This is a genomic window from Bartonella tribocorum CIP 105476, assembly GCF_000196435.1.
GTDB classification, from domain to species: domain Bacteria; phylum Pseudomonadota; class Alphaproteobacteria; order Rhizobiales; family Rhizobiaceae; genus Bartonella; species Bartonella tribocorum.
The window spans coordinates 2,122,672-2,238,014 of the sequence record NC_010161.1; the positions used below are offsets into that span (position 1 = coordinate 2,122,672).

Here is a 115,343-nt window from a genome sequence, read left to right on the forward strand (position 1 = left end):
TCTCCTGAAGCAAGGTAAGCCTTCATCATGGAAGAGGTTAAGCGTCTAAAACGAACACGACTTTCAACCAATTTTACGGTTATTTTTCCCTGTTCATTCAAAACACAAACGGCACCATAAACCTTGTGCGCGCGTCCAGAAAGGAAACGTAAACATTCATAAGCTTCATCCTCGCCTTCTGGTTTGGGAAGAATGGTACGCCCAACAGCCACCACCGTATCAGCCGCTAAGATAATCATTTTCTGCCCAGGCAATTTTTCTTGGACGTTTTGCAATTTTTCTTGGGGCTTCTGATTTTCTTGGACCTTCTGAGAGTACCAGTTCAAAATCTCTTGCGCTTTTAGTGCTTTTTCCTTTGCCAAACGTTTGGCAAGGTTTGCAGGATGTTCTTTTAATTTTGGTGTTTCATCAATATCGCTTGCATAAACCTGCTGAGGATCAATGCCTATTTGGGCCAGAAGCGCCAAACGCCGTGGTGAAGCGGATGCAAGCACCAAATGAATTTCTTCCCCAAGAGTTTCCGCCCAATGTTTTTTCCCCCACTCTTTTATACTTTTCATTTCCACCCCTTGCAAAATCGGCTTTTTCTCTTACCCCATTTTAAGCGCTCCTTTTTAAACGCCCCTGCACTATTGATCTCCTTATGCTTTTTGTGCACTGATTTGACACCTTATTCAAGGTCATTTTAAACATTCATCTTATCTCACACATAGATAAGTACCCTAAAGGTCTTTTAAAAATAACAGAAAAATATTGTAAATTTGACAAAAAAGCGCAAACCCTCATAAGGCTACTTATAGCGGTATGTAATACGTCCTTTTGTCAAATCATAAGGGGTCATTTCGACCATAATTTTATCACCGGCTAACACGCGAATACGATTTTTTCGCATTCTTCCAGCGGTATGGGCAATAATTTCATGATCATTTTCCAGTTTCACACGAAACATTGCATTCGGTAAGAGTTCGGTAACGACACCAGAAAATTCTAAAACTTCTTCTTTTGACATAAACCATCATTTCCTTTACAGTGCACATATTTTGTTAAGCTGTGCGTTATTTTCCAGCGTTCATATCCTATTTTCTCAAATTTGTGAATAAAAATTCAACAAAAAGGGAAAGGTTTTTCAAGTTTGCTCTCTTTTATTCTCAAAAAACCTCACTCTCCATTTTGAGAATGACGACTTTATCCACTTAAATTTTATCTGCCAATTTCCTCCAATTTTTATTATGATCTTGATTTTAGAGCGACAAGAAATTACGCTCAATTTCCTAAAGTTCTTCTTCCACACCTGTGACCATCCCCCTATTCCCCCACATTCTCCCGTCAAAACACGCCTCGCCTTTTCACCCCAACTTATCTCTCCACGCACAAGCCTTGTTCTCCCTAATTTGTCTTCCCCCATTCCACACCATGATACACGCCCAACACACGCCCAACTCCTTAACCCTAAAAATACACAACGCATAAACCCGTCCTTAACTTCCTCTTCCTTGTTTTACGGCTCCACGTTTTTACACTTTTACATCTACATCTTTACAGAAAGAAGCCCAAAAAAACTCCCAAACCACCACCGAACAATCACCTTGCTTTAAAAAACTCCCCCAAAGAACAAAACTTCCCACCCCACACCCTACACCGTTTTATAAACGACAACCTAACTTCTTGCCCCACACCGCTCTTACAAATAATTCTCTCCCACACCAACCTCACGCCCAACATCCCCCCTTCTCGACATCACCATCCCCTCAAAAGGCGCTGCTGCACAAAACGCAACAACAACCCCACTCCGAAAATATTCAACACACACTTGCACAAAAAAACACACACATTGTAAATCTATACACCCCATATCAACCTCAAAGATCAGTATCTCACGGCATGATCGGATAATTCTTTTGATCCCCACAATGCTTTCATGTTCCAAATATTTTCATTTTTCTTACCAATCTTCTGAAATTCCTTTATTGATAGGTCTGTGTTTTTGATCATCTACGCAACGGTCAAATAGGGAGTTGAAGACCCGAAAACTCGTACATGAATTTGCTCCGCTTTGCGGGTATCCCGGAATTCCTGGAGTTTTTGCACTGTCCAGGTGCTTGTCTGCGCTAAAAGCAAAAAAGCTGACTCGGACTCAGTACTTGTTACTCCCGGAATACTCGTCCGATGGCGCTTGCACTTGGCGGGGGTGCAAAATGCCAACCAAAAATCCACATTTTCCAACTAAAAATCCAAATTTTATTGACATTTCTGATCAAGCAAAAGAATTCGTTATAGACGCATTGCCATGGGGCTTTCTCAAAAAGCATGAGGCAGCGCTTTAGGAGTAAGTTTTCAACAAATCCAAAAATATGAAAAAGGCGCCAACCGTATCAGCGCAAAATGTTTGCTCGAAATCACTCAAAAACTAGAAGTTCCGATAAGCTTTTTTATGCGGATCTTTTAGCCACCGATCTTGGGACAAAAGAAGATCTGGTCTCAGAAGAAAACCTCTCAAACCATGATCAAGAAACCTATAGCGAAAAAGAACATGCCCTTTTGAAAAATTTTAGAGAGCTTAAGCCGAAAAAACAGAAAGCCATTTTGTGGTTGCTCTCTAGATTAGGCAAAAGCGCACCACTCCACATTATTCGCTCATAGAGCCCTTTTGGTAAAATTCATACCACACCTCAAAGGGCTGAGTTCCATAAGGAGCAACAAACAAGCTCCATTCCCATGCTATTCTTCACGCAACCCTGCACACCAACTTTTTCACACTCTCTCCCTCATACTTTTTTTACCTCTTCACGCTTAAACACAAAAAGCAATCCGACCATCCCGATATTGCCAACATGACGCATCCTTACGCATAAGAATTTTCTCATCTCCCCACGCCTCAAACAACAGCATTTTATAGAAGCTTACGAGCAAGCCCCCCATTCCCTCACGCCATCCTTTCCGACACCTCACACACTCTATCCTCTATTCCCCTCTCGTCAACACACTCTCGTCCCCTCATCTCCATACGCATTCTCTCCCATTTCAACACTTTCTCCCCCTCCCCAATTGCGCCACAGCACTTAACACTCCTTTTCACCCCAACTTATCTCTCCATTCACAAGACTTGTTCTCCTCAATTCGTCTTCCCCCATTCCACGCCATGATATACGCCCCCACATGCCTCCATACACAACACATAAATCCTCCACATCCTTAACTTCCCCTTCCTTTTTTACGGCTCCACGTTTTTACGCTTTTATATTTTAAAAGAAATCTGTAGACTAAGCTGTCGATAAAAAGACCTATTAACTTGTCCCCGCAAGACAAAACTTCCCCCCCACCCCGTACCACTGAGAAAACAAAGATCTGCAAACGACAATCCAGCCTCTTACCCCGAATGACTCTCTTCACCACCACGTAAAGAGCCGTTTTTTAGGGCATAAGAGAATAATTCTTACGATTCAAAAAATATTTTTATTTTTCTTGCCAATCTCCTAAAATTCCTTTATCATCCAGAAAATATTTTGATTGCCTACGCAGCGATCAAGAGGGAACTAAAAGCCCTAAGCTCTAGTGTAAAAATGAACCCACTCTTGTGGATTTTCCGGGATTCCGAGAGTCTTTGCCATGTCCAGGTGCAGTTCCAGCACTAAAAGCAAAGAAGCTGACCAGAGCTCAGTACTTGTTACTCCCGGAATACCAATGCGAGGGCGCTCGCATCCGGTGGGGGGGTGCAAAGTGCCAACTAAAAATCCACATTTTCAAACTAAAAGTTCAAATTTTATTGATATTTCTGATTAAGCAAAAGAATCGTCTATGACGAATTTCAATGGATCTTTCTCAAAAAACCTCACTCTCCATTTTGAGAATTACAAGTTCATTCCCTCAAACTTTACTGCCCCATTTCCTCTAATTTTTAGGCTAATCTTGGTTTCAGAGAAACAAGAAATTACGCTAAACCGCTTAAACTTTTCTTTCCACACCTCTGCCCCTCCTCCGTTCTCCCCCCACACTCTCCCATCAAAACACGCCTCGCCCCTTCACCCCAACTTATCTCTCCATTCACAAAACTTGTTCTCCCCAATTCGTCTTCCCCCATTCCACGCCATGATATACGCCCCCACATGCCTCCATATGCAACGCATAAATCCTCCACATCCTTAACTTCCCCTTCCTTTTTTACGGCTCCACGTTTTACGATTTTACATCTTTACAGAAAATATCCCCGCGCTACTCTGCAAATAATAATGCTCTACAAGCCAGCCTCTCACCCAGCGCCCCTGACTGACCTCAGATCACCGCTCCTTAAATGATGGCAGCTTCTTCAGGCACAACAAGCAAACCCTATCCCCTCATGCCTTCCTTCGCACATCCCTTCCTACCACCAGCTCTTGTACGCACCGTCCGTCCCCTCTAAATTGTCCATACGACACTTTTTCCTTCCTCCATTCCCTCCCCCGTCAGCAAACCAAAGTACTTAACATCGCTCTCTTCATCCCATCCTGTCCTCCATTCACAAGACTTGTTCTTCCCAATTCGTCTTCCCCCATTCCACACCATGATAAAAGCCCCCACATGCCTCCATATGCAACGCATAAATCCTCCACATCCTTAACTTCCCCTTCCTTTTTTACGGCTCCACGTTTTACGCTTTTACATCTTTACAGAAAATATCCCCGCGCTACTCTGCAAATAATAATGCTCTACAACCCAGCCTCTCACCCAGCGCCCCTGACTGACCTCAAATCACCGCTCCTTAAATGATGGCAGCGTCTTCAGGCACAACAAGCAAACCCTATCCCCTCATGCCTTCCTTCGCACATCCCTTCCTACCACCAGCTCTTGTACGCACCGTCCGTCCCCTCTAAATTGTCCATACGACACTTTTTCCTTCCTCCATTCCCTCCCCCGTCAGCAAACCAAAGTACTTAACATCGCTCTCTTCATCCCATCCTGTCCTCCATTCCCAAAACTTCTCACTCCCAATTCGTCTTCCCCCATTCCACGCCATGATAAAAGCCCCCACATGCCTCCATACACAACGCATAAATCCTCCACATCCTTAACTTCCCCTTCCTTTTTTACGGCTCCACGTTTTTACGCTTTTACATTTTTACAGAAATCTGTAGACAAAATTCCGATAAAAACACTGATTAACTTGCCTCCCCCCTCACCTCAAAGGACGAGGGTTCCACGCAGCGCTAGTTTATGAACAATCGGGCTTCTCTTGGCCAATGACACTTGAGCAACCACTCATGCGATTCACATAACAGTTTGCTGAAAATAGAATAGACAATTTATCCACGCCCTAAACTTTTCTCTCCACACCTTTGAGCCTCTTCCACGACTCAAGACAAAGCTCTCCAACGACAAGATGTTGATTTATAAAGAGTGTTCACTGTTTTACATATTGAATGAGAGTCTCGAATATTGTAAGATTCTCTCATTTCAAATCCTCTATATTGAATCAATCAAAACCACCTCTTTTACACGTTACAAGCGGATGACCCTGCGTGGCATAAAAATTGTATAAGAATGGCATGTAACCGTCTCAAGTGCCAAAGACTGTCGCAACGTTTTAGGGCTGGCAAAGTATATGATGCCGGTTTACTCTTTTATGAAGCGTAAAGATGAAGGTGCCCTATAAGTTTTATACACTTCATGGGGCCTCTACCTTTGTACCCTTCATAAACGCCATCGCAAAAAGAGCTTGGATGTGAGATGTCTCTTTAAAACAAGCCGGTAAATTATTAACCCCAGTGTATTTGATAAACAAAGTGTATTTGATAAACAAAGTGTATTTGGTTTGGAGCATTCCATTTTGCATAAAGGTTGTGCCCCCCAAAAAAACACGCAATAAATATGATAAATAAAAGCGTAAAGAAATCTCCATTCTTCAAAAGCCATTTCCTTACATGCTTTTGAAAATCATAAAACTGAATAAAAGGAGATGGCAAAGATGAGAAGGGAATTTTTCCCCTTAAAAACGCCTCCCCATACGTTCCTCCCCATACGTTCCTCCCCATACGTTCCATGTCATTGATGACAACACGCCATAAACGCATAAATTCTCCCCTCTTTTTTGCGTATTTCTATTTTTACGCTTTTATACATTTACAAAAATATCTATACAAAATGATTACACGACCACGTTGTAAACAATCGCCTTTAAAATCTCGCACCCACTTTCACTTCAATCCCCCACTTTCACTTCAATCATAGAGATAAAAATCGGTCTATTGATTTTATTGACCAGCGCAAAATTTTGCGATCCAATTCTGATTATCGAAAGGATTCATAAGAAGCATTTTTACAACTTTTAAAAGAATCTTTTCCTCCATGCAGTGCTTTTTATAATGGACAAAAATCTATTGAATGGATTCAACTTTAAGAAAGTTGGACATGAGAATTTTTTTTGATTTTCTCCTTCAACACCGACAACAATAAATTGTTCTTATATGTTAATGTTTTTTGTTTTCTCGTAGAGGCAGCAGCAGCATCAAACGCGCATCCTTTTCTAAAACAAAAGCTTCATCACTGAAAGAAAAGATCAAAAAAAAAAGGCTTGTTTCTTATAAACAAACCTCTCCAAATCTTAAACAACTTCCTCTCGAAGCATCTAAATGCACTTCAGAAAAGCCAAAATGAATACAAAGATTTATTTAGCACAAAGTTAAAAAAAATCAAGAACAAAAAATTTTTATAGCTAATGCGCCTTTTAGAAACAGTTTTTCTTCCCCCCCACCGCGCAACAATCCAACGGCTCGACAAAACATTTGAACGAATCGTCCCCCTGAAATAACGCAGGCTTAAAAAAACACGACAAGCCACGTCTTTTTTTTAAAAAAGATCAATCGCAAACACGCATAAAAGCCACCCTTTTGATAAAAGATTGCTTTAAGAAGATCAAAAATCTTGATAAACCATCGCTTTAATAAAAAAGAAGCGGAGTTCTCAGCATCTCCGCCTCTTTGAATAGTAAAATTATAATGAGAAATAATTAAAAAAATTCAAGACTCTGAAGGGAACCAATTCGATAACAATTCATAGCGTACAGGATCATCAGCGCATTGTCCGCCACCACATTCCAGTATGGTAGAAATCAAATTAGCCGCAATCAAAAACACAAATAAGAAACTTGCCGTTTTACTCAAGATAGGAAAAGCAGAAAATTCTTTAAATTTGTGTGCCAATTCGCCTAAAATCATGACGCTCGCAACAGCAAAGATACAAAGAACAGAAATAATGAAAGCCCAAGTATAAAAATGCAATCCAAAGAACGTTGAACCATATCCCAGATCATCAGGTGTGATATGCAAAAATACCTGCCGTGCAGCAACAGCACTGGTTACCATACAACCGATAATAACCATGCCATAATGGGTATTTTTCACCTTATGATGAATATTGAGCAAGAACCCACAACCTGCGAGCATCAATCCAACGCGTTGCAACAAACAAAGGGGACAAGGTAACTCAAATTTTACCAATTGATAATAAAAAGCGACCACCAAGACAACGGACAATCCAATCAGTCCTAGCGTATTCATAAATATGACGAAATGAGGATTTTTTTGTTCAACATTTTCCATGGCTATTCTCTCAAAAAGATAAATTTAAAGTAGAAGTTGCGTGGTGATTAAAGGTTAGAAGAATAACAACGAACAAGATAGCCCACAAAGCATAGCTTATATTTTTTTTACCATACACCGTCGTTATTGCAGTGCCTAAAGCGATTAAAAATGGAAAAAACATGACTTTTAAATCTCCTTTCTTAATATTCCGGTGTTTAACTGTTATTTCTTATTGTACAAGTTCATACATATTAAAAATTAGGCAAAAAAGAGACCAATGAATTTATTATTCACAATTCATCCCTCACTTTAATATTGTCTTTAATATTTCTGGCATTGCCGTTACATTTCTGTGAAGAAATGATGAAAAGCCCCATCGTCTAAAAACGCCTCTAAGCAAAAACACTAAAGCGTTGATTATTTGTATTCTTTTATCTCAGCAATCACTAAAGAATCTATTTCCCCCCTATCTAAACAGCAAAATAAGAAGCCTTTGAAATGAAAGATATCTCTCTGTTATTTTTTCTCAAAAACACCCTTATTTGCAACGCACTTTTGCCATAAAAATCTCTTTATTATCATAAATATTGTTTCAAATTGCACCATATCACAGTATATGGTAAGAGTATTTATTTTAGCAATAAAAAATGAGACATTTTCTAAAAAATCTTATACTTAAAGACTTTTCCAGAATATATTTCCAGCATGTATTTTTTTCTTTTTGCTTCAAAATGAACGACACGTTCGCTGTTTAAAGCCCCCACCGCTCAATATTTTAATACAACGACATTTTAATACGACGACTCAAAGGACAGTAGTCCATGCGTTTCAAGAGCGTATTTTTCAACTGCTGTCTTTCTCCTTAAATTTTGACCTTTCAATCCTATTTAAAAAAAACTATTTTTCTGCCAAAGATTGGCTTTGCAAAGAGATTATAAAACTCTTAAAAAAATAATGGTAAAGAATCGCCTTGAATCTTTGAAAAGGATTGAGAATGACAAAAAAATCATGTGATGTCGCGATTTTAATGGGGAGCCAATCGGATTGGCAAACGATGTGCCATAGTGCCGATATTTTAACGAATCTTGGTATTTCTCATAGTTCGCATATTGTCTCAGCCCACCGCACTCCTGAACGCCTTTACCAATTTGCAAAAGAAGCAAAAGCAGCAGGTTTTAAAATTTTAATTGCCGGCGCGGGAGGTGCAGCTCATCTTCCTGGTATGCTCGCAGCGCTTACGCCCCTTCCTGTTTTTGGCGTTCCTGTGCATTCACAGGCTCTCTCTGGTCAAGACTCTTTGCTTTCAATCGTGCAAATGCCAGCCGGAATACCGGTTGGCACGTTAGCCATTGGCAAAGCAGGCGCCATTAATGCCGCCCTTTTAGCTGCAGCCGTTATAGCCGTTTACGATCATGATCTCGCCCAACGATTAGAAGATTGGCGTCAGCAACAAACAGCCAATGTTGCCCTAACGCCTATAACGGAGGTTTAAAATGACACCGTTTTCCAACACCACTACCCCATCCAGCCCCACCTCCCCATCCAACACCCCCACTCCGTCCAACACCACTACCCCATCCAGCCCCACCTCCCCATCCAACACCACCTCCCCATCCAGCACCCCCACTCCGTCCAACACCCCCACACCATCCACCGCCTTACCATCCAACGACATCACTCCCTCTCACATGTTCCCTCCAGGCAGCGTCATTGGTTTAATCGGTGGCGGACAATTGGCACGCATGCTCGCCATAGCAGCGGCAGAATTAGGATTTCGAACCGTTATTTTTTGCCCTGAATCTGATTGCCCAGGCGCTCAAACAGCCAACAACCATATTATTGCCTCCTATGATGATCCATCAGCCTTAGATAATTTTATTGCTCAGAGCGATGTTGTCAGCTATGAATTTGAAAATCTTTTGCTTGAAACAGTTCAATATGTAGAGCAGAGTAGGCCTGTTTATCCTTCTTCGCACGCATTAGAAATCGCGCAAGATCGGCTTTTTGAAAAACAATTTTTACGGGATCAAGGAATTGATACCGCCTCATGGCATGCTATTGACGATTCTTCTTTTCTTCTTTCCGCTCTTGAAGCCTTAGGGGGGCGTGGTCTTTTAAAGACGCGTCGTTTTGGTTATGATGGAAAAAACCAGATTAAGCTTGATCATCCCGATGAACAAACCCTTACAGAAGCCTTCGATTCTTTTCACAAACAGCCTTGTATTTTGGAAGAAATCGTTCCTTTTTTAGCGGAAATTTCTGTTCTCTCGGCCCGCACAAAAAAAGGAGAGCATATTTTTTATGATTGTCCTGAAAACCAACATAAAAACGGGATTCTTCATAAATCCTTTGTTCCGTCCCATATTCCCCTTGAAGTGCAAAAAGCCGCGCAAGATATCAGCGCCACAATCATGGATGCCCTCGATTATGTTGGTGTTCTTTGCATTGAATTTTTTGTCTTAACGGATGGACATCTTTTAGTGAACGAATTAGCGCCGCGTGTGCATAATTCTGGTCATTGGACGCAAAAGGCATGCCTCACTTCACAATTTGAACAGCATATCCGTGCTATTTGTGGTCTTCCCTTAGGCAGCCCCTATCGCCATAGTAATTGTCAAATGACAAATCTTCTTGGGAACAATTTGAATACTTTAAAATATTTTCTCACGCAAGAAAACACTTCAATCCACTTATATGGCAAAAGAATTATTCACCCCCACCGCAAAATGGGCCATGTTATTCAATTAACAGGACCAGCCAGCAAATCTTAACCCCCCCTATACAAATACTTTCCCCCAATGAACTGAAAAAACAATTTCTCTCGCCCACCTCTTCACCCCCCGCACCTAACAGTCCTTCCCCCCTACAAACCCTATCCTTTTAAGCATTAAGAACATCACCTCTCCTCCCCCTCAAAGACAAAGCGCCACCTCACATCAATATCCATGCGGTTCAACAACACCCCTAAACCTCTCAATTCTTTCAGCCCACCCCACTGCTTCCCTCTACAAGCCCCCCTCTTTTAAAAACATCCCTTTCCTCTCAACAGACAAAAACCCACTCCACAATCCAACGGCTCGCCCCTTTCCCCCCTTCAAGCATTGCAGCTGGCGCACATGCCTGACAGAGCTTCACAAGCCCCCACAAACAAGCCCTTCGTTTTAAAGAGATCCCTGACAGAGCTCTTCAACGCCTGCTTTTCTCAAAAACATCTCTCCGCAGGCTAAAAACAATCTACCAACCATAGACCTTCACCTCCACCTTCCACCGCATCATTCTTCCCCCGTATGATAGAATCGTCCTCTTCTCTCCCCTTTCAATTCCAATCTTATAAGTGATAGACTTGCCTCTTGCGCGCCTATAGAAAACACTCTAACAATACGTTCTCATTACCTCTCGTCTTCCTTCTTGTGTTCATTCTTTCACAAAAGTGCCAAGCACCCCGCATCACTCCTAAGCTCCACGTCAACGATATAATGACAGTACTAAACTTACAAATCATGACAAAACATTGATTTATAATAATTACTTTTTTTCATGTTGAGTGAAAGTCCCGAATATCGTAAGATTCTCTCATGCCAAATCCGTTTATGTTGAATCAATCAAAATCATTCGCTTGCACATTACAAGTGGGATTAGCGTGTGGATAAAATTTGTATAAGAAAAGAGTAAAATGGCTCTTATGAACCGTCTTAACGCAAGATCTGTCGCGACCCCCACGAACTGGCAAAGTGTGTAACGGTGCCGGCTTGCTTTTCCACAAACGTAAAGATGGGGGTGTGCTCAATGGATTTATCGTTATACCTTTCACGGGTGCCGTCGCGAAATAGTCTTGGGTGCGTTGCGAAAGGTTTCTTTAAAAAAGCCCGTGAATGTGCAAATCAATGGCGTTTATTTTAGAAACATCCTCTCTCCCCTCACAAGGCGATATAACCTGTGTTGTATTTTTTAGGACTTGAAGCGTCTCTCCTTGTTTTATTTCGCGATAAAGTGTAAAATAGCAGATGTAAATACACGACACAGTGCAAGAAAACCGTAAATTCAGCTTACGCTCTAAAACAATAGTCGTTTAAAATATCACTCGCTTTAATATCTGTAATACTTGCTGTAATATCTGGATACTTGTCACCTTCGTTATTTTTATCGCCTTCGATCTTTCCCCTATAAAGTTACGTTATTTAAATTTGGCACCTAACAGCACTCAAGAACGAAGATTTCCGTGCTGATCTATCAATAATCAAGCTTTTTTTAAGTAAATTCAGCCAACATGAACACTTCATATTAAATGCCTTTTCGCCTATAGTTTGGTCATAAAATATAATTGTACTCACAAAAAGAATCGCTTATACAGCAAGGCGAGGAATTTTACATATCTCATAATAATGAAGGGAAGATGCGCTATAGGTCTAACACGTCGTTGGTATTATAATTATAAGTTGGTATTGTAATTATAACAAGTGCAGAAATCTTCTTTTCATCTCATAAAAATAGTTTGAAAAACTGAGTTATTCGCTTTATTAAAAGACAAAACATTCAAGACACAAACGAATATCAACATGACAACATCAAACCTCTCAAACACATCACAAAAAGAACAAAATGATACATACATTCAGTGGAATTTAGTCCTTGATATCCAAAAAGAAGTTAAGGAAACAGTAAAGTTTGGTGTTGTTTCACTGAAAGAATTTATATTCATAATCTTTATAAGCGTATTTTTATATATTTTCCTCTCAATAACAGGCAATGCGGATGAAGCCCAGATGAATGCTGCAACTGTAATCGGGTCGATATGCGTATTAATTCTGTACGGTTCGATACCAATCTTTTTGGTGCTACATATCCTAGTAAAGAAGAAACTGAAAAGAGTAATGAAACAACTAGATGAAGTGGTTGTTAACCAAAATACAATAAGGAGAGAAAAGTGACTGAAGCTATAATATTAGGGCGCATTCTAGGGATCATTCTTGGTTGTGCCATAATCACATTATCCGTTTGGCTTGTTTATTCTACCATTAAATATTGGAAACTGTACCGTAAAGCAGTTACAGGACTAAACTTAGCGATTCAAGAATGTAATAAAAGGATTAATAAATAAAAAAAATCATGAAAAACGTGGTATTAAAAATACCATGGTCCTTATTTTCAATTTCTAAGTGCATTTTAAGCGCATTTAATGTGATTATGACCTCAATTATTTAGGGCCAGTTATTTAAGGTATGAGACTTTTCGTAAGGGAACATTTGAAACTATAGGCATGATATTATGTGTGCATACCAAATACAAGAAACAATCCAACAACGGCTCGCCCCTTTCCCCCCTTCAAGCATTGCAGCTGGTACATGCTTGACAGAGCTTCACAAGCCCCCACAAACAAGCCCTTCGTTTTAAGGAGAGCACCGCACGCTTAAAGCCAAAAATCACCCCACTCCACAATCCAACAGCTTGCCCCCGCTCTTAACCTTTCACCCCACCCCACTGCTTCCCTCTACAAGCCCCCCTCTTTTAAAAACATCCCTTTCCTCTCAACAGACAAAGACCCACTCCACAATCCAACGGCTCCCTCCTTTCCCCACTTCAAGCATTGCAGCTGGCGCACATGCCTGACAGGGCTTCAGGAGCCCCCACAAACAAGCCCTTCGTTTTAAGAAGAGCACCGCGCCCTCAAAGCCAAAAATCACTCCACTCCACAATCCAACGGCTTCGCCCCTTTCCCCACTTCAAGCATTGCAGCTGGCGCACATGCCTGACAGGGCTTCAGGAGCCCCCACAAACAAGCCCTTCGTTTTAAGAAGAGCACCGCGCCCTCAAAGCCAAAAATCACTCCACTCCATAATCCAACAGCTCGCCCCCGCTCTTAACCTTTCAGCCCGCCTCACTGCTTCTCCTCACAAGCCCTTCGTTTTAAAAATATCCCTTTCCTCTCAACAGACAAAAAACCACTCCACAATCCAACGGCTTCGCCCCTTTCCCCACTTCAAGCATTGCAGCTGGCGCACATGCCTGACAGAGCTTCACGAGACCCCACAAACAAGCCTTTTGTTTTAAAAACATCCCTTCCCTCTCAACAGACAAAAACCCACCCCACCCCACAATCCAACGGCTCAACAGCCGCCTACAAAACTCTCCAATCCCTTGCAATTGCGCTCTTGACAGAGCTTATTTAAAGCTGAAAAGGCTTTGACTTTTTTCCACTCTTTAAGTCTTTCTTTTGCTCAATATTATTTTTTACTTTCAAAGCAGCCCTTAACACATTATAGGGAATTTGTAAGGGATACACCCTTGACAAGAATAAGACTTCTTGTTAGATTTCCCTTAGTTTTTTGCAATTTTCACTTATTCGTTGTGCTGATGAAGTGTGTTAATGCGTGCCTTAAAGGTGCGTTTTTCTTTTTGTGATCACAGTGAAAAAGTGTATTGTGTAATATTATGATGCAAGTAATGAGATCATAATGCGATGTTCATGAAGTGAGCAGTGTATTGGGGTTATGATTCATATTGCAGTTGTAATATTGTTTTATAGTATTGTGATATTGTGTTACGTAAACTGTCTAAACGGTGAATATGATGAAAATTAAAAATTCGCTTAAAGCACTAAAGGAGCGCCACCGTAACAATCGTTTGGTGCGTCGTAAGGGTCGTGTTTATATCCTCAATAAAACCAACCCACGTTTTAGAGCACGTCAAGGCTAATTCTTTAGAGTTAATGTTTTTATGCCTACTTTGTTGTAGGCTTAAAAATTTTCTTTAAGATTTTTTGGGGGATTACAAATCCATTGGTTACGAGTCCATTGTTTGATAATATTTGGTGATTTATCTTTTGGGGGCTTGTTTTTATGGATTTTTCGATTTTTTTAAAAGCTTTTCGATTTTTTCAGTTGCGTTTTTTCTCTATTTTTCAGTTGCGTTTTTTCTCTATTTTTCAGCGCATTTTTTTTCTTTCTTTTGTTGGCATTTTTTGTTTCATTTCTTCTGGCTATGGACAAAATCCTCCTTCGCTTCCTGGAGATAAACCTTCTCCCCAATCGCTTTTACCATTAGATGATCTTATCCCCAATTCTTCTCCTTCTTCTGCAATGCCCTCTGATTCTGACTCGTCTGCAATTATTCTTGAAGATTTTGATTCAGAGCAGCTTTCCCATGTTGACAGCGTTAAACAACGCAAAGAAGCGGAAATTTCACGTTTACTCAAAGAATTGAAATATTGTGCTGATGTTGTAAAATCCAAAAAGATCAGTCAACAACTTCAACATTTATGGTCCCAATCGGGGAGTGAGACGATTGATCTTTTAATGTCATGGGCTGAAAATGCGATCAACAGCGACGATTATGGACTTGCGCTTGATTATATTGATAATGCTCTTGCACTTTTACCTACTCACGCTGAAGCTTGGATAAGACGTGCTTGGATTCACATTCAACTGAATGATTTCAAACTTGCCATGCTTGATCTCAACCATGTTCTTGAACTTGAACCGCGCAACTACATTGCCTTTTTTGAACTTGGCGTTACCATGGAAGCGACAGAGCGTCCAGAACTTGCGCTTAAAGCTTATGAAACGGCATTAGGCTACTATCCACAAATGCAAAGAGTTCAAAAGCGCATTGAGGCTCTGTTAGATGAAAAATCACCGCAAGCTCTTTAAACACATCACGCATAAATGAAGCACACCTCAACGAGCTTCAAGCTTTGAGAATAAAACGCAACTTGGCTTCACAGCCCACTAAACGATTGCAAACTTGCCATGCTGAAAATCATGCCGTCAAACTCCCCCACGCAACGACAGTTTTTTGAACTTAGGGACCATTGCCATGGAAGCGACAGAGCGTCCAGAACTTGCGCTTAAAGCTTGATGAAACGGCATTAGGCTACTATCCACAAATGCAAAGAGTTCAAAAGCGCATTGAGGCTCTGTTAGATGAAAAATCACCGCAAGCTCTTTAAACACATCACGCATAAATGAAGCACACCTCAACGAGCTTCAAGCTTTGAGAATAAAACGCAACTTGGCTTCACAGCCCACTAAACGATTGCAAACTTGCCATGCTGAAAATCATGCCGTCAAACTCCCCCACGCAACGACAGTTTTTTGAACTTGGCGTTGCCATGGAAGCGACAGAGCGTCCAGAACTTGCGCTTAAAGCAAGCCTCTTAACCTCCAAAATCCTCTCACCTCATTCCACGCTATGACAAAAACCTCCACACCCCAAAAGCCCAACACACCCCAAAGCCTCCACAACGCATAAAGCCTCTACCTCCTTCACTTCCTCTTCCTTTTTTTACGTCTCCACGTTTTTACGCTTTTACATTTTTACAGAAAATGACAAATGAAAGCCCTTATCTGCTCTGCGAACAATGCGGTCTGTAAACAATGCACTCCCCCCAGCTTCTTACCCACAGCGCCTGACTGATCAGGCTCCCTAAAGGAGGCTGCTTCATCAGACCCGACAGATAAGCCCACCCCGAAAATATTCTACACACGCTTACAAAAAAGAGCTAAATTGTAAAATCTATTGCCCAATATAAACCTCAAAGAGCAGTGTTGCATGATCGGATAAAATACGTGTTTCATTGATGCACCCATCATTTAGAAGAAACCCCCATCATTTAGAAGAAACAATTGGCAAAGAATTGTTCACCAACATCCTGATCCCCAATAAACAGCATAATCCCACCACGCCAGAAAGAAGGAATAACTTACCCGAAGAAGTATGACTTAAAACAAATGCTCCCATAAATGGTGCCACCAACATGGCTAAATTTTGTATAGACTGCACCCATCCAGAAGCGACCCCAATTTGTTCATTGAAATGGGTAACCAGATAAATGTTAGAAGATATGGAAAAGCGCGCACTGACCATTCCAATGAGGAAAAAACAGAGTAACAAAGTCTCAATATGAAGTAAATCAAAGTAAAAAAAGCACACTGAGATCACGACAAAACAAACCATTGTTGACATGGCTGGCATTAACAACTCCGATATTTTGCCTGTAAGGGGTTTATGCTTTGATTTTTTCACACTCCAAAACCCATAGAGAAAATTACCAATCGCTGAAGCAGATACCAGCATTCCAAGAACTTGTTTATTCATTTTCATTGCACTAAGAATAACGGGCAACTGATTATTCACCATAAAGACCATGGCAAAATAAATAAACATCACCCCCACATAGGCATACCAAGTTGTCCCATAAAGTCTCTGTTGTGTTGTCATGGTATCCACTTTTTTTATTTTTAGCGATGAGATAGGTTGTGCCCCAAGACAACAAAAGACGATAAAGCCTAAGAATGTCAAAAAACCAGAAAAGAATAAAGTATATGTCTCTGATAAAAGGATAGACAGAGCACTTCCCAAAGCAGGCCCGATCATCTTTGCTGCGCTATTGATCATGTTAAGCACAGAATAGTAACGGCTCCGCTCATCTTCAGGAACAGAATTTGCACTGAGAACGGAAATAGCTGGAAGAGCAATACTATTGAATGTTGCTCGAATGACTGCCAAGATAATAAATCCTTGCAGACTCGTCGCCATCAATAAAAGGACAGTACAAAATGCCCGTAACAGCAGTGACGCCCGCAACCAATGGATCATAGAAGGGTGACTGACCAACATTCCAATTGGCTTCGACAGAACGATACCAGGGCATAATGTTGCCGCCCCAATCAAAGCGATATCATATTGATCTGCTTTCCAGTAGAACACGGATAGGGTTAAAATCACGATATAATCAATCCAGCCTCCAAATGACACGATGCCATCACCCAGTAAAAGCATTCGCAAGCGATTTTTTGTTGCTGCATCTACTTGCGCCAAAATACGACTCCTGCTTTTTCGTCCGCAGAGCTGATTGGATTGTTGCTTCTTTTTTGCACCTTAAAGGCATCAAGAGTCTTCTGACAACTCGGCCAGTGATCATCATCAATGATAACAAAACCAGCAGCAACGATGACAGTGCAAAGCAGCAATGCTGTTATAATGATTTTGTTCATAGATTCCCCCCTTTTGTTTTTCAGTTTTTAAAGTTTAAGCACAATTAAAAAATTCTGCAACGCATAAAGCCTCCACCTCTTTCACTTTCTCTTCTTTTTTACGTCTCCACGTTTTTATGCTTTACCATTTTTACAGAAAACGAAAAACGAAAAACCCGCTCTGCTCTGTAAACAAAGTTCAGTACTTCATCAAAATGCATAGATAAACCCACCCGGAAATATTCTACACACGCTTACAAAAAGCACCTTATTTAAAAGCATCTTATTGATATGCTTGAAGGTCCCTCAACGGCCTATCTTGCCTCTCATAAACCATTCTCACCCCACCCCAAACACCCCTATTTACGGCATAAGCAAATAAAAATATTTTCATTTTTCTTGCTAATCTTCTAAAATTCCTTTACCACTTAAAGAATATTTTGGTCGGTTACGCAACGATCAAGAGGGATTAAAGGTCCTAAACCCTAGCGTACTATTGAACCCACTATTGTGGGTGTCCCGGGATTCCGGGAGTTTTTGCTATGTCCAGGTGCTGAGAAGCACTAAAAGCAAAAAAACTGACTAGGGTTCAGTACCTTTAACTCCCGGAATACCAATGCGAGGGCGCTCGCACTTGGCGGGAGTGCAAAGTGCCAACCAAAAATCCACATTTTCAAACCAAAAATTCAAACTTTGTTGATACTTCAATAGGCGCAAGAATTCGTCATAGAAGAATTTCAATGGGGCTTTCTCAAAAGGCATTAGGAAACACTCTCGGTGTGAGTTTCCAACAAGTCCAGAAATATGAAAAAGGTTTAAATCGTGTCAGCGCAGGGTGTTTGCTTGAAATTGCTCAAAAATTGCAAGTGCCGATAAGCTTTTTTTATGCAGATCTTTTAACCACAGATATTGCCACAAAAGAAAACCTCTCACACTGTAATCAAGACACCTATAGCGAAAAAGAACATGCTCTTTTAAAAAACTTTAGAGAACTCCAACCCAAAAAACAAAAAGCAATCTTGTGTTTGCTCTCTGATTAAGCAAAAGCCCGTACATCAACATTATTTGCTCATAGAGCCCTTTTGGTAAAATTAATGTCCCCTCACCATACTTTGAAAGATGCGACAAACAAGTCCATCCCTATTCAACATACACGCGCACAAAAAACACTTAAATTTGTAAATCTATAGACCCAATATCAGCCTCAAAAAGTGATGTTTCACAGAATAAGAGGGGCATTCTTGCGATATAAAAAATTTTTCATTTTCCAAATATTTTCTTTTCTTGCCAATCTCCTGAAATTATTTTATCACTTAAAGGATATTTTGATCGGTTACGCAACGATCAAGAGGGATTAAAGGTCCTAAATCCGAGCGTAAAAATGAACCCGCTTTGTGGGTATCCCGGAATTCCGGGAGTTTTTGCTATGTCCAGGTGTGTTTCCACACTAAAAGCAAAAAAACTGACTCGGATTCAGTACCTTTAACTCCCGGAATACCAATGCGAGGGCGCTCGCAACTGGAGGGAGTGCAAAGTGCAAACTAAAAATCCACATTTTCAAACCAAAAATTCAAACTTTGTTGATACTTCAATAGGCGCCAGAATTCGTCATAGAAGAATTTCAATGGGGCTTTCTCAAAAGGCATTAGGAAACACTCTCGGTGTGAGTTTCCAACAAATCCAGAAATATGAAAAAGGTTTAAATCGTGTCAGCGCAGGGTGTTTGCTTGAAATTGCTCAAAAATTGCAAGTGCCGATAAGCTTTTTTTATGCAGATCTTTTAACCACAGATATTGCCACAAAAGAAAACCTCTCACACTGTAATCAAGACACCTATAGCGAAAAAGAACATGCTCTTTTAAAAAACTTTAGGGAACTCCAACCCAAAAAACAAAAAGCAATTTTGTGTTTGCTCTCTGAGAGATAAGAAACACTGTTTTAAATTTTCTTGCTAATCCCCCGAAATTCCTTTATTGATTAGCCTATGTTTTTGATCGTCCACGCAGCGATCAATAAGGGATAGTAAACCCTTAGTCCGAGCGTACAATGAACCCGCTTTGCGGTTATCCCGGGATTCCGGGAGTTTTTGCTATGTCCAGGTGTGTCTGCACACTAAAAGCAAAAAACTGACTCGGACTCAGTACTTTACTACTCCCGGAATACCAATGCGAGGGCGCTCGCAACTGGAGGGGGTGCAAAGTGCCAACCAAAAATCCACATTTTCAAACCAAAAATTCAAACTTTGTTGATACTTCAATAGGCGCCAGAATTCGTCATAGAAGAATTTCAATGGGGCTTTCTCAAAAGGCATTAGGAAACACTCTCGGTGTGAGTTTCCAACAAATCCAGAAATATGAAAAAGGTTTAAATCGTGTCAGCGCAGGGTGTTTGCTTGAAATTGCTCAAAAACTACAAGTGCCGATAAGCTTTTTTTATGCAGATCTTTTAACCACAGATATTGCCACAAAAGAAAACCTCTCACACTGTAATCAAGACATCTATAGCGAAAAAGAACATGCTCTTTTAAAAAACTTTAGAGAACTCCAACCCAAAAAACAGAAAGCCATTTTATGGTTGCTCTCTGATTAAGCAAAAGCGCGCACATCAACATTATTCGTTAATCCTCCTAAAATATAAGATTCAGATCATGACACCACAAAGGGCGGTGTTTCATCAAACACGACAGAGACATACCACTCTAAAATACTCTTCATCCCAACGTGCCATCCTAAAGCAAAAATCACTGAAAGCACCGGTCAGTCGCACTTTAAAAAGAAAATTACCCCTATAGAACAAAACTCTCCTTCCTCAAACGAGGCTGTTTCATCAGACCTCACAAACAAGCCCTATCCCCTCACACCATCCTCCACGCATCTCTGCCCCCACCACCTTTTGTACACAACCATCCTCACCTGTCCATACGCATTCTCTCCCTCCTCCCTTCCCCACGTCAACGTACCCACACACTCTTCATTCCAGTTAACGCCCTTAAGATCACTCTTCACCCCATCTTACGCTCCATTCACAAGACTTATTCCCCCATAATCTTTCTTTCACCACATTCCATACCATGATAAAACCCCAACACGCCCCAAATCATACGCAACGCATAAAACCTCCACGTCCTTCACTTCCTCTTCCTTTTTTTACGTCACCACGCTTTTACGATTTTACAGAAAGCAGTAAACAAAACGCCCCCCAGCTCTGCTCTGCAAACCATGCGGTCTGTTAGCAATGCTCTTCATGCTAACGTGCTTTCACAATTGATGAAACAGCCCTGAAAAATGACCCAAAAAGAAAAAATTTCAAATCTGCAATATCGATTCAACCAACATCCCTGCATCAGAAATATCCCCCTTCAAACCTCCCCCAACATTCTCCCAAAACATCAAAATCAAACATTGACCCAAAAGAGTAAATCAAGCATTTCACCAAACCACTAAATCAAGCATGGCCAATGCAAAAAGTTGCTTCACTCACCCTCACCCATCCATCGTTTTTTGATTTTTTTACTTTGAATAGCCATCTATCCATTATGCAACCATTTCCAGCCCCCCAGCAAGGATGTAAAAAAAACTCCTAAAAAACTTTATAAAAAATGAAGAGATTGAGGTTATTTTATCTCTAGCAGAAGCTGTGAAATTGTTTTATACTAGAGAAGGTGTTCTGCGCTTCTCGACAGGAAATAACGTATTCCTGAGACCTTAGTGATCTCCAAGGGAGCTGTCCCTGATTAAGCCCGTGGGCTTTTTCATATGGCGCCCACCTATTTGTATAGGTTCCCGGGGTCAACTTTTTCCATCGGCTGTTGTGGATCACCCTTTTTTGCATCATTTTTTGCCCCCATAGAACTTGTTTGCATCCATAAACATTTCCTCCCAAATTGATCATGCCTTTTTGTATGTTTACATGAAGCCCCTTTTTCTATGAGCTCCCCTTTTTTATGAAACAAAGAGCAACAGACTCTCTTCATAAAATCAAAATGACAATAAGGCTTTAACGTACAAGATTTGCGAACAGCCTACAAAAAGAATAGCCCCTGTCAACTTCATCCCTTCGCGCGTAAGCAGCGCAAAAGCGGTTTATTGCGGGCTCTTTCAAAAGAAGAGCGCGCCCTTTTTTCACGAGCCCTGCTTGTTCCAAGCGCACGAGCTTTTGTCCATAAAGCGATTTACAAAATACCAACAATAGATAAAATACCCAAAGCTTATAAAGTAACAGCTTAATAATTTGGCGAGAAAATGACCCATAATCCCCCTTCTGAAACAGCTTCATCCCTTCGCGCACAGCAGCGCAAAAGCGATTTATTGCGGGCTCTTTCAAAAGAAGAGCGTGCCCTTTTTTCACAGCGCGCTTGTCACCACTTTCTTGAAACCCTTGAAAAAAAAGGAACCGATTTTTCACGCCTCATTTTGGCAGGCTATTGGCCCATTAAATCGGAAATTGACCCACGCCCTCTCTTGGAAGCGATAGCATCACGCGGTGGACGCCTAGCCTTACCAGCCGTGCTTGATCCCACCACCATGATTTTTCGAGCATTTTCACCGAGCACAACTCTCGAGCCCATGCGTTTTGGCACTTTGGGTCCAGGGGAAGACAATGCCGTTGTTATCCCCAATATGATTATTGTTCCGCTTTCTGCGTTTGATCGTCACTGTCACCGTCTTGGCTATGGAGGTGGCTATTATGACCGTGCGGTTGAAGCCCTTGAAAAACAAGGACATAAAATGACCTTATGGGGCATAGGATTTTCGTGTCAGGAGGTTTCCTCTATTCCCGCAGCCGAACATGATCTCCAGGTTCAGGGAATTTTTACAGAAAAAGGTTTCTTAAACTGTTAAAATGTGATTAAAACGCCTATGCGGTTTTTATTTTTGGGTGACATTGTCGCAAACACAAGAGCGCGCCTTTTTTTCACGAGCCCTGCTTGTTTCAAGCGCACGGGCTTTTGTCCATAAAGCGATTTACAAAATACCAACAATAGATAAAATACCCAAAGCTTATAAAGTAACAGCTTAATAATTTGGCGAGAAAATGACCCATAATCCCCCTTCTGAAACAGCTTCATCCCTTCGCGCACAGCAGCGCAAAAGCGGTTTATTGCGTCGTGAAGCTCTTTCAAAAGAAGAGCGTGCCCTTTTTTCACAGCGCGCTTGTCACCACTTTCTTGAAACCCTTGAAAAAAAAGGAACCGATTTTTCACGCCTCATTTTGGCAGGCTATTGGCCCATTAAATCGGAAATTGACCCACGCCCTCTCTTGGAAGCGATAGCATCACGCGGTGGACGCCTAGCCTTACCAGCCGTGCTTGATTCCACCACCATGATTTTTCGAGCATTTTCACCGAGCACAACTCTCAAGCCCATGCGTTTTGGCACTTTGGGTCCAGGGGAAGACAATGCCGTTGTTATCCCCAATATGATTATTGTTCCGCTTTCTGCGTTTGATCGTCACTGTCACCGTCTTGGCTATGGAGGTGGCTATTATGACCGTGCGGTTGAAGCCCTTGAAAAACAAGGACATAAAATGACCTTATGGGGCATAGGATTTTCGTGTCAGGAGGTTTCCTCTATTCCCGCAGCCGAGCATGATCTCCAGGTTCAGGGAATTTTTACAGAAAAAGGTTTCTTAAACTGTTAAAATGTGATTAAAACGCCTATGCGGTTTTTATTTTTGGGTGACATTGTTGGGAATACAGGCTGTAAAGTTGTTTTTGAGCATCTTCCTCAACTGATTGAGAAATGGCAGCTTGATTTTGTTGTCGTAAATGGCGAAAATGCCTCTAATGGTTTTGGTCTCAAGCAAGAGACGTATCAAGATCTTTTAATGGCAGGTGTTGATGTTGTCACCACCGGCAACCATGCTTTTTCCCACCAAGAAGCCTTACAGTATGCGCATGAGAGTGATCGTTTTTTACGTCCTGCCAATTTCTCGCAAGAGACTCCAGGAAGAGGTGCGAGTGTTTTTACAGCAAAAAATGGCGCCCGTGTTCTTGTTGCTAATCTGTTGGGCAGTGTTTTTATGCCATGCCAAGTAGAAGATCCCTTTGCAACAGCGGAAAATATTCTGCTCGCCTGTTCTTTGATGGAGCAAGCCGATGCGATTATTTTTGATTTTCACGCAGAGACAACGAGTGAGAAGCAATGTTTTGGCCATTTTCTTGATGGTCGTGTGAGTGTTATCGCTGGTACCCATACGCATATTCCCACCGCTGATGCACAGATTTTAGAAGGCGGCAGTGCTTATTTAACAGATGCCGGTATGTGTGGCGATTACAACTCATCCCTTGGCATGGATAAAGAAGAACCATTACACCGTTTTCTTTATAAGACAAAGCAAGATCGTTTTGAACCAGCGTGTGGTCCAGCTACCCTTTGTGGTTTAGCGGTTGAGATTTCAGACCGCACCGGTTTAGCAGAAAAGGTCTCAGCGGTACGGATTGGTCCTCATTTAAAACCTGAAGTTCCCGATTTTTGGTAGGCTTCTTTCAAAGCCCCCCCTTTGATGATCACTCTTTCCAGTCTCCCTTTGATGATCGCTCTTTCAAAGCCCCCTCCTTTGAGGTGTCTCGCGCCACTTTTTCCTTTTGGGAACTGTTTTTTGCAAGGCGATTTTTCAAGCCCCCAATATCCCAGCTCCTCATAAATTATAGATCTCTCAATCATTTTCACGCATTTTTATGAATAGACATTTATAAAAATGAGTAAACGAAAAGCAATGACGATAAAGGCAGATAACGTATAAAACACACCTCTTTTTCTATGGGGAAATATAAAGGGTCACACTTTGTACGACTCTGTCTCAATAAAAATGATACTGAATCTACATTTACACTCTGCCGCTATGCGCGTTCTCTAGGGTTGTCTACCAGTATCAATATCACAAGAGTGTGCCAAGGTGATGAAAACTATTTACGGAATATAGCAATAGCAGCCAATGATTGTGGAGCGAGCATTTTGTATTTGGCCGATTCTAATGGAAGTCTTTTATTCTAATGGAAGTCTTTTACCTGATACTGTAACGCAATTAGTGCAAAAAACAAAAAGTATAACACCTCTAGAGATTGGTTTTCATGCACACGATAATTTAGGTATAGCTATGGCAAATAGTATAGCAGCCGTAGAAGCAGGCGCAAGCTTTATTGATGGTTCATTAATGGGAATGGGCAAAGGAGCAGGAAATCTCACTTTAGAGTTATGGTTAGCGCTTTTAAATTTGCATAAAAAGAAAACATCTTATAATCTAGGTAAAATCTTGCAACAAACAGAAAATCTAAAGAACCATTCTTTTGTTTGACCAGTGCATCAAAGCGCTCACGGTTTTTTTTAGCCCTAAATCATTTCAGCGTTGAATATCAAGCTTTGCGAAAGAGTAAGACGTCTTTAGGATTAGAGAAGGGACTCATGACACTCCAAGCTTCAAAACAAAAAGTGCAAGGCGTTTAAATGCCATGCGCTTACATCATGTTATTCTTGCACCTACCATGCCAATGGGGCTCGAGAAGCTTTTCTCCTTTAAAAATCTATTTTTAGAAAAAAATGAGTGTTACACTCCTAGACACATTATCTCTTTTTTCGAGCAACGCTACGCTAGAAGGTATCCCCTTACAGCAAAGTTCAAAGGAGCACTTTTATGAGCCTTTTGCGCTTGTATGCTTTGCTATGAACAGGAATACGAGGACCAATATTGGCAGCACGGGCTCCCCAATGCGCGTACACTCCTTGACTTTGAATGCTCCAGACTATCCAGATCAAGTTTTGCAACAATGCCTTGGATATCTTCTAACCTTATTGGCAAGAAGGTAATCTGTCGGCAGCTTTAGAAACATAAGACTCTTTCGTGCAACCACCATTGAAAAAAGAGTCTTATGGAAAATTTCAAAAGATCAGACAAGCATAGCCATTGAACGGATGACACGTGAATGGATACCTAAAGGATTTAACACTTATGGGAAAGGATTCTAGAGATAAGCTTATTAAGGATAAGGACACGTTTTTAAGCGTTAAGGGGGAAAAAGTGACAACTTTGGTTCATCATCACACAAAAAGCCATTGTATCAATCATAAATATAAGATTATCTGTCTAGGGTGTGGTTGCATTTGTGGGAGGGAAAATTCTGTCATGACAAATGCAGTCATTGATGAATGGAGGAGCGAGATGATAAAAAAGAAAGTTCTTGTGCTACCAGGAGATGGTGTGGGACCGGAAGTCTGTGATGCAGCGCTGATGGTCTTGGAGTCATTTCAATTGCCAATAGAATTCACTTATGGTGATATTGGTTGGGAATGTTGGAAAAAGGAAGGAGATCCTGTTCCTCACGCAACTTGGCAAAAAATTGCCGAAAGTGATGCTGTTTTGCTTGGAGCGGTGACTAGCAAAGGAAAAGAAGCTGCTTTAAAAGAATGCGCGCCGCATTTAAAGGAGAAAGAACTTTCCTATGTGTCACCTGTCATTCAACTTCGTCAAAAGTTAGGTTTGTTTGCGAATATACGGCCTATCAGATATATATTTGGTCCGAGAAAGCCTTTTCAGTTTTGTGTTATCAGAGAGAATAGCGAAGGTCTTTATGCGGGATTAGATTTTCATGGAATAACTCCTGAAAAAGCTACATGGTTAAAACATCCAAATTTAGAAAAATATGGTCTTGAAGAAGCAGCATGGACAATCCGTTTACAAACACGCTTTGGTTTAGAGCGGTTATTTGAATATGCTTTTTCTTATGCGCGTGCACAGAATTTCAGGCGGGTTACTTTTGCCGATAAACCAAATGTTATGCGGGAAAGTGGACAATTTGCTCAGGAAATTTTTGAGAAAACTGCGCAAAAATATCCGGAAATCGAAGCAGATATTCATAATGTTGATGCAGTTGCTTTATGGATTGCAACGAAGCCAGAGCAGTTTGGTGTGATTGTTGCTGAAAATATGTTTGGCGATATTCTCTCTGATCTTGCTGCTGGAGTTATGGGGGGATTAGGACTTGCTCCTAGTGCGAATGTGGGAAGCAAAATCGCTTATTTTGAACCTGTTCATGGCAGTGCACCGCGCATTGCCGGACAAAATAAAGCAAATCCTTCTGCTATGTTTTATACCACGGCTTTACTCTTAGAACATTTAGGTTTTCAGGATGCAGCACAACAATTGTCTGAGAGTGTTGATCAGGTTATTCGTGCTGGAAAAACTGTTACCTATGATTTGGGAGGTATAGCTTCTACACGTCAAATGGCGGAAGCTGTTTGCAATTCTCTTGTGCATCCTCTCTCTATGTATCGTGCAGCCATTATCACCGTTGGTGATGAACTCCTTTCAGGACAATATTTGAATACGAATTTACAGGATTTGAGTCAGAGCTTGAACAAGAGAAATGTCCAAGTTACGCGTCATTTTGTTTGTGCTGATCAATTACAGCAAATTAGTGAGAGTGTGATTGCTTGTCTTGGTCAAGAGGATCTTATCATTATTAGTGGAGGATTGGGGCCAACATCAGATGATAAAACGCGCGATGCAGTTGCAAAAGCTGTACAGCAGCCTTTGGTTCATCACGAAGATGTTTGGCAAACCATAAAGGGTCAATTACAACGATTAGGTATCGCACCCGATAAGAACAATGCGCGTCAAGCGTTGTTTCCAGAAACAGCAAAGGTGCTGGATAATCCCACAGGTACAGCCCCTGGTTTTTATCTTTCCTGTTGTGGAAGTTCCCTTGTTGTTTTACCTGGTCCACCCACGCAAGCTCTTTCGCTTTTAGAATATTATTTAGAACATGGTGAGAAGAAATATTCTTCACTATCGCGCGCGGAATATGCCTGGACTTTGATTGGAATTGATGAAAGTACCATAGCACATTGGGTTGATCGTCATTTTGCAAATGAACCCTTTGAACGCCATTTTTTATGGAAAAGCCCTTATGTTCTGGTGCAACTGATTGGTCAGTCCTCCACTCCCCTAGCACCACATCTCATCGAAGAATTTGAAAATCATTTTCACCCCTATTTGGTTGGCAGAGAAGTGACCACAGCGTATAAACAATTAGCCATGCGCGCAGAGGTGCATTGGTCCATCCATGATCCACAGCTTTTAAAATATTTCCACGCCCCAGAAAAAAATGCAAAAAGCCTTCCGCAGCTTGCGGTTGAAGTGCGCTTATCACCTTCCATCGAGACCTTAGAACAGCAGCAAGAAAGCCTTGGACATGCGACAATAACCGTACAGATAAAAGACTATGATGAGGATCAACTTACCTTTCCCTATACGCGACCGCTTTTAGGTGTTGTCTTACAAGAATATGCGGCTTGGTTGGTTTTAAAAAGAGTTTTGCAAACGGAAAAAAGCAAATAACCTCTGACAACACGGTAAAAACATTGAAAAAACGCTTGGAGAGAGCGCGCCTTCGAATACAGAAACCACGACGAGAGCGCCCTTTGGACGAGAGCGCCCTTTGTTTGATGGAATGCGTTTTCCTCTCACCCAAAGCGCTTTATCTCAAACCGCCTTTAAGAATAAAGGATAAGAACTTTATGATTTTTTAAATGAAAAGGAAGAGATTTTCTTGGGATATTTCTGCGAGGAAAAGGTCAACACCCGCACCACAGCACCCGCCACCACAGACAACACCTGCCACCACAGCACCCGCACCACAGCACCCGCCACCACAGCACCCGCCCGCCACAGCACCCGCCACCACAGCACCCGCCCGCCACAGCACCCGCCACCACAGCACCTGCACCACAGCACCCGCACTACAGCACCCGCACCACAGCACCTGCACCACAGCACCCGCACTACAGCACCCGCACCACAGCACCCGCCACCACAGCACCCGCCACCACAGCACCTGCACCACAGCACCCGCCACCACAGACAACACCTGCCACCACAGCACCCGCCACCACAGCACCCGCCACCACAGCACCTGCCACCACAGCACCCGCACTACAGCACCCGCACCACAGCACCCGCACTACAGCACCCGCACCACAGCACCCGCACTACAGCACCCGCACCACAGCACCTGCACCACAGCACCCGCCACCACAGCACCTGCACCACAGCACCCGCCACCACAGCACCCGCACCACAGCACCCGCCACCACAGACAACACCTGCCACCACAGCACCTGCACCACAGCACCCGCACCACAGCACCCGCCACCACAGCACCTGCACCACAGCACCCGCCACCACAGCACCCGCACTACAGCACCCGCACCACAGCACCTGCACCACAGCACCCGCACTACAGCACCCGCACCACAGCACCCGCCACCACAGCACCTGCACCACAGCACCCGCCACCACAGCACCCGCACCACAGCACCTGCACCACAGCACCCGCCACCACAGCACCTGCCACCACAGCACCCGCCACCACAGCACTCCCTTCCTTTAGAAAAAACCTATCGAATAATTTATTATGGAGAAAAAAGACTCTTTAAATTTTTTTACACTCATGAGAAATCAACCAGACGGCTGTTTTCTAGCTTTCACGTGTCATTTTTCTGCCCCATTGCGGAACACCTTCTTTATGCGTATTCCGGGAGTCAAAAACACTGAGTTCAGTCAGCTTTTTGCTTTTAGTGCTAGAGCGCACCTGGACATGGCAAAATCTCCCGGAATTTCGCGATATTTATAAAGCAGACCAATGTCTCTGCTTGGCTTTTCAAGGCTTTAAGATCCCCCATGAAACCGCACTGGACAACCAGAACCACGCGCTTATTCATAAGACAATTTCAAGAGAGCAGCAATAAAATTTAAAGCCGTGTTTTATCTCATGAGCAATCAAACACAAGATTGCTTTTTGTTGTTTAGGCTTAAGCTCTCTAAAACTTTTCAAAAGGGTATGCTCTTCTTGGTTTGAGGTCATTTCTTCATAAGGAAGCAAGACATGTTCTTTTGTTGAAATATCAGCATAAAAAAAGAAAATCGAGATATCCAATATATCAGCAATTTCTTGTAAACGCCCTGCCCCCACACGATTCAATCCTTTTTCATACTTTTGAATTTGTTGGAAGGTCACGCCTAAGCGGTCCCCTAATTGTTTTTGAGACATTTTCAACATTTCTCTTCTGAAGCGAATTTTTCGACCTATTGAAATGTCATTAAAATGTGGATTTTTAGTTGGAAAATGTGGATTTTTAGCTTGCACTGAAGCCCCCCTCCGGTTGCGAGCGCCCTCGCATAAGTATTCCGGGAGCCTGAAAGCACTGACCTCGAATCAGCTTTTTGCTTTTAGTGTGCAGACACACCTGGACATAGCAAAAACTCCCGGAATTCCGGGATACCCACAAAAGTAGGTTAATTTTATGTATCGAGGTTTCGGGCTTTCAGTTCCCTATTGATCGCTGCGTAGACGATCAAACTCACTTTTAAGTCATAAAGTAATTTCGAAAGATTTACAATAAAATTTAAAGCCGTGTTTTATCTCATGAGCAATCAACCATAAGACTGCTATCTTTTTTAGTTTGCATTTCGTGCCCCCTATCAGTCGCGAACGCCTCTTATGCGTATTCCGGGAGTCAAAAACACTGAGTTCAGTCAGCTTTTTGCTTTTAGTGCTAGAGCGCACCTGGACATGGCAAAATCTCCCGGAATTTCGCGATATTTATAAAGCAGACCAATGTCTCTGCTTGGCTTTTCAAGGCTTTAAGATTCCCCCATGAAACCGCACTGAACAACCAGAACCATTCGCTTATTCATAAGGCAATTTCAGGAGAGCAGCAATAAAATTTAAAGCCGTGTTTTATCTCATGAGCAATCAAACACAAGATTGCTTTTTGTTGTTTAGGTTTAAGCTCTCTAAAACTTTTCAAAAGGGTATGCTCTTCTTGGCTTAAGGTCATTTCTTCATAAGGAAGCAAGACATGTTCTTTTGTTGAAATATCGGCATAAAAAAAGAAAATAGAGATATCCAATATATCAGCAATTTCTTGTAAGCGCCCTGCCCCCACACGATTCAATCCTTTTTCATATTTTTGAATTTGTTGGAAGGTCACGCTTAAGCGGTCCCCTAATTGTTTTTGAGAAATTTTCAACATTTCTCGTCTCAAACGAATTCTCTTGCCTATCAAAATATCGTTAGAATGTGGATTTTTAGCTTTCACGGGTCACTCCCCCTACCGGTTGCGAGCGCCCTCGCGTTGGTATTCCGGGAGTTGAAAGAGCTGAAACTTGACTCAGCCTTTTGCTTTTAGTGCTGGAACAGCACCTGGACATAACAAAAGCTCCCGGAAATCCGGGATATCCATAAAGCTGGATAAATACGTGTCTCAAGTTTCGGGTCTTTCATTCCCTGTTGATCGCTGCGTATACGACCAAAACATTTGCTTACCAATAAAGTAATTTCAGGAAATTGGCAAGAAGGATTAAAATAGTGTTTTTTATCTCTCAGCAATCAAACACAAGATTGCTTTTTGTTGTTTAGGTTTAAGCTCTCTAAAACTTTTCAAAAGGGTATGCTCTTCTTGGTTTGAGGTCATTTCTTCATAAGGAAGCAAGACATGTTCTTTTGTTGAAATATCAGCATAAAAAAAGAAAATCGAGATATCCAGTATATCAGCAATTTCTTGTAAACGCCCTGCCCCCACACGATTCAATCCTTTTTCATACTTTTGAATTTGTTGGAAGGTCACGCCTAAGCGGTCCCCTAATTGTTTTTGAGAAATTTTCAACATTTCTCGTCTCAAACGAATTCTCTTGCCTATCAAAATATCGTTAGAATGTGGATTTTTAGTTGGAAAATATGGATTTTTGGTTTGCATTTCATGCCCCCGCCAAGTGCGAGCGCCCTCGCGTTGGTATTCCGGGAGTCTGAAAGTACTGAGTTCAGTCAGCTTTTTTTGCTTTTAGTGCTGAGCACCTGGACATAGCAAAAACTCCCGGAATTCCGGGATACCTACAAAAGTAGGTCAATTTTATGTACTGAACTTTAGGGCTTTCAGACCCTACTGATCGCTGCGTAGACGACCAAAGTTACCCTTTAAGGTATAAAGTAATTTCGAAGGATTTACAATAAAATTTAAAGCCGTGTTTTATCTCATGAGCAATCAAACACAAGATTGCTTTTTGTTGTTTAGGTTTAAGCTCTCTAAAACTTTTCAAAAGGGTATGCTCTTCTTGGCTTGAGGTCATTTCTTCATAAGGAAGCAAGACATGTTCTTTTGTTGAAATATCGGCATAAAAAAAGAAAATCGAAATATCCAATATATCAGCAATTTCTTGTAAGCGCCCTGCCCCCACACGATTCAATCCTTTTTCATATTTTTGGATTTGTTGGAAGGTCACGCCTAAGCGGTCCCCTAATTCTTTTTGAGATATTTTCAACATTTTTCTTCTAAAGCGAATTTTTCGCCCTATTGAAATGTCGTTAGAATGTGGATTTTTAGTTGGAAAATATGGATTTTTGGTTTGCATTTCGTGCCCCCGCCAAGTGCGAGCGCCCTCGCGTTGGTATTCCGGGAGTCAAAAACACTGAATCCGAGTCAGCTTTTTTGCTTTTAGTGTGCAAGCACACCTGGACATAGCAAAAACTCCCGGAATTCCGGGATACCCACAAGAGTAGGTTCATTTTTACGCTCGGATTTTGGGGTTTTTGAATCCCTCTTGGTCGTTGCGTCTACGACCAAAATTACCCTTTAAGGTATAAAGTAATTTCGAAAGATTTACAATAAAATTTAAAGCCGTGTTTTATCTCATGAGAAATCACGCTCCTCAAAGAGGGAATTTTAAAAATCATGCCTCCCCCAAAATAATTTCCCCCAAGTAATCTCCCTCAGCCTCTTCAATACTCTCTCAGCCTCTTCAATGTCAGCATAGCTTTGACAAGATTTACGCGGTTAACCGTTGAATTTTTGCCCCACATCGCGCTAGTTTTTCGTCTCAACGCTCAAATCCACGATCAAGATGATCAACACGATTAACGATTGTTTCTCCCTTTGCTGCCAAGGTAACAAGACTAAAAGGGCCGCAATCACCAGAGAAACAGAAGCGCGCAAATCATCTCGCCATCACGGGGGCGCCTTGCAACTTCTCTTTTCCATAGACCGTCGCCGTTTGTCCATCGCGTTTTATCTCTGCCCCTAAACGATTGAGTTCTTGAACATGCATAAAACGATTTTCAAAAATCGTCTCTGTAATATGCGCGGGGTTCCTATAAGCTCCGTGTCATGGAGCGCCATAAACGATACCCATGATCTTACCTCTCCCCCCTTCAAGAGCGCGCAAATTAAAGTTCTAAAGGAAAATCATTCCGAACAGAAAAAATCTTACCCCCTATCAGTCGCGAGCGCCTCTTATGCGTATTCCGGGAGTCAAAAACACTGAGTTCAGTCAGCTTTTTGCTTTTAGTGCTAGAGCGCACCTGGACATGGCAAAATCTCCCGGAATTTCGCGATATTTATAAAGCAGACCAATGTCTCTGCTTGGCTTTTCAAGGCTTTAAGATCCCCCATGAAACCGCACTGGACAACCAGAACCACGCGCTTATTCATAAGACAATTTCAGGAGAGCAGCAATAAAATTTAAAGCCGTGTTTTATCTCATAAGCAATCAAACACAAGATTGCTTTTTGTTGTTTAGGTTTAAGCTCTCTAAAACTTTTCAAAAGGGTATGCTCTTCTTGGTTTGAGGTCATTTCTTCATAAGGAAGCAAGACATGTTCTTTTGTTGAAATATCGGCATAAAAGAAAATAGAGATATCCAATATATCAGCAATTTCTTGTAAGCGCCCTGCCCCCACACGATTCAATCCTTTTTCATATTTTTGAATTTGTTGGAAGGTCACGCCTAAGCGGTCCCCTAATTGTTTTTGAGAAATTTTCAACATTTTTCTTCTAAAGCGAATTTTTCGACCTCACGAAATGTCGTTAGAATGTGGATTTTTACTTGGAAAATATGGATTTTTGGTTTGCATTTCATGCCCCCGCCAAGTGCGAGCGCCCTCGCGTTGGTATTCCGGGAGTCTGAAAGTACTGAGTTTGGATCAGCTTTTTTTGCTTTTAGTGTGCAAGCACACCTGGACATAGCAAAAACTCCCGGAATTCCGGGATACCCACAAAAGTAGGTTAAATTCACGTACCAAACCTTAGGGCTTTCAGACCCTACTGATCGCTGCGTAGACGACCAAAGTTACTCTTTAAGGTATAAAGTAATTTCGAAAGATTTACAATAAAATTTAAAGCCGTGTTTTATCTCATGAGCAATCACGCTCCTCAAAGAGGGAATTTTAAAAATCATGCCTCCCCCAAAATAATTTCCCCCAAGAAATCTCTCTTAGCCTCTTCAATACTCTCTCAGCCTCTTCAATGTCAGCATAGCTTTGACAAGATTTACGCGGTTAACCGTTGAATTTTTGCCCCACATCGCGCTAGTTTTTCTTCTAACCGCTCAAATCCACGATCAAGATGATAAACACGATTAACGATTGTTTCTCCCTTTGCTGCCAATGCCGCAATCACCAGAGAAACAGAAGCGCGCAAATCCGTCGCCATCACGGGGGCGCCTTGCAACTTCTCTTTTCCATAAACCGTCGCCGTTTGTCCATCGAGTTTTATCTCTGCCCCTAAACGATTGAGTTCTTGAACATGCATAAAACGATTTTCAAAAATCGTCTCTGTAATATGCGCAACTCCTTCAGCCCGTGTCATAAGCGCCATAAACTGCGCTTGGAGATCCGTTGGAAAAGCAGGATAAGGACCTGTTTTAATATCAACCGGCATAATTGTTGTGTTCCTTGGATTTCGTTTAACGTGAATACCATGAGGTTCTATTTGAATCTCGAGTCCTGTTTTTTGCAGAACTTTGAGTACTGTTGTGAGATGATTAGGATTGGCATTTTTAAGAAAGACATCACCCCCCGCCATCGCCACCGCCATAGCATATGTCCCCGCTTCAATTCGATCGGCAATGACGCGTATTCTTGTTCCTTGAAGTTTTTTTACCCCTTCAATGGTCAGCGTTGTTGTTCCTTCACCAGTTATTTGAGCCCCCATGGCATTCAAGGTTCGAATAAGATTTGTGACTTCTGGTTCACAAGCCGCATTCTCAAGAACGGTTGTTCCCTTTGCCATTGTCGCTGCCATCAGCAGCACATGGGTTCCCCCGACCGTGACTTTGGGAAAATGGTAGTGAGCCCCTTTTAATCCCTTTGGGGCTTTTGCATGAACATATCCATTTTCAATCGCAATATGAGCACCGAAAGCTTTTAGTCCTTCGAGGATAAAATCGACAGGTCTTGTCCCGATAGCACATCCTCCAGGAAGCGAAACATAAGCCTCGAAGCATCGAGCAAGCAGCGGTCCGATAACCCAAAAGCTTGCCCGCATTTTTTTCACTAATTCATAGGGAGCCCGTGTTGTCGCTATTTTTTGCGCAGTAAAATGAATGGTTCTTGAATTGACACCATCATCATCAAACTCTTGTCCATCAACGGCATAGCCAACACCATGATTATTAAGAATGCGAATAAGCAATTCAACATCAGCAAGATGAGGAATATTTTCTAAAGTGAGGGTTTCTTCTGTCAACAGCGCCGCAATCATCAAAGGCAATGCAGCATTTTTTGCTCCTGAGATAGGAATTGTTCCCTTAAGTTTTTCCCCACCAACAATTTGAATAGAATCCATCGTGTTTTCCCTCTTTTCCTTTGCGCCTGCCCTTCCAAAGATTTTCCTCCTTTGAAAAAGTTATGCTTTTTATTGATCGTTTTTTTAAAAAACGCATTCTAATGATGAGAACAAATGATTGAGACGTTTGGTTGCAAAGAAATTCTCAAAAAACATTTTTTTGCATTTTAGAGCTCTGATTGCGCTCTTTTTCGACTTTGTTCTTTTCGACGTTTTAGATTTTGCCGCAATTGCTGCGCCAACCTTTCTTGACGTCGTTTTGCTTTTTCGTCTTGCTGTTTCATTTCATTGTGCTTTTGTTTTTGATGCATTTGTGTCATTGCGCAACCTTTTAAGCAGTGTCAAGCTTCTATCCAAGCAACTCATGACCTTTATTAATATTAAGAGTATAAGAAATATTTATGTCATGACATAAGATACGTTTTCTTGCAAGAATATACAAATGTTCTCTTGCCTATTCTCTGACAATATGGCACAAGACAGCGCAACGATTGAAAACGGCTGCGGTAGCTCAGTGGTAGAGCACTCCCTTGGTAAGGGAGAGGTCGAGAGTTCAATCCTCTCTCGCAGCACCATTTTATTCGTCTTTTGCCTCTTTTTTCTTCCCTATAAGTCTTGCCTATAAGCCTCGATTTTCTCCCTCATAAGCCTCCATCAGCTTCATCCGCCCTCTATCCTTTAAACCATGCATGCGCTTCAATGACCTCAAAATCAATGATCTCAATGACGCGCTTAATCTCCAAAACGCTACAGCTTTTGAAATTTCTGCGTCACGACGTGATACAAAGGATTGTTCCCCCTCCCATTGCCTTCCCTCTCTTGCCTTCATGCCTCTTTTCCCTTCATATAAGATGCCCTTTCCCCCCTTATCCCCCTTTTGTGTCAAGCCTCACTGTTGCGACACCCCTTAAACCCTTATCTCTCCTTGGCTTTTGTACAAACACCTTGTATAGATATTTTTATTTCTTGAGAATGTTTCCCCCCACAAGCTCACCCCCGCTTGTAATATGCAGACAAATGATTTTGCTTGATTCAATACAAGAGCGTTTGAATAAGAAAACTTGAAATAAGAACATCTTCACACTATTTCGGGCTCTCATTGAATTTCAATTTCGATAATGAATTATGATAAACCCATTGCTTGAACATATCCTATTAATCCTCTTAAGCCCGCCGCACGCAAATCATCTTATCTTTCCAGCCTCTCTGTCCACCCCAAGCGACATGTAGCACAAGCATTCTCTGAAAAAAAATGAGAATAAGCTTCACCGATCCTATTCATCACTGATAACAGATATAACAGAGCCATTTCGCCCCCCTCCTCTCAACTTAATTTCCCCCTTGTGCTCCCTATCCCTTACCAGGAGAATAACAAGCAACGATGCCCCCCACAACAAACTTTCAGTAAGCCACCCAACACCCCATGAACCCAACACCCCATGCGCCAGAAAATGACAGCCCAGCTTTTCAAAGAAGATCCCTCATTGCCAATTTGATGTTCAACCTTCTCCACAAGCCCTCATCCGCCCCTTTTTCAACACGCATCCTTTTTATATGAATACTGTGATTAATACGGATAGCGTTATTCCTCTTGAAGAAGAACCCGAAGAGCAAAAAATTCCCTCCCTCTCTGTTCCATTGAAATCAATCAAACCCATGTCACTTACAGTTCACAAGCAAAAAGATCCCTATGACATGGAACGGTACAAGAAAAGCATGCCTTTTATGAGGAGCTCCCCACAACAAACTTTCAGTAAGCCACCCACCCCCCCATGAACCCAACACCCCATGAACCCAACACCCCATGAACCCAACACCCCATGCGCCAGAAAATGACAGCCCAGCTTTTCAAAGAAGAGCCCTCATTGCCAATTTGATGTTCAACCTTCTCCACAAGCCCTCATCCGCCCCTTTTTCAACACGCATTCTTTTTATATGAATACTGTGATTAATACGGATAGCGTTATTCCTCTTGAAGAAGAACCCGAAGAGCAAAAAATTCTCTCCCTCTCTGTTCCATTGAAATCAATCAAACTCATATCACTTACAGTTCACAAGCAAAAAGATCCCTATGACATGGAACGGTACAAGAAAAGCATGCCTCTTCATAAGCCCCCACAGTGAACACACGCATGAATGATCTCAAGAGCCAAAGCCCATATCGCAATCCCCCCTATCGCAATATTGGGGACGATCCCAAAATGGTGTCGACTTATTTTTTCACAAAGTAAAGATAGGGTGCGCAATGCTTATAATCTCTGGGGTTTATAATTGAGAGAGCATATAATTGACAGAGCTTTATCGTTATACCCCTCACGATATTATTCGCAGGCGCCAGTATGAAATTCATGAACACCGGCATGAAATGGGTGTGAAATGAACTTAGAGCGCAATGTCTCTTTAAAACAAGCGTATGAATACGCAACAACAAGCATATTTCATTTGGAGTCTTTTGGATATTCCCTATCCCCGCCCGTAGCGAGGACAAGCACCCTAGGACAAGCATTTTGGTTACAGAGCCTCTCTTATATTTTATGCATATTTTCTGCTGTCATATTTCTTCCAATGAACAAAAACCCCGCGTATGCGGGGTTTCAGCCTGTACCACACCCTTATTTAGATACAATACAATCACTATCGCAGTTTTCATTAAACACGTTTTACAGATATTTTCAACATCAAAATAACACATATTGATCCATTCAACAGAAATCACTTATAAAAGCGCGTTAGAAACAAAAGGCAATAGATCCCCCTGCTTAAAAGATACCCCATGTTTAAACAGTTTATTTTATTTGCTATAGCAATAAGCGCAGTTTTGTTCACACATCATACAGCAAGTGGATGTACAAAAGATGACTTTTTCGTTGGGAGTACTTCTCCGATCCATTGTATTTCCAAAGAATATATAAAACAAAAAATAGAAAAGAAGATATTGGAACAAGAACGCGAAAGAGAATGGTCAGAGCTTGAAAAATTTTCTGTTTCTGCTTGTCCAAGTGGAGAGTTTCCTGTTTACCATGGTTTTTCTATTATCGATTATTTCAGAGGAAGAACTAAAACAAAATCGTTTTCATAAAGATCAAATCAATATAATGAAATTATCTTTGCAATGGTTTATCGTAGGCTTCATAATAACAACGCTCATGTCCGTTCCCATTCGTTTACTTTGGCGTTTTGAATTTAAAATTCCTGCCTGTTTATTTACAATCATGACAACCTTGGCTATTATTTCTGTGCCTTTTATCTTTGATTTATCGTCTCTCTTTTAATCTATTTTTGTAAAAAACACTTCTAAAAGCATGAAGAATATCCGATATTTTCAAGCGTTTTGCACTGTATCTTCCCTCGTTTAGATACGGTATGTATCACTATCACCATTTTCATTAAACATGTTTTTTACACACACTTTCAACACAAAAAAAACATAGGATATCCGCTCAATAAAGGAGCGATTCTAAAAACGATTTAGAAATAACGGACAAAAATACCTCATGTTTAAAAGCTTTATTTTCTTAACTATCGTAATAAGCACTCTTTTATTTTCTTATCACGCAAAGAGCGAACAACGAAGAAATGATTACGTAAAAGAATATAATCAGTTGAAAAATAACTATCACATGTCAAAAGAGGCAGTATTTCCAAATTTTGGTCCTGATATAAGGCATCTTACATCGTATTCTCAATATGAGACAAATTATAATCAACTAGGAAAAGAAACTTTTTTTAAAAAAAGGATAATAGAGTGGATCATAGTAATACTTGTAATAATTACGGTAATGTCTATTCCAATCAGCTTATTATGGCGTTTCAAATTTAAAGTATCTGCATATTTGCTTGCAATTACAACCCTTTACATTTGCGCAGTGCTAATCCTCACTGAACTCTAAACGATTATATCATTTTTAAAAAAATACTTCTAAAGGGCATGAAGAACGCTCAGCAATGAATTCACAAACTGTAATCATTCTTAATCTTCACGAACAAGGTTCTGTAAAGAGATAAAGAGATTATACTGCCATAGAGGCATTGGATTTTTTATCTCTTGCACGATTTGATAATGATAGAGTTCTTTTTCACCCTATTCTTCAAAACTATTTGGGTCTAAATTTTTTGAAAGATCATCATCAGTCGCTTTTGACAAACTCAAACTATTTATCCTTTGCTTATCATCAAAGATGCGCACCTTTCATTATCAAGAGCATGTGGCAAGGCTTTTGCACATAATCCACCTTTTACACATAGATCACTGTTTCTTATTTTTAAATATTGTTTGTGCACCCTCCTCTTGTTTTTAAATAAGCACGCCTTGCAAACACCACCGCCCTCCGTATCGACAAGTGAATTTTTTTGCCTCCTATAAGTTAAGCTCAAACACTTTCCACGTATCACTGACCAATTTATCGACAGTTTAGATGCTTTTTGCCCATGAAATATATCCTTAAGATTTTTCTGATCTTTCTCTTAATTACAAAATAATACATTGATTTATAGTCATAATATATCGTTATTTCTCTTGAATAAGCCTTCCGAATAGAGTAAGAATTTTCACACCCTCTGTTCTATTGAAATCCATCAAAACCATTCGTTTATACGACACAAAGCAGAGTGACCGTATCGACAAAAAACATTCAAAAAAGAAGAAAAAACAACTTCTTCTAAACCATGTGTAATCCCTCTACACACCTGTCATTTTCTTAAACACTGTTCCTTTCCTTCTCCCCGGTCAAACCTCTTGCCCCCTTACCCCACAACAAGCCGCGACTATTCCTCATGCCTCGTTTTTTTTCTTCATGCTCCCTTTTCCTAACAAGTTTTCCTCTTCACCCCAAGTCCTCTACTTGCACCCTCCTTCAACATACGTTCGGGCTCTTTTCCCCACCTGTTCTTACCTTTTTTAGAATATTTTACCCCTCATCAACGCTGCACAAAATCCCCTTCTTTCTTTCCCCTACGTCCTTAGCTTCCCCCCTCATTTTCGTTCTCCAACACGCTTTCACTTGTCGCTCCAAGCCCCACTCATGATATCATCCTCTGTACCCCCTCATTTCCTATCCCCAAAAATTAACCACCCCCCCACCACCAACTTTTCTCCCTCACGCGGCGCACTCATCCCCTCCTCCTTTTTCCTGACGAGCGCCCCCCTATCGGCTAAAAACGCCCTAGAAAACGGCTCTCCCACCAATATTTTCCCTCACTGAACGAAAGCACAATAACCCCTATTCCCTCCCCAGTGGAAAAAACACTTAACCGACAACTTGGTCATCATGAGTGCCTTTCATTGCCTCCGAACACACAATACAAAAGCCGCCAAAACCATATCGCAATATGCCTAAGCACCTCTCTCACTCTCCCCAACATCTTGCCCCAAAGCGCTTCCTGATCCCCTCCTTAGCAGCCTCTAAAACCGCCCACCATCTTCCCAAAATACTTTCACACACACTAAGCCCCCTGCTTGCGTCCTCCTCCAACACCCACCTGCTTTTCCACCTACTTTTGCCTTGTGACAAAAGCTTGTCCCTCATCAACGCTGCACAAAATCCCCTTCTTTCTTTCCCCTACGTCCTTAGCTTCCCCCTTCAAACACCACTACCATCTTCCCAAGCAATACTTATCACGCGAAGCTTTCCCCCCCTCTAACCCCTCCTACTTTTCCGCATTGCTCTTTGCGTGTGACGAAAGCTTGTCCCTCATCAACGCTGTACAAGATCCCCCTCTTGCCCGCCTCATTCTTGTTTTTCCCTCCCGCAGACGCTTTGTCTTCATTCCAAGCCCCACTCATGGTACCGTCCTCTTCATCCCCCTCATTTCCTATCCCCAAAAATTAACCACCCCCCCACCACCAACTTTTCTCCCTCACGCGGCGCACTCATCCCCTCCTCCTTTTTCCTGACGAGCGCCCCCCTATCGGCTAAAAACGCCCTAGAAAACGGCTCTCCCACCAATATTTTCCCTCACTGAACGAAAGCACAATAACCCCTATTCCCTCCCCAGTGGAAAAAACACTTAACCGACAACTTGGTCATCATGAGTGCCTTTCATTGCCTCCGAACACACAATACAAAAGCCGCCAAAACCATGTCCCAATATGCCTAAGCACCTCTCTCACTCTCCCCAACATCTTGCCCCAAAGCGCTTCCTGATCCCCTCCTTAGCAGCCTCTAAAACCGCCCACCATCTTCCCAAAATACTTTCACACACACTAAGCCCCCTGCTTGCGTCCTCCTCCAACACCCACCTGCTTTTCCACCTACTTTTGCCTTGTGACAAAAGCTTGTCCCTCATCAACGCTGCACAAAATCCCCTTCTTTCTTTCCCCTACGTCCTTAGCTTCCCCCTTCAAACACCACTACCATCTTCCCAAGCAATACTTATCACGCGAAGCTTTCCCCCCCTCTAACCCCTCCTACTTTTCCGCATTGCTCTTTGCGTGTGACAAAAGCTTGTTCCTCATCAACGCTGTACAAGATCCCCCTCTTGCCCGCCTCATTCTTGTTTTTCCCTCCCGCAGACGCTTTGTCTTCATTCCAAGCCCCCTTTCTTCCCCCTCCTTCAAAGCACGCTCTGTTCTTATTCTAAAGCCTGTCTCGAAACACTGAATGTGCTGGACCATCTTCTCTAAAGCCTCATTAAAACGATCAATTTCATTTTCCAGCTTGTCGATATAGGCTTCATCACGATAAGCCCGTTTAATCAAAGGAGGCATATCCGGCCAATAGAGCATTAAATCCACCCATTCGCGTTGAGAAATCCATAACCCTCCTTGACATTGTGCTTTATGTTCTTCTGGAAAGTTCTTTTGCGCAAAATGAGGAATCAAAATTTCAGGTTTTTTTGTTTTAATTTCCAACAAGCCATTTTTTCCCACAAAAGCATCAGGAGAAAATCCTTTTCTGCGATCATCTGCTAAAACAAAGCCAATACATTCCGGCTCTGTCTGTGTTAGTTTTCCATAAAGCTGTCGTGCGCTTGGTTCTAATTCTGTCCCACGTCGCTGAGAAAGCGTTGTTCCTTCTTCAACGTTTTTTCCGGTAATTCTTTCTCCTGCCAATTTCATCATCACCGCATGATATCGTGACGTTTTTTGTCCCTGTTTTTTTCGTGCCATGACCATCTCAAACAAAGAAGCCGTAATCAAACCATTGCGCGCTTTCTGCCATTCCTCTGTTCCCTGAATACAATCGATAATGATTGGCATGTTTTCCTCCTTTCTCTGTTGCTGCTTTACAGCATATGCTCTTTGAAACATCACAGTTTATCTATCTCCCAAACGCACAGCTCCTCATTGTACCGCTGTAAACGCAAAAGACGCCTCCCCCTCACAAGCCTTACGCAAGCGCCTCACACACACACTCTCTTTTCACTCATCCCCTCCTCCTTTTTCCTGACAAGCGCCCCCCCTATCGGCTAAAAAATTCCCCACAAAAAGGCTCTCCCACCAACATTTACCTCCACCGAAAGCACAATAACCCCTATTCCCTCCCCAGTGAAAAAACACTTGACCCGTCAATTATCCGGCAACTTTCCCGCCATAGTGGGAGCTCTCACTGCCCTCGAACACACAATACAAAAGCCGCCAAAACCATGTCCCAATATGCCTAAGCACCTCTCTCACTTCTCCCCAACATCTTGCCCCAAAGTGCTTCCTGATCCCCTCCTTAGCTGCCTCTAAAACCGCCCACCATCTTCCCAAAATACTTTCACACACACTAAGCCCCCTGCTTGCTTCCCCCTCCAACACCCACCTGCTTTTCCACCTACTTTTGCCTTGTGACAAAAGCTTGTCCCTCATCAACGCTGTACAAGATCCCCTTCTTTCTCCCCCCTACGTCCTTAGCTCCCCCCTCATTTTCGTTCTCCAACACGCTTTCACTTGTCACTCCAAGCCCCACTCATGATATCATCCTCTGTACCCCCCTCATTTCCTATCCCCAAAAATTAACCACCCCCCCACCAACTTTTCTCCCTCACGCGGCGCACTCATCCCCTCCTCCTTTTTCCTGACAAGCGCCCCCCCCTATCGGCTAAAAAATTCCCCACAAAAAGGCTCTCCACCCCAACATTTACCTCCACCGAAAGCACAATAACCCCTATTCCCTCCCCAATGAAAAAACACTTGACCCGTCAATTATCCGGCAACTTTCCCGCCATAGTGGGAGCTCTCACTGCCCTCGAACATGGCAACACAAAAGCCGCCAAAACCATGTCCCAATATGCCTAAGCACCTCTCTCACTTCTCCCCAACATCTTGCCCCAAAGTGCTTCCTGATCCCCTCCTTAGCTGCCTCTAAAACCGCCCACCATCTTCCCAAAATACTTTCACACACACTAAGCCCCCTGCTTGCTTCCCCCTCCAACACCCACCTGCTTTTCCACCTACTTTTGCCTTGTGACAAAAGCTTGTTCCTCATCAACGCTGCACAAGATCCCCCTCTTGCCCGCCTCATTCTTGTTTTGCCCTCCCGCAGACGCTTTGTCTTCATTCCAAGCCCCACTCATGGTACCGTCCTCTTCATCCCCCTCATTTCCTTATCCCCCATCAACCACCACAGCCAACCTTTCCCCCAACGAGCTGTTGTGGCTCCCACCCTTTCTTCCCTTTTCCCATATCGGTAAAAAACGCCTCCCAAATGTCTCTTCCCCAAACGACTTTTCCCTAATGAGTGAGTGTACGACAGACACTATTTTCTCCCCAATGAACAAAAGCACACTAAGCACCATTCTCTCACCAGTGGAAAAAACACTTAACCGACAACTTGGTCATCATGAGTGCCTTTCATTGCCTCCGAACACACAATACAAAAGCCGCCAAAACTGCACCAATATGCCTAAGCACCTCTCTCACTCTCCCCAACATCTTGCCCCAAAGTGCTTCCTGATCCCCTCCTTAGCTGCCTCTAAAACCGCCCGCCATCTTCCCAAAATACTTTCACACACACACTAAGCCCCCTGCTTGCTTCCCCCTCCAACCCCCACCTACTTTTCCATCTACTTTTGCCTTGTGACGAAAGCTTGTCCCTCATCAACGCTGCACAAGATCCCCTTCTTTCTCCCCCCTACGTCCTTAGCTCCCCCCTCATTTTCGTTCTCCAACACGCTTTCACTTGTCGCTCCAAGCCCCACTCATGATATCATCCTCTGTACCCCCCTCATTTCCTATCCCCAAAAATTAACCACCCCCCCACCAACTTTTCTCCCTCACGCGGCGCACTCATCCCCTCCTCCTTTTTCCTGACAAGCGCCCCCCTATCGGCTAAAAAATTCCCCACAAAAAGGCTCTCCCCCCAACATTTTTCCCCAATAAACGAAAGCACAACAACCCCTATTCCCTCCCCAGTGAAAAAACACTTGTCCCGTCAATTATCCGGCAACTTGGTCCTCATGGGGAGAGCCCTTTTTTAAATCCTGCTACTGCACGATGAAAAAATCATAGCAGCAATATTCTTCTGCCAAGTTTTTTGCCATCATCTCAGCCATCTCTTGCGAGATGAAAAGAACAGCGTTGTGTTTTTGTGGTTCGAGTCTGATGAGATTTCGAGTTTTTCCAGCGTAATAAAGTGGAAAGCCTTGATAAGAAGTCTTGAGATAACTTGGCATGATTACCACCAATAATCGGACAAGACATCACAGGGACGTAAACGATGCTGTTTTTCATAAGAGCCATAGAGATTATCTTCATAATCACACGCCACTCTTTCGTCTAAACACGCATGATAGGCTTCACTATTCAAAATGAAGGGCTGCAATTGTGTATTTTCTTCATTTATTTCGTAATTTTCGGCATAAAAATCAGCGATTTGTTCTGTCACGTCTTCCGCATGATTGGTTGTAAGATCAAGGCGTAAAACTTTATAAACCGTTTCAGATTCTTCAATCAGTTCGAGTACTTCTTCGATTTCGTCGATTGGCCCTTCATAGGTATCAGGCTTTTCGTCTTCGCAAAGAATGATAATGATTTCATCCTCTTTAACGAATGGAATATTTTTCATGATTTTCCCCCTTTAGATAGTTGATAAAGCATAGCTTCATCTTGACAAGATCAAATATACCGTTAGTCTTATCTCCTCTATAGGAGAGATGTCAACCATTTTATCCTTCATAAAAGATATATTTTAAATCTTTGCGGGGCTCAAATGACATATATAAATAAAAATCTGTTGTTCCTTATTCCCCTCATGTTTTTTTGTTGTTCTCTATTTGTTCTTACACAATTGCAATTATAAAAACACAGGAGAGATAAAATGAGTGATATAATATTAATAGAATACTGGAGTCGTCTTGATTCAAAAGCACAGAAGGAACTTATTTTGAAGCTTCGCCAATGGGTCGCCGCAAAAGAGTCAAAATCGCCTTTCTCTCTTCCGGAGAGAGTTTTGAAATAAGCTCTATAAATTCTTTATCTTCAGGACTGACCTCCTTACCGTAAAGAATATAATTCATACTGATATCAATTGCGTGACAAATTCGCGAGAGAGATTCGATTGTTGGTTCTTTTCCTTCAGAAAGAATAGAATGGAGGTACCCCGCGCCTTTACCGGCAGCGAGAGAGATAGATCTTTTTGACCGTCCGCTTTTTTCCAAAGCAGCCCTTAACCTTTGACGCCAACCATCGATATTCATAATTTCACCATATAGCGCGTCTTTTGAAAAAAACACGTCCTTTTTACAAAACGGGCTTGCATTATCCTCTAAAAAGGATAAAATTAAGGAAACAAATTTTATTTTTTAGGGGGAAATAAAAAATCATTTTTCACTCATAAAAATACTTTAACCACACCATAGGATGTAAAAGACAACCTCCAAAAGCCGATAGATTGGGAAGTGTTGTCCTCTTTATTTTTTCCATCACCGCAGTCTCAAATTGTTGTTTTCATGTCCTTCAAGCACACCCACACATTTATAAACGTCATCAAGAAGCCCTTTTGTCATTAAGCAGAGCCAAACGCAACATGAGCTAAATTTTTGTTTGCGCTTTTATTGTCAATGAAACTGTATAAGAAAGAAGAAAGAAGATTGCCGTATGAAACACGCTAATCAACAAGAAACTCCTCACTATGAATCGTCTAGGCTTCCATATGTTTGTTGGTATCAAAATGATTTTCTAGGCGGTGTTCGTGGCATGCGCGCCCATGAGATAGGAATCTATACGATTCTTCTCAATGAAATGTATGCACGCGGTCGTCCTCTAGAAATATCGGAAGAACGTTTAGCGCGTCTTTGCGGTTGTGACAAGCGAACTTTTGTTAATGTTTTAGAAATGCTGATCCGCGAGGGTAAGATTTTAAATTTAGCCAATGGCTTATGGAACCAACGTTGCGAAAATGTTTTTCAAGAGCGTGAAAAATTGCTTGAACAAAAATCCTTTGCGGGGCGTTCTTCGGCAAAAAAGCGCAAAAAAATCAATGCTGAGTTTCAACAACTGCTTAACGAGCGGACAAAAGATGATCAACAAAGCTTAGAAGCTCAAAAGGCAGAAGAAAAGAAAACACCTATCGGTGTTTTTGAAAAGAAAATTTTGTCTGATGCGTCAGACACTTCGCTTTCCTACCAAAAGCGCTTTGAACAAAGCACTCAACTCGCTACTTTGGCTCTTTCGTCCCCGCCCTTCTCCCCACCACCAGAAGAAACAGAGCACGAAAATGCCTGCCCCAATGCCCTCCAAGCAGAAGCACGAGGGGACCCTACCCCACAAATTGTCCCACAAAAAACCACAACAAGCCTCGCCCCTCTTCCGCCCTCCCGCTTCACATCCTCCCCCCCGGCTTGCAGCAACAAAAAAACCACCATCGCAAGCATTCCCAAAGGGCACCGTCTTCCTCCAGATTGGCAAGCAGATATCAAGGCAGCCGTTTCAGAAGGTTTGAGTGAGCGCCAAGCCCATTGGCAAGCCAAAAAATTTCGCGATTATTGGCAAGCGAAAAGTGGCAAAGAAGCCCTCAAAGCAGACTGGCAAGCCACATGGCGCAATTGGTTTCGTCATGAGATCGAACGGCAAGAACAGCAAAAACAGTGGGACTCCTCATCTCTCATCTCTCAGAGCAACGAGAATCTTTACCGCAGCCTGATCAACTATCGCGACACGTGTTGACATCACATACGCAACCACTTTCTCAAACACACAACGCGGGGGCACCAATGTTTCAAAATCAAGAACAAAACCACATCAGACACAACAACCCTGAGCACAACAACGGGCATAAAAACAACCCGTGGAGCAGCCATTCACACAACAAAACGCATCCCCATCCCCCCCTCTGCTCTCATCACAACAACGCATCCCCCACACGCCTCATCTTTTCGGCACAAAGGAACGCAACATCTTGCAGCCGTCCTCCAGCCACCCACTCTTGCACGAATACACCTTACCCCACCGATTTTGCGCAAAAGCTTCCCTTCCCAAACGAGCAAACAAACATCAAGGCGGCAATTTTAGAAACTTTCAATGAGAACCAAGCCCTTCAAACAACACCTTGCAGCCGCCCTCCAGCCACCCCCTCCAGCACGAACACACCTTACCCCACCGATTTTGCGCAAAAGCTCCACTTTCCAAGCCAGCAAACAAACATCAAAGCGGCAATTTTAGAAACTTCTAGCAAAGAGCAAGCCCTTCAAACAACACCTTGCAGCCGTCCTCCAGCCACCCCCTCCAGCACGAACACACCTTACCCCACCGCTTTTGCGCAAAAGCTCCACTTTCCAAGCCAGCAAACAAACATCAAGGCGGCAATTTTAGAAACTTCTAGCAAAGAGCAAGCCCTTCAAACAACATCTTGCAGCCGCCCTCCAGCCACCCACTCTTGCACGAATACACCTTACCCCACCGCTTTTGCGCAAAAGCTTCCCTTCTCAGACGAGCAAACAAACATCAAGGCGGCAATTTTAGAAACTTCTAGCAAAGAGCAAGCCCTTCAAACAACATCTTGCAGCCGCCCTCCAGCCACCCCCTCCAGCACGAACACACCTTACCCCACCGCTTTTGCGCAAAAGCTCCACTTTCCAAGCCAGCAAACAAACATCAAGGCGGCAATTTTAGAAACTTTCAATGAGAACCAAGCCCTTCAAACAACATCTTGCAGCCGCCCTCCAGCCACCCACTCTTGCACGAATACACCTTACCCCACCGCTTTTGCGCAAAAGCTCCACTTCCCAAACGAGCAAACAAACATCAAAGCGGCAATTTTAGAAACTTCTAGCAAAGAGCAAGCCCTTCAAACAACACCTTGCAGCCGTCCTCCAGCCACCCACTCTTGCACGAATACACCTTACCCCACCGCTTTTGCGCAAAAGCTCCACTTTCCAAGCCAGCAAACAAACATCAAGGCGGCAATTTTAGAAACTTCTAGCAAAGAGCAAGCCCTTCAAACAACACCTTGCAGCCGTCCTCCAGCCACCCACTCTTGCACGAATACACCTTACCCCACCGCTTTTGCGCAAAAGCTTTCCTTCTCAGACGAGCAAACAAACATCAAAGCGGCCGTTTCAGAAGGTTTGAGTGAGAGCCAAGCCCATTGGCAAGCCAAAAAGTTTCGCGATTATTGGCACGCAAAAAGTGGCAAAGAAGCCCTTAAAGCGGACTGGCAAGTACCATAGCGCTACGGATCTTACGATCAGATCGAACCACGAGAACCGCAAAACAGCCCCCCACAGCAAAATAAATCTTTGAAAAAAACGAATAACATCCCGAAGACCCATGAGCACAATTTTTGAAATCAAACAAAAACTTATCGCACAAGCAGATAGAATAGCAGAAATGCTTCTTCCCCAAGGGCATAAACGTGGCAATCATTGGATTGTTGGCAACACACGCGGTGAAGCCGGTCAAAGTTTATCGATTTGCTTAAGCGGCAGTAAAGCAGGCCTTTGGTATGATTTTGCAGAAGGTATTGGAGGCGATATTTTAGACCTTTGGTGTGAAGTCAAAGGCATTAGCCTCTCTCAAGCCTTAGAAGAAGCACGCGCTGCTCTCAATTTGACACGCCCCAAACCCTTTATGGTCCCTCATCGTTCCTATCACCGTCCGCCGGCTCCTAAAGGGAATACTCCGCAAAATCTCGTAAAAAACTATCTCCATAAAGAACGCTGCATCCCGCTAGAAATTATAAAACGTTACCGCATCGGAGAAGAAGGCGAAAAAATCATTTTCCCCTTTTATAAACCTGATGGCACCCTTGCTTTAGTCAAAGAACGACTCGCTCAAGCGGGAGCAAAAACAAAACCTACAGCCGCCCAATGTGAACCGATTTTATTTGGTTGGCAAGCCCTTTACCCCACAAACCATACCGCCACGCATGCCTCACACTCCGCACCCGCAACAGCCAATACCGCCACGCATGCATCGCAACCCATACCCGCAACAGCCCAAGCACCCACACACGCCTCACAACCCACATCCACAACAGCCAACACCTCTACACACGCCTCACAACCCATACCCGCAGCAGCCAACACCACCACGCATGCATCGCAACCCATACCCGCAACAGACCACACCACCACACACGCCTCGCACCCCACACCCGCCTCACAACCCACATCCACAACAGCCAACACCTCTACACACGCCTCACAACCCACATCCACAACAGCCAACACCTCTACACACGCCTCGCAACCCACACCCGCAGCAGCCCAAGCACCCACACACGCCTCACACTCCGCACCCGCAGCAGCCACCACCTCTACACACGCCTCACAACCCATACCCGCAGCAGCCCAAGCACCCACACACGCCTCACACTCCGCACCCGCAGCAGCCAATACCACCACGCATGCATCGCACCCCACATCCACAACAGCCAACACCGCCACACACGCGCCGCAACCCACATCCACAACAGCCAACACCTCTACACACGCCTCACAACCCACATCCACAACAGCCAACACCTCTACACACGCCTCACAACCCACATCCACAACAGCCACCACCTCTACACACGCCTCACACCCCACACCCGCAGCAGCCACCACCTCTACACACGCCTCGCACCCCACACCCGCAGCAGCCAATACCGCCACGCATGCATCGCACCCCACATCCACAACAGCCACCACCTCTACACACGCCTCACAACCCACATCCACAACAGCCAACACCTCTACACACGCCTCACAACCCGCGCCCGCAACAGCCAACACCGCCACACACGCGCCCCAACCCGCACCCGCAGCAGCCCACACCACCTCTACACACGCCTCACACTCCGCACCCGCAACAGACCACACCACCACACACGCGCCGCAACCCACACCCGCAGCAGCCCAAGCACCCACACACGCCTCACAACCCATACCCGCAACAGCCCAAGCACCCACACACGCCTCACACCCCGCACCCGCAGCAGCCAACACCTCTACACACGCCTCACACCCCGCACCCGCAGCAGCCAACACCACCACACACGCGCCCCAACCCGCACCCGCAGCAGCCAACACCTCTACACACGCCTCACACCCCGCACCCGCAGCAGCCAACACCACCACACACGCCTCACACCCCACACCCGCAGCAGCCAACACCTCTACACACGCCTCACAACCCATACCCGCAACAGCCCAAGCACCCACACACGCGCCCCAACCCGCACCCGCAGCAGCCCACACCACCTCTACACACGCCTCACACTCCGCACCCGCAACAGACCACACCACCACACACGCCTCACACCCCACACCCGCAACAGCCAATACCGCCACGCATGCATCGCAACCCACATCCACAACAGCCAACACCACCACACACGCCTCACACCCCACACCCGCAACAGCCAATACCGCCACGCATGCATCGCAACCCACATCCACAACAGCCAACACCACCACACACGCCTCACAACCCACACACGCGCCCCACCACAGCTCCTCAGATCACGCGTCGTTTCCCACGTTTTCTTCAACACACCGGACCATTGTCATCACGGAAGGGGAAATTGATGCGCTTTCGCTCGCCGCCTATGGATATCCGGCAGTCTCTGTACCCTTTGGCGGGGGAAAGGGCGGGAAACACAATTGGATTGAAAATGAATTTGATCATTTAGAAGCTTTTGAAACCATTTTTTTAGCCACCGATATGGACCAGCCCGGAGAAGAAGCCGCCCATGAAATTGCCAGCAGGCTTGGACGCCACCGTTGCTACCGTGTCCGCTTACCCCGCAAAGATGCCAATGATTGTTTAACCGCAGGCATTGATGCTGCCACCATAAAAGCGGCTTTTTCTTCAGCAAAAAGCTTTGCACCAGAAGGCTTACGGCGCGCCTCAGACTATAAAGATCAAGTGATTGGGCTTTTTTGGCCAGAGCCTGAAAAACATCTTGGCTATACGGTTCCTTATCCGAAACTGAAGGACAAATTGCATTTTCGCCCCGCAGAATTAACGCTTTGGAGCGGTGCCAGTGGAGCAGGCAAAAGCCAATTGTTGTCCGACTGTATTCCCCATTGGATTGCACAAAACAGCCGTCTTTGCTTAGCATCTCTAGAGATGAAAGGAGAACAATCCCTCCGGCGTTTAACCAAACAAACGGGCGGCTTAGAAAAACCTACAAAAGAGACCATTGAACGTATTTTGCATTTTTTAGACAATGGGCTTATTCTTTATGAACATGTTGGCAAATCAAGTGTCGACACCTTGCTTGATGTCTTTGACTATTGCCGCGCGCGCTATGGTTGCGATCAATTTATTATCGACAGTCTGATGCGCCTTGGCATTGCCTCTGATGATTATGGGGGACAAGAACAAGCGGTTTATAAAATGGTGGATTGGGCTGTTTTAAACAGTGTGCATATTCATCTTGTCGCCCATGCCCGCAAAGGGGGTCTCGATAAAGATATCCCCGGAACAGAAGATATCAAAGGTGCCTCAGAAATTGGTGCCAATGCTTTTAACATCATCACCATTTGGCGCAATCGATCCTTAGAAGACAAAATCTTCGCCGCCTCGCTCGCCCAAGAAAAAGCAGATTTAGCCAAACGCCCCGGTGTCATTATGAATATTGCCAAACAACGCTCTGGTGATTTTGAAGGCAAAGTCGGTCTTTGGTTTGATCCCCAAACCTACCGCTATCGCTGTTCTTTTGAACAACCACCCCCACGGCGTTATCTTTAACGCCCCTACACCACCCCTTTCTTTAAAAAACGTCCCACCATCACACGCGCAGACTTCGCTCCCTGACAAGTCAAAATAAAGAAACATGTACTTATAATGATCAAGACATCCTCATTCGAGAACCAAAGCCAACTCAAACCCAAATGCTCTGCTCCCCAACGAGTAAAATTAAAGACAGTTCCCAAAATGCAACAAAACAGCAGAAAATTCAAAACACGCAACGCCCTCTGCAACAGAGTATCGCTCTGTTCGCGTATAAAGACCCCCAAAAGCCCCTTCAACAAGACAGTAAAAACCAGCACCTTCAAGAACATTCCCCTAACACTATCCATATCCCTGACACCCACAGCAAAAAGCATAAGGAAAACAGCCATCATGCAACAAAATAGGCTCGCCTTCACGAACCCTTGCCAGAAAACCGGCAGCCTCGTGACACCCCAATGCCCCAAACCAAGGACAGCACCAAAAAGAAAAGAAAACACCGCCTCTTTCAACAACAGCTCCTGGCTCCAAGCCAAACGCCCCGCACCCACAGAAATAAAACCAAGATAGACGCTCACCAAGCCATAAAAGACCACCCATCGCCCCCAAAACCGCCATCTTGTAACCCCACGACGCGCAGCCAGCTTATCAAGAAAAACCAAAGCAACAGCAAAAAGGCCAAAAAACACCACCAACAGCAAAAACCACAAACCCTGCGACATTTATATCTCCCCACAAATAATAAAATGAAAGAAAACGCCCAATTAAAAACAACGCCCAATTAATTAAAAACAACACCCCAATTAATAAAAAAAACACCTAAGTGTCACCCCAAACGCTTTGCCCTTAGATCAATAAGAGCAAAGACAAGAGCAAAGACAAGACCAAAGATCATGCCCCACAGAACATAAAACACCCAGGGGATTGAGAACCAAAGCCAGCTCAAACCCAGATGCTCCGCCATCCCATAACCCCACTGAGAGGCAAGACCCACAAAGAAGCAAAAGACACTATTTCTAAAGAAAGCCTTTTTTGTAAGCCCTAAACGCTTCATAGCGATACGCGCACTGATATAAATAGAAGCCACGGCAAGACTCATCATGCCTAAAAACATCAACAACGGCAAAATGACCCCATCAAGCGACATCACTTAAAGCTCCCCCATTAAATCACGCAAGGAAAACGTTCATGGTGCAACAAAACATCCCTCTTTTCAAGAACAAAAAAACACCCAATCCCCCCACAAATCCCCACGCGCACACTCTCCGCATACGCACCCTGCAACACGGGGCTTCCACACATCTTCTCCCCCACATCAGCCCACATCTCCTTCTACACCCGAACCGCAGCATGGAATTCATATAATCCACACACACACCAATACATACCTTCCTCCATACCCCTTCATGATAGCCCAAGCAACATTTCAATTTTTTAAAAAACAAACCTACGTTTATGTGGAATATCCACCCCAAAACACGATCCTCTAAAAAAATGCCTTCCTCATCACACGCGCAGACTTCGCTCCCTGACAAGTCAAAATAAAGAAACATGTACTTATAATGGTCAATACATCCCGATTCGAGAACCAAAGCCAACTCAAACCCAGATGCTTCGCTCCCAAAGAAACAAAGAAAAAGATAAGTCCCCAAATGCAAATAAACAGCAGAAAATTCAAAACACGCAACGCCCTCTGCAACAGAGTATCGCTCTGTTTGCGTAGAAAGAACTCCAAGAGCCCCTTCAACAAGACAGTAAAAACCAGCACCTTCAAGAACATTCCCCTGACACTATCCATATCCCTGACACCCACAGCAAAAAGCATAAGGAAAACAGCCATCAGACAACAAAATAGGCTCGCCTTCACGAACCCTTGCCCAGCAACCGGCAGCCTCGTGACACCCCAATGCCCCAAACCAAGGACAGCACCAAAAAGAAAAGAAAACACCGCCCCTTTCAACAACAGCTCCTGGCTCCAAGCCAAACGCCCCGCACCCACAGAAATAAAACCAAGATAGACGCTCACCAAGCCATAAAAGACCACCCATCGCCCCCAAAACCGCCATCTTGTAACCCCACGACGCGCAGCCACCTTATCAAGAAAAACCAAGGCAACAGCAAAAAGGCCAAAAAACACCACCAACAGTACAAGCCAAAAACCCTGCGACATTTATATCTCCCCACAACAATAAAATGAAAGAAAACGCCTACGATGTAAGCAAAAACCCCATCCTTTTTAAGAACCAATCTAACATCACACCAACACACAGCGTTGCCTCATGAAAAAAAGTGCTCATAAAATGAACAAGAAATACAAAAATGCAAATCGAACCCCACTCATTTAAAACCCAATGCCAAGGCACATCAAGATGCTTCACCCCCACATATGCCAAACCAAGGATAAAGCCCAACAAGCAAATCAAGGCAAAGCTTTTCAAAAACAAAAAAACACGCGCGATCACTGAAGCTTTGCCTCCTCATCAACACAATCCTCTTCATCCGTAAATCCAAGGATATTTTCACCAAGACAACAAACACCAGCCCCCATAAAAACACCTACCCCAGCAAAAAGATTCCCCCCCCTGAAATATCAAAACGCAGAATATCAAAATGCTTTGCTCCAAGACTAAGCAAACAGAAGGACAAGTGCCACAATGGAAGCAAAATATCAATCCTTTTCAAAGCATGAAATCCTAAACCCAAAACGCCTTGCCCCTTTATAAACAAGCCCAAGGAAAAGACCAAGGATAATGCCCAAAAGGACACTAAACACCCATTTATTTGAGAACCAGAGCCATGCCAAACCAAAATGCTCAGCTTGCTTATAAATAAAATCAGAAAGAGCCGCCAAAATGATGCTAAACAACACCATCTTGAAGAACAAACCCTTTGTTACACCCCGCCGCTGCATGACTTCATAACCAACCATAAGGACAATGCCGGGAATGCCATAAAACGCCAAAGCGCGTAAAAAGACGCCCCACGTCATCCCAAGCGCCTTCATTTCCATATAAACAGCCACAGAGACAAAGACCACAATGCCGCTCAACACTAATCCCCTCAGAGACAAAACCCCGCGCACCATTACTTTCCTCCCGCATCAAGTTACTCAAGAAACACATCACTCAAGAAAAATATACACACGACAACAAAAGACAATGCAACAAAATACCTCTTCTTTTCAAGAACCAAATCCATGGTTTTCCCCCCCCCACAGCACAACAATCCTAGCCACACTCCAAGACCACACCCCCTCTCTCCACCCCCAAGCCCCCACCTTCTGTCTAATCCTCTCTTTTATGAACATGCCCTGCGCCACTTGCCCTTACACGCCTCAACGCACACCCTCAGCAGCCCACGCCACCACCCACGCGCTCCAACCCGCACCCGCAAATAACCTAAGCGCCCATACACGCCCACACATGCCAACCCATGCCCCCTCTCTTCACGCCCCCTTCCTCCTCCACGCCTCCCCTCTCACGCCCCCTCTTCATTAAAAACCAAGCAACATTTTTTTTAAACGAAAATCAAACGATAATTTATTCAAGGAGATGATATGACCCATCAAGAGAAAAAAAATACCCCCCTTCTTAAGCCTTACGAGAACGCCCCCCAAGAGAAAGAAAAGCATAGGGGTCATTTAAAGACGCAAGAAATCCCCCTTGAAACCAGCAACCCTTATTTTCAGCCCACGCATCCAGAAAGTTCCAGCAACCCGCGCACCATCAAAGCCCTTGTCAATGCACAAAGCAATCCCATTGCGCTTTTATATGCGAAGGGACATCTGAGTAAGGCACAATATAAAGCCGCAGAACGTTTTTATTTTTACTGGCGACACAGTCAGGCAGACCTCCACATGAGCCTTGACACCACCCGTGAAAAAGTTTCCTGTAGCCAAAGCTATACCCACCCCATTGAACGGCAAATAGAAGCCTCCAATCATTTAAAAACAATCAAAGTACAACTTGGTATTCTTGGCTATTCACTGCTTGAACGGGTTATCGGTTATGGCCAAGCGATCAAAGAATTAAGTCCTTCAAAACGCAAACAAAACTCCCTTGCCGATCATTTACGCGATTGTTTAGACTTACTTGCCTTTCATTGGGGATATGCAAACCATAAACATTCTGAATAATCCCTCCCCCCATTCAGGGTAGCAGCCGACGTTGCCCCACTCTCAAGGGAGGATTCCCCACACACACGCCAACACGCCAAACAGTTCCCTCCTGGCACTCCCATCCCACCCCATTGGAAAGAACACCAGACTGCTTAAAGGACGCAAAACGGCGCACAAAATCCTTGCAATCAAGGGAGAATGCCCCACACACACACGCGCCAACACGCCAAACAGTTCCCTCCTGGCACTCCCATCCCCCCCATTGGAAAGGACACCAGACTGCTTAAAGGACGCAAAGCGGCGCACAAAATCCTTGCAATCAAGGGAGGATTCCCACACACGCGCCAACACGCCAAACAGTTCTCTCCTGGCACTCCCATCCCACCCCATTGGAAAGAACACCAGACTGCTTAAAGGACGCAAAGCGGCGCACAAAATCCTTGCAATCAAGGGAGAATGCCCCCCACACACGCGCCAACACGCCAAACAGTTCCCTCCTGGCACTCCCATCCCACCCCATTGGAAAGGACACCAGACTGCTTAAAGAACGCAAAACGGCGCACAAAACCCTTGCAATCAAGGAGAATGCCCCACACACGCGCCAACACGCCAAACAGTTCTCTCCTGGCACTCCCATCCCACCCCATTGGAAAGAACACCAGACTGCTTAAAGGACGCAAAGCGGCGCACAAAACCCTTGCAATCAAGGAGAATGCCCCACACACGCGCCAACACGCCAAACAGTTCCCTCCTGGCACTCCCATCCCCCCCATTGGAAAGGACACCAGACTGCTTAAAGGACGCAAAGCGGCGCACAAAACCCTTGCAATCAAGGGAGAATGCCCCACACACGCGCCAACACGCCAAACAGTTCCCTCCTGGCACTCCCATCCCCCCCCATTGGAAAGAACACCAGACTGCTTAAAGGACGCAAAGCGGCGCACAAAACCCTTGCAATCAAGGAGAATGCCCCACACACGCGCCAACACGCCAAACAGTTCCCTCCTGGCACTCCCATCCCCCCCATTGGAAAGGACACCAGACTGCTTAAAGAACGCAAAGCAGCGCACAAAACCCTTGCAATCAAAATGCAGGCTCTTAAAAAAACAAAGCCCCTTCCCTCCCCGCCGATCTATAACCACGAGGCGCTCTATTTGTTCGGTTGGTTATTGAAGAATAAATAGAGTTACAGGCGTCATAATATCTTTAAATACTTACATGGCATTGAATTTCAGCATAAAAATTCAATAAATAAGAAGTATTCATGATGTTTTAAGAAACGAATAACAAAGTTTTCCTTTTAAAGGAGTATTTTTATCTTGCTCTATTTTCAATTCTCTGCTATTTATAGAGAAGTAAGTCTTCTAAGTGTGGATTTTTATAGAGTGCATTTTTAAAATTCATTCTTTTCTGATATTTTTTACTACCTAATGTTGGAAATCCTCCTTATTATTGCCTTCTGTTTATAACAGAGGGCTTTTTTATGACTGTATTGTCTTAAATCGTATTAACTTTGTTATCTTCTTCCATGAGGTCTCCCTGCAAAATAGATCATTCTTTTGTCAAATTGACTGAACATTCCCTCCCCCAAAAGACGCGCGTTCTTCATGCAATCGGACCTCTGTGAACCATCTTCATTTTTATCCCTCTTGTCTTCCCACACACTTTTGACCACGCACTTCTGCTTTCCCATGTAGAGGATTTATCTAAGACTTAAAGCGCGATAAACGCGCCTAAAAATATTCACCACACCATTAAAAACCTTCCCCCCTAAAAAACAGTTCCCCTAAAAAATACTTCAACCTATCACACAGGGTGCTTTATATCCCCCCTGACAGGACAAGAGATTTACGGCATACACTGTTTTACGACATAACAGAATCACTGATATTTTTTCTTTATTGAAAGGCTTGTATCATGGCAATGAGTAATAGATTCGTTTTCTGTTCTTCATTTTAAGAATCTTAGCAGAAAAGAGCCAACGCTCTTAGGCTTCTCTTCTTTCGACGGCTTTTCTTCTTTCAATGCTATTTTATATTAATTTATATTAAAATTCATCAAACCATCCCGTTACAAACAGTAGAGCCCCAGGAGATTTCATGGAGAATAAACACTTCAAAGATGAAGATTCATAATGCCTTTTACGCTACACTCTCAAACTCGAAAGACCATCATCCCCCACAGACCATCATCCCCCACAGACCATCATCCCCCACAGACTATCATCCCCCACAGACTATCATCCCCCACAGACTATCATCCCCCACAGACTATCATCCCCCACAGACTATCATCCCCCACAGACTATCATCCCCCACAGACTATCATCCCATTGAGCACTGGAAAGATATATAATGCGTACCGCCTTTCTCTTTTATGTATGAAGCATAAAGATGGGGAGCGCAATAAATTTTATATCATTTGGGACTTATCCCCCTTCACCAACGCCGTCGCGAAATGAGAACGACAGCTATCGAGAAATATTAAAACAAGCCCGTGAATAGGGAGCACAAATATATTCCGTTTGGAGCGTTCCGTTTTTACATGAGAGGCAGCCCCCATGAAAGCTCTCCTCCCTTAAAAAAACAAAAGCGTAAGTCGCAAAATGTGAAAAAAGAATCATCGCCATTCTTTAAAAGATATTTCAACCTTCAAGCCAAATAAAATAATAAAGAACAAAGATGGAGAAAAGCGCAGAGCACTTCATATTCTTCCCAAAAGTGTTTTCTTCCTGCTGAGATAAACCCAAAATAGCTACACCATCCCTCTCCCCTCATTGAGTCCCGCTCCAAGAATACAAAAGTTGATACAGTTTATTCTATTCTATGATAAAGCAGCATTCTTTAAGGGCGGTATTCATAAAACCGTTGAAATAATTACAATATTAAACCACTGCCATTGGTACAAGCAAAAACCAAACTGTAGGAAAATGCCTCATGAATCTTGCATGACTTAAGAAAATCAAAAAAAAAACAAAAAAAAAGCACAAAAATATCTTAATTATCATAGAGATCTCAATATTCATTACAATGACATGATCAGTGAGTCTCACCCTATAACCCTCTCAAATATAGGAGACGAAATTATCTATAATAAATGTAAAAACCGATAGAGATGAAATAGAAAACAGCTCTCCTGGGCTTTCTCTATTTTTTTGAGATATGCCTTCCCCTATGGATGCACTCAAGCCCTCAAAGAGTGCATCCATCCCCCATAGGATACATGCCTAACCCTCATGGCACGTATCCAATCTCTAGAGGATGCACTCTAGCCCTCAAAGAGTGCACCCTTCCCCTCAAGGGATACAGCCTCACCCTCATGAGGCACGTATCCAATCTCTAGAGGATGCACTCTAGCCTTGCATAAAGAGTGCACCCTTCCCCTCAAGGGATACATGCCTCACCCTCATGAGGCACGTATCCAATCTCTAGAGGATGCACTCTAGCCTTGCATAAAGAGTGCACCCTTCCCCTCAAGGGATACATGCCTAACCCTCATGGCACGTACCCAATCTCTAGAGGGTGCACTCTAGCCTTGCATAAAGAGTGCACCCTTCCCCTCAAGGGATACAGCCTCACCCTCATGAGGCACGTACCCAATCTCTAGAGGATGCACTCTAGCCCTCAAAGAGTGCACCCTTCCCCTCAAGGGATACAGCCTCACCCTCATGAGGCACGTATCCAATCTCTAGAGGATGCACTCTAGCCTTGCATAAAGAGTGCACCCTTCCCCTCAAGGGATACATGCCTAACCCTCATGAGGCACGTACCCAATCTCTAGAGGATGCACTCTAGCCTTGCATAAAGAGTGCACCCTTCCCCTCAAGGGATACATGCCTAACCCTCATGGCACGTATCCAATCTCTAGAGGATGCACTCTAGCCTTCAAAAGAGTGCACCCTTCCCCTCAAGGGATACAGCCTCACCCTCATGAGGCACGTATCCAATCTCTAGAGGATGCACTCTAGCCCTCAAAGAGTGCACCCTTCCCCTCAAGGGATACATGCCTAACCCTCATGGCACGTACCCAATCTCTAGAGGGTGCACTCTAGCCTTGCATAAAGAGTGCACCCTTCCCCTCAAGGGATACAGCCTCACCCTCATGAGGCACGTACCCAATCTCTAGAGGATGCACTCTAGCCCTCAAAGAGTGCACCCTTCCCCTCAAGGGATACAGCCTCACCCTCATGAGGCACGTATCCAATCTCTAGAGGATGCACTCTAGCCCTCAAAGAGTGCACCCTTCCCCTCAAGGGATACATGCCTAACCCTCATGGCACGTACCCAATCTCTAGAGGATGCGCTCTAGCCCTCAAAGAGTGCACCCTTCCCCTCAAGGGATACATGCCTAACCCTCATGGCACGTACCCAATCTCTAGAGGGTGCACTCTAGCCCTCAAAGAGTGCACCCTTCCCCTCAAGGGATACATGCCTAACCCTCATGGCACGTACCCAATCTCTAGAGGGTGCACTCTAGCCTTGCATAAAGAGTGCACCCTTCCCCTCAAGGGATACATGCCTAACCCTCATGGCACGTACCCAATCTCTAGAGGGTGCACTCTAGCCTTGCATAAAGAGTGCACCCTTCCCCTCAAGGGATACAGCCTCACCCTCATGAGGCACGTACCCAATCTCTAGAGGATGCACTCTAGCCTTGCATAAAGAGTGCACCCTTCCCTTCATGGAATACATCTACCCTTATGGGATGTATCCAATCTCACAGAAGATGCACTCAGGCGTAAAAAGAGTGCATCCTTCCCTTCAAGGGTTTAACTCAACTTTTATCGTATCTCATTTTAATGAACCCTCATTTTTACAAATCTTTACTCAATGGCACAAAAAGAATTTTTTCAGCAGTTCTTTTGTCACCTATCTTACGGGATTCCACTTCCGGAAGGGCTTTTAAGCTTTTTTAAAAGATCCAAAAAATAGAATCAAAAAGAATTAATTTAGGCAAATAAGAGAAAATTTTGTCAAAATGTAGACAAAGTTTATTCTTTTTTATGACTGTTGTATTTTTACTATAGGCATTTAAAGTGAATTTATATATGATCCGTATCGATATTTATTTATAGAAATAAATATAGGAGAAAACTATGAATATCAGATATTTTTTCATAGCGGGGGCAATCACAAGTGGTTTAGCTCTTGCAATTCAAAAGTCTGATCGTATAGTCAATAAAAAGCCCTCTCCTATTGTTGCTCCTTATACTGGTGAAAAAACACATTTACAGTTTTTTAAACCCGTAGGGAGTCCATCGGATACATTGAGTATACTTAGAATAAATAGCAGACAAGAATCAATAAACGATATACATGAAAAAGGAAAGAGTTTATTGAATGCAATATTTAGTTTTTTAGGATCGATTATTGTATATTTCATGCAAATAATTTCTGCTAGAATATAAGATATAAACAGCCCTTAAAATAAAATTATATACATTTTGTATATATTAAAAATGAAGTAAAAAGGCCCTTTTAAAATATGGCCTTTGTTTATCGATATTTATTTATAGAAATAAATATAGGAGAAAAAACGATGAATATCAGATATTTTTTCATAGCGGGGGCAATCACAAGTGGTTTAGCTCTTGCAATTCAAAAGTCTGATCATATAGTCAATCAAAAGCCCTCTCCTATTGTTGCTCCTTATACTGTAGAAAAAACACATTTACAGTTTTTTAAACCTGTAGGGAGCCCATCGGATACATTGAGTATACTGAGAATAAACGGTAGAACTGCATCAGAACAAGCATCAATAAATGATATATATGAAAAAAGTAGAAATTTATTAAACGCCTTTGCTAGCTTTTTAGGCTCACTTGTTATATATTTAATACAGCTCATTGCTGCTAGAATATAGGATAAAAAAAGTTCTTATAATAAAATGATATACATTTTGTATATATTATAAAATTTAAATAAAAAGGCCCTTTTAGAATGGGGCCTTTGTTTTAGTTTTATTTTTATTGGTCCAATATTACTTCCCTAAAAAACAACAGTTTTTACTTTCCCGCATTTCAAAAGACAAAAGTCCTAGCCTCCACGCTCTAACTCCATACTGCTTTCATTAATGAGGGGCCACAACCTCACTGTTTTTCCAGTCAATTCCGCTATTTTCAAGAAAACTCCCTTGGCACCTTACACCATAGTCTTCACGTCCAAGCCTCGCTGAACAAAACACCTAAACATACAAAAATAGCCTAAAATTTTCGGATCAACATCCCCATGCCTCAAAGGACTTGCCTTTTGTCATAGGCGCCCTCTCCTGGCACTCTCCCGTCGCACTCTCCCGGCACTCTCTCTCCTGGCACTCTCCTGGCGCGCTCTCCCGGCACTCTCCCGTCGCGCTCTCCTAGCACTCTTTCCCGTCGCACTCTCCCGTCGCACTCTCCCGTCGCGCTCTCCCGGCACTCTCTCTCCCGTCGCGCTCTCCCGGCACTCTCTCTCCTGGCACTCTCCTGGCGCGCTCTCCCGGCACTCTCTCCCGTCGCGCTCTCCCGGCACTCTCCTGGCGCACTCTCCCGGCACTCTCTCTCCTGGCACTCTCTCCCGTCGCGCTCTCCTAGCACTCTCTCCCGTCGCGCTCTCCCGGCACTCTCCCGTCGCACTCTCCCGGCACTCTCCTGGCGCGCTCTCCCGGCACTCTCCTGGCGCACTCTCCCGGCACTCTTTCCCGTCGCACTCTCCCGGCACTCTCTCTCCTGGCACTCTCCTGGCGCACTCTCCTGGCACTCTCCTGGCGCGCTCTCCCGGCACTCTCCTGGGGCACTCTCCTAGCACTCTCCACCGTAAGGGACGAAATTTCTCAACTTGTGTCAAACCGTAAAAAATCTAGTTTTTCTTGAATCGTTTTCGCCTCTTGCACGCTTCAACCCCCACGCCGGAAACAACAGTGTTTTCATAAGCTCTATGAGAAAATCTTGCCCTCAAATATTCATCACACACTTTTACAAAAAACACCAAAATGTGTAAAAGATCACCCCACTGAAAACCATAGCATTTTACGCAGTCAATCATGATGTATTCTACTTTTATTCAGCAGAATATTTTCTTATCTCTAGCGTGCTTTTTTTCATATAATGAAAGCATAAAGCGCGTCTTCTAAAAAAGAATAGACTTAAAAAAAACAATAAAAGGACAAATTTTCCATCATTCATTCGCTCCTATTTTTAAGAATCAAATTATTTGCAGATTATTTTTTTAAAACATGCTGTACTTCTTGATTCTTTCGAGCCCTTTTATTTTGCTTTGGTATCAAAGCATCTCAATGGTGGCACTTCCCCCTTTCAACAAGAATGCTTTTCTTCAAATCATAAGCATTTCTCCACCAAAAGCGTAGAACACTAATCAATTTTTATATATCCATAAATGCAGGTTCGCCATCTTTGATAGTGGTAATATCCGGAGAATATTTTACGCCCCCTTTTTCAAAGACACATGGTTTATCACTCACAGCGTATCCTTGTTCCCTTAATTCTTGTTTTTTCTCCTCGACTAAATTTTTATGCAAAGTGCGTTTTTTATTGCACAAATTAGGGTCTCTCACTCTAAAAATCTGATAGCCCTCCACGTCTATAGAGAACATCAGAGCAACCTGTTCCAGCAGACCGTAACTGAATTTTCCAGCCTTTTTCACCTCTTGAGCCATTACCATCGCGCGTTCCAGATGAACTTTTTCAATGGTTTCATCAAAGCCAAGCGTCTCGCCTGCCGTAAAACGTTCGTCATAAGAACCTAAAGTCTCCACATCCCCCAGCAAGACAAGAGCACCAAGATGCAGCAAAGCATAAGGAGCCAACTCTGCTTCAGCCGTTGACCATGTTAAAGAGTCTTTTTTCCAAGGTGGAATACGATATTGAGAGCAAAGTATTTCATGCAAACAATCATCTTCCATTGTCCATTTTAAAGTTTTATCAAGGGCTTTTTTAAAACGTGCAACGCTTACTTTTTCTTCAAAAATTTGCAATCCATTGGGCACAAAATTGATAAATACCGTTGGCAAAACCCCAGAATTATGAGGATTAATGGTCTGACAAGCAGCCGCAAAAATACCACTCATAATGAGAAGCCCGCGATCAAAGGGTGAAAAGTCTTCCACTTGTTCTTCGTTATAGAGAAACTGCACTTCGCGATCAGGTAAAAAGAGCGTTGCCAAATAATCTCCTTTTCCCTCAATGTCCACGGACCACCCCAAGCTTTTTAAAAGCGCTGTTGCACTTTCTATCGTGAGAATTTCATGATCATCATAATCGCCAAAGGGTTCCTTTTCCTTTAGTTTCAAACGCCTCTCCTGCAGCACGCCTTCATCTTTCCAAAACTGCTGAAGCGCGAGATCATTTTCTTTAAGCACTTCTTCCAACGCGCCTTTCACTTGGACATTCATTTTCATCCGTTTAAAGACAGAGCGATAAAGAGCCAAAACAAGCATGATAATAATTATGAAAATAGCAATAATCACCCAGAATGCGGGATCTAAGACATGTACGACGATAGGATCAATGTTCATTTTTTCCCCTCATTATTTACAAAGCCCGTGCGACAGAGAACTTATTTGCTCTTGCTCAGAGAGCGCTTGGTCTAGTTTTTGAATATTTTCCTGCAATTCACACGTCACTTTGGCACGAAGCCATAACATCACCGGAATCAATAAAAGGGCACAACCGATTATGACAAGCGTTGTTTTCAGGATAACGGCATGCACAACATATTGCCATCCTGTCAGCTGCCAATTTAAGACCTCTGGTATTTCTAGCATCATTCTCCAGATGACAATGATAACCGCAATAGCGAAGATAATTTTATAATCCTTTGCTGAAAGCAACGCTTGCTGAAACGAAAAAGAATGCGCTCTTTTATGCGCTTCTTGCTCTGATACCCAATTTTGCTCCTGCATTTATTCCCTCTCACTCTTTAAAAAAGCCCACACAGCAGAGAGCTTATTTGCTCTCGCACAAAGATTGTTTTTTCTCGTTTCTGGATCTTTTTTTCAATTTACGCATGATGATGCATACAAAACCGCAATATCACCGGAATCAAGAAAAGGGACCAGACCGTTATGGCCATTTATAAAAATCATAAGTAGTAATAATATTCGCGGTGCCTTACCCGCTTTGACTACCCTCCCCACTCAAAAAGTCAAATATTTTCAAACCGCACCAATCTGTAAACAATCGTTACAATTTAGCTTTTTCTTCTTCCCCCAAAAATCCCCTTTTTTTCAAGAAAACTCCCTTGGCATCCACCACGCCATAAGGTTCACTTCCAAGGCGCAACAAACAGCCCTGCCTATCAAATAAAACACCCTATATGCAAAGTTTTACACCCCTATCACCCGCTGTCCCAAAATCACTCTTTGACCTTCCTCCCCACTCAAACGATGAAGGAAATCCCAATTTCTCACTCTAGGCTTTAGAACCTCACACCCTATCAGCCCGCATTGCCTTTAATCCCCATACCGCTTTTAATCACCGCATTGCCTTTAATCAAGGGCGGTCGACAATTCAAGCTTTTTCTTCTTCCCCCAAAAATCCCCTTTTTTTCAAGAAAACTCCCTTGGCATCCACCACGCCATAAGGTTCACTTCCAAGGCGCAACAAACAGCCCTGCCTATCAAATAAAACACCCTATACGCAAAGTTTTACACCCCTATCACCCGCTGTCCCAAAACCACTCTTTGACCTTCCTCCCCACTCAAACGATGAAGGAAATCCCAATTTCTCACTCTAGGCTTTAGAACCTCATACCTCTCAGCCCGCATTGCCTTTAATCCCCACACCGCTTTTAATCACCGCATTGCCTTTAAACAATGACCGTCAACAATTCAAGCTTTTTCTTCCCCAAAAGTCCACCCTCAACGCTGCTCCTTAGAACAAGGTTTTAGGACAAAACCATAACGAACATCAAAACATCTTAAGAGGCAAAATGTGATAGAGAGCAATAACCATCAATCTCGAATTTCTCATCATTTCTTCAACCATTTTTTGCCCGCTCATGATTCCTCAAACGCTATCTCCTGTTCTTTCACACGCTTTTCAGTTGTTGTTTTAAACAGTAATATTTTCTCACCTGCTTAAAGACACCATAATAAAGTTCCAAAATCGTTATGGGAAAACACGCAATCCAAAGTGTCACGAGCAGAAGTACGAAACCAAATACCATGACAAGAATATCATCTATTTTTATCCTATCACCCTTTTTATACCGATGCTTTTGGTGACGGGTTATTTCCCCCCGTTGCCGGTGTATTTCTTTCAATTTTCGAGTATTTTTTTCAACAAACGCCACAATATTATGCAAACAATCAACATAATTGGAATCAAGGCAACAACACACACGACACTCACTTCCCAAAGTAGGCAGAAAGAGTGAAAAAGGGGTGTATCCTGCCACCCTGTCAATTTTTCTTGTTCCAAAGCTGGAAAAAAGAAAATCCTGTTCCCCAGCTCAATGATGAGTGAGAGGAAACAAAGAACAACACATTCTCGCACAGAAAAAAACTCTTGCTCAAAAAAATCGTGCAGTCCGTTAAAATTTTGAAATTTTCCCCTTCATTTGCTCTTCCCTTTTTAGACAAACATATTTCTTTTCTCACGCCCGTTCTTCTAAGCACGACGAAAAGTGCGATATATGCCATTCCCTTGTTTTGTGGTAAATTCCCCAGATTAAAAAAACGCTCTTGCTCTCCAAATGCTAAGAGCCTCCTCCTTATCACCAACGACAATGGGCTTCTTTCCCCTCAGACTTCTTGCCCCTTTTTGCCTGATGCTTCTTCTCCCCCCTCTTCTTGTGTCACGAGAATGCGTAAACCTTGCCTCTTCTCCCTCACGATCACTGCGCAAGCGCTCTGTTAGGCTCTTCTTTCACGCGTTTCAATTCCTTTTTCAGGCGACAATACATTCTCACGCGCTTGAAGACAAAATAATAAAACTCCAGAATAAGCATGATAATCCCCGCCGTAAAAAACATTTCAAACAAAACGATAAAGCAAAGGAATACGATAAAAACACGGTTTATTTTTTCTCTATCGTTTTTTGAGGGATTATTTTGTCGCCCCCCCATTAAGACCCGTTCTCGAAGAACCTCATCCAACTTCTGAATCTTTTTTTTCAACAAACGCGTTAAGATGAAATAAAACACCAAGAGAACGGGCATCAAAGCAAACACACACACCATGATGACTTCACGCAGCACAAAGAGTGCCAAAAGCGTGCTATCTTGGTCGACAGTCAATTTCCATTTAAATTCTAAGGGCATCAAAAGAGCGCTATGACCTATCCCAATCAGGATAGAAATAAGGCAAATGATGCTGTGCTCTTTATAAGAAAGAAAGGTCTCTTCAAGAACAAAAGAACGCAGCCTTTGCCCCCCCATTGAATTTTCTCCCTTCATTTGCTCTTCCTTGTTTACGCAATGAGTTATTCTTTTTCTTTCTTGACACAAATAATCTCTAAAGTAAAATCCGTAGTTATCTAATAGATAGAAGTCATTAAATAGAATGCTTCACAAGATACGTGCATTGCAAAGTGCTTGTGATGCATATTTTGGTTGCCAATCCTTAAATGCCTTCAATTCACGTTCTTGTTAAAAAAACCATCTTCTCAACACTCCCACACCACAGCCCTCCACAGCCATTTCATGACGATACCCCCCTAAGCACGCCATGGGTCCTCATGAAGGGTATAACGATAAGACTCTGCTCAATATATCCCCTCTATAAAAAACCATTACCCCCATCGCTTTAAAAGGATTATCCAGCGCCATCATAACACCTCCACCTAACCCCGCCCCCCACAAACAACCACCTCGCCTCCACGGACAACAACACCCTGCTCCACGAACAGCCACCCCATTGGCGGCTGCAACAGCCTATTCTTGCTGCTGCCATAACAACCTTTTTGAGAATGTTCATAAAAGGCATTTTTATTCTTTTCTCAGTCATTTCTCCCTACCCCAATTTCATGACATGCAAGAAAGTGATTTATGCAATCTAAAAAATTCAATCTAAAAAAATTTGTGATGAGAAAATTTTAATGCACTCTCATGCAACACGAACAACAACACCCTGCTCCACGGACAACACCCCGCCGCCACGGACAACCACCCCAGCCGCCACAAACAGCCACCCCAGCCGCCACAAACAACCACCTCGCCTCCACAACAACACCCTGCTCCACGAACAGCCACCCCGCCACCACGGACAGCTACCCCCACCGCCACAAACAGCCACCTCGCCTCCACGGACAGCTACCCCCACCGCCACAAACAACAACCCCAGTCCCCACAGACAACCACCCTGCTCCACGAACAGCCACCTCGCCCCCACAAACACCACCTCGCCTCCACGGACAACAACACCCTGCTACACGAACAGCCACCCCATTGGCGGCTGCAACAGCCTATTCTTGCTGCTGCCATAACAACTTTTTTGAGAATGTTCATAAAAGGCATTTTTATTCTTTTCTCAGTCATTTCTCCCTACCCCAATTTCATGACATGCAAGAAAGTGATTTATGCAATCTAAAAAATTCAATCTAAAAAAATTTGTGATGAGAAAATTTTAATGCACTCTCATGCAACGAAGAGCCAATGATCATAAACATTCACAATAGAGCTCTTTCATTTTCATTGGGGATCTTGCAAGCCAATAGACGCACCCTCTGAAACAACAGCTCTTTTTGTGATAAAGTGTTTTAGCATGAATGAAAGCGCTAACGTTTTCTTTCAAGTTTGAGGTGTTGTTTTTTCAAAAATACTGTTAAAGTCGCTTCATTCGATCACCATGCGATACAAACACAATGGCTCTTTATAAACAGCAGAGTGATATGCATCATTTTTTTCCAATCCGCCATAAGCCTTGCATAAAACTTATCATGAAAAAGGGGGAAAGCTTTTGAATAGAGCAATTATTTTGGGGTCTGTGCGTCAATTTTCATGAATATTAGCCAATTATTTAGCGGATTGCCTCGTGAAGCGGGGTGCATCCCTTTATTGGGTTGATTTGCGGAGCCCCCTTGCCGATAACAAATCCCGATCATCATCAAGATAAGACTCATTTCCAAGCGCTACGGTCCGCTAGTTTGTAAAAACCATCGCAGCGGCTCGAGGGTATTCTTCTCACAAATCCCCTTTATCAAGGCTCATATTGAAGTGTTTTAAAAAATTCTCTTGATAATTTAGCCTATAATGCCTTTTTAAATAACCTTGTTGGACTTATCTCTCATAGGAGAACCACCCCAAAATGTACACAACCGTGTGAGCATCTCTTGCTGCGCGTGCGCACGCTTTACGGGTATGCCCTCCAATGTCAAATCGCCTCTTCCAACGAGGATTTTGCCTCATATGACGAAGGTTATACTTGGCAAGTTATAAGGAAAGAGATACAAACAGGTTGTGAATGACTTTCTGATGAAAAGTGCACATTTTTAAAACAACGCGCTTCAAGCAAAGAGGGAGGGGACATGAAAAAAAAGAATCCGCACTATCGTTATCTCATTGTAGGCGGCACAGGAATGCTTGCTCCTTTGTGTCAATCGCTAGAGCCAAAAGAAGTTATTATTGCAGCCCGCTTTCTTTCGCATAAAGTCCAATTTGAAGCATTACAAAAACAGCATATGTGCATACCGTTGGATTATGATTGTGCAACATCACGAACACAATTTTTAGAAGCCGTAAGCCAATGGCGTGATCTAAAATATTGCATATTATGGCTTCATTCGCCCGCCCATGCATTTTCTTGCGCGTTAATTGAGCAGTTGGCTCTTTTGCCTCATCCACCGTGTATTCTTCATATATTTGGTTCCAACATTCATGATCAAATGATTATTGAGTGCGCGCGCAAAAACAAGATTGATTTCATCCCCATTCACTTAGGACAACAAACAACATCAAAAGGTTTACGCTGGCTAACCCATAAGGAGATAAGCCAGCAGATCTTGGACACCATAAAACACCACATGAAAAAACAAAATGTATAATTTCAATCCCTACTTTTTTTGACAAAGCACGCCCGTTTGGTTTTAAAGTTCTGCATTTTTACGATTTTACTCATTTACAGAAAAAAGCAAATTTCCAATAACCATCCCCATTAAAATCGATGACTTTACATCAGCCTTTCCGCCCAATTCCTCCACCATTCCAACCTTTCCCCCCTGTACTATTCCAATCTTTATGCCCCCATTTGCGCCCTCCTTACCCCATCCTCCCCCCCATGACCCTCACGCACTTAACAAACCACACATCCCTGCCTTTACAGTTCCACGCTTTTACGATTTTACTCATTCACAGAAAAGAGCAGAGAACTGATAACCATTCCAAACCTATTGCCAAAACCTATTATTGCCATCCGCTCTCTTCAAACAGATGCCAGAATAACTTGCGATAAGAAAAACAGTATTCCCCTCAAAACCATGAAACAAAGGTATGATCTAAAATGATGTCCCCCTCATAACGAGCACGATACAAGCTTTTTAAGCGCTGCCTCTCATGACCACGTGATTTCATTGTAAAATTCAAACGTTTAATAAAAAAGCAAACAGCACCGCACATGTCCCCCATCTTCCTTATCTTTTCAGCACCCTTCACCCCCGCCTCAAATCTCATGCTCTACACACGACTTTCTCATCACCAAATTTCCCCTACGCCATTGCAATCGTTCCCCCCTTGCCGTATCCAAACCTTTATGCCTTTATTCACGCGCTTTTCGCCCCAATCTTTCCACGACCACCATGCTCTTGACCAAGCACCCCTCCCTTGTCTTTACGTTTCCATATTTTTACGATTTTGTTTATTTACAGAAAACTGTAAAGAGTTGATAAACATTCCAAGACTATTTGATCCTCCGCCTTTCTCCCAACGCCCCCACACCATTACAACTTTTATACCCGTGTCGTATCCAAACCTTTATGCCTTCATATCGTGGGGAGATACGGAGGGCATATTGTTTCTTTCCATTTTACGTTTGCCTTTGTTTGAAGAGGCTAATGCCAATAATAGGTTTAGGCAATAGGTTTGGATACTGAGCTTGGAATGTTCATCAGTTCTCTGCTCTTTTCTGTAAATGAGCAAAATCGTAAAAGTGTGGAAACGTAAAGCTAAGAATGCGTGCTTTATCAAGAGCATGAAGGTTGTGAGAAAGCTGGTGGGAAAAAGAAGAGACGAATGAAGGCTATACGTGCTTTTTCAGCGCTGCCTCTCATGACCACGCGATTTCATTGTAAAATTCAAACGTTTAATAAAAAAGCAAACAGCACCGCACATGTCCCCCATCTTCCTTATCTTTTCAGCCCCCCTCACCCCCGCCTCAAATCTCATGCTCTACACACGACTTTTCCATCACAAAATTCTCCACACAACCCCTTTCCTCCCTATGCTCCCACACGCCATTCCAACTTATTTACAATGGTCCCCTAGACGCTCTCTATCTTGCACCCACAGCCCTACAATCCTCTCTCAAATATCTTGTCTCCATTCACCTTTATGCCTCCACTTACACCCTCTTCTCCCAACCATCCTCCCACAATCTTCACGCACTTAACAAAACACACACCCTTTGCTTTACAGTTCAACGTTTTTACGATTTTACATATTTACAAAGATTAGTAGAGACCAGATAACCATCCCAAAACTATTGATCACCAGCCTTTCCGCCAGTTCCCTCACCATTTCAATCTTTTCATCCCTATACCATTCCAACCTTTACGCCTCTTCCCTAAATGCTCTTTATCTTTTACTCGCAACCCTATAGCTCCTCTCTCAAATATCTTATCTCCACTTACCTTTATGCCTCCACTTACGCCCTCTTCTCCCCACCATCCTTTCCACAACCACCATGCTCTTGACAAAGTACGCATTCTTAGCTTTACGTTTCCACGCTTTTACGATTTTATTGATTTACAGAAAGCAGTAGAGAGCTTATAATCATCCCAAGCTCATTACCCAAACCTATTGCCAAAACCTATTATTGCCATCCGCTCTCTTCAAACAGATGCCAGAATAACTTGCGATAAGAAAAACAGTATTCCCCTCAAAATCATGAAACAATGGCATGATTTAAAACGATGCCACCCCTCATAAAGAGCACGATACAAGCTTTTTCAGCGCTGCCTCTCATGACCACGTGATTTCATTGTAAAATTCAAACGTTTAATAAAAAAGCAAACAACACCGCGCATATCCCCCATCTTCCTTATCTTTTCAGCGCCCCTCACGCCCTCTCAAATCTCATGTTCTACAAAGGCAAACGTAAAATGAAAAAACACCGTATGACATCATGCTCCCTATGCACCCCTCAAAACCATGAAGGAATGGCTTGATCTAAAATGATATCTCTCCTCATAACGAATACGATACACACTTTTTCAGCACAGCATCTCATTGCCGCGTGACCTTATGGTAAAAAGCGACCGATAAAAGAAGTATACAGCGCTACAACAGTTATCGTTAAGAAAACCATCAAGGAATATCCAAAGCACAGAAAAAGACTACTGCAAATCAAAGTCATGATGCACCGACTCTATTGAGAAAAAAGCATCCCTTTCCAGTTTCACAATTTTGCAAATTTGCAGAAAATAAAAAATATCATCCCCCCAAAAAACTAAGCTTCTTTCCTTCTCTTGCATCTCCCCCACCGATCTTCATCTTTCTTATCTTTTCAGCACCCCTCACCCCCGCCTCAAATCTCATGCTCTACACACGACCTTCTCATCACCCAATTCTCCACACAACCCCTTTCCTCCCAATGCTCTCACATGCCATTACAACCTTTTCACTTCCGTACCATTCCAACCTTTACGCCTCTTCCCTAAATGCTCTCTATCTTTTACCTGCAGCACTACAACCCTCTCTCAAATATCTTATCTCCACTTACCTCTATGCCTCCACTTACGCCCTCTTCTCCCCACCATCCTTTCCACGATCCTCACGCACTTAACAAAGCACATACCTTTTGGTTTTACAATTCCACACTTTTACGATTTTACTCATTCACAGAAAACAGTAGAGAACTGATAACCATTCCAAACTCATTACCCAAACCTATTATTTACATCAGCACTCTTCAAACAAAGGCATGATCTAAAATGATGTCACCCCTCATAACGAGCACGATACAAGCTTTTTCAGCGCTGCCTCTCATGACCACGCGATTTCATTGTAAAATTCAAACGTTTAATAAAAAAGCAAACGGCACCGCACATGTCCCCCATCTTCCTTATCTTTTCAGCGCCCCTCACGCCCTCCTCAAATCTCATGCTCTACACACGACTTTCTCATCACCCAATTCTCCACACAACCCCTTTCCTCCCAATGCTCTCACATGCCATTCCAACCTTTTCATCCCTATCCATTCCAACCTTTACGCCTCTTCCCTAAATGCTCTCTATCTTTTACCTGCAGCACTACAACCCTCTCTCAAATATCTTATCTCCACTTACCTCTATGCCTCCACTTACGCCCTCTTCGATCAACCATTCTTTCCACGATCCTCACGCACTTAACAAAGCACATACCTTTTGGTTTTACAATTCCACACTTTTACGATTTTACTCATTCACAGAAAACAGTAGAGAACTGATAACCATTCCAAACTCATTACCCAAACCTATTATTTACATCAGCACTCTTCAAACAAAGGCATGATCTAAAATGATGTCACCCCTCATAACGAGCACGATACAAGCTTTTTCAGCGCTGCCTCTCATGACCACGCGATTTCATTGTAAAATTCAAACGTTTAATAAAAAAGCAAACGGCACCGCACATGTCCCCCATCTTCCTTATCTTTTCAGCGCCCCTCACGCCCTCCTCAAATCTCATGCTCTACACACGACTTTCTCATCACCCAATTCTCCACACAACCCCTTTCCTCCCAATGCTCTCACATGCCATTCCAACCTTTTCATCCCTATCCATTCCAACCTTTACGCCTCTTCCCTAAATGCTCTCTATCTTTTACCTGCAGCACTACAACCCTCTCTCAAATATCTTATCTCCACTTACCTCTATGCCTCCACTTACGCCCTCTTCTCCCCACCATCCTTTCCACGACCACCATACTCTTGACCAAGCACGCATTCTTAGCTTTACGTTTCCACGCTTTTACGATTTTGCTTATTTACAGAAAAGAGTAGCAAACTGATAAACATCCCAAACCTATTGATCACCAGCCTTTCTCCCAATGCACCCACATGCCATTGTAACCTTTTCACTTCCGTACCATTCCAACCTGTACGCCTCTTCCCTAAATGCTCTCTATCTTTTACCTGCAGCACTACAACCCTCTCTCAAATATCTTATCTCCACTTACCTTTACACCTCCACTTACGCCCTCTTCAATCAACCATCCTTTCCACGACCACCATACTCTTGACCAAGCACGCATTCTTAGCTTTACGTTTCCACACTTTTACGATTTTTCTTATTTACAGAAAAGAGTAGCAAACTGATAAACATTCCAAACTCATTACCCAAACCTATTGCTTAAACCTGTTATTAGCATTAGCCTCTTCAAACAAAGGCAAACGTAAAATGGAAAGAAACAATATGCCCTCTGTATCTCCCCACGATATGAAGACTACACGCACTTTTTCATTGCTGCATCTCATGACCATATGACCTTGTAATACGATATCAAGCATCTGATAAAAGAAGTATACAGCGCCACAACCGCTATCGTTCAGAAAACCATCAAGGAATATCCAAAACACAGAAAAAAACTACGCTCCTTTCCTTCTTTTAAATCCCCCTACTGACATCCCATCTTCCTTATCTTTTCAGCGCCCCTCCCCCCCCCCGCCTCAAATTTCATGCTCTACACACGACTTTCTCATCACCCAATTCTCCACACAGCCCCTTTCCTCCCAATGCTCTCACATGCCATTACAACCTTTTCACTTCCGTACCATTCCAACCTTTACGCCTCTTCCCTAAATGCTCTCTATCTTTTACCTGCAGCACTACAACCCTCTCTCAAATATCTTATCTCCACTTACCTCTATGCCTCCACTTACGCCCTCTTCTCCCCACCATCCTTTCCACGACCACCATACTCTTGACCAAGCACGCATTCTTAGCTTTACGTTTCCACGCTTTTACGATTTTGCTTATTTACAGAAAAGAGTAGCAAACTGATAAACATCCCAAACCTATTGATCACCAGCCTTTCTCCCAATGCTCCCACATGCCATTGTAACCTTTTCACTTCCGTACCATTCCAACCTGTACGCCTCTTCCCTAAATGCTCTCTATCTTGCACCCGCAGCACTACAACCCTCTCTCAAATATCTTATCTCCACTTACCTTTACACCTCCACTTACGCCCTCTTCTCCCCACCATCCTTTCCACGACCACCATACTCTTGACCAAGCACGCATTCTTAGCTTTACGTTTCCACACTTTTACGATTTTTCTTATTTACAGAAAAGAGTAGCAAACTGATAAACATCCCAAACCTATTGATCACCAGCCTTTCTCCCAATGCTCCCACATGCCATTGTAACCTTTTCACTTCCGTACCATTCCAACCTTTACGCCTCTTCCCTAAATGCTCTCTATCTTTTACCCGCAGCACTACAACCCTCTCTCAAATATCTTATCTCCACTTACCTTTACACCTCCACTTACGCCCTCTTCGATCAACCATCCTTTCCACGAGCACCATACTCTTGACCAAGCACGCATTCTTAGCTTTACGTTTCCACACTTTTACGATTTTACTCATTCACAGAAAAGAGTAGCAAACTGATAACCATTCCAAACTCATTATCCAAACCTATTGCTTAAACCTGTTATTAGCATTAGCCTCTTCAAACAAAGGCAAACGTAAAATGGAAAGAAACAATATGCCCTCTGTATCTCCCCACGATATGAAGGCATAAAGGTTTGGATACGACACGGGTAGAAAGGTTGCAATGGTGTGGGGACGTTGAGAGAAAGGCTGGTGATCAATAGTCTTGGAATGGTTATCAACTCTTTACTCTTTTCTGTAAATAAACAAAATCGTAAAAGTGTGGAGCTGTAAAGGCAGGGTGTGTGTTCTTTATCAAGAGCACGAAGGTTGTGAGAAGGATGGTGGGAAAAAGAAGAGACGAATGAAGGTTATACGCGCTTTTTCATTGCTGCATTTAATTGCCGTGTAACCTTATAATACGAGATCAAACGCTTGATAAAAGAAATATACAGTGCCGCAATAGGTATTATTAAGAAAAAATCAAGAATGCCCCCCAACAAACCCACCAAAACCACCGTGGACGCTACCGCCATACCGTAATGCATTTTATCCTCTTCCTTTTATAAATTGATTGATTGGGGTGCTTTAGTCACTTCTTCCAATTGCTGAATCTTCTTGTTGAGCCGAGAGGTTAAAATTTCACGAAGGATGATAATAACAGGAACCGTTGCTAAAATACATATCCATAAAAGAACAAAGAAAAAAAAGAAAATGGTAAGAGAGATAAATCTGTTCTCATCTGTCACAAAATTTATCTCTTCATAAAAAATCATAGAGACATAAACTTTGAAAACCATAATGATGAGAGAGAGGCATGAGAGAATGACATAATTTTTGCGCGAAAAAGCGAGCCATTTTTTAAATGAATGGGAACTTATTTTTGTATCCAGTGCTAAATTTTGTTGCACAATTTCTTTTAAGCTTTTTTTTAGAGAAACAAAAATGCTGTGGCTGTTCGCTCATCAAGCGTCTTTGTTTTTTCACTCTGAAATAGAACCTCAAACGCTTGATTAAACAATAATAAGGCGCCACAATAAGCATATTGACAAAAATAGCAAAAATCGTCACGGTCTCGAGCAGAAAAAGTCCAAACGGCAGAAAAAAAATAAAAAGCACGGCTTCATTCTTCATGGCGAGCGCCTCACCGATTGATCTTGAGCAGCTTTGTTTCTTTTTCCAGTTTTTGCCTTATCTTTTCCAATTTTCGCTCTTTAAAACGATGAAGCCCCCAAAGGATAGGAAGAGGTGTGAGAAGACAAAACCAAATCAACACCGGTAAGAGAAAAATAAGAGAAGCAATTCCCTCCCATCTTTCCCACTGCAACGGCTGTACCAAAGGCTTTGCACCCGCAGGGACTTTTAAAGCCATCATGATAAGGCATGTGCCAAACATCATGAAAAAGCGACGCCCTATCATTTTTAAGCTTTTCCCCCCTTTACGGACTTCTCCTAGAGCGACCGTAATTTTTTTGCCTAAAGAAATTTTAATTTTTTTGAATGAAAAGAAAGACTCTTCAAATGTTGCGTTTTTCTCCTGCATTGATCCCCTCTGTTTTTCTTATTTGTACGCGCCATTTTAAGCTTTCTTTAATGTATGTAAATTCTTTATTTTTCTCAATAATTTTTTTCATTAATCCCAATTTTTACATCCATATATCTTACTTCCCCATCCTTCATGTAAAGAATATGAGGACGAACGTTTTTTCCATCAACTTCATAAACCGTGTCTTTTTCGTAAACAGTATATCCCTGTTGCCTTAATTCTTGTCTTTTTTCCTCGATCAAATTTTCGTAAATAAAGCGCCTTCTATTGCACAAGTCTGGATCTGTGGCTCTAAAATATTCATAACTCTCCACCTCTAGGGAATAGGTTTTTGCCGCCTGCTGAAGCAAATCGTAACTGGATTGCTTTGCCTTTTCTACCGCCTGAGCGATCACCAGCGCGCGTGCCAAGTGCTCTTCTTCAATGCTTGTCTCAAAGCCCAGCCTCTCACCTTCCATAAAGCTTTTGTGATAAGCGTGTAGAGTTTCAACATCCCCCAGCAAAGCCAGAGCCGCAAGATAGCGCAACGAATAAGGAGTCAATTGCGGAACTACAATTTCGTTTTCCCAAGGAAGGGTGCGATATTGAGAGCGGAGCATATTGCCAAGATCAACATCGCTCATTGCTTTTTCTAAAGCTCTCTCAAGTGCATGGCGTAAACGCTTTACGCTCACCTTTTCTTCAAAAATTTCCAATCCCTTCACATCAAAACTCAATTCGAGAGCAATCAAGCCTCCAGAATTATAAGGGTCTATCGTTTGACAAGCCGCCGCATGGATACCAGAGACCACCGCAATTCCACAATCAAATTGCGGATACCCCTTCTTAGCATTATAAAGAAACTGTACTTCACGGTCTGGTAAAAAGAAGGTTGCCAAATAATCCCCTTTTCCTTCAATTTTAACCCTCCCCCCCAAACTCTTTAAAAGTGCCGTTGCACTTTCCAGCGTGACAATTTCCTCATCAGAAAGAAAAAACGCTTTTTCTTCAAATGACGGCTTAAGCATCGGTGTTTCCCCAAGCGGCTCAAAGGCAACCGGTTCTTTAAGCACACGTCTTAATTCTTTTCTCACTTGGCAATACAGTCTCACCCGCTTGAAAGCAGAACAGCACAATGCCAAAATAAACATCGTACACAGAGCAGAAAGCAGCGTGAAGAGCATCAATTCCACTCCCCATGAGAATACAACAAGGATATCTTTCATTTTCCCCTCTCCTTCATGTGCTTTTTTGTCGATACACAGCCGCTGTCCGCTCCCAAGTTGCCTGCTCTAACTGATCAATCTTTTTGTTCAACAAAACCGTAAAGATGACACGAACCACAAAAACAAAAGCAACCGGGATGAACACAAAAATAAACCCTGATATCAACTCCATGATTAACAAGAAAACAGCCGCGACATTTCCTCCCCACCCTGTCAATATCCACCCAAGCAGCAATGGTACGACGAGAACCGTTCTCAAAGTTGAAATCATAAAAGTAATACAAAAGATAACTTTATAATTTTTGCGTGTCAGAAGCGCTTCTTCAAGCGAAAAAATCCGTGTTTTTTGATCCACTTCAGATGATGCCTTAATCGTCAGTGTTTCGCCACTGTGCTGTTCAAACGCAACCGGTTGTTTAAGTACACGTCTTAATTCTTTTCTCACTTGGCAATACAGTCTCTCCCGCTTGAAAGCAGAATAATACAATGCCCAAATAAACATCGTGCACAGAGCAGAAAGCAGGGTGACGAGCACCGCTGCGACAACCCATAAGAATAAATAAAGCCCCGTATTCATTTTCCCCTCTCCTTCACGCGCTTTTTTGTCGATACGCAGCCGCTGTCCGCTCCCAAGTTGCCTGCTCTAACTGATCAATCTTTTTGTTCAACAAAACCGTGAAGATGACACGAACCACAAAAACAAAAGCAACCGGGATGAACATCAAAAAAAACTCTAATATAAACTCCATGCTGAACAATAAAACTATCGAGATATTCCCTTCCCATCCCGTCAACTTCCACTCAAACAACATGGGTATTATGGAAACCGTTCTCAAAATTGAAATAATGAAAGCAATATAAAAGATAACTTTATAATTTTTGTGTGTCAGAAACGCTTCTTCAAGCGAAAAAGACCGTGGTTGCCTTCGTTCCTTACCCCATGTTGCATTTTGTTCATTGCTTCTCATTTTTTACCCCTCATGTGTCTAAAATTTTAAGCCATTTGCATGAATCGAAACTTTTGTCCTTCCCAATGAATTCAATTTTTATATCAATGTATCATGATCAATCGCTTGTTAGATCAATTACTTGGTCTTTCCTCATCTTTTATGCGCGATAGCGTCTTCTCCCTTGCCTCTAAACATCACACCAATAAAAGCGCGCCTTATAATATATAAAATATAGAAAAACCAACTTTCATTCTCCCCTCTTCCTCACGCGCTTATTTTGTTAATAAATGGTTTTTCTTCGCTGCCAGATTACTTGTTCCAGCTGATCAATCTTTTTTTTCAACAAACGCGTAAAGAGGATACGAACCACAACGACAACAGGGATCAATAAAAAAAGAAGCGCTGATATAAAAACCAATATTAAGATGAGAATGAAGAGGCTATAATTCCACCACCCTGTCAAATCCCACTCAAATAACAGCACAAGTGCTATCTTAAAAGCCTCAATCATAAAAGTAATACAAAAGATAACTTTATAATTTTTGCGTGTCAGAAACGCTTCTTCAAACGAAAAAGACCGTGGTTCTTTAGACGATATTGAATTTCCCCCACTGCCCCTCATTTTTTGCCCCCTCATTTGTCTAAAATTTTAAGCTCTTTTCATTGATTAAAACTTTTGTCCTCCCCAATGAATTCAATTTTTATATCAATGTATCACGATCAATCACTTGTTAAATCAAACGCTTTTCTTTTTCCATCTTTTTTATGAAGACAATATCGGAGAAACGTTTTTTTTTATCAACTTTAAACATCATGTTTTCCTCACGCATAATATGTCTCTGTTGTCTTAATGTCTGTTTTTTTCTCCTCAAGCCATTTTTGATTAGGGATATCTTTCTATTGCACAATTGTGAAGCTTTGGCTCTAAAATTCTGAGTACTGCTCTTGATTATTTTCAGGAGATAAGTTCCTTTCACAAGAGAAACGAACCGGTTCAAGAAAATCATAACTGTGTTGCTTTTGTCTTGTACCACGGCTTGAACCATCACCAAAACGCAGCCGAAATGAATTTTTTCGATGCCTATCTCAAAGCCTAGGTCTCAAAGCCTAGCCTCTCACCTTCCCTAACAGCGGTTGTGATCAGAGGACTTCAACACCCCCATCCATGCTAACGCCCCAAGATGCTCACAGAGTATAATACTTTGTTTTTTCCTTTTCCAAGGGTGCCCCCTATCGAGAGCCCAGCACCTTGCGAAGATCTTCCCCTTTAACCTCTACCACCTTTAAACCTGCACGGCTTACCTTTTCTTCAAAAATTTCCAACGCCCCTTGCCTTAAAATCCACTCCTTTGCCTTAAAACCCACCCCCCTTATCTTAAAGCCTTAAAATCCATCCCCTTTGCCTTAAAATCGAATTGTAGAGCAAGAAATGCTCCAGAATAATAAGGGTAGCAATAGCCTATCGACCAGAGACCACCACAATTCCACGATCAAAGGACACAATAAAATTGCGCAAAATCTTTTTCATCCAAAGAGAAACTTGGCCCGTGCGATCTGGTAAAAAGAAGAGCGCCCAATGATCTCCTTTTCCTTCAATTTTGCCCCTCCAACTCAAACTTTTTTAACAACACCGTTGCCCTTTCTATGGGCTCAAACATGCAAATCCAAAACATATGCTTTTGGCTCACCTTCTCCATATGCTTTTGCCTCATGCACTTTTGCTCCATGCGCTGTGGAGAAAATAGGCTCTCTTGCCCCTCTCCCACCACTGCATCTTTTGCTTTAAGCACAGATTTTCATTCTTTTATCGCTTGGAATTTTTGATAAAAGCAAAATAAGCCCCTTCTTTCTTAAAAGAAGAAAAAAAGATAGCTAAAACGATAGCGCCCAAAAATACGCTAAAGTGCTTCACTTTTCCCCCCATTATGCGACTGCACCAACTTTTCTCAAAACACCCTCGCTTGGGAATAAAAGCATAAAACACCAAGGTACCCCACGCTCCTTTAATGAACACATCAAAGGCAAAGCGCCTCCTCTTCACTTTTCTCTGCTCACAAGGCAAAAGCCCCAACCCTTTTCAAAACACAACCCAAGCATTAAAAAAAGCATAAAACGCAACCACGTCTCATGCTCCTTAATGAACAAATTCAAACAATGCCTATGACAACAAAAGTCCCTCTTTACTTTTTTCCCTCGCTCACATTGTATAGTATGACTGGTGCTTTTTTCTGCTCAACCTCTTCTTCCAGTTGTACGCTAAAGCACTTCACTTTCCCCCCATTATGCGACTGCATCAACTTTTCTCAAAACACCCTCGCTTGGGAATAAAAGCATAAAACACCAAGGTACCCCACGCTCCTTTAATGAACACATCAAAGGCAAAGCGTCTCCTCTTCACTTTTCTCTGCTCACAAGGCAAAAGCCCCAACCCTTTTCAAAACACAACCCAAGCATTAAAAAAAGCATAAAACGCAACCACGTCTCATGCTCCTTAATGAACAAATTCAAACAATGCCTATGACAACAAAAGTCTCTCTTTACTTTTTTCCCTCGCTCACATTGTATAGTATGACTGGTGCTTTTTTCTGCTCAACCTCTTCTTCCAGTTGTACGCTAAAGCGCTTCATTTTTTTCCCCTCATTATGCGACTGCATCAACTTTTCTCAAAACACCCTCGCTTGGGAATAAAAGCGTAAAATGCAAGCGGGCGCCTCACACCCTTTCATCAATAAATCCCCTACACCTTTTCATCAATCAATCAAAGCCAAGGCTCACAAGCCCCCTCTTCATTTTTCCCTACTCACAAGGCAAAAGCCCCAACCCTTTTCAAAACACAACCCAAGCATTAAAAAAAGCATAAAACGCAACCACGTCTCATGCTCCTTAATGAACAAATTCAAACAATGCCTATGACAACAAAAGTCCTTCTTTACTTTTTTCCCTCGCTCACATTGTATAGTATGACTGGTGCTTTTTTCTGCTCAACCTCTTCTTCTAGTTGCTGCACCGTTTTCTTCAACTGACGTGTCACGATTAAAAGCATCATAAAAACAACGGGTAAGAATAAAAAAGCACCGGCAAGAATCCATGCCAATGGCTCTAATATAGCCGCAGAAAAAAAGCCCTTCTTTCTCCATATCTTCACGAGAACCGTTATAATTGTCGGAAGTGTCACCATGACGGTCGAAAAAGTGAATATTTTTTTGTAATCTTGCCAAACAAGCGAAAGCTGTTTTTGATCAAACAGGCTGCTGCTTTTCATTTTTGCGAGATCTGTTTTAAGGCGATATCGCGTTCATTCAACACGCATTTCAATTCCTTTTTTACGCGGCAATAGAGCCGTGCACGCTTGATAAACAGATAATAAATGACCAAAATTGGTACCCATATTAAAGCATTTAAGAGCGTAAAGACTAGGCAAGAAAGGGCTGCTAATACTATCATACTACTCGTCATTTTGTCCCCCTTGCACATTTTGCATACGGATTTCCTGGTCGCGTTGTTTGATTGCTTCTTCCAATTGTTGAAGCGTTTCTCTCAATTTTCTCGTTAATCTTATGCACACCATGCCAATGATCGGAGACAAGAGAAGAATTGCTATCGATATAACGCTCAACAGCATCATGATAAAGCCAATCCCATCACTTTTCCACCATGCCAAATTTGCGATAGAGAAAACCGATTCTAGAAGAGAAAAGAGGATAAAGACAAAAAGAATTATTTTCCATTCTTTTGAAGAAAGAAACAGAGATTCTTTGAAGTTAAGAAAGCGCATTTTTGCATCAAGGATCTCAAGCGCAAGATTGTGTCTTTTCATCTCTCCCTGATCATTGCGCAATTGTTGTATGGCTTGCTTTTGTTGCGTCGTCCTCTTTTTCAATTCTTGAGTAAGTTTAAAGGACAACCTCACATGCCTGATCAACCGATAAGGCAGCCTGACAATGACCATCAATATTAAAATGACAATAATGATGAGGACTAAAAAAACCAAATGTCCTATCATAACGTTCCCTCTTTTTCCCTATCGCATTGATGTGCAATCATCATTTTACTTTCTACTCAAGCAAATTTTTCTCATTTCTTCACTGCTTTTTTCACGCCATAATAAAAGGAGATTATGGAGAATTAAAATGACAGGCAAAGTGACAACAATACACGTCCACAACCCAAACAGCAGCTGCGCAACCAAAGAACCAATGTGAAGCAAGAAAGGTGCATGATTGCGCAAAAAAATCGCAGATTTTGGGAGAAAAACCGCAAAAATAATAAGAACTGTAAAAAGCACAAACATAACAAAAGTGATCGAAAAGAGTATCGAATAATCTTTTTTTGAAAGTTCCAAAGATTCTTTAAAAGAAAGAACACTGAACTGTGTTGCAGGAACTATATTCTGTCCTCGTCCCTCTGCCTGATCATACCTCAAATCCTCTGCTGCACCCTTTTGTAATTTCCGCCACATGGCCCATAACAAGATTGTTCGTTTTATAAAAGAATAATAAAGTGCCAAGATTGTCATCACGGTGGAAAAGAATACCGAGAAAAATATAGCATAAATAAAGATAATTAGCCCTGCGCCAATCAACCTTTCAATGATTAAAGAGGTGCTCACGTGTTCCCCCTATTATATTCTGTCAAAAGATTGATTGTCTAACTGTTGCTGCTCTGGCTCTGTTTCCCACAGCTGCATCATTTGTTTCACATCCCGTTTCACCATGGCGAGGAGAATAAAAAAGAATGGAAAGAACGCGAAAAGAGTGCCAAAAATTATTTGCGGCATAAGACATAAAAAAGCCCAAACACTATTCCACCCCGCATCACGCACATACCCGATGATCGGATTTTTAAAAGGCTGTGCAAGGCTCTCCTGAAACATTTTTTGAATATCTTCTTGTTTTATTTTCCCCATTGCTTGAAACTGTTCTTTGGATATAACGTGAAAAAATTCCAAAGGCTGCATATAAGTAGACGCGGCAAAAAGCCCAAATAAGAGGATAGCTAAGCAACAAATGATGACATAATCTTTTGTTGAGAGAGGCATTCCTTTTTTGAAAGCCGCCAATTGATCCGACAATGGCTTGGAGACAAAAGCCTTACTCCCCTCATGGACAGATGGCTGTTGTGATTGATCTCTCATCATACGGATAATCCCCCATGTCTAAAATTCCCACGCTTCAATATTTGACACCACGCGATCAGCGTGACGAAACCGCTTAGCACTCTTCTCATCATGAAGCAAGCGTTAATAATTCCTTTTAAGTATTTTTTTTAATGCCTTGAATATGAGACAACAAGACACTCTCCCACGGCTTATAAGCCCAAACGCGCCTTTTTCCCTCCTGATTGATCACATAACCTTAAAGGACCTCCCCTTAAAGGGCACTGTTTGACAAAACTCAATCAACAACACTTTTTAATTCAAAAAAAACATCCCCTGGAGAAATTTTACCTGCCCGCCATAAACGACATGTTTACCACCGCTTCAATGAAACCGCACCTATACGAGACAAAAGATAATGATCTCTGCCCTCCAAAGGACAAAGATTCTAAAACCCATATCAATTTGTAAACAATCTAATTGCTCTTAGTGGATTCCACCTGCTCATCACTTATGGGCTCCACTTGCATAAGGCTCTACAAACGAGTTCTTTATTTAATATTCGCTGCAGATTTTAAATATTTAACGGATCAAGCGTTGTATGCCTTATGAACCTTATATCACCGCCTCAAATGACAGTATTTTATCGCATAACATAAAAGGATAAAATATTTTCACAAGCTCTTTGTGTCTTGATAAACAACACATTGAATCATCACACCGCGATACTGTAAGATTCTTTCATCACATCCCCATACTGAAATCAACCCAAACCATATCGCTTGCAGATTACAAGAGGGAGAAGCCCGTGTGGAGTAAAAACGGTACAAGAAAGACATGCCTTTTCATGAAGAGTGGCCAAAGCCCGTAAATTGGGAACGAGCAAAGAGGGGGTGCCAGCTTACTCTTTTTATGAAACCTAAAATGAGAGGGCTCAATAAATCCTTCATGGGGCATTTTATCCTTTATTAAGGAGCCCTTCTATTCTTCACGGGCTCCGTCGCGAAATTGAGGTCGAGAACTTTAAGACATGCCTCTTTAAAACAAGCCCGTGAATGCGCAGCTCCAAGGTATGTGATTTGGGTATGTGGTTTGAGACGTTCTGTTTTACGGAAGAGATGTGCCCCCATAGAACAAAAGAAACAATTGATTATCTAAAATACAGCTACAGCACCTTTAAAATTTTTCAATTCTCATTTTAAAATTTCTTAAATTAAAAAAGCGCCTCTTTTAAAATTAATAAAGAAATGTCTCGTATCTCACAAATCCCCCCAGCTTTATACAAATCCCCCCAGCTTTATAAAAGCCTCTCTTATCAAGATATCTTCTTATAAAGCTTCTTTGGATATTGCAGCGCGCCATTTAAAGCGACAGCCACCCCTTCTTATGATAAAATCCATTAAAACGAAAAAAATTATCCTCTATAAATGATGACCATAAAAGGAAGACGCCACACCAGATCACTTGACCCTTCACAATTTATTTTGAACCAATAAACGATTATTTTATTTGAAAATAGAGGATGTCTTATGCTATAATGATAAAAGTGGGTCAGTTCGTTTTCTATTGTTCTCTCCCCCTTCAACACCAAGAGAAGTTCCTCTATAAAGGATAACCTTTAAAGAAGGCTCTATCTATAAAGGACGACTCATAAAGAATAAGAGCTGCTTAAACAGCGTGATGGAGATCAGGTATCTTGGTCCTGCGTTCAAAAACAAAAATCCCAATCCCCCAATAGCCCCCCAAAAAACAAAACCTTTTCAAAGGAGGAATTAAAAAGTTTCTGCAAAGCGCGCGTAAAAAAAAGCCCAATCATTCCCAGATAACTCCCAATAAGCCCTCAATCATTCTATGAAAAAAGACTTTATGAGAAAAAATAAGGAGAGCAACCCCATAGAGCTTTATTTTTTCATTCACATTTGACAAAAATTTCTTTTACTTTTTCCAAAGAAGTTGAGAAATCTGTAGAAAGCAAATTCCTTGGCTATCGATGCTCAAAAGATAAAAATAAGCATGATGGGGGAAAATAACACTGATAGGGTCAAGACAATGCTAGGAAACACCAGATGATCTTTTCGCTCTATCATGTTGCTGTTCTTTACGCTTAAAGACTTCGTTTCTCCTTTGCTCTGCAACGCGGCTTATCCCCCCAAAAAGAATTTTCTTCCCCACAATATTTGTCCCCCGTATTTGCTTCCCCTCACTATTTTCTCCCCCCCCCCCTCAATATTTGCTTCAAGTGCTTTTTACAATCACTGTCCCCCAAAAGTAGACAGTTTATTTTTCATTCAAATGGTTAAGTTCATGAAAATAGGTAAAAAACACGGTAGACCGAAAATAACAGGCAAACTGAGAGAGCCCAATGGCCGTATTTCACGTGCCAAAGGTCTCCGAAAATCTGCATCTCAATCAGCCATTGAAATGCGTGCAAAACGCTTTGGTTTGAGCCTTGAAGAAGCGAAAAATCCGCTTGTGGGGACCTATATTGGACGTCTTTGTTTGCTTGGCTATAAAGAGGATTCATCAGGCATCAGTAAAGAGCAATATGACACAGCGCAACAATACTTGCAAATCAGAAACGACTATTTATGTGCCAAAGGTTTACCAAACGGCTATTATGATGGCTTTAAGCCTAGCACATCTGATGAGAAAGCCAAAAAGCAATGGATTGAAAGAGCAACTCAACGCTATGAAGCGATGCAAGAAGCCATTAAAGAAGCCCAATATCTGCATCGTCAACACAACTTTCATGCGGCATTACAATATCTTGTAAGTGAAGATCAACCACTGCCAACGCTTGTTGGCTCACTGCGTATTATTCTTGATGCCCTTTATAAACATTTTGACTGTTCCAGCCAAAAGCGCCTTCGCTAAAATATCCCTCGTTATCCTCCCCCCAAAAGAACAAAGATTCGATAAGCTCCGCTGCGTTTGCCCCCCTCTTCAACACAGGGATACTTAAAAAAAACTCTTGACGTGCCCTTTTATCGGATTTCCAGATTTAAAATGCACACGTCAAAAAACAAGCCTAAAAAAGTCCCCACGCCCTAAAAAAACACACCACAACCACCCCAAGAAACATATGCCCTCAAAGGACAAGACGGTGTAACAAGACAGCCCCCCTCTTCAGACATCCCCTCCGTTGTAACCAGCCGCTCCTCTCATACACACCGCCCCCAATGGTCATTGCTGTTACAGCCTTAACACTTGAAGTCCACAGAAAGTTTGTCTTTTCATCAGACTTTTGGATTTGCGAACTTAAAACGGCGCGCCCAAAAACAAGCCTCAAAACATCCACCACGTCCTCAAAAGCACTTCACAACCACCCCAAGAAACAGACGACCTCAAAAGACACTATTTCCGGTACAACAAGAGCACCTTCTTCACATATCTCGCTGTGTCGCAACAAGCCGCACGTATCATACACTTGGACCCCCAATGTTGATATCGCGACAATCTGACCATTTGAGACAATTCATAATAGGCATTTTAAGTTCTTTCTTATACAATTCTATAGGTGCATAAAACTTCCACTCTCTCATGAGAGATAAGATATGATTTTGATTCAACATGCGTTTTAAATGAGAAAATTTTACGCTATTTAGATTTCCCATTGAAAATGAATAAAGATAAATTTATCATTATAAATCAATCTATTGATCTTGAAAACAACACCTTAACTTTTTTACAAAGTTAAAAGCTCATGTTTTTAAACCAATGTTTTTACCCCCCAAAAAGCTCCACCAACAATCCCTCTCCACTTAACCGCACCATAAGCCTCAATCGCCCACACAATTGCAATGATCTCGCCTTGCCGTAATTCCCCACCAACAGCTGCCAAATTCCAACTTGCCAAATCCCAACATCGACCAACCTCACCGTTTCACCAATAAAGCACAAAGAGCTTCAACACCACAATTTACCCTCCCCTTTTGCCTTTCCTTGTTCAAAAGAAAAAATGGGGCTTTCCCCTATCCCCTTATATTGACCACAATCCCCCATCCCCCCCTCTCCACTTAACCGCACCATAAGCCTCAATCGCCCACACAATTGCAATGATCTCGCCTTGCCGTAATTCCCCACCAACAGCTGCCAAATTTCAACTTGCCAAATCCCAACATCGACCAACCTCACCGTTCCATCAATAAAGCACCAAGAGCTTCAACACCACAATTTACCCTCCCCTTTTGCCTTTCCTTGTTCAAAAGAAAAAATGTGTTTTGCCGCATCAAAAAACTTTTCCATAAAGACAGCATATTTTACGGTACAATCAATGAATGCGCTTTTTCTATAGATTTATTTCTGCGATAAAAAAGCAAAAATAATCGTTTTGCTGTTGACAAAATATGAAAAATCGTATTTAATGACAGATGCGGTAGAGGGGTATTTGTATCCTAATTTCATCATAAAATTTTTCTCTTGTGAGAGGCTGTTATAGATTGTTATAAAACAGTGTGTTTTGCAGCAATGTATAAAATGGTGTGAATTTTTATCATTTGAGAAGATTAACCCGTAACTAAGGGTTTAAAAGTTTACTGTCTGACGGCATCTTCCTTCTTTTTTTAAATTATCTTTCTTTTGCATCACAAAAACCAGTATTTTGAGATATTCAGGGAAAACAGTATCCACGCCCCCCTCTCATAAAACACCCGCAACAAAACATCGTTTCAATAGATCACAAAAAGAGTGAGCAATACGCAAACAGCAATAAGATGAATACGGCTGTTTCTATTGATACACGGCACTTTTTAGCCCCCCACACCTCAAAGCCACACACCTCAAAGCCACACACCTCAAAGCTCCCACACTTCAAAGGATGCGGCTTTTAAATCCACGTCGCTTTGTAAAGAAACAATGGTTTTTAGCAAGTTGCACTTTTGATCCACAAACCTTTCCCTTTCCCCATGCTCTTCACTCAAGACTTAAAAGCACAATACACAAGCTTAAAAACAGACCCACGCCCCTCACCACCATACCCACGATAACCACACCAGTCTCTCCTATCAACAACGATATCGGCAACAATCTTAGCCGTCCCCCCTATACGACAAAAACCATGGCACCCAATCACCAGCAAAATCACCAACAATACCGCGATGGACCACGCTTATCATGCATCAGCCCAACACCCAGCCTCCAATGGTCATGCCGTAACAACCTTAACACTTGCGATCCACAGAAAATTTGCCTTTTTATCGGACTTTTGGATTTGCAAACTTAAAACACGCGCCCAAAAACAAGCTTAAAAACAGACCCACGCCCCTCACCACCATACCCACGATAACCACACCAGTCTCTCCTATCAACAACGATATCGGCAACAATCTTAGCCGTCCCCCCCTATACGACAGCCCCCCTATACGACAAAAACCATGGGACCCAATCACCAGCAAAATCACCAACAAAACCGCGATGGACCACGCTTATCATGCATCAGCCCAACACCCAGCCCCTACTAACACGACTCCATCAAAAAAAACACAAGGTCCCAAAACCAATACCAACCATCTCTCCCAGGGGAAACACCTTACTCTTTCGCACCACTGCCCCTTTTTTCAAAAGAGCAAGAGAATTATGAAACGCAACGCAACCTTTATGGGAAAATTTTTATAGAGAGGAGCCAATCAACAGCCACTCTAAAAGCCCCCTACCCTTCAACGATACTAAAAACCTATCAAGGAGACTTATCTTATATCACAACACCTCAAAGGACCGTGTTTTACGGCATAGCAGTATTTTACAGCATAGCGGGATCATTTGGTAACATGATGATTTTTCCGGAAAAAAATCCAAAAGAATGTTCTTAAAAAAATAGGCATTGTTGTATAACAAACACCGATTGCGGATAATTTCATTTTTTCACACGGAAAACTGTTGAAAAAAGCTATCATCTCTTCATTGAAATGAGCCATGCAATAGAAATAACTTAAAATATAAAGATAACGTTGCCCTCTAGACTTCTGACAATTTTTCCAGATTTTACAACTGTAAAAAATCCGCAGATTTTTAAAATTAAGAAAGCTTTTGGTTTTAAAATCCTGCTTATAAAAACACCAAAAGTACGATTTTTTTCCTTAATTTTCAAGAGCCCAAGACTTTCTTTTCAAACATTATTTGGTCAAAATATCAGAAAATAATATAGCCTATCGATCATCAAGAAAAAGGTTGATATGATGAAACCACAAGATTCACAAGACTCCCCCCCTCATTCATCACAAATACCAGAAGGTGCAAGTGCAGATGCCTCATTAGAAAGCCTTGCAACACATTTAGAACAGCTTAATATCGAAAAAATAAATTATACCCCTTTCAACCGTGCGGAATTAAAAGATATCATTGCAGGTTTAGAACAGCATAATGCCGATGGAAGTTGGATTAAAAACTATTATGATATTTTAGATCTTTACATGATGCCAGCTTTGGTCGATCAAGCAAATCGTAAATATCCAGAGATGAATCTCAAACTTACAAGCCCTCCTAACGGCTTTGCCCTCGCCCTCAAAGACACACTCGAAAGCGGCATAAAATCTTCCAGATTTATTGTTAATGCACATGATAGAGGTATCCATTTTGCGGTTGTTGATCATCAAACCATTGATGATAAAATATCTTTGATCTTTTTTGAACCGACCTCACTGCGTGACACACTTCCCGCATTACTCGCATTAAGAACGCGACAATCCCTTGAGCATTACCCATTTCCTCCTATTCATTTTGCCATGGCGGAAATGGACATTCAACGAAGCTCCTCTGAATGTGGGATGTTCAGTTTAAGCCTCGCCAAAAAGCTTTACCTTGAATCTCAAAAATTAGAAAGACTGCACAAAGATAATGTTAAGGGCGTATTATTTGAACCAGACACGCCTTTACCGGCTGAAAAGTTAGATCCCTATCTTCCTCCTCGTTTATATAAACACGTACAAGGAAGAAGACGCCTTATGGAATATTTACAATCCAATCCGGGTGCTGAACGTGAAACAGTCAACAAAAAAGGGGAAACTCTTGTCGAGAGATTTGAGAAAAACTTAGTGAAAACGGAAACAAAAACAGCCTCTATTTCACAACACAGAAAAAGAGCAACGGAATACAAATCTCTCATGCTGTAATGAATTTACTCTATCCATAAAGAATGAAACAATGCTGCTTTACGGCTAAGATTGCGATAAGCAAAAAGGTTTTTCCATTTGTAAGATAAAGAGACAAGAAATTTGTCTTCTTAAAGACAAACCGTCATTATTCTAACAAAATTTTATAAAAATCAGCCCAGAGCCCATATTTTAAAACTTTGAAGCAACAAAAAGCACGCGCAAGTTTTGGAAAGCCCCGCCTCTACTTTCTTACAAAAACAGCTAAAAAATGATCTTTTTTCCTTAATTTTCAAGCGACAAAGGCTTTTTTTCAAAACATCATTTGGTCAGAATTTAAGAAAATAATATTGGCCTATCGCCCCTCAAGAGAAAGGTTAATAGTATGAAACCACAAGATTCATCCCCCCCTCGTTCCTCACACATGCAAGAAGGAGCAAGTGCACAAGGAGAAGCCAGCGCGGAAGAATCTTTAGAAGAGCTTATTGCCCGTTTAATGCACAGTTCCGTTCAAACAGAAGAAGAAAATGTTGCCCCTAGTTCTGAAGAATTAAAAGCGATTATTGCCGGCTTAGAAGATGATCTTGCCACGGGTCATTGGATTAACTCTTATTATGAAGATACCGATATTAGAGTGATGCCCGCTCTCGTCAAAAAAGCCAACAGCAAATATCCGGACATGAATCTCAAATTGGCTCTTACAGCAGAAGAGTTTTCTCACGCAATAAAAGAAGTCGTTGAGAGCGACGCAAAATCTGCCCGATTTATCGTCAATTCAGGAAGCAAAATCCACTTTGCCGTCCTTGACTATCAAAAATTTGATGACAAAATCTCTTTGATTATGCTTGAACCAACAACATTTCAAAATATCGCTGCTGCGAAACTAGGGATAAAAATAAATCAAACCCTGGAAACTCTTCAACTGCCTCCTTATTCTTTTACCATGGCGGAAATGGATATTCAACGAAGCTCTTCTGAATGTGGGATGTTCAGTTTAAGCCTTGCCAAAAAGCTTCATACCGAATCTCAAAAATTAGAAAGACTGCATAAGGATAATGTTAAGGGTGTCTTATGTGACCCCAATTCATCTTTATCTGCTGAAAAATTAGATTCCTATCTACCCGTTAGTTTGTACAAACATACGCAAGGGCGAAGACGTCTTGAACAATATCTAAAAACCAATCCGCAAGCGATTGATGAAACAGTCAACAAAAAAGGTGAAACTATAAGAGAGAGATTTGAAAAAAACTTAAAGGAAGAAGGAGCAAAAAACGTCTCTGTTTCTCCCCATAAAAAAAGGATTACGGAATACAAATCTTTGACAATATAATGGATATTTTTTTCATCAAGCACAAAGCGCTGCTTCTTTACGGCAAGGGTTACTGTGCGTACATCTTCTTTTCATTTGTAAGAAGAAAAGACAAAACGGCAAACAAGTTGTCTGTTAAGAGCAAAACACCCTTATTTTATCAAAATCCGCGCATTTTAAAGCCTATCTTTTAAAAGTTTGAAGAGCTCCACCGCACCCTGATGAAAGCTCGACAAGACGCTCTTATCGCCTCACCTTTTCAAAAATAAAGGCTTTTTTTCAAAAAATTGTTTAGCCAAAATGTAAGAAAATAATTATTCTCTACCGATTATCAATCCAAAGGTTCATAGAATGAAACCACAAGATTCAAAAGACGTTTCCCCTCGTTCCTCACCAACACAAGAAGGGGCAAGTGCACAAGAAGAAACAAATGCCAATGAATCCTTAGCAAGCCTTATTGCTCGTTTACAAAAAAACGCCCTAGAAGAAGAAAATATTCCCCCTCATTCTGAAGAATTAAAAGTGATTATTGCCGGCTTAGAAGATGATCTCGTCACGGGTCATTGGATTTTTGCCGATTATGAAGATACCGATATTAGAGTGATGCCCGCTCTCGTGGAACAAGCCAATCGCAAATATCCGGACATGAATCTGAAATTAGCTCTTACAGCTGAAAAACTTACCTACGCCCTCAAAGAAACAATAGAGAGCGGCGCAAGATCTTGCCAATTTATTGTCAATATGGGAAGCAGAATCCATTTTGCAGCGATGGATTATAAAATCGTTGATGACAAAATCTCTTTGATCATGTTTGAACCGACAACATTTCAAAATATCGCTGCTGCGAAACTAGGGATAAAAATAAATCAAACCCTGGAAACTCTTCAACTGCCTCCTTATTCTTTTACCATGGCGGAAATGGATATTCAACGAAGCTCTTCTGAATGTGGGATGTTCAGTTTAAGCCTTGCCAAAAAGCTTCATACCGAATCTCAAAAATTAGAAAGACTGCATAAGGATAATGTTAAGGGTGTCTTATGTGACCCCAATTCATCTTTATCTGCTGAAAAATTAGATTCCTATCTACCCGTTAGTTTGTACAAACATACGCAAGGGCGAAGACGTCTTGAACAATATCTAAAAACCAATCCGCAAGCGATTGATGAAACAGTCAACAAAAAAGGTGAAACTATAAGAGAGAGATTTGAAAAAAACTTAAAGGAAGAAGGAGCAAAAAACGTCTCTGTTTCTCCCCATAAAAAAAGGATTACGGAATACAAATCTTTAATGATGTAATTGACATTTTTTCTCTATTCGCTCTTCATCAAAGAACGAAGCAATGCTATTTTACAGTGAAGATTTCTCTAAGCACACCAGCTTTCATGTTCGTAAAACAAAAAGAGCAAACAACGTGCTTTTTAAAAGCCCCCTCTCTTTAAATTATATCAAAATTCCAAAGCTCTTATTGGCTCAAAGCTCTTTTTAACAACGATCCTATTGAGATAGGTAAAACGCTGGACCTATGAAATACTTTCATCTTCGGCAAAAACCTGCGTCTTGTTTTCTAAGGGTGCCCGCTTTATCTCAAGCACCTCCATGCCATACGACCAACATAACCGCAATAAACCACGCTTATTGTGCATCAACCCAACACCCGCCTCCACCAACAAGACTCTATCAAAAAAACCAGTACAAGACCTCAAAACAAACCCCAAACCATCTACCAAGGAAAAACACCGGCACAAACAACCCACTTTAACTCTTACAACACAATTTACTGTTTTGCACCACAGCTCCTTTTCTCAAAAGAGCAAAAGAATGATGACACGCAAAGCAACCTTTAAAGCAACCTTTATTGGGAAGTTTTTACAAGACACCAGCAATTAACTGCCACTTCTAAAAATCCACACCCCATACCACCATCCCTACGATAACTACCCCCCATCAACAACGATATCGGCAACACTCTCACCTCTCACACCACCCGCTATACGACAGACACCATAGTCCCAGTCACCAAACAACCGCAATAAACCACGCTTATTGTGCATCAACCCAACACCCGCCTCCACCAACAAGACTCTATCAAAAAAACCAGTACAAGACCTCAAAACAAACCCCAAACCATCTACCAAGGAAAAACACCGGCACAAACCATTATTCACTTGGCCACTATTATTCACTTGAAATGTCATAACCAACCTTTTGATTTCATCACAGTTTCACGTCTCTTCTATTTTTGAAGTGTGAAAAAATTCATCTTTAATCTGTCAACCAGCCTCACTTTAAAGTGAGGCTTTATTTTATGGAGAAGCAAATGAGGAAAATATCATCAGAAGGGCTTGCACTCATTAAACAATGGGAAGGATTGCGTTTACAGGCCTATAAAGATGCCATCGGGGTGTGGACAATCGGCTATGGTCATACCAGCACGGCTGGTAAACCGTTTGTTCACAAAGGCATGATTATCACGGAAAAACAAGCCGAAGAAGTTCTTTCTCACGATTTAAGACAATTTGAGAATACCGTTGAAAAAAATGTGACGGTTTCCTTAACAGATGAACAATTCGCTGCACTCGTATCGTTTTGCTATAATGTAGGGACAGCAGCATTTTGCAAGTCGACCCTGCTCAAAAAACTTAATAACAGCGAATATGAAGCTGTTCCTTCTGAATTACAAAAGTGGACCAAAGCAGGAGGAAAGCGTCTTCACGGTCTTGTGCACCGTCGTGCAGCAGAAGCGGGGTTATGGGCAAAAGGGGCTTATGTTTCTCCCAACTATCAAACCGTGGAAACAAAAGAACCCATGGGTTTTTTCAGAGCAGAAGCCTTAACACCCATTATTGGTTCTTTTTCTGGACTTGGAGGCTTATTAGCAGGCAATGGTCCCATCCAATGGGCCTTGGCAACCATCATGATTTTAGCCGCCTGTGTTGGCATTTTTTTTGTAGCAAAACGCTTTCGGGAGCAGCGCTTATGATGGGATGGATGAAAAAAAATTTGACGATAACAGGAGCGGTTCTAGCGGCTACTTTTATCGCTTTAGCAAAAGCTTTTACACTTGGAAAGAAGATTGAACAGCAAAAACAAACAGAACAAACGCTAAAGTCATCAACAACACGGCTAGAGGTGGAAAATGAAATTAATCAAAAAAGTGATCCTGATGTACGGGCTGCTCTTACTCACTGGTTGCGCCATAAAAACAATCAATGAGTCTTCGTCTTGCATTGGTTGGATGCCCATTTATTTAGACCAAAAAGATCTCAAAAACATCAGTTCAAATCTCGCCAGAGATATTTTAAAGCATAACAAACAAGGGGAAGGCTTGTGTGGGTGGAAACATGGCTAGAAAAAAAGTAGAAAAACAAACAGAGCTTACAGAAAAGGAAAAAGAAATTCTTCAAGAAATCATCATGACTTATAAAAGTATCAAAGTGATGTCACGCTATACGAAATGGATTATATTCATTATTTTCCTCTTAGTGCTTGATTTTTCACGCATTATGGATGCGTTAGCAAGTATTTTTACACAAAAATCAAATATTCAGCTCTAAAATAAACAATCAAACATGAGACGTGTTCAATTTTTTTAAACAACATCCATTATTTTTTGAAAATAGGGAGTTTTTATTGATGATTTTTCACGTCTCATGAAGAAGTTTACACGCTTTACAAACGCTATTATGTGATGAATTTTCAGGCATCATAGCGACATTAATGCTATCGGCATGAAAAGAGATTTTAAAAAAAATCATGCAGACGAAACTTAAGCGAATGCAAGAGAATAATCTTGAAAAACAAACATGCCAACGTGCATTTTTTTAAATAACGTATTGATATACAGAGAATTTTATCTTCATCATCCATACCATTAAAACCACTCAAAGAGTTTTCTTTTAAATAAACGCATCAGTAAGCAACAAAAATCATCTTATGAGATACACCCCTCCATCTTTTATGAAGCATAAAGGGAATCTCCTATAAGTTCCATACACTTCATGGAAGCATTATACCACAGCCCCCCGCACCACGCACACCAACCAGCCTCATACCACAGCACCACACACCACCCCCTATACGACAGATACCATAGCCTCTATCCCCAACACAACCGCAATAAACCACGCTTATTGTGCATCAACCCACCCCCCGCCTCCACCAACAAGACTCTATCGAAAAACCAGTACAAGACCTCAAAAAAAAACCAAACCATCTACCAAGGAAAAACACCGGCACAAACAACCCACTTTCTCTTGCAACACAATTTACTTTTTCGCACCACAGCTCCTTTTCTCAAAAGAGCAAAAGAATGATGACACGCAAAGCAACCTTTATTGGGAAGTTTTTACAAGACACCAGCAATTAACTGTAACTTCTAAAAACACCACCCCCGTACCACCCACCATACCACACACCATCCCCCGTATCACGGCACCAATCCCCCGCACACCACGCACCAGTGCCATCACGCAATAGGCTTGAAAGCACAAGGTCTCTTTTCTACTGCTTTCTGTAAATTTGCAAAATCGTAAAAACGTAGAGCTGTAAAATGAACCATAAGAATGTGCACTTTAACCCCCATACCACACACCAACCCTCGCACAACGCACCACCCCCTATACGACAGACACCATAGCCTCTATCCCCAACACAACCGCAATAAACCACGCTTATTGTGCATCAACCCAACACCCGCCTCCACCAACAAAATTCTATCAAAAAAAACAAAACAAGATCTCAAAACAAACCCCAAACCATCTACCAAGGAAAAACACCGGCACAAACAACCCACTTTAACTCTTGCAACACAATTTACTTTTTCGCACCACAGCTCCTTTTCTCAAAAGAGCAAAAGAATAATGACACGCAAAGCAACCTTTATTGGGAAGTTTTTACAAGACACCAGCAATTAACTGTAACTTCTAAAAACACCACACACCATACCACAGCACCAACTCCCGCACCACGCACACCAACCAGCGCCATCACGCACCAGCCCCCGTACCACAGCACCACGCACCAGCCCCGTATCACGGCACCAATCCCCCGCACACCACGCACCAGTGCCATCACGCAATAGGCTTGAAAGCACAAGGTCTCTTTTCTACTGCTTTCTGTAAATTTGCAAAATCGTAAAAACGTAGAGCTGTAAAATGAACCATAAGAATGTGCACTTTAACCCCCATACCACACACCAACCCTCGCACAACGCACCACCCCCTATACGACAGACACCATAGCCTCTATCCCCAACACAACCGCAATAAACCACGCTTATTGTGCATCAACCCACCCCCCGCCTCCACCAACAAAATTCTATCAAAAAAAACAAAACAAGATCTCAAAACAAACCCCAAACCATCTACCAAGGAAAAACACCGGCACAAACAACCCACTTTAACTCTTGCAACACAATTTACTTTTTCGCACCACGGCTCCTTTTCTCAAAAGAGCAAAAGAATAATGACACGCAAAGCAACCTTTATTGGGAAGTTTTTACAAGACACCAGCAATTAACTGTAACTTCTAAAAACACCACACACCATACCACAGCACCAACTCCCGCACCACGCACACCAACCAGCGCCATCACGCACCAGCCCCCGTACCACAGCACCACGCACCAGTGCCATCACGCAATAGGCTTGAAAGCACAAGGTCTCTTTTCTACTGCTTTCTGTAAATTTGCAAAATCGTAAAAACGTGGAGCTGTAAAATGAACCATAAGAATGTGCACTTTGTAAGAAAAATGACGGGTGTAATAAGGGAGGTCTGGAAAAAGGCACAAATGAAAGGGATGAAATAGCGTGCTGCTCGTAGAGACATCAGAGCTGTGATATATTGGGAGCTATAAGGATAGACTATTAAAGATAGAGGGTTAAAGCAAAGATAAGGCGAAGCTTTTTTTCCACGTAAAAAAACCGCTTTCCAGAACAAAAAAATAATTGAAAAATTTTTCTTCTGAGAAGCTGATTTACGCAACAACTATACTTTATTTCAACCCCCAAAAAACCTTTTTAAAATTACTTGATAAAGCAGAGCATTGCATATTTCTTATTGCGATTGAAATAAGGAATAATACTTTTTGAATGAACTTAATAATTAAAATGGAAATTAGCTGAGCACAAGAGTTTTTCGATTTATACCGGTATAGGCCAATGTTTTTTCCAAACCGAATATTGCGTAATACAGTTAAATTGATTTTACAATTATAAAGTTGTAAATCTTTAGACTTTTTACAAAAGACTAATTTTCTTGAATATAAATAAGGTACATAATAACAATATGAGGAGGATATACTGTTGCGGCAAAGCTTAATGTAGAGACAGAGATTTTAGCATCAGATTTTTCAATTTTGTTAAGAGAACTAGAAAAGAATGGTTTTTCTTTTAAAGAAGGAAAACTTGATTAGTGCGTCAGATTCGATTTTTGATCTTAAAAAATTATGGGTACCTGTAACACCTATTATACATATTATCCAGAATTGCAATAGCCCTTGTATCATGTGCGATTGCTGGAAGATTAAGGAAAAAAATTGGCATACTCCAGAAAGTTTAATCCCCTTATTTAGAATGTTGAAAGAAAAAGGAGCGGCCTCAGTGATGCTTTCTGGGGGAGAACCTTTAATGCATCCGAAGCTTAAAGATATTTTATTAACGTTAAATGAACTAGGTCTGCCTGTTGAATTAAATACCAATGGCATCTTATTGCATAAAAATTTATGGATTTCACAGTATGACATAAAAGAAATTGTTATTTCTATGGATTCGATGAGTATCCAAGGATATTATGATATACGGGGGGCGAATAAATTTGATCGCGTGTGGAAAAACATTGAAACAGTTAAGAATCTTCAACCTCTGCAAAGTATAGGAATAAGAGCGACAGTTACCAAAGAGATTCTAGAAAATATTATTAATTTTATTGATTTTTGTATAAGCAAAGATGTCGATTATATCGGATTCAGCCCGCTCGATACATCGTCATTTAGTTTTTCTAGAAAAAATAATACAAACGATCGATCTAAGGCTTTAAGAAACAAAATTCTTCCGCAAAACGCTTCACTTTTTCATTTGAGAGATGAATTATCAAGGAAAGAATCCCCCCTCCAGATTTATATAGATAAAAAGTTCCAAGAAAGGAAAATCTCATGGACGTCACAAAATTTTGTAAATTGTATTAATTATTACTTAGGCGAAAATTCTACGTACGTTTCGTCGCCGTTAATGTGTTTATTTCCATTTTCATCCTTGGTATTGGACGATAATGGAGATTTAAAAAATTGCTTTTATTCAGAAGCTTTTGGGAATCTACAAAATTATGAGGCAATAGATTGGTCTGCTCAAAGCGTTTTAAAATCTTTGAAAGAATCTGGTGCATGGAGCGGATGTCGTGGGAAGGTATTTTGTGGATAAGGTTAAGCAATTTAAGATTTATAGTGTTAGCAAGTCTACTGCTCTCGTGGTTGCTGTTTTACCACTTTTTTTGTCGGAAAAATTGCATTTGTCGCAAGCGGATATTGTTTTAATCGGGAGTTATTTTTTATTGCTTCCTTTGATCTTAGAAGTCCCCTTGGGTTTATTATCAGATGTTTATGGAAGTAAGCGCGTTATTTATACTGGGCTGTTTTTCTTTCTTTGCGGTTTTTTAGCTCTTTTTATGAATTATGCATATTTTGCTTACGCCACTTATTTGTTGTGTATTACATTAGCAGCCGCTTGTTTCTCAGGTGCGGAAGATAGTTTACTTTTTTCTGTAGTCCCAAAGCATCGCACACTGTTTTCCGTTAAGTCTGAAGTGGCTGCTGTTACCTATAGTGTGACAACGGTACTTATTTTTTTAGGGGGAATACTTTATTATGTACATCCTGCATTGCCTGTGATTTTTCAAGTCCTTTCATTAATTTTTGCTATTTTTATGTTTTCAAAACTGACGAAGGGATTAGATAGTTTTCATATCAACGCTCATCCGAGTATTTTCACAGTTCTGTGCACCAGCCGTAAAGAAGTCAAAAATCCTTATCGCTTCACTCTTATTTTTTTAAGTGCAGTTTCAGCTTTTGCTATTTTGGTTAATAATCGAACTATTTCTATCGCATTTTCTGATTTTTTGCCATTTCAACCTGCTATTTTGGTTTCGATTATTTTTATCATTGGGAATTTTTTTTCAGCAAGTTCCAATATATTGTTTCAGAAGTATTTTTCAAAGTTTCAAAATCCTATTTTTCCCGTCTTAATGATTGGTTGTATGGTAACCATTGCTTTTTTTCTCATGTCATTTCAAATCATTGGGGCTCTTATATTAGGATTTTTACTGCTATGTGTTTTTAAATCTGCTTATCGATCTTATTTGTCGTCTCTTCTTATAAATTCACTGATTGATCCCAAAGCTATCGCGACTGTTTTATCATTTACAGCCATTATTACAGCTGTTGTATCCTTTGCATTCAGTTTTTTATACGGTCATATTTTTTCAACATTCTGGCAAGCTAATTTGTGGTTGGCAGTGGTTATGGCTGTGATTTTTGGGGTGTCTGCTTTAATTATTTTTGTCAAAAAACAAGAAATCATTTGGTTACAGCCTGAAAATGCACAATCGTCAAAACAACATTTCTTGAAACGCAAGCATCAAGAGTTTTGCTATGGGCAAATTTATCCGGAAGCATCGTGCATTAATGAAAACATCAAGGATGGCTCTTTTCGACAAAGTCTCTATCCTGCACCAAATTTGATAACACTTTGCGATGAAGTCGTCGAATGGGAGTTTATCCGGGGTACTGTATTAAGCCAAATGGATTTGCTCCATCAAAAGGCGATTATTGATCAAATCAATAAGATCTTTCAAGATCGATTAAGCAAGAATATAATCTTATCACATGGAGATTTACATCCTGATAATATCATTGTTACTCCTGAGAATTCTTTTATGGTCGTGGATTGGGATTTATGTCAAGAAGCCAGTCCGGAATTGGATATCTTAACATTTTTCACCAGTCCAAGATTATCTCTCAATTTAGAAGAACGGATAGACTATATTTCTCATTTGCTGTCGATATCAAAGGATGAAGCTTTACCAATGATAAAAGCGTTTGTGGCTAAAAAAATTTCTGATCTTTGTCTATACCAAAATATTTTCATGAAACAATTAGTATTGGATTATATGAACTTGAATAAGGAATTTCATGGGCAATAATATTGTAATTTGTAATGAAAATTGCAGTGCGGGCTGCAATCATTGTCCCTATTCGATGCCTCATGCAGCCGCATGTTTGAGACAAGGATTAAGGCATATAAGTGCTTTTTCTGCTGTTCCTGCTTTTGTATGCCAAAGAGGAGCAAGGGTATTTCGTATCTCTGTTTGTGTAATCTTTGAAACGGGTAAACAGCCTAGTTTAGGGAGAATATAAAGACGTAAAGGTGAAAACCATTTACCATTTTGACCATCACCTTTTAATTCGGCTTTACGGCTTTCAAAAGCATCCATGACAATATCTTTTAAATAATGAAGATGGCGCATTGCTTCACGCTTTTGTTTATTGCGTTCTTGAATAGGATCACGCCCCTCACGTAAAACCGAACGCCACCCAGTTGCCCATTCACGGCCTTGTTTTAAAGAAACGTTTCGCAACGCACCCAATCCCATTTCACGACGGCGCCCGTGAAGGGTATAGCAGTAAATCCATTAAGCACCTTCATCTTTACGTTTATGAAGAAGCAAGCCGGCACCATCACACTATTTGCCAACCCGTGGGTGTTGCCGACAGATCTTGGCACTTCAGACGATTCATAAGAGCCATTTTTACTCCTTTCTTATACAAATTTGATTCACACACTCATCCCTCTTGTGATGTGCAAATGAGTGGTTTTGATTGATTCAACATAAACAGCTTTGAAATGAGAGAATCTTGCGTTATTCGAGGGTCTAATTCAATATAAATAACGATAGATTATCATTATAAATCAATGTGTTATCAAGAATAAGAAGAAGAAAAGAAAAAGACAAAAAAAAACGGGTCAAAAAGACCCGTTTCTTGATTATCTCTAGGGAAAAGAGCTTAGAAATCCATTCCGCCCATTCCACCCATTCCACCAGCCGGCATTGGAGGCATTGGAGTATCTTTCTTTGGCATTTCAGCCACCATTGCTTCTGTTGTGATCAGAAGGCTGGCAATTGAAGCCGCATTCTGAAGCGCAGAACGCACCACCTTCACAGGATCAACAATTCCCAAAGCAATCAAATCACCAAATTCACCGGTTGCGGTATTGTAACCATATGTATCGGCATTATTTTCCAACACCTTACCCACAATAATCGCTGCTTCTTCACCAGCATTGGTGGCGATTTGGCGTGCTGGAGCCTGGAGAGCACGACGAACGATATTAATACCAGCTTCTTGGTCAGGATTACCTCCCTTAACGGTCAACGCACTTGCTGCACGCAACAATGCAGTACCACCACCAGCAACAATACCTTCTTCCACAGCCGCCCGTGTTGCATTCAACGCATCATCCACACGGTCTTTCTTTTCTTTCACTTCAACTTCTGTTGCGCCACCCACACGGATAACAGCAACACCACCAGCGAGTTTAGCAAGTCTTTCTTGCAATTTTTCACGATCATAGTCAGAAGTTGTTTCTTCAATCTGCGCTTTAATCTGATTGACGCGTGCGGTAATTTCAGCCTTTTGTCCAGCACCATCAATAATGGTGGTGTTTTCTTTAGAAATATTCACTTTCTTTGCACGTCCAAGCATATCCAAAGTGACATTTTCAAGCTTAATGCCGACATCTTCAGAAATCACCTGTCCCGATGTCAAGATAGCGATATCTTCAAGCATTGCTTTACGACGATCACCAAAGCCAGGCGCTTTTACAGCAGCAATTTTCAAACCACCGCGCAATTTGTTGACCACGAGCGTTGCCAAAGCTTCACCTTCCACATCTTCAGCAATGATAAGAAGGGGTTTGCCAGACTGAACAACGGCTTCCAAAACGGGAAGCAAGGATTGCAAATTAGACAGTTTCTTTTCGTGAATGAGAATGTAAGGATCATCAAGATCTGCAACCATTTTCTCAGCATTCGTGACGAAGTAAGGGGAAAGATAGCCACGATCAAACTGCATTCCTTCCACGACTTCCAATTCCGTTTCAGCCGTTTTAGCTTCTTCTACGGTAATAACGCCTTCATTGCCCACTTTTTCCATGGCATCAGCAATCATTTTACCGATTTCAGCAGCACCATTGGCCGAAATGGTTCCAACTTGCGCAATTTCTGCAGAAGTTTGGATTTTTTTAGCTTTTTTGAAAAGATTAGCCACCACTTCATCCACAGCAGCATCAATTCCGCGTTTAAGATCCATAGGGTTCATGCCCGCAGCAACGGCTTTGACACCTTCTTGTACGATAGCTTGTCCCAAAACAGTTGCCGTTGTTGTTCCATCCCCAGCAATATCATTGGTTTTAGAAGCAACTTCGCGCAACATCTGCGCACCCATATTTTCGAACTTATCTTCCAGTTCGATTTCCTTTGCAACGGATACACCATCTTTTGTGATACGCGGCGCACCAAATGATTTATCGATCACCACATTGCGCCCTTTAGGGCCGAGTGTCACCTTAACCGCATTAGCAAGGATGTCGACACCGCGCAACAAACGCTCACGCGCTTCACGGCCAAATTTGACTTCTTTAGCAGCCATTTAATTTCTCCTTGGAGTTTTTCTCAAAATAGTACACAATGAAAATTTGAGCGCTTTTAATTAGCCCATAATTCCCATAATGTCAGATTCTTTCATGATTAAGAGGTCTTCCCCATTAATCTTGACTTCAGTTCCAGACCATTTTCCAAACAAAATACGGTCCCCTGTTTTGACTTCTAAAGGCACGCGCTTTCCGTTATCGTCGAGAGCGCCATTGCCAACAGCAATAACTTCACCTTCTTGTGGTTTTTCTTTTGCTGTATCCGGAATGATAATCCCACCAGCGGTTTTATTTTCAGATTCAACCCGACGAACAACGACACGGTCGTGAAGTGGGCGGAATTGTATATTAGCCATGTTTTAAATCCTTAAAACTGAACATAATTGCATTAATCTTAGAAAGCTCTTGCTAGCACTCTTAAGTCATGAGTGCTAACACTATCCAAGATATAAAATCGGCTTTTCTCAATGTCAAGGATAGCCATAAAATAATTTCTCTATAAATGAGACTTCCATGTCTTGCTTCTTCTTGCACTTTCGCGTTATCTAGCTTTTTTAAGAACCCGTGAACAAAAAAGGATCTTATCATGGTTGAAACACGTCAGGAAACGGATAGCTTTGGAACGATTTCGGTCCGCCAAGATCGTTATTGGGGGGCACAAACTGAACGTTCTCTGCATAATTTTAATATTGGCACTGAAAAGCAGCCCCTTACCATCATTTATGCCTTAAGCCTTATCAAAAAAGCGGCTGCTCTTGTCAATATGGACAAAGGCAAACTTTCCCCCAAGATTGGAAAAGCGATTGTCACTGCTGCCGATGAAGTTCTCTCTGGCGCCTTCGATACGCATTTTCCCCTTTCTGTTTGGCAAACAGGCTCAGGGACACAAAGCAATATGAATGTCAACGAAGTGATTGCCAACCATGCGAGCATGCTTTTGGGGGGCAAACTGGGAAGCAAAAAGCCTGTTCATCCCAATGACCATGTCAATATGAGTCAATCATCAAACGATTCCTTTCCCACAGCACTGCACATTGCCACCACGCTGCAAACGCGCCAACATCTTTTTCCTATTCTTGAAGCACTCATTACCACTTTCAAGAAAAAAGAAGAAGAATTTGCCGACATTATCAAAATTGGACGCACCCATACACAAGATGCAACCCCCTTAACGCTTGCACAAGAATTTTCAGGCTATCGGGTCGCCCTAGAAGCCAATCTTCGTCGTATTGAAACAGCCCTTGCTGATGTTCAAATGCTTGCTCAAGGTGGAACAGCTGTCGGAACAGGGCTCAACGCTCCAAAAGGTTTTGACGTTGCCTTTGCACAAACCATCAGCACCCTCACAGGAATATCCTTTAAGACAGCGCACAATAAATTTGAAGCGCTTGCCCATCATGGCGCACTTGCACATTTCCACGGAAGCTTGAATGCCCTCGCTGCTGATCTCTTTAAAATTGCCAATGACATTCGGTTTTTAGGCTCTGGCCCCCGTTCCGGCTTAGGCGAACTCAACCTCCCTGAAAATGAACCTGGCTCTTCTATTATGCCCGGCAAGATCAACCCCACCCAGTGTGAAGCTATGACCATGGTTGCAGCCCAAGTTTTTGGTAATCATACCAGCGTAACCTTTGCCGCCAGCCAAGGGCACTTTGAACTCAACGTCTATAAACCCGTTATTGGCTATAACGTTTTACAATCGATTACCCTTCTTGGTGATTGCATGCGTTCTTTTGATATGCATTGCATTCAAGGATTACGCGCCAATCGTGTTCATATTCACGCACTCATGGAGCGCTCACTGATGTTAGTCACCGCTCTTGCCCCAGAAATTGGTTATGAAAAAGCCGCGGAAATTGCTAAGGCAGCGCACAAAAATGATACAACACTACGCACCGAAGCCCTCAAAGCAGGTGTTTCTGGAGAAGATTATGACCGGCTGGTTGATCCCAAAAAGATGATTGCTCCGCAATAAAGAATCCTTAAGAGAAAATGCAAACTTCTTAAATCTTATTCATCAAAACTATCGGGGCACCCACGCCCCGATAGTTTTGATTATAATTCTCCCCAGTGTTCATTTTAAACGCTTATCCCGTTCTAGCTCTTGACCCCAAGGAAGAAGAGTTCTTGGAGCAGAACACAACGCCCCGAAAGGTTTTGACGTTGCCTCTGCTCAAAACAATCCGCACCCTCATTATGCATTGCATTCAAGAATTACGCGCCAATCGTGTTCATATTCACGCACTCATGGAGCGCTCACCGATGTGAGTCACCGCTCTTGCCCCAGAAATTGGTTATGAAAAAGCCGCGGAAATTGCCAAAGCAGCGCATAAAAATGATACAACACTACGCACCGAAGCCCTCAAAGCAGGTGTTTCTGGAGAAGATTATGACCGGCTGGTTGATCCCAAAAAGATGATTGCTCCGAAATCAAAGAATCCTTAAGAGAAAATGCAAACTTCTTAAATCTTATTCATCAAAACTATCGGGGCACCCACGCCCCGATAGTTTTGATTATAATTCTCCCCAGTGTTCATTTTAAACGCTTATCCCGTTCTAGCTCTTGACCCCAAGGAAGAAGAGTTCTTGGAGCAGAACACAACGCCCCGAAAGGTTTTGACGTTGCCTCTGCTCAAAACAATCCGCACCCTCATTATGCATTGCATTCAAGAATTACGCGCCAATCGTGTTCATATTCACGCACTCATGGAGCGCTCACCGATGTGAGTCACCGCTCTTGCCCCAGAAATTGGTTATGAAAAAGCCGCGGAAATTGCCAAAGCAGCGCATAAAAATGATACAACACTACGCACCGAAGCCCTCAAAGCAGGTGTTTCTGGAGAAGATTATGACCGGCTGGTTGATCCCAAAAAGATGATCACTCCGAAATCAAAGAATCCTTGAGAGAAAATGCAAACTTCTTAAATCTTATCCAACAAAACTATCGCGGCACCCACGCCCCGATAGTTTTGATTATGATTCTCCCCAGTGTTCATTTTAAACGCTTATCCCGTTCTAGCTCTTGACCCCAAGGAAGAAGAGTTCTTGGAGCAGAACACAACGCCCCGAAAGGTTTTGACGTTGCCTTTGCACAAACCATCAGCACCCTCACAGGAATATCCTTTAAAACGGCACACAATAAATTTGAATCGCTTGCCTATCATGGCGCACTTGCACATTTCCACAAAAGCTTGAATGCCCTCGCTGCTGATCTCTTTAAAATTGCCAATGACATTCGGTTTTTAGGCTCTGGCCCCCGTTCCGGCTTAGGCGAACTCAACCTCCCTGAAAATGAACCTGGCTCTTCTATTATGCCCGGCAAGATCAACCCCACCCAGTGTGAAGCTATGACCATGGTTGCAGCCCAAGTTTTTGGTAATCATACCAGCGTAACCTTTGCCGCCAGCCAAGGGCACTTTGAACTCAACGTCTATAAACCCGTTATTGGCTATAACGTTTTACAATCGATTACCCTTCTTGGTGATTGCATGCGTTCTTTTGATATGCATTGCATTCAAGGATTACGCGCCAATCGTGTTCATATTCACGCACTCATGGAGCGCTCACTGATGTTAGTCACCGCTCTTGCCCCAGAAATTGGCTATGAAAAAGCCGCGGAAATTGCTAAGGCAGCGCATAAAAATGATACAACACTACGCACCGAAGCCCTCAAAGCAGGTGTTTCTGGAGAAGATTATGACCGGCTGGTTGATCCCAAAAAGATGATTGCTCCGAAATCAAAGAATCCTTAAGAGAAAATGCAAACTTCTTAAATCTTATTCATCAAAACTATCGCGGCGCTCACGCTCCGATTATATGACCACAATATTTTAAACGCTTATCCCCATTCCAGCTTTTGTAAAATAAAATAATATATTGATTTATAATGACACTATAGCATTATCCAGCTTGCATGAGAGTCCTAAATATCGATAAAATTCTCTCATTTTAAATCCATTTATGTTGAATCAATCAAAATCACCTGCTTGCACATCATAAGCATAGTGAGTATGTGGCGTAGAATTGTATGAGACAAGGACTAAAAAATGTTTCTCATGAACCGTCTGAAGAACCAAGGGGGAACACAACATTTTAGAGCCCTTTAAAGCAGCCCCCAAAGTGTATACCAAGTGTATGATATGCCGGCTTTCTCTTTTATGAAACGCCAAAGATGAGTGTGTGCAATAGAAAAACAACGGTTGGAACAAAATACAACACCCCGCAAAACTTTAACTTTGCCTCTGCTCAAAAAAATCCGCACCCTCACAGAGATATATCCTTGGGTAACGTGCAATCAATTTGAAGCGCTACCCATCATGGTTACTCTTGCGCATTGCTCCCCAAAGCCTCAATCCATGTGCTGTTCTCTTTAAAATTGCTAATGACATTCGGTTTTTAGCTCCAAACTGAGACGAACGAGAAGAATAGTTTATCATTTCACATGAACATGAATGAGAAACCTTCATAGAAGAATGCTCTCCCGCGCCTCTCTTTTTATTCTTCGTATTGCTCCTTGTTATTTTTCATGTTCCCCCCTGCTTATTTCTGATATCCTCCCTTGCTTATTTTTATCCCATTGAATCAATCCCAACGATACGCTTGGATTATCACAAGCAAACATAGCCTATCGATAAAAAATAATTGCTCTTCTTCTCACATCCCCAAGGCTATCGCCATATAAAAGCATTCGCCATACAAAGGCATTCACAATATTGAAAACTGGCAAAGAATACGAGAAACCGCCATGCACTTTTTTAACACGAGGCACATCCATATTATAATATATTTATATATATATATATATTCAGCATAATAACCATTATGGATTATATATTTGTCATAAAATAATAAAAGATATTTCTATATACACAAAACAATATTTAAAAAAAACGAAAAGCTTATTTATTATAAAATAATTTTTTTAAACACAGAGAACACTGAAGGAAATATATCCACCCCAAAAAATCATTAAAACTAAGGTTTATATGGGAAAATAGCAAGACAAACACGTTTCAAAAAAAGCTTAACAATGAAAAATTATAGCTTTTTAGAGCATTTTATTTTTCATAATGATAATTAAATATAGATTTTTTTAACCAATTCATGCATAATGAATAATGTTATTTAAATAAATTGGGGACGTTTTATGAAAACAAAATGTTTATTTGTACTATCTCTTTTCACTTTCATGACCACTTCAACAGCGCAAGCCGCCGATACGGTAATCTCTCAGCAATCACAACCGAGTGTTTCAGCGCCAAGTAGTTTATCATCACGGCTCTCACCGGTTACTGTCTCAGCACCTTTTTCTTGGTCTGGTTTTTATTTTGGCGGACAACTTGGACATCTTTCCAGTAAAAGCACTTTAAATTACGCACCAGAATCCCAAGGCGGAAAATGGGCTTTGGTCGATAGAGGTTTATCACCAAAACCAACAGGCTTTGTCGCCGGTTTTTATGCAGGTTCTAATATTGATTTAGGAAATAGCCTTGTTGTCAGTTTTGATACGGATATGATCTGGTCGGGGAAGAAAAATACCCAAACGGACAATGGAAAAAAAATTCTCGATAAATTAGACTCTGTTCATGCTGCCTTTCACGACGCTGGGATTCCTATTATAACATCTGAAGTTCAAGATGAAACAATCCCCAACTATAGTGATATTATTGTAAGTAGTGTAACGTTGAAAGAAAAATGGGCTGGAGCTGCCCGCGCGCGTATTGGTTTTGCTTCCCATCGCCTTATGCCTTATATTGCAGGGGGTGTTGCCTATACACAGATGCAATATATCCTATCCCTTTTAACAAAATCGCAAGAAGATTCGACGGTATTTGCTTCTGGTGATGTATTCGATAAAACAAAAACAATGATTGGTTATACTGTGGGTGGTGGCTTTGATCTTGCCATGACAGATGACATTATCATGCGTACAGAATATCGTTATACCGATTTTTTTAAACAGAAATTTGCAAATGATGAACTTAAAATGAGCGTCCAAACGCATAATTTTCGCCTTGGTATCGCTTATAAATTCTAATATCTTTTAGAAAAAATGAAACGTTTAAAAAAGCCCTGTTAAAACAGGGTTTTTTTTATGGCTCTCCCCCCTAAAAAACGAAGTTCTTAAAAACCAACGCTAAATTGTCAACAAAGGATCGCAAAACAATCCAGCATCTCAACAAGTTTCTATCCTCTCATCCTTTTATAGGACGCATTTGAATGATAAGTGTTTTACCATCACACCACTGGTCCATTGGCGCCCTCATGAAATAACTGAGTGCCATGATATTTTTTAAAAGCAAATACGGATATTGCACATCAAGTACAGCTGATGATGATAACGGGACAACAGCATAAAAGAGAAGCTTGTATGCGTTCATTTTTCAACCTCTTCTCCACGCCTCCCCCAATAAAGCTTCTTCATTGACAAACAATCCGTTTTTTTCAATGCCACTTCACCTCTCATCTTTATTTTTCTTAAAGATCACTTTATAAACGAACAAGAGTATAAGCTAACGAGGAGAGTTTTTTCTCGCCACATTTCAAAGAACAAAGATTTTAAACCCCATTTTCCCCCTACTTAGCCTCTAAAAAAAACCAATATTGGTTTGTAAAGAAACGACAATTTTTAAGCGGTTTTTTCTTGATTTCCCATTTCATAGAGCTTTACTTAAATTTAAAAATGCTATAGTCAAGCCCTGACTGAATATTCCATATGGTACTGAAAAAAATACTGAAACGTTTCAAAAAAGCTACCTTCCATCACCGCATCGCACTTTAAATAACGACATTTTACAGCTATTCACGCCAGAACAGAGCAAGGATATTGCCGATATTTATCGCTGTAAATTATTACACATTGATTTATAATGATAATTTATCATATTGAATGAAAAACCTAAAATACCGTAGGATTCTCTCATTTCAAATCTGTATCTGTTGAACCCATCAACTCCATGTCTCTTGCACGTCATAAGCAGGATGATCTCACCTAGTGTAAAATTGTACAAGAAAGGCATGATGTCCCTTTTGAACCGTCCTCAAGATCCAATGGTTTGTCCGCAACATTTTAGGGCAGCCCCAAGTAGACGATGGTGACGGCTTGCTTCTTCATAAGCGCAAAAATGGAGGGAACACAATAGATTTTATATTATTTCCATGGAGACACTTTACTTGTATACCATTCACGAGCCCCCACGCAAAATGGCTGTAATGTGCCTTTAAAAATATTTCTTTAAAAAAATCCTATGAATGAGCAATCCAATAGTATTGTTTTGCATGAGGAGCGTGCCCAAAAAAAGACAGGTGAAAAACAAAAGCGTGCGGCAATGCGTACTCTCCACTCTTTAAAAGATATTAATTAAGATGCTTTTGGAAGCCATAAAGCCAAATAAAAGGATGATGACTAAAGATGAAAAATAGTTTGTGCCTTTACGGCTTTATATTCTCCTTAACGAGGCTGTTTATCTGTTTCAAAAATGCCTCAAACAGAGATATAGAATACGCTTGCCCCATTTTAGCATACAAAAGAAGGAACAGCTCATAGAGCTCTTATCCGTCTCAATGTGTGTCTTAAAACATGCTGCGCATGGTGGTGGGGTGGGTGTTGATTTAAAAGCAGCAGATGCAAGCTTTTTTAGGCAAAAAAATCATAAAACCGCTAATACCCCCCTATGGATTGGAGAAATATTTCATCTTTTTACAAAACGATTTGCCAAACAACCACCATAACAACAACTGGCTTTGCGTTTACTTATTCTGTAACGCCATGCCCTAAACGCCTTAAAAGAGGACGTTTTACAACTGTTTTATGCCAGAACAGAGCAAGGATATTGCCAATCTCTGTTTGTGTCATTTCTAAAACGAGAAAGATAATCTCATTTAGAAAGAATATGAAGTTGTAAAAACCCAAAAACCATTTTTGAAACCCCGTTTCCAATCCGCTCCTCTTCTTATCCTTCTGCTTCGACAAGCAAAAACCAAGCACGCTCTTTTAACAAGCTGTCTTTAAAAAAAGAGTGAAGATTACACATGAACCTCACGCTTTTGTTTTTCATCTGTTTGGGATCACACCCCTCACGGCATAGGAGAGCGCTCAAAACCAAACACACGCCCAACACTTGCCCATGCACGAGCTTATTTTCAAGAAACATTAAACCGGCAAATCCATTTTGCAACAGAAGCCATGAAGAATAAAATCTATTGCGCCCCCCTTTATACTTCATCAAAGATGCAAGCGCACACCATCACATACTTTCCCCTAATGGGTCCCCCTTCACTCTCAATAAGATTCGTAAACAAGCACCGTCTTAAAAAAAAGAGAGATTACACATGAACCTCACGCTTTTGTTTTTCATCTGTTTGGGATCACACCCCTCACGGCATAGGAGAGCGCTCAAAACCAAACACACGCCCAACACTTGCTCATGCACGAGCTTATTTTCAAGAAACATTAAACCGGCAAATCCATTTTGCAACAGCAGCCATGAAGAATAAAATCTATTGCGCCCCCCTTTATACTTCATCAAAGATGCAAACGCACACCGTCACATACTTTCCCCTAATGGGTCCCCCTTCACTCTTAATAAGATTCGTGAAAAGGCATGCTTTTTTTGTACAATTTTACACCACATAAAAACATCCTTCTTGCAATGTACAAAAGACATGGTTTTGATTGATTGCGATAAACAGACTTGAAATAAGAGAAGCCTGCGATATTCGAGGTCATTCATTCACGAGGAAAACCAATGAACACCCTTTATACATCAATGTTTTATAAATCCTAGGGGTTGATAAACCGCCAAATTTTTAAATTAATGTAATGCGACACAACAGGATAAAGGGAAATATTCATGAAATGGTGCGGGTGGTCGGTACCATTTCATGATAACTTCACAATATTTTTCAATAAGTTAGCAAAAATATCAAATAACAAAACCACCTTTTGAACCACCTTATAGATAGAATCTGTAACGCTACCAAATAGCATCATCATCTATATATTGCAATTGCGAATCAGAACTTCTTTTCGGGGTGTTTTTTTGCCATACCGGATGTCCAAAGCGTCTCAACTTCTAAAAAGTCAAAATCCTTAAAGATCTCTCGAACCGCATCACAATCATTCAGACTCAAAACAAACTTCCCTTGGATGACTTTGCTGAAAATAAGAAAAATATCGTCTGATGTCTCTATACAAAGGCAATTATCAAGCATATAAATATTTAGTGGGAATTTTTTACCTCTTTCAGTAAAACAAATAAAATGAAAGCTTATATCGGTGTCTCATGCTTGTTAACCTAAACGCTATAATTCGCGATCTTTCCTCAAAAACGAATATCTTTACAGTCCTTAAGGAATCTATCGTTAATTCTATACAAGCTCATGCAACAAAAATTGATATTTTACTCCAACTTTATAGCAGCAATCCAGATTTATGGGGGAATCAACAAGTTTTTTCTATTAGCGTTTTTGATAATGGAGATGGTTTCACAACAGAAAATATCAAATCTTTTTCTACCTATAAAAGTGATTACAAAATTAAAGCAGGATGTAAAGGTGTTGGACGTATTACTTACTTAAAAGTATTTGAAAAAGTTGAAATTACTAGTTTTAATGCAAGTGAAGATAATGTCCGAGTTTCATTAAATTTCACTCCAGATTTTACACAAGATTCTTTTAAAAAAGAGAATGCTAAACGAGATAAATGGTGGACTACACAATTATTTTTTGAAAAACCTTCTCAACAAAATGATTTAGATATAAGTATAGTTCGTGATGAAATTTATTATCATCTTCTTCCTTTACTTTTTTTAAATAAAGAAAAAGATATTGAAATTAATTTTTACGTACATGAAGCAGAAGATTTAGAAGACTTACATAAATTAAGAAAGGTAGAAAATTTAGAAACAGTAAAAAGATTAAAGAAAAGCACAATAAAAACGAAGGATTTACCTTATTTATCAAATAAAACTTTCAAAATCAGTTGTTTAAATATTCCTTTCACCCTTTCCTATTATTTTGAAGATAATGAAAATTATAGTGATGAAATAAAAGCATTCTACTGTGCTCATAGTCGTACTGTTATGCCTTTTTCAGAGTTTATAAAAATTAATCCAATAAAAAATGTTATAATGATATTTTTATTGGAGTCTCATATTTTGAATGAGTATGTTAACGATGAAAGAAACAACTTTGATATTGATGAAAAACAACCTGACTTAGAAACACAACTAAGTTGGGGTGATATTAATAAAAAATTAGAGAATATTCTAGATGAAATAATTAACTGTCATTTTCCAAAAATTAAAGAAGAAAAAGCTGCTCTTCTCGAAAAAGTTTCTGAAGAATATCCTTACTTGGTGGAATTTTTAGATACAAAAGATGTAATCGGAG

118 protein-coding genes, 1 tRNA gene, 1 other RNA gene and 11 pseudogenes (2 of these 131 only partly in view) are annotated in these 115,343 nt (G+C 41.9%); 50 read left to right on the plus strand and 81 right to left on the minus strand.

Features of this window, described 5'->3' with window-relative positions; translation table 11 throughout:
- The 3 genes from BTR_RS09355 to BTR_RS09370 all read right to left on the minus strand — a co-directional run.
- Positions 1-560, minus strand: partial view of a Maf family nucleotide pyrophosphatase gene (locus BTR_RS09355; RefSeq protein ID WP_012232291.1) — the 5' portion only. Its footprint begins 172 nt before the window's first position; the window shows 560 of its 732 coding nt (coding positions 1-560); its start codon is at positions 558-560; its stop codon lies off the left edge, out of view.
- A gap of 230 nt (positions 561-790) precedes the next feature.
- A complete protein-coding gene (gene infA / locus BTR_RS09360; protein ID WP_010702900.1) occupies positions 791-1,009 on the minus strand; it encodes a translation initiation factor IF-1 in 219 nt (72 codons plus the stop codon).
- Between the two features lie 672 nt (positions 1,010-1,681).
- Positions 1,682-1,927 (minus strand): hypothetical protein, encoded by a 246-nt coding sequence (locus BTR_RS09370; RefSeq protein WP_038474022.1) that lies wholly within the window; start codon positions 1,925-1,927, stop codon positions 1,682-1,684.
- A gap of 268 nt (positions 1,928-2,195) precedes the next feature.
- On the opposite strand from BTR_RS09370, the pseudogene BTR_RS13870 reads away from it, so the two are divergent.
- A pseudogene (locus BTR_RS13870) lies at positions 2,196-2,640 on the plus strand (helix-turn-helix domain-containing protein).
- Positions 2,641-2,790: 150 nt separating this feature from the next.
- On the opposite strand, the gene BTR_RS12930 reads toward BTR_RS13870, so the two are convergent.
- The 6 genes from BTR_RS12930 to BTR_RS13545 all read right to left on the minus strand — a co-directional run bounded on the left by BTR_RS12930 (position 2,791) and on the right by BTR_RS13545 (position 7,734).
- Positions 2,791-2,949, minus strand: coding sequence for a hypothetical protein (locus BTR_RS12930; RefSeq protein ID WP_158305299.1), 159 nt, complete (start codon positions 2,947-2,949; stop codon positions 2,791-2,793).
- Between the two features lie 979 nt (positions 2,950-3,928).
- Positions 3,929-4,135: a hypothetical protein gene (locus tag BTR_RS12935; protein WP_041582689.1), complete on the minus strand. Its 207-nt coding sequence runs from the start codon at positions 4,133-4,135 to the stop codon at positions 3,929-3,931.
- A gap of 257 nt (positions 4,136-4,392) precedes the next feature.
- Complete coding sequence (locus BTR_RS12940; protein ID WP_158305300.1) at positions 4,393-4,539, minus strand: hypothetical protein; 147 nt, start codon at positions 4,537-4,539, stop codon at positions 4,393-4,395.
- A gap of 304 nt (positions 4,540-4,843) precedes the next feature.
- Positions 4,844-5,026 (minus strand): hypothetical protein, encoded by a 183-nt coding sequence (locus tag BTR_RS09390; RefSeq protein ID WP_038474027.1) that lies wholly within the window; start codon positions 5,024-5,026, stop codon positions 4,844-4,846.
- A gap of 1,963 nt (positions 5,027-6,989) precedes the next feature.
- A complete protein-coding gene (locus tag BTR_RS09405) occupies positions 6,990-7,571 on the minus strand; it encodes a disulfide bond formation protein B (RefSeq protein WP_012232293.1) in 582 nt (193 codons plus the stop codon).
- A gap of 10 nt (positions 7,572-7,581) precedes the next feature.
- The gene (locus tag BTR_RS13545; RefSeq protein ID WP_012232294.1) at positions 7,582-7,734 is read right to left on the minus strand and encodes a DUF5993 family protein; all 153 of its coding nucleotides are present in this window, start codon (positions 7,732-7,734) and stop codon (positions 7,582-7,584) included.
- A gap of 813 nt (positions 7,735-8,547) precedes the next feature.
- Between BTR_RS13545 and purE the strand changes: the two genes are divergently transcribed.
- The 10 genes and pseudogenes from purE to BTR_RS13680 all read left to right on the plus strand — a co-directional run bounded on the left by purE (position 8,548) and on the right by BTR_RS13680 (position 15,744).
- Entirely contained in the window at positions 8,548-9,045 is a 498-nt protein-coding gene (gene purE, locus BTR_RS09415) for a 5-(carboxyamino)imidazole ribonucleotide mutase (RefSeq protein WP_012232295.1), read from the plus strand.
- 196 nt (positions 9,046-9,241) lie between these two features.
- Positions 9,242-10,324: a 5-(carboxyamino)imidazole ribonucleotide synthase gene (locus tag BTR_RS09420; RefSeq protein WP_049776865.1), complete on the plus strand. Its 1,083-nt coding sequence runs from the start codon at positions 9,242-9,244 to the stop codon at positions 10,322-10,324.
- A gap of 902 nt (positions 10,325-11,226) precedes the next feature.
- Positions 11,227-11,444, plus strand: a pseudogene (locus BTR_RS13550) (Arm DNA-binding domain-containing protein); the annotation flags it as partial.
- Between the two features lie 665 nt (positions 11,445-12,109).
- On the plus strand, positions 12,110-12,481 hold the full coding sequence (locus BTR_RS09425) for a hypothetical protein (RefSeq protein ID WP_038474033.1): 372 nt from the start codon (positions 12,110-12,112) through the stop codon (positions 12,479-12,481).
- Positions 12,478-12,651: a hypothetical protein gene (locus BTR_RS13190; RefSeq protein ID WP_169309792.1), complete on the plus strand. Its 174-nt coding sequence runs from the start codon at positions 12,478-12,480 to the stop codon at positions 12,649-12,651. Before BTR_RS09425 ends, BTR_RS13190 begins: the two co-directional genes overlap by 4 nt.
- A 901-nt stretch (positions 12,652-13,552) precedes the next feature.
- Positions 13,553-13,720, plus strand: coding sequence for a hypothetical protein (locus tag BTR_RS12945; RefSeq protein ID WP_158305301.1), 168 nt, complete (start codon positions 13,553-13,555; stop codon positions 13,718-13,720).
- 400 nt (positions 13,721-14,120) lie between these two features.
- Complete coding sequence (gene ykgO / locus BTR_RS09435; RefSeq protein ID WP_004863016.1) at positions 14,121-14,246, plus strand: type B 50S ribosomal protein L36; 126 nt, start codon at positions 14,121-14,123, stop codon at positions 14,244-14,246.
- Positions 14,247-14,389: 143 nt separating this feature from the next.
- Complete coding sequence (locus tag BTR_RS09440) at positions 14,390-15,199, plus strand: tetratricopeptide repeat protein (RefSeq protein ID WP_012232297.1); 810 nt, start codon at positions 14,390-14,392, stop codon at positions 15,197-15,199.
- A 63-nt stretch (positions 15,200-15,262) separates the two neighbouring features.
- A pseudogene (locus BTR_RS13555) lies at positions 15,263-15,498 on the plus strand (hypothetical protein); the annotation flags it as partial.
- A 111-nt stretch (positions 15,499-15,609) separates the two neighbouring features.
- A complete protein-coding gene (locus BTR_RS13680) occupies positions 15,610-15,744 on the plus strand; it encodes a hypothetical protein (protein ID WP_280109581.1) in 135 nt (44 codons plus the stop codon).
- 413 nt (positions 15,745-16,157) lie between these two features.
- On the opposite strand, the gene BTR_RS09450 is transcribed toward BTR_RS13680, so the two are convergent.
- Complete coding sequence (locus BTR_RS09450) at positions 16,158-17,369, minus strand: MFS transporter (protein WP_012232300.1); 1,212 nt, start codon at positions 17,367-17,369, stop codon at positions 16,158-16,160.
- Positions 17,357-17,545, minus strand: coding sequence for a TylF/MycF/NovP-related O-methyltransferase (locus BTR_RS09455; protein WP_041582691.1), 189 nt, complete (start codon positions 17,543-17,545; stop codon positions 17,357-17,359). Before BTR_RS09455 ends, BTR_RS09450 begins: the two co-directional genes overlap by 13 nt.
- A 629-nt stretch (positions 17,546-18,174) precedes the next feature.
- Between BTR_RS09455 and BTR_RS09460 the strand changes: the two genes are divergently transcribed.
- From BTR_RS09460 to BTR_RS09470, 3 genes are all read left to right on the plus strand, one after another.
- Positions 18,175-18,564, plus strand: coding sequence for a helix-turn-helix domain-containing protein (locus tag BTR_RS09460; RefSeq protein WP_012232301.1), 390 nt, complete (start codon positions 18,175-18,177; stop codon positions 18,562-18,564).
- A 494-nt stretch (positions 18,565-19,058) separates the two neighbouring features.
- Positions 19,059-19,451 (plus strand): helix-turn-helix domain-containing protein, encoded by a 393-nt coding sequence (locus BTR_RS09465; protein ID WP_012232302.1) that lies wholly within the window; start codon positions 19,059-19,061, stop codon positions 19,449-19,451.
- Between the two features lie 272 nt (positions 19,452-19,723).
- Positions 19,724-20,113, plus strand: coding sequence for a helix-turn-helix domain-containing protein (locus BTR_RS09470; protein ID WP_012232303.1), 390 nt, complete (start codon positions 19,724-19,726; stop codon positions 20,111-20,113).
- Between the two features lie 237 nt (positions 20,114-20,350).
- Here BTR_RS09470 and BTR_RS12955 read toward each other — a convergent pair whose 3' ends face one another.
- Positions 20,351-20,491 (minus strand): hypothetical protein, encoded by a 141-nt coding sequence (locus BTR_RS12955; RefSeq protein WP_158305302.1) that lies wholly within the window; start codon positions 20,489-20,491, stop codon positions 20,351-20,353.
- Positions 20,492-21,184: 693 nt separating this feature from the next.
- Here BTR_RS12955 and ssrS point away from each other — a divergent pair.
- The 6 genes from ssrS (at position 21,185) to BTR_RS09510 (ending at position 27,859) form a co-directional block, all read left to right on the plus strand.
- Positions 21,185-21,345, plus strand: a non-coding RNA gene (gene ssrS, locus BTR_RS12070) — 6S RNA.
- Positions 21,346-21,765: 420 nt separating this feature from the next.
- The gene (locus BTR_RS09485) at positions 21,766-22,365 is read left to right on the plus strand and encodes a 5-formyltetrahydrofolate cyclo-ligase (protein WP_012232304.1); all 600 of its coding nucleotides are present in this window, start codon (positions 21,766-21,768) and stop codon (positions 22,363-22,365) included.
- A 193-nt stretch (positions 22,366-22,558) separates the two neighbouring features.
- Entirely contained in the window at positions 22,559-23,164 is a 606-nt protein-coding gene (locus BTR_RS09490; RefSeq protein ID WP_012232305.1) for a 5-formyltetrahydrofolate cyclo-ligase, read from the plus strand.
- Between the two features lie 18 nt (positions 23,165-23,182).
- A complete protein-coding gene (locus tag BTR_RS09495) occupies positions 23,183-24,004 on the plus strand; it encodes a TIGR00282 family metallophosphoesterase (RefSeq protein ID WP_012232306.1) in 822 nt (273 codons plus the stop codon).
- Positions 24,005-24,499: 495 nt separating this feature from the next.
- A complete protein-coding gene (locus BTR_RS09505; protein ID WP_049776868.1) occupies positions 24,500-24,820 on the plus strand; it encodes a beta/alpha barrel domain-containing protein in 321 nt (106 codons plus the stop codon).
- Positions 24,821-25,684: 864 nt separating this feature from the next.
- Positions 25,685-27,859, plus strand: coding sequence for an isocitrate/isopropylmalate dehydrogenase family protein (locus BTR_RS09510; protein WP_038474697.1), 2,175 nt, complete (start codon positions 25,685-25,687; stop codon positions 27,857-27,859).
- A gap of 187 nt (positions 27,860-28,046) precedes the next feature.
- Here the strand turns inward: BTR_RS09510 and BTR_RS09515 are convergent, their stop codons facing one another.
- The 12 genes and pseudogenes from BTR_RS09515 to BTR_RS13195 all read right to left on the minus strand — a co-directional run bounded on the left by BTR_RS09515 (position 28,047) and on the right by BTR_RS13195 (position 35,459).
- Positions 28,047-28,379 (minus strand): hypothetical protein, encoded by a 333-nt coding sequence (locus BTR_RS09515; protein WP_158305303.1) that lies wholly within the window; start codon positions 28,377-28,379, stop codon positions 28,047-28,049.
- Positions 28,303-28,476, minus strand: a complete 174-nt coding sequence (locus BTR_RS12960; protein ID WP_158305304.1) for a hypothetical protein — start codon at positions 28,474-28,476, stop codon at positions 28,303-28,305. The genes BTR_RS09515 and BTR_RS12960 overlap by 77 nt, the downstream gene beginning before the upstream one ends.
- Entirely contained in the window at positions 28,454-28,819 is a 366-nt protein-coding gene (locus BTR_RS12385) for a hypothetical protein (RefSeq protein WP_158305305.1), read from the minus strand. The genes BTR_RS12960 and BTR_RS12385 overlap by 23 nt, the downstream gene beginning before the upstream one ends.
- Positions 28,758-28,889: a hypothetical protein gene (locus BTR_RS13685; protein WP_280109582.1), complete on the minus strand. Its 132-nt coding sequence runs from the start codon at positions 28,887-28,889 to the stop codon at positions 28,758-28,760. Before BTR_RS13685 ends, BTR_RS12385 begins: the two co-directional genes overlap by 62 nt.
- Positions 28,890-29,237: 348 nt before the next feature.
- A complete protein-coding gene (locus tag BTR_RS09525) occupies positions 29,238-29,570 on the minus strand; it encodes a helix-turn-helix domain-containing protein (RefSeq protein ID WP_244393454.1) in 333 nt (110 codons plus the stop codon).
- A 643-nt stretch (positions 29,571-30,213) separates the two neighbouring features.
- Positions 30,214-30,621: a helix-turn-helix domain-containing protein gene (locus tag BTR_RS09530; RefSeq protein ID WP_012232311.1), complete on the minus strand. Its 408-nt coding sequence runs from the start codon at positions 30,619-30,621 to the stop codon at positions 30,214-30,216.
- A 276-nt stretch (positions 30,622-30,897) separates the two neighbouring features.
- On the minus strand, positions 30,898-31,278 hold the full coding sequence (locus BTR_RS09535; RefSeq protein ID WP_012232312.1) for a helix-turn-helix domain-containing protein: 381 nt from the start codon (positions 31,276-31,278) through the stop codon (positions 30,898-30,900).
- Positions 31,279-31,489: 211 nt separating this feature from the next.
- Complete coding sequence (locus BTR_RS09540; RefSeq protein WP_012232313.1) at positions 31,490-31,930, minus strand: helix-turn-helix domain-containing protein; 441 nt, start codon at positions 31,928-31,930, stop codon at positions 31,490-31,492.
- A gap of 465 nt (positions 31,931-32,395) precedes the next feature.
- Positions 32,396-32,659 (minus strand): annotated as a pseudogene (locus BTR_RS12390) (UDP-N-acetylglucosamine 1-carboxyvinyltransferase); the annotation flags it as partial.
- 343 nt (positions 32,660-33,002) lie between these two features.
- A complete protein-coding gene (locus BTR_RS09545; protein ID WP_012232314.1) occupies positions 33,003-33,341 on the minus strand; it encodes a helix-turn-helix domain-containing protein in 339 nt (112 codons plus the stop codon).
- A gap of 502 nt (positions 33,342-33,843) precedes the next feature.
- Positions 33,844-35,139: a UDP-N-acetylglucosamine 1-carboxyvinyltransferase gene (gene murA / locus BTR_RS09550; protein WP_012232315.1), complete on the minus strand. Its 1,296-nt coding sequence runs from the start codon at positions 35,137-35,139 to the stop codon at positions 33,844-33,846.
- 167 nt (positions 35,140-35,306) lie between these two features.
- Positions 35,307-35,459: a hypothetical protein gene (locus BTR_RS13195; RefSeq protein WP_012232316.1), complete on the minus strand. Its 153-nt coding sequence runs from the start codon at positions 35,457-35,459 to the stop codon at positions 35,307-35,309.
- A gap of 180 nt (positions 35,460-35,639) precedes the next feature.
- On the opposite strand from BTR_RS13195, the gene BTR_RS09560 reads away from it, so the two are divergent.
- A tRNA-Thr gene (locus BTR_RS09560) sits at positions 35,640-35,714 on the plus strand.
- A gap of 44 nt (positions 35,715-35,758) precedes the next feature.
- Here BTR_RS09560 and BTR_RS09565 read toward each other — a convergent pair.
- Entirely contained in the window at positions 35,759-35,968 is a 210-nt protein-coding gene (locus tag BTR_RS09565) for a hypothetical protein (RefSeq protein ID WP_145972906.1), read from the minus strand.
- Positions 35,969-36,693: 725 nt separating this feature from the next.
- Between BTR_RS09565 and BTR_RS12755 the strand changes: the two genes are divergently transcribed.
- From BTR_RS12755 to BTR_RS12965, 4 genes are all read left to right on the plus strand, one after another.
- A complete protein-coding gene (locus tag BTR_RS12755) occupies positions 36,694-36,915 on the plus strand; it encodes a hypothetical protein (protein WP_149030168.1) in 222 nt (73 codons plus the stop codon).
- Between the two features lie 159 nt (positions 36,916-37,074).
- Entirely contained in the window at positions 37,075-37,263 is a 189-nt protein-coding gene (locus BTR_RS12760; protein ID WP_145972908.1) for a hypothetical protein, read from the plus strand.
- A gap of 649 nt (positions 37,264-37,912) precedes the next feature.
- Positions 37,913-38,218, plus strand: a complete 306-nt coding sequence (locus BTR_RS11985) for a hypothetical protein (protein WP_049776870.1) — start codon at positions 37,913-37,915, stop codon at positions 38,216-38,218.
- Positions 38,219-38,234: 16 nt separating this feature from the next.
- Positions 38,235-38,411: a hypothetical protein gene (locus BTR_RS12965; RefSeq protein ID WP_158305306.1), complete on the plus strand. Its 177-nt coding sequence runs from the start codon at positions 38,235-38,237 to the stop codon at positions 38,409-38,411.
- A gap of 1,772 nt (positions 38,412-40,183) precedes the next feature.
- Here BTR_RS12965 and BTR_RS12970 read toward each other — a convergent pair.
- From BTR_RS12970 to BTR_RS09615, 11 genes are all read right to left on the minus strand, one after another.
- Positions 40,184-40,321: a hypothetical protein gene (locus BTR_RS12970; RefSeq protein WP_158305307.1), complete on the minus strand. Its 138-nt coding sequence runs from the start codon at positions 40,319-40,321 to the stop codon at positions 40,184-40,186.
- Positions 40,322-40,753: 432 nt separating this feature from the next.
- Positions 40,754-40,960, minus strand: coding sequence for a hypothetical protein (locus BTR_RS12975; RefSeq protein WP_041582694.1), 207 nt, complete (start codon positions 40,958-40,960; stop codon positions 40,754-40,756).
- On the minus strand, positions 40,944-41,081 hold the full coding sequence (locus tag BTR_RS12980) for a hypothetical protein (RefSeq protein ID WP_158305307.1): 138 nt from the start codon (positions 41,079-41,081) through the stop codon (positions 40,944-40,946). Before BTR_RS12980 ends, BTR_RS12975 begins: the two co-directional genes overlap by 17 nt.
- 464 nt (positions 41,082-41,545) lie before the next feature.
- Complete coding sequence (locus BTR_RS09595; protein WP_012232317.1) at positions 41,546-42,337, minus strand: lambda exonuclease family protein; 792 nt, start codon at positions 42,335-42,337, stop codon at positions 41,546-41,548.
- A 312-nt stretch (positions 42,338-42,649) separates the two neighbouring features.
- Positions 42,650-42,847, minus strand: coding sequence for a hypothetical protein (locus tag BTR_RS12985; protein WP_158305308.1), 198 nt, complete (start codon positions 42,845-42,847; stop codon positions 42,650-42,652).
- A gap of 49 nt (positions 42,848-42,896) precedes the next feature.
- A complete protein-coding gene (locus BTR_RS13690) occupies positions 42,897-43,019 on the minus strand; it encodes a hypothetical protein (protein WP_280109583.1) in 123 nt (40 codons plus the stop codon).
- 282 nt (positions 43,020-43,301) lie between these two features.
- Complete coding sequence (locus BTR_RS12990) at positions 43,302-43,466, minus strand: hypothetical protein (protein ID WP_158305309.1); 165 nt, start codon at positions 43,464-43,466, stop codon at positions 43,302-43,304.
- A gap of 49 nt (positions 43,467-43,515) precedes the next feature.
- A complete protein-coding gene (locus BTR_RS13695; RefSeq protein ID WP_280109584.1) occupies positions 43,516-43,638 on the minus strand; it encodes a hypothetical protein in 123 nt (40 codons plus the stop codon).
- Between the two features lie 909 nt (positions 43,639-44,547).
- A complete protein-coding gene (locus BTR_RS09605; RefSeq protein WP_012232318.1) occupies positions 44,548-44,736 on the minus strand; it encodes a hypothetical protein in 189 nt (62 codons plus the stop codon).
- 2 nt (positions 44,737-44,738) lie between these two features.
- Positions 44,739-45,128 carry a hypothetical protein gene (locus BTR_RS09610; RefSeq protein WP_012232319.1) on the minus strand — a complete coding sequence of 130 codons (390 nt, stop codon included), beginning with the start codon at positions 45,126-45,128 and terminating at the stop codon, positions 44,739-44,741.
- 313 nt (positions 45,129-45,441) lie between these two features.
- Entirely contained in the window at positions 45,442-45,759 is a 318-nt protein-coding gene (locus tag BTR_RS09615) for a helix-turn-helix domain-containing protein (protein WP_012232320.1), read from the minus strand.
- A 400-nt stretch (positions 45,760-46,159) separates the two neighbouring features.
- On the opposite strand from BTR_RS09615, the gene BTR_RS09620 reads away from it, so the two are divergent.
- The 3 genes and pseudogenes from BTR_RS09620 to BTR_RS13560 all read left to right on the plus strand — a co-directional run.
- Positions 46,160-47,227, plus strand: coding sequence for a YdaU family protein (locus tag BTR_RS09620; RefSeq protein ID WP_012232321.1), 1,068 nt, complete (start codon positions 46,160-46,162; stop codon positions 47,225-47,227).
- Positions 47,228-48,594: 1,367 nt separating this feature from the next.
- Positions 48,595-48,720, plus strand: a pseudogene (locus tag BTR_RS13875) (YdaU family protein); the annotation flags it as partial.
- Positions 48,721-48,829: 109 nt separating this feature from the next.
- Positions 48,830-49,430, plus strand: a pseudogene (locus BTR_RS13560) (DNA primase); the annotation flags it as partial.
- Here the strand turns inward: BTR_RS13560 and BTR_RS13235 are convergent.
- Positions 49,402-50,979 carry a hypothetical protein gene (locus BTR_RS13235; protein WP_174258353.1) on the minus strand — a complete coding sequence of 526 codons (1,578 nt, stop codon included), beginning with the start codon at positions 50,977-50,979 and terminating at the stop codon, positions 49,402-49,404. The pseudogene BTR_RS13560 and the gene BTR_RS13235 sit on opposite strands and share 29 nt — an antisense overlap.
- Before the next feature lie 22 nt (positions 50,980-51,001).
- Here BTR_RS13235 and BTR_RS09630 point away from each other — a divergent pair.
- A pseudogene (locus BTR_RS09630) lies at positions 51,002-52,306 on the plus strand (bifunctional DNA primase/helicase); the annotation flags it as partial.
- Here BTR_RS09630 and BTR_RS09635 read toward each other — a convergent pair.
- From BTR_RS09635 to BTR_RS13700, 6 genes are all read right to left on the minus strand, one after another.
- The gene (locus BTR_RS09635; RefSeq protein ID WP_038474077.1) at positions 52,246-52,944 is read right to left on the minus strand and encodes a hypothetical protein; all 699 of its coding nucleotides are present in this window, start codon (positions 52,942-52,944) and stop codon (positions 52,246-52,248) included. The pseudogene BTR_RS09630 and the gene BTR_RS09635 overlap by 61 nt on opposite strands.
- Positions 52,945-53,048: 104 nt before the next feature.
- Positions 53,049-53,369: a hypothetical protein gene (locus BTR_RS09640; RefSeq protein WP_038474079.1), complete on the minus strand. Its 321-nt coding sequence runs from the start codon at positions 53,367-53,369 to the stop codon at positions 53,049-53,051.
- A 17-nt stretch (positions 53,370-53,386) separates the two neighbouring features.
- Positions 53,387-53,536, minus strand: a complete 150-nt coding sequence (locus tag BTR_RS12995; protein WP_158305310.1) for a hypothetical protein — start codon at positions 53,534-53,536, stop codon at positions 53,387-53,389.
- 172 nt (positions 53,537-53,708) lie between these two features.
- On the minus strand, positions 53,709-54,392 hold the full coding sequence (locus BTR_RS09645) for a hypothetical protein (protein ID WP_038474081.1): 684 nt from the start codon (positions 54,390-54,392) through the stop codon (positions 53,709-53,711).
- A 498-nt stretch (positions 54,393-54,890) separates the two neighbouring features.
- Positions 54,891-55,274: a hypothetical protein gene (locus BTR_RS09655; protein ID WP_244393530.1), complete on the minus strand. Its 384-nt coding sequence runs from the start codon at positions 55,272-55,274 to the stop codon at positions 54,891-54,893.
- 129 nt (positions 55,275-55,403) lie between these two features.
- Positions 55,404-55,529 (minus strand): hypothetical protein, encoded by a 126-nt coding sequence (locus tag BTR_RS13700; RefSeq protein ID WP_280109585.1) that lies wholly within the window; start codon positions 55,527-55,529, stop codon positions 55,404-55,406.
- 249 nt (positions 55,530-55,778) lie between these two features.
- On the opposite strand from BTR_RS13700, the gene BTR_RS09665 reads away from it, so the two are divergent.
- Positions 55,779-56,357: a hypothetical protein gene (locus BTR_RS09665; RefSeq protein WP_012232325.1), complete on the plus strand. Its 579-nt coding sequence runs from the start codon at positions 55,779-55,781 to the stop codon at positions 56,355-56,357.
- A gap of 42 nt (positions 56,358-56,399) precedes the next feature.
- Here BTR_RS09665 and BTR_RS09670 read toward each other — a convergent pair whose 3' ends face one another.
- Positions 56,400-56,825 carry a hypothetical protein gene (locus tag BTR_RS09670; RefSeq protein ID WP_145972909.1) on the minus strand — a complete coding sequence of 142 codons (426 nt, stop codon included), beginning with the start codon at positions 56,823-56,825 and terminating at the stop codon, positions 56,400-56,402.
- Entirely contained in the window at positions 56,786-57,481 is a 696-nt protein-coding gene (locus BTR_RS09675; protein WP_038474095.1) for a hypothetical protein, read from the minus strand. Before BTR_RS09675 ends, BTR_RS09670 begins: the two co-directional genes overlap by 40 nt.
- Positions 57,482-61,434: 3,953 nt before the next feature.
- On the opposite strand from BTR_RS09675, the gene BTR_RS09680 reads away from it, so the two are divergent.
- Positions 61,435-61,746, plus strand: coding sequence for a hypothetical protein (locus tag BTR_RS09680; RefSeq protein ID WP_012232326.1), 312 nt, complete (start codon positions 61,435-61,437; stop codon positions 61,744-61,746).
- A gap of 131 nt (positions 61,747-61,877) precedes the next feature.
- Entirely contained in the window at positions 61,878-62,201 is a 324-nt protein-coding gene (locus tag BTR_RS09685) for a hypothetical protein (RefSeq protein ID WP_012232327.1), read from the plus strand.
- A gap of 1,494 nt (positions 62,202-63,695) precedes the next feature.
- Here the strand turns inward: BTR_RS09685 and BTR_RS09695 are convergent.
- The 7 genes from BTR_RS09695 to BTR_RS12775 all read right to left on the minus strand — a co-directional run bounded on the left by BTR_RS09695 (position 63,696) and on the right by BTR_RS12775 (position 68,788).
- The gene (locus BTR_RS09695) at positions 63,696-64,847 is read right to left on the minus strand and encodes a DUF6990 domain-containing protein (protein ID WP_012232328.1); all 1,152 of its coding nucleotides are present in this window, start codon (positions 64,845-64,847) and stop codon (positions 63,696-63,698) included.
- Positions 64,848-64,859: 12 nt separating this feature from the next.
- Positions 64,860-65,234: a hypothetical protein gene (locus BTR_RS09700; RefSeq protein ID WP_038474101.1), complete on the minus strand. Its 375-nt coding sequence runs from the start codon at positions 65,232-65,234 to the stop codon at positions 64,860-64,862.
- A gap of 1,500 nt (positions 65,235-66,734) precedes the next feature.
- Complete coding sequence (locus BTR_RS13000) at positions 66,735-67,061, minus strand: hypothetical protein (protein WP_158305311.1); 327 nt, start codon at positions 67,059-67,061, stop codon at positions 66,735-66,737.
- A gap of 107 nt (positions 67,062-67,168) precedes the next feature.
- Positions 67,169-67,729, minus strand: coding sequence for a hypothetical protein (locus tag BTR_RS09715; RefSeq protein WP_038474107.1), 561 nt, complete (start codon positions 67,727-67,729; stop codon positions 67,169-67,171).
- A 358-nt stretch (positions 67,730-68,087) separates the two neighbouring features.
- Entirely contained in the window at positions 68,088-68,258 is a 171-nt protein-coding gene (locus tag BTR_RS13005) for a hypothetical protein (RefSeq protein WP_158305312.1), read from the minus strand.
- Between the two features lie 120 nt (positions 68,259-68,378).
- The gene (locus BTR_RS12000; protein ID WP_145972910.1) at positions 68,379-68,600 is read right to left on the minus strand and encodes a hypothetical protein; all 222 of its coding nucleotides are present in this window, start codon (positions 68,598-68,600) and stop codon (positions 68,379-68,381) included.
- Positions 68,585-68,788 carry a hypothetical protein gene (locus tag BTR_RS12775; protein ID WP_149030169.1) on the minus strand — a complete coding sequence of 68 codons (204 nt, stop codon included), beginning with the start codon at positions 68,786-68,788 and terminating at the stop codon, positions 68,585-68,587. The genes BTR_RS12000 and BTR_RS12775 overlap by 16 nt, the downstream gene beginning before the upstream one ends.
- 1,010 nt (positions 68,789-69,798) lie before the next feature.
- Between BTR_RS12775 and BTR_RS09730 the strand changes: the two genes are divergently transcribed.
- On the plus strand, positions 69,799-70,314 hold the full coding sequence (locus tag BTR_RS09730) for a Rossmann-fold NAD(P)-binding domain-containing protein (protein ID WP_012232329.1): 516 nt from the start codon (positions 69,799-69,801) through the stop codon (positions 70,312-70,314).
- 424 nt (positions 70,315-70,738) lie between these two features.
- On the opposite strand, the gene BTR_RS13010 is transcribed toward BTR_RS09730, so the two are convergent.
- From BTR_RS13010 to BTR_RS09835, 13 genes are all read right to left on the minus strand, one after another.
- On the minus strand, positions 70,739-70,894 hold the full coding sequence (locus BTR_RS13010; protein WP_158305313.1) for a hypothetical protein: 156 nt from the start codon (positions 70,892-70,894) through the stop codon (positions 70,739-70,741).
- A gap of 3,524 nt (positions 70,895-74,418) precedes the next feature.
- Positions 74,419-74,607 (minus strand): hypothetical protein, encoded by a 189-nt coding sequence (locus BTR_RS09750; RefSeq protein WP_038474125.1) that lies wholly within the window; start codon positions 74,605-74,607, stop codon positions 74,419-74,421.
- 1,826 nt (positions 74,608-76,433) lie between these two features.
- Positions 76,434-76,610 carry a hypothetical protein gene (locus BTR_RS13015; RefSeq protein ID WP_012232330.1) on the minus strand — a complete coding sequence of 59 codons (177 nt, stop codon included), beginning with the start codon at positions 76,608-76,610 and terminating at the stop codon, positions 76,434-76,436.
- Between the two features lie 596 nt (positions 76,611-77,206).
- Positions 77,207-77,605 (minus strand): hypothetical protein, encoded by a 399-nt coding sequence (locus BTR_RS09775; protein WP_038474137.1) that lies wholly within the window; start codon positions 77,603-77,605, stop codon positions 77,207-77,209.
- Positions 77,606-77,679: 74 nt separating this feature from the next.
- Entirely contained in the window at positions 77,680-78,813 is a 1,134-nt protein-coding gene (locus BTR_RS09780) for a DUF6990 domain-containing protein (protein WP_012232332.1), read from the minus strand.
- A gap of 13 nt (positions 78,814-78,826) precedes the next feature.
- On the minus strand, positions 78,827-79,390 hold the full coding sequence (locus tag BTR_RS13565) for a hypothetical protein (protein WP_244393459.1): 564 nt from the start codon (positions 79,388-79,390) through the stop codon (positions 78,827-78,829).
- Positions 79,391-79,403: 13 nt separating this feature from the next.
- Positions 79,404-79,781, minus strand: coding sequence for a hypothetical protein (locus tag BTR_RS09790; RefSeq protein WP_038474140.1), 378 nt, complete (start codon positions 79,779-79,781; stop codon positions 79,404-79,406).
- Positions 79,782-80,043: 262 nt separating this feature from the next.
- On the minus strand, positions 80,044-80,385 hold the full coding sequence (locus BTR_RS09795; RefSeq protein WP_038474716.1) for a hypothetical protein: 342 nt from the start codon (positions 80,383-80,385) through the stop codon (positions 80,044-80,046).
- Positions 80,386-82,692: 2,307 nt separating this feature from the next.
- Positions 82,693-83,025: a hypothetical protein gene (locus BTR_RS09815; RefSeq protein WP_038474151.1), complete on the minus strand. Its 333-nt coding sequence runs from the start codon at positions 83,023-83,025 to the stop codon at positions 82,693-82,695.
- Positions 83,022-83,219, minus strand: coding sequence for a hypothetical protein (locus tag BTR_RS09820; RefSeq protein ID WP_038474154.1), 198 nt, complete (start codon positions 83,217-83,219; stop codon positions 83,022-83,024). The genes BTR_RS09815 and BTR_RS09820 overlap by 4 nt, the downstream gene beginning before the upstream one ends.
- Entirely contained in the window at positions 83,209-83,766 is a 558-nt protein-coding gene (locus BTR_RS09825) for a hypothetical protein (protein ID WP_038474158.1), read from the minus strand. Before BTR_RS09825 ends, BTR_RS09820 begins: the two co-directional genes overlap by 11 nt.
- A gap of 45 nt (positions 83,767-83,811) precedes the next feature.
- On the minus strand, positions 83,812-84,372 hold the full coding sequence (locus BTR_RS09830) for a hypothetical protein (RefSeq protein ID WP_012232333.1): 561 nt from the start codon (positions 84,370-84,372) through the stop codon (positions 83,812-83,814).
- A 12-nt stretch (positions 84,373-84,384) separates the two neighbouring features.
- Positions 84,385-84,900, minus strand: a complete 516-nt coding sequence (locus tag BTR_RS09835; protein WP_038474161.1) for a hypothetical protein — start codon at positions 84,898-84,900, stop codon at positions 84,385-84,387.
- 2,262 nt (positions 84,901-87,162) lie between these two features.
- Here BTR_RS09835 and BTR_RS09845 point away from each other — a divergent pair.
- Positions 87,163-87,732 carry a hypothetical protein gene (locus tag BTR_RS09845; protein WP_038474719.1) on the plus strand — a complete coding sequence of 190 codons (570 nt, stop codon included), beginning with the start codon at positions 87,163-87,165 and terminating at the stop codon, positions 87,730-87,732.
- Positions 87,733-87,946: 214 nt separating this feature from the next.
- Here BTR_RS09845 and BTR_RS09850 read toward each other — a convergent pair whose 3' ends face one another.
- The 4 genes from BTR_RS09850 to BTR_RS13025 form a co-directional block, all read right to left on the minus strand.
- The gene (locus BTR_RS09850) at positions 87,947-88,147 is read right to left on the minus strand and encodes a hypothetical protein (protein ID WP_145972912.1); all 201 of its coding nucleotides are present in this window, start codon (positions 88,145-88,147) and stop codon (positions 87,947-87,949) included.
- Positions 88,148-88,567: 420 nt separating this feature from the next.
- On the minus strand, positions 88,568-88,714 hold the full coding sequence (locus BTR_RS13020) for a hypothetical protein (RefSeq protein ID WP_158305314.1): 147 nt from the start codon (positions 88,712-88,714) through the stop codon (positions 88,568-88,570).
- Positions 88,715-88,764: 50 nt separating this feature from the next.
- Positions 88,765-88,986: a hypothetical protein gene (locus BTR_RS09855; protein ID WP_038474170.1), complete on the minus strand. Its 222-nt coding sequence runs from the start codon at positions 88,984-88,986 to the stop codon at positions 88,765-88,767.
- Between the two features lie 787 nt (positions 88,987-89,773).
- Complete coding sequence (locus tag BTR_RS13025; protein ID WP_158305315.1) at positions 89,774-89,929, minus strand: hypothetical protein; 156 nt, start codon at positions 89,927-89,929, stop codon at positions 89,774-89,776.
- Between the two features lie 1,102 nt (positions 89,930-91,031).
- Between BTR_RS13025 and BTR_RS09865 the strand changes: the two genes are divergently transcribed.
- From BTR_RS09865 to BTR_RS09875, 3 genes are all read left to right on the plus strand, one after another.
- A complete protein-coding gene (locus BTR_RS09865; protein WP_038474176.1) occupies positions 91,032-91,964 on the plus strand; it encodes a YopJ/AvrA family T3SS effector serine/threonine acetyltransferase in 933 nt (310 codons plus the stop codon).
- Between the two features lie 364 nt (positions 91,965-92,328).
- Positions 92,329-93,273, plus strand: coding sequence for a YopJ/AvrA family T3SS effector serine/threonine acetyltransferase (locus BTR_RS09870; RefSeq protein WP_012232336.1), 945 nt, complete (start codon positions 92,329-92,331; stop codon positions 93,271-93,273).
- Positions 93,274-93,603: 330 nt separating this feature from the next.
- Positions 93,604-94,548, plus strand: coding sequence for a YopJ/AvrA family T3SS effector serine/threonine acetyltransferase (locus BTR_RS09875; protein WP_012232337.1), 945 nt, complete (start codon positions 93,604-93,606; stop codon positions 94,546-94,548).
- 224 nt (positions 94,549-94,772) lie between these two features.
- Here the strand turns inward: BTR_RS09875 and BTR_RS12780 are convergent, their stop codons facing one another.
- Positions 94,773-95,006 carry a hypothetical protein gene (locus tag BTR_RS12780; RefSeq protein WP_145972913.1) on the minus strand — a complete coding sequence of 78 codons (234 nt, stop codon included), beginning with the start codon at positions 95,004-95,006 and terminating at the stop codon, positions 94,773-94,775.
- 180 nt (positions 95,007-95,186) lie between these two features.
- Positions 95,187-95,447 (minus strand): hypothetical protein, encoded by a 261-nt coding sequence (locus BTR_RS09880; protein ID WP_038474179.1) that lies wholly within the window; start codon positions 95,445-95,447, stop codon positions 95,187-95,189.
- 122 nt (positions 95,448-95,569) lie between these two features.
- Here BTR_RS09880 and BTR_RS09885 point away from each other — a divergent pair, with 122 nt between their 5' ends.
- From BTR_RS09885 to BTR_RS09900, 4 genes are read left to right on the plus strand one after another with little or no spacing between them, the layout of a single operon-like run.
- Complete coding sequence (locus BTR_RS09885; protein WP_012232338.1) at positions 95,570-96,232, plus strand: lysozyme; 663 nt, start codon at positions 95,570-95,572, stop codon at positions 96,230-96,232.
- Positions 96,229-96,465 (plus strand): hypothetical protein, encoded by a 237-nt coding sequence (locus BTR_RS09890; RefSeq protein WP_012232339.1) that lies wholly within the window; start codon positions 96,229-96,231, stop codon positions 96,463-96,465. The genes BTR_RS09885 and BTR_RS09890 overlap by 4 nt, the downstream gene beginning before the upstream one ends.
- Positions 96,389-96,601: a hypothetical protein gene (locus BTR_RS13570; RefSeq protein ID WP_038474182.1), complete on the plus strand. Its 213-nt coding sequence runs from the start codon at positions 96,389-96,391 to the stop codon at positions 96,599-96,601. Before BTR_RS09890 ends, BTR_RS13570 begins: the two co-directional genes overlap by 77 nt.
- Positions 96,594-96,806 (plus strand): hypothetical protein, encoded by a 213-nt coding sequence (locus tag BTR_RS09900; RefSeq protein WP_038474185.1) that lies wholly within the window; start codon positions 96,594-96,596, stop codon positions 96,804-96,806. Before BTR_RS13570 ends, BTR_RS09900 begins: the two co-directional genes overlap by 8 nt.
- A 442-nt stretch (positions 96,807-97,248) precedes the next feature.
- Here the strand turns inward: BTR_RS09900 and BTR_RS13705 are convergent, their stop codons facing one another.
- The 4 genes from BTR_RS13705 to BTR_RS13030 all read right to left on the minus strand — a co-directional run bounded on the left by BTR_RS13705 (position 97,249) and on the right by BTR_RS13030 (position 98,872).
- Positions 97,249-97,377 carry a hypothetical protein gene (locus BTR_RS13705; RefSeq protein ID WP_280109586.1) on the minus strand — a complete coding sequence of 43 codons (129 nt, stop codon included), beginning with the start codon at positions 97,375-97,377 and terminating at the stop codon, positions 97,249-97,251.
- A 206-nt stretch (positions 97,378-97,583) separates the two neighbouring features.
- Entirely contained in the window at positions 97,584-97,718 is a 135-nt protein-coding gene (locus tag BTR_RS13710) for a hypothetical protein (protein WP_280109587.1), read from the minus strand.
- A 443-nt stretch (positions 97,719-98,161) separates the two neighbouring features.
- Positions 98,162-98,344: a hypothetical protein gene (locus BTR_RS09905; protein WP_145972914.1), complete on the minus strand. Its 183-nt coding sequence runs from the start codon at positions 98,342-98,344 to the stop codon at positions 98,162-98,164.
- Positions 98,345-98,734: 390 nt separating this feature from the next.
- Positions 98,735-98,872 (minus strand): hypothetical protein, encoded by a 138-nt coding sequence (locus BTR_RS13030; RefSeq protein WP_158305316.1) that lies wholly within the window; start codon positions 98,870-98,872, stop codon positions 98,735-98,737.
- A gap of 757 nt (positions 98,873-99,629) precedes the next feature.
- On the opposite strand from BTR_RS13030, the gene BTR_RS09910 reads away from it, so the two are divergent.
- The gene (locus BTR_RS09910; RefSeq protein WP_244393462.1) at positions 99,630-100,667 is read left to right on the plus strand and encodes a radical SAM protein; all 1,038 of its coding nucleotides are present in this window, start codon (positions 99,630-99,632) and stop codon (positions 100,665-100,667) included.
- Positions 100,660-102,444 (plus strand): MFS transporter, encoded by a 1,785-nt coding sequence (locus BTR_RS09915; protein WP_038474191.1) that lies wholly within the window; start codon positions 100,660-100,662, stop codon positions 102,442-102,444. The genes BTR_RS09910 and BTR_RS09915 overlap by 8 nt, the downstream gene beginning before the upstream one ends.
- A gap of 63 nt (positions 102,445-102,507) precedes the next feature.
- Here the strand turns inward: BTR_RS09915 and BTR_RS09920 are convergent.
- The 3 genes and pseudogenes from BTR_RS09920 to groES all read right to left on the minus strand — a co-directional run.
- Positions 102,508-103,048, minus strand: a pseudogene (locus BTR_RS09920) (Arm DNA-binding domain-containing protein); the annotation flags it as partial.
- Positions 103,049-103,306: 258 nt separating this feature from the next.
- Complete coding sequence (groL, locus tag BTR_RS09925; RefSeq protein WP_012232344.1) at positions 103,307-104,950, minus strand: chaperonin GroEL; 1,644 nt, start codon at positions 104,948-104,950, stop codon at positions 103,307-103,309.
- A 60-nt stretch (positions 104,951-105,010) separates the two neighbouring features.
- Positions 105,011-105,307 carry a co-chaperone GroES gene (groES, locus tag BTR_RS09930; RefSeq protein WP_005774667.1) on the minus strand — a complete coding sequence of 99 codons (297 nt, stop codon included), beginning with the start codon at positions 105,305-105,307 and terminating at the stop codon, positions 105,011-105,013.
- 230 nt (positions 105,308-105,537) lie between these two features.
- Between groES and fumC (BTR_RS09935) the strand changes: the two genes are divergently transcribed.
- The 4 genes and pseudogenes from fumC (BTR_RS09935) to BTR_RS09940 all read left to right on the plus strand — a co-directional run.
- Complete coding sequence (fumC, locus tag BTR_RS09935; RefSeq protein WP_012232345.1) at positions 105,538-106,926, plus strand: class II fumarate hydratase; 1,389 nt, start codon at positions 105,538-105,540, stop codon at positions 106,924-106,926.
- 218 nt (positions 106,927-107,144) lie between these two features.
- Positions 107,145-107,396, plus strand: a pseudogene (fumC, locus tag BTR_RS12785) (class II fumarate hydratase); the annotation flags it as partial.
- 207 nt (positions 107,397-107,603) lie between these two features.
- Positions 107,604-107,855 (plus strand): annotated as a pseudogene (gene fumC, locus BTR_RS12790) (class II fumarate hydratase); the annotation flags it as partial.
- A 149-nt stretch (positions 107,856-108,004) separates the two neighbouring features.
- Positions 108,005-108,703 (plus strand): annotated as a pseudogene (locus tag BTR_RS09940) (lyase family protein); the annotation flags it as partial.
- Positions 108,704-108,919: 216 nt separating this feature from the next.
- Here the strand turns inward: BTR_RS09940 and BTR_RS13715 are convergent.
- On the minus strand, positions 108,920-109,042 hold the full coding sequence (locus BTR_RS13715; protein WP_280109588.1) for a hypothetical protein: 123 nt from the start codon (positions 109,040-109,042) through the stop codon (positions 108,920-108,922).
- 1,055 nt (positions 109,043-110,097) lie between these two features.
- On the opposite strand from BTR_RS13715, the gene BTR_RS09945 reads away from it, so the two are divergent.
- Complete coding sequence (locus tag BTR_RS09945) at positions 110,098-110,988, plus strand: outer membrane protein (RefSeq protein ID WP_012232346.1); 891 nt, start codon at positions 110,098-110,100, stop codon at positions 110,986-110,988.
- A gap of 157 nt (positions 110,989-111,145) precedes the next feature.
- On the opposite strand, the gene BTR_RS09950 is transcribed toward BTR_RS09945, so the two are convergent.
- On the minus strand, positions 111,146-111,331 hold the full coding sequence (locus BTR_RS09950; RefSeq protein ID WP_038474194.1) for a hypothetical protein: 186 nt from the start codon (positions 111,329-111,331) through the stop codon (positions 111,146-111,148).
- Positions 111,332-112,376: 1,045 nt separating this feature from the next.
- Between BTR_RS09950 and BTR_RS12795 the strand changes: the two genes are divergently transcribed.
- A complete protein-coding gene (locus tag BTR_RS12795; protein WP_145972915.1) occupies positions 112,377-112,682 on the plus strand; it encodes a hypothetical protein in 306 nt (101 codons plus the stop codon).
- A 22-nt stretch (positions 112,683-112,704) separates the two neighbouring features.
- Here the strand turns inward: BTR_RS12795 and BTR_RS09955 are convergent, their stop codons facing one another.
- Positions 112,705-112,890 carry a hypothetical protein gene (locus BTR_RS09955; RefSeq protein WP_038474197.1) on the minus strand — a complete coding sequence of 62 codons (186 nt, stop codon included), beginning with the start codon at positions 112,888-112,890 and terminating at the stop codon, positions 112,705-112,707.
- 1,345 nt (positions 112,891-114,235) lie between these two features.
- Here BTR_RS09955 and BTR_RS09975 point away from each other — a divergent pair.
- On the plus strand, positions 114,236-115,343 hold the 5' portion of the coding sequence (locus BTR_RS09975; RefSeq protein WP_012232347.1) for an ATP-binding protein. Its footprint extends 812 nt past the window's final position; 1,108 of the gene's 1,920 nt are visible here — the first part of the coding sequence; the start codon lies at positions 114,236-114,238; its stop codon lies off the right edge, out of view.

Coding starts and splice junctions, on each gene's coding strand:
- BTR_RS09615 (WP_012232320.1), bottom strand. CDS start 45,759: ATGAATATCGATGGTTGGCGTCAAAGGTTAAGGGCTGCTTTGGAAAAA.
- BTR_RS09845 (WP_038474719.1), top strand. CDS start 87,163: ATGAAAATAGGTAAAAAACACGGTAGACCGAAAATAACAGGCAAACTG.
- BTR_RS09890 (WP_012232339.1), top strand. CDS start 96,229: ATGATGGGATGGATGAAAAAAAATTTGACGATAACAGGAGCGGTTCTA.
- infA (WP_010702900.1), bottom strand. CDS start 1,009: ATGTCAAAAGAAGAAGTTTTAGAATTTTCTGGTGTCGTTACCGAACTC.
- BTR_RS13015 (WP_012232330.1), bottom strand. CDS start 76,610: ATGCATTACGGTATGGCGGTAGCGTCCACGGTGGTTTTGGTGGGTTTG.
- groL (WP_012232344.1), bottom strand. CDS start 104,950: ATGGCTGCTAAAGAAGTCAAATTTGGCCGTGAAGCGCGTGAGCGTTTG.
- BTR_RS09485 (WP_012232304.1), top strand. CDS start 21,766: ATGACCCATAATCCCCCTTCTGAAACAGCTTCATCCCTTCGCGCACAG.
- BTR_RS13545 (WP_012232294.1), bottom strand. CDS start 7,734: ATGTTTTTTCCATTTTTAATCGCTTTAGGCACTGCAATAACGACGGTG.
- BTR_RS13565 (WP_244393459.1), bottom strand. CDS start 79,390: ATGAATACGGGGCTTTATTTATTCTTATGGGTTGTCGCAGCGGTGCTC.
- murA (WP_012232315.1), bottom strand. CDS start 35,139: ATGGATTCTATTCAAATTGTTGGTGGGGAAAAACTTAAGGGAACAATT.
- BTR_RS09640 (WP_038474079.1), bottom strand. CDS start 53,369: ATGTCGCTTGATGGGGTCATTTTGCCGTTGTTGATGTTTTTAGGCATG.
- BTR_RS09815 (WP_038474151.1), bottom strand. CDS start 83,025: ATGAAAAGCAGCAGCCTGTTTGATCAAAAACAGCTTTCGCTTGTTTGG.
- BTR_RS09495 (WP_012232306.1), top strand. CDS start 23,183: ATGCGGTTTTTATTTTTGGGTGACATTGTTGGGAATACAGGCTGTAAA.
- BTR_RS09885 (WP_012232338.1), top strand. CDS start 95,570: ATGAGGAAAATATCATCAGAAGGGCTTGCACTCATTAAACAATGGGAA.
- BTR_RS09790 (WP_038474140.1), bottom strand. CDS start 79,781: ATGAGAAGCAATGAACAAAATGCAACATGGGGTAAGGAACGAAGGCAA.
- BTR_RS09715 (WP_038474107.1), bottom strand. CDS start 67,729: ATGAAGGGAGAAAATTCAATGGGGGGGCAAAGGCTGCGTTCTTTTGTT.
- BTR_RS09525 (WP_244393454.1), bottom strand. CDS start 29,570: ATGTCTCAAAAACAATTAGGGGACCGCTTAGGCGTGACCTTCCAACAA.
- BTR_RS09700 (WP_038474101.1), bottom strand. CDS start 65,234: ATGCAGGAGCAAAATTGGGTATCAGAGCAAGAAGCGCATAAAAGAGCG.
- BTR_RS12760 (WP_145972908.1), top strand. CDS start 37,075: ATGAATACTGTGATTAATACGGATAGCGTTATTCCTCTTGAAGAAGAA.
- BTR_RS13715 (WP_280109588.1), bottom strand. CDS start 109,042: ATGTTGTGTTCCCCCTTGGTTCTTCAGACGGTTCATGAGAAACATTTT.
- BTR_RS09440 (WP_012232297.1), top strand. CDS start 14,390: ATGGATTTTTCGATTTTTTTAAAAGCTTTTCGATTTTTTCAGTTGCGT.
- BTR_RS09595 (WP_012232317.1), bottom strand. CDS start 42,337: ATGCCAATCATTATCGATTGTATTCAGGGAACAGAGGAATGGCAGAAA.
- ykgO (WP_004863016.1), top strand. CDS start 14,121: ATGAAAATTAAAAATTCGCTTAAAGCACTAAAGGAGCGCCACCGTAAC.
- BTR_RS09665 (WP_012232325.1), top strand. CDS start 55,779: ATGACCCATCAAGAGAAAAAAAATACCCCCCTTCTTAAGCCTTACGAG.
- BTR_RS09540 (WP_012232313.1), bottom strand. CDS start 31,930: ATGCAAACCAAAAATCCATATTTTCCAACTAAAAATCCACATTCTAAC.
- BTR_RS11985 (WP_049776870.1), top strand. CDS start 37,913: ATGTTTAAACAGTTTATTTTATTTGCTATAGCAATAAGCGCAGTTTTG.
- groES (WP_005774667.1), bottom strand. CDS start 105,307: ATGGCTAATATACAATTCCGCCCACTTCACGACCGTGTCGTTGTTCGT.
- BTR_RS09505 (WP_049776868.1), top strand. CDS start 24,500: ATGGAAGTCTTTTATTCTAATGGAAGTCTTTTACCTGATACTGTAACG.
- BTR_RS09425 (WP_038474033.1), top strand. CDS start 12,110: ATGACAACATCAAACCTCTCAAACACATCACAAAAAGAACAAAATGAT.
- BTR_RS09900 (WP_038474185.1), top strand. CDS start 96,594: ATGGCTAGAAAAAAAGTAGAAAAACAAACAGAGCTTACAGAAAAGGAA.
- BTR_RS09835 (WP_038474161.1), bottom strand. CDS start 84,900: ATGATGAGAGATCAATCACAACAGCCATCTGTCCATGAGGGGAGTAAG.
- BTR_RS09610 (WP_012232319.1), bottom strand. CDS start 45,128: ATGAAAAATATTCCATTCGTTAAAGAGGATGAAATCATTATCATTCTT.
- BTR_RS09605 (WP_012232318.1), bottom strand. CDS start 44,736: ATGCCAAGTTATCTCAAGACTTCTTATCAAGGCTTTCCACTTTATTAC.
- BTR_RS09420 (WP_049776865.1), top strand. CDS start 9,242: ATGTTCCCTCCAGGCAGCGTCATTGGTTTAATCGGTGGCGGACAATTG.
- BTR_RS09865 (WP_038474176.1), top strand. CDS start 91,032: ATGAAACCACAAGATTCACAAGACTCCCCCCCTCATTCATCACAAATA.
- purE (WP_012232295.1), top strand. CDS start 8,548: ATGACAAAAAAATCATGTGATGTCGCGATTTTAATGGGGAGCCAATCG.
- BTR_RS09680 (WP_012232326.1), top strand. CDS start 61,435: ATGAATATCAGATATTTTTTCATAGCGGGGGCAATCACAAGTGGTTTA.
- BTR_RS09825 (WP_038474158.1), bottom strand. CDS start 83,766: ATGATAGGACATTTGGTTTTTTTAGTCCTCATCATTATTGTCATTTTA.
- BTR_RS12965 (WP_158305306.1), top strand. CDS start 38,235: ATGAAATTATCTTTGCAATGGTTTATCGTAGGCTTCATAATAACAACG.
- BTR_RS09635 (WP_038474077.1), bottom strand. CDS start 52,944: ATGTCGCAGGGTTTGTGGTTTTTGCTGTTGGTGGTGTTTTTTGGCCTT.
- BTR_RS09535 (WP_012232312.1), bottom strand. CDS start 31,278: ATGCAAACCAAAAATCCATATTTTCCAACTAAAAATCCACATTCTAAC.
- BTR_RS12945 (WP_158305301.1), top strand. CDS start 13,553: ATGCCTGACAGAGCTTCACGAGACCCCACAAACAAGCCTTTTGTTTTA.
- BTR_RS09780 (WP_012232332.1), bottom strand. CDS start 78,813: ATGAAAGATATCCTTGTTGTATTCTCATGGGGAGTGGAATTGATGCTC.
- BTR_RS09455 (WP_041582691.1), bottom strand. CDS start 17,545: ATGAACAAAATCATTATAACAGCATTGCTGCTTTGCACTGTCATCGTT.
- BTR_RS09695 (WP_012232328.1), bottom strand. CDS start 64,847: ATGAACATTGATCCTATCGTCGTACATGTCTTAGATCCCGCATTCTGG.
- BTR_RS13195 (WP_012232316.1), bottom strand. CDS start 35,459: ATGACACAAATGCATCAAAAACAAAAGCACAATGAAATGAAACAGCAA.
- BTR_RS09910 (WP_244393462.1), top strand. CDS start 99,630: ATGGTTTTTCTTTTAAAGAAGGAAAACTTGATTAGTGCGTCAGATTCG.
- BTR_RS09730 (WP_012232329.1), top strand. CDS start 69,799: ATGAAAAAAAAGAATCCGCACTATCGTTATCTCATTGTAGGCGGCACA.
- BTR_RS09545 (WP_012232314.1), bottom strand. CDS start 33,341: ATGTTGAAAATTTCTCAAAAACAATTAGGGGACCGCTTAGGCGTGACC.
- BTR_RS13700 (WP_280109585.1), bottom strand. CDS start 55,529: ATGTTCATAAAAGAGAGGATTAGACAGAAGGTGGGGGCTTGGGGGTGG.
- BTR_RS13010 (WP_158305313.1), bottom strand. CDS start 70,894: ATGGGGGACATGTGCGGTGCTGTTTGCTTTTTTATTAAACGTTTGAAT.
- BTR_RS09405 (WP_012232293.1), bottom strand. CDS start 7,571: ATGGAAAATGTTGAACAAAAAAATCCTCATTTCGTCATATTTATGAAT.
- BTR_RS12940 (WP_158305300.1), bottom strand. CDS start 4,539: ATGGTGTGGAATGGGGGAAGACGAATTGGGAAGAACAAGTCTTGTGAA.
- BTR_RS09620 (WP_012232321.1), top strand. CDS start 46,160: ATGAAACACGCTAATCAACAAGAAACTCCTCACTATGAATCGTCTAGG.
- BTR_RS09870 (WP_012232336.1), top strand. CDS start 92,329: ATGAAACCACAAGATTCATCCCCCCCTCGTTCCTCACACATGCAAGAA.
- BTR_RS09950 (WP_038474194.1), bottom strand. CDS start 111,331: ATGAACGCATACAAGCTTCTCTTTTATGCTGTTGTCCCGTTATCATCA.
- BTR_RS09490 (WP_012232305.1), top strand. CDS start 22,559: ATGACCCATAATCCCCCTTCTGAAACAGCTTCATCCCTTCGCGCACAG.
- BTR_RS09875 (WP_012232337.1), top strand. CDS start 93,604: ATGAAACCACAAGATTCAAAAGACGTTTCCCCTCGTTCCTCACCAACA.
- fumC (WP_012232345.1), top strand. CDS start 105,538: ATGGTTGAAACACGTCAGGAAACGGATAGCTTTGGAACGATTTCGGTC.
- BTR_RS13680 (WP_280109581.1), top strand. CDS start 15,610: ATGCCGTCAAACTCCCCCACGCAACGACAGTTTTTTGAACTTGGCGTT.
- BTR_RS09645 (WP_038474081.1), bottom strand. CDS start 54,392: ATGTCGCAGGGTTTTTGGCTTGTACTGTTGGTGGTGTTTTTTGGCCTT.
- BTR_RS09565 (WP_145972906.1), bottom strand. CDS start 35,968: ATGAAGGCAAGAGAGGGAAGGCAATGGGAGGGGGAACAATCCTTTGTA.
- BTR_RS09685 (WP_012232327.1), top strand. CDS start 61,878: ATGAATATCAGATATTTTTTCATAGCGGGGGCAATCACAAGTGGTTTA.
- BTR_RS13695 (WP_280109584.1), bottom strand. CDS start 43,638: ATGAGTGGGGCTTGGAATGAAGACAAAGCGTCTGCGGGAGGGCAAAAC.
- BTR_RS13710 (WP_280109587.1), bottom strand. CDS start 97,718: ATGGCACTGGTGCGTGGTGTGCGGGGGATTGGTGCCGTGATACGGGGG.
- BTR_RS13570 (WP_038474182.1), top strand. CDS start 96,389: ATGAAATTAATCAAAAAAGTGATCCTGATGTACGGGCTGCTCTTACTC.
- BTR_RS09880 (WP_038474179.1), bottom strand. CDS start 95,447: ATGACATTTCAAGTGAATAATAGTGGCCAAGTGAATAATGGTTTGTGC.
- BTR_RS12775 (WP_149030169.1), bottom strand. CDS start 68,788: ATGCCTTTTATGAACATTCTCAAAAAAGTTGTTATGGCAGCAGCAAGA.
- BTR_RS13005 (WP_158305312.1), bottom strand. CDS start 68,258: ATGCCTTTTATGAACATTCTCAAAAAGGTTGTTATGGCAGCAGCAAGA.
- BTR_RS09820 (WP_038474154.1), bottom strand. CDS start 83,219: ATGACGAGTAGTATGATAGTATTAGCAGCCCTTTCTTGCCTAGTCTTT.
- BTR_RS09390 (WP_038474027.1), bottom strand. CDS start 5,026: ATGCGTTGTGTATGGAGGCATGTGGGGGCTTTTATCATGGCGTGGAAT.
- BTR_RS09945 (WP_012232346.1), top strand. CDS start 110,098: ATGAAAACAAAATGTTTATTTGTACTATCTCTTTTCACTTTCATGACC.
- BTR_RS09775 (WP_038474137.1), bottom strand. CDS start 77,605: ATGCAGGAGAAAAACGCAACATTTGAAGAGTCTTTCTTTTCATTCAAA.
- BTR_RS12755 (WP_149030168.1), top strand. CDS start 36,694: ATGAATACTGTGATTAATACGGATAGCGTTATTCCTCTTGAAGAAGAA.
- BTR_RS09795 (WP_038474716.1), bottom strand. CDS start 80,385: ATGAGGGGCAGTGGGGGAAATTCAATATCGTCTAAAGAACCACGGTCT.